The 115,343-nt window shown below is 58.7% G+C and carries 93 protein-coding genes, 1 tRNA gene and 1 other RNA gene (2 of these 95 only partly in view); 53 read left to right on the forward strand and 42 right to left on the reverse strand.

The genetic code is table 11. The annotated features are described in order from the left end of the window. On the forward strand, nucleotides 1-903 hold the 3' portion of the coding sequence (eboE, locus tag CLV84_RS08715; RefSeq protein WP_211295205.1) for a metabolite traffic protein EboE. 276 nt of this gene lie to the left of the window's left edge; only the last 903 of its 1,179 coding nucleotides appear in the window; the start codon falls outside the window, past its left edge; the stop codon is at nucleotides 901-903. Nucleotides 904-906: 3 nt separating this feature from the next. After that, the gene (locus CLV84_RS08720) at nucleotides 907-2,271 is read left to right on the forward strand and encodes an alkaline phosphatase family protein (protein ID WP_104419329.1); all 1,365 of its coding nucleotides are present in this window, start codon (nucleotides 907-909) and stop codon (nucleotides 2,269-2,271) included. Here CLV84_RS08720 and CLV84_RS08725 read toward each other — a convergent pair. From CLV84_RS08725 to CLV84_RS08735, 3 genes are read right to left on the reverse strand one after another with little or no spacing between them, the layout of a single operon-like run. After that, nucleotides 2,268-3,131 carry an endonuclease/exonuclease/phosphatase family protein gene (locus CLV84_RS08725; protein ID WP_104419330.1) on the reverse strand — a complete coding sequence of 288 codons (864 nt, stop codon included), beginning with the start codon at nucleotides 3,129-3,131 and terminating at the stop codon, nucleotides 2,268-2,270. The genes CLV84_RS08720 and CLV84_RS08725 overlap by 4 nt on opposite strands. 12 nt (nucleotides 3,132-3,143) lie before the next feature. Further along, nucleotides 3,144-4,202 carry an oxygen-dependent tRNA uridine(34) hydroxylase TrhO gene (gene trhO / locus CLV84_RS08730; protein WP_104419331.1) on the reverse strand — a complete coding sequence of 353 codons (1,059 nt, stop codon included), beginning with the start codon at nucleotides 4,200-4,202 and terminating at the stop codon, nucleotides 3,144-3,146. Nucleotides 4,203-4,221: 19 nt separating this feature from the next. Further along, nucleotides 4,222-5,718 (reverse strand): DUF5691 domain-containing protein, encoded by a 1,497-nt coding sequence (locus tag CLV84_RS08735; protein ID WP_104419332.1) that lies wholly within the window; start codon nucleotides 5,716-5,718, stop codon nucleotides 4,222-4,224. Between the two features lie 83 nt (nucleotides 5,719-5,801). Between CLV84_RS08735 and CLV84_RS08740 the strand changes: the two genes are divergently transcribed. Then, nucleotides 5,802-6,245, forward strand: coding sequence for a hypothetical protein (locus tag CLV84_RS08740; protein ID WP_104419333.1), 444 nt, complete (start codon nucleotides 5,802-5,804; stop codon nucleotides 6,243-6,245). Between the two features lie 3 nt (nucleotides 6,246-6,248). Here CLV84_RS08740 and CLV84_RS08745 read toward each other — a convergent pair whose 3' ends face one another. From CLV84_RS08745 to CLV84_RS08770, 6 genes are all read right to left on the reverse strand, one after another. Then, nucleotides 6,249-6,830 (reverse strand): hypothetical protein, encoded by a 582-nt coding sequence (locus CLV84_RS08745; protein WP_104419334.1) that lies wholly within the window; start codon nucleotides 6,828-6,830, stop codon nucleotides 6,249-6,251. A 106-nt stretch (nucleotides 6,831-6,936) separates the two neighbouring features. Next, a complete protein-coding gene (gene msrA / locus CLV84_RS08750) occupies nucleotides 6,937-7,656 on the reverse strand; it encodes a peptide-methionine (S)-S-oxide reductase MsrA (RefSeq protein ID WP_104419335.1) in 720 nt (239 codons plus the stop codon). A 176-nt stretch (nucleotides 7,657-7,832) separates the two neighbouring features. Further along, nucleotides 7,833-9,371: a 2,3-bisphosphoglycerate-independent phosphoglycerate mutase gene (gpmI, locus tag CLV84_RS08755; protein ID WP_104419336.1), complete on the reverse strand. Its 1,539-nt coding sequence runs from the start codon at nucleotides 9,369-9,371 to the stop codon at nucleotides 7,833-7,835. 127 nt (nucleotides 9,372-9,498) lie between these two features. Next, nucleotides 9,499-10,260 (reverse strand): DUF92 domain-containing protein, encoded by a 762-nt coding sequence (locus CLV84_RS08760; RefSeq protein WP_170067627.1) that lies wholly within the window; start codon nucleotides 10,258-10,260, stop codon nucleotides 9,499-9,501. Nucleotides 10,261-10,322: 62 nt separating this feature from the next. Beyond that, nucleotides 10,323-11,018: a hypothetical protein gene (locus tag CLV84_RS08765; RefSeq protein ID WP_104419338.1), complete on the reverse strand. Its 696-nt coding sequence runs from the start codon at nucleotides 11,016-11,018 to the stop codon at nucleotides 10,323-10,325. Nucleotides 11,019-11,166: 148 nt separating this feature from the next. Continuing rightward, nucleotides 11,167-11,796 carry a 50S ribosomal protein L25 gene (locus tag CLV84_RS08770; protein WP_104419339.1) on the reverse strand — a complete coding sequence of 210 codons (630 nt, stop codon included), beginning with the start codon at nucleotides 11,794-11,796 and terminating at the stop codon, nucleotides 11,167-11,169. Nucleotides 11,797-11,982: 186 nt separating this feature from the next. On the opposite strand from CLV84_RS08770, the gene CLV84_RS08775 reads away from it, so the two are divergent. The 5 genes from CLV84_RS08775 to CLV84_RS08795 all read left to right on the forward strand — a co-directional run bounded on the left by CLV84_RS08775 (nucleotide 11,983) and on the right by CLV84_RS08795 (nucleotide 17,797). Beyond that, the gene (locus CLV84_RS08775; protein ID WP_170067628.1) at nucleotides 11,983-12,336 is read left to right on the forward strand and encodes a c-type cytochrome; all 354 of its coding nucleotides are present in this window, start codon (nucleotides 11,983-11,985) and stop codon (nucleotides 12,334-12,336) included. A 17-nt stretch (nucleotides 12,337-12,353) separates the two neighbouring features. Then, nucleotides 12,354-13,466, forward strand: coding sequence for an anhydro-N-acetylmuramic acid kinase (locus tag CLV84_RS08780; protein WP_104419341.1), 1,113 nt, complete (start codon nucleotides 12,354-12,356; stop codon nucleotides 13,464-13,466). After that, nucleotides 13,456-14,496 (forward strand): NAD-dependent epimerase/dehydratase family protein, encoded by a 1,041-nt coding sequence (locus tag CLV84_RS08785; RefSeq protein ID WP_170067629.1) that lies wholly within the window; start codon nucleotides 13,456-13,458, stop codon nucleotides 14,494-14,496. The genes CLV84_RS08780 and CLV84_RS08785 overlap by 11 nt, the downstream gene beginning before the upstream one ends. Nucleotides 14,497-14,522: 26 nt before the next feature. Further along, nucleotides 14,523-15,308 carry a UDP-2,3-diacylglucosamine diphosphatase gene (locus tag CLV84_RS08790; RefSeq protein ID WP_104419343.1) on the forward strand — a complete coding sequence of 262 codons (786 nt, stop codon included), beginning with the start codon at nucleotides 14,523-14,525 and terminating at the stop codon, nucleotides 15,306-15,308. 116 nt (nucleotides 15,309-15,424) lie between these two features. Then, entirely contained in the window at nucleotides 15,425-17,797 is a 2,373-nt protein-coding gene (locus CLV84_RS08795; protein ID WP_245911426.1) for an alpha-ketoacid dehydrogenase subunit alpha/beta, read from the forward strand. A 7-nt stretch (nucleotides 17,798-17,804) separates the two neighbouring features. Here CLV84_RS08795 and CLV84_RS08800 read toward each other — a convergent pair whose 3' ends face one another. From CLV84_RS08800 to CLV84_RS08815, 4 genes are all read right to left on the reverse strand, one after another. After that, a complete protein-coding gene (locus tag CLV84_RS08800) occupies nucleotides 17,805-18,863 on the reverse strand; it encodes an App1 family protein (RefSeq protein ID WP_104419345.1) in 1,059 nt (352 codons plus the stop codon). Nucleotides 18,864-18,973: 110 nt separating this feature from the next. Further along, the gene (ribA, locus tag CLV84_RS08805) at nucleotides 18,974-19,606 is read right to left on the reverse strand and encodes a GTP cyclohydrolase II (protein ID WP_245911428.1); all 633 of its coding nucleotides are present in this window, start codon (nucleotides 19,604-19,606) and stop codon (nucleotides 18,974-18,976) included. 173 nt (nucleotides 19,607-19,779) lie between these two features. Then, on the reverse strand, nucleotides 19,780-22,191 hold the full coding sequence (locus CLV84_RS08810; RefSeq protein WP_104419347.1) for a zinc-dependent metalloprotease: 2,412 nt from the start codon (nucleotides 22,189-22,191) through the stop codon (nucleotides 19,780-19,782). A 242-nt stretch (nucleotides 22,192-22,433) separates the two neighbouring features. Beyond that, the gene (locus CLV84_RS08815; protein WP_104419348.1) at nucleotides 22,434-23,069 is read right to left on the reverse strand and encodes a peroxiredoxin; all 636 of its coding nucleotides are present in this window, start codon (nucleotides 23,067-23,069) and stop codon (nucleotides 22,434-22,436) included. 223 nt (nucleotides 23,070-23,292) lie between these two features. Here CLV84_RS08815 and CLV84_RS08820 point away from each other — a divergent pair, with 223 nt between their 5' ends. Further along, entirely contained in the window at nucleotides 23,293-24,081 is a 789-nt protein-coding gene (locus tag CLV84_RS08820) for a phosphatase PAP2 family protein (protein WP_104419349.1), read from the forward strand. Nucleotides 24,082-24,121: 40 nt separating this feature from the next. Beyond that, nucleotides 24,122-24,919, forward strand: coding sequence for a class I SAM-dependent methyltransferase (locus CLV84_RS08825; RefSeq protein WP_104419350.1), 798 nt, complete (start codon nucleotides 24,122-24,124; stop codon nucleotides 24,917-24,919). Nucleotides 24,920-25,208: 289 nt separating this feature from the next. On the opposite strand, the gene CLV84_RS08830 is transcribed toward CLV84_RS08825, so the two are convergent. Beyond that, nucleotides 25,209-25,282 (reverse strand) — tRNA-Ala (locus tag CLV84_RS08830). 153 nt (nucleotides 25,283-25,435) lie between these two features. On the opposite strand from CLV84_RS08830, the gene CLV84_RS08835 reads away from it, so the two are divergent. The 3 genes from CLV84_RS08835 to CLV84_RS08845 all read left to right on the forward strand — a co-directional run bounded on the left by CLV84_RS08835 (nucleotide 25,436) and on the right by CLV84_RS08845 (nucleotide 27,348). Then, nucleotides 25,436-25,903 carry a DUF1573 domain-containing protein gene (locus CLV84_RS08835; RefSeq protein ID WP_104419351.1) on the forward strand — a complete coding sequence of 156 codons (468 nt, stop codon included), beginning with the start codon at nucleotides 25,436-25,438 and terminating at the stop codon, nucleotides 25,901-25,903. A 72-nt stretch (nucleotides 25,904-25,975) separates the two neighbouring features. Beyond that, a complete protein-coding gene (locus CLV84_RS08840; RefSeq protein ID WP_104419352.1) occupies nucleotides 25,976-26,560 on the forward strand; it encodes a hypothetical protein in 585 nt (194 codons plus the stop codon). Next, nucleotides 26,560-27,348 (forward strand): LytTR family DNA-binding domain-containing protein, encoded by a 789-nt coding sequence (locus tag CLV84_RS08845; protein ID WP_104419353.1) that lies wholly within the window; start codon nucleotides 26,560-26,562, stop codon nucleotides 27,346-27,348. Before CLV84_RS08840 ends, CLV84_RS08845 begins: the two co-directional genes overlap by 1 nt. Nucleotides 27,349-27,355: 7 nt before the next feature. On the opposite strand, the gene CLV84_RS08850 is transcribed toward CLV84_RS08845, so the two are convergent. Next, nucleotides 27,356-27,703 carry a transmembrane 220 family protein gene (locus tag CLV84_RS08850; protein ID WP_104419354.1) on the reverse strand — a complete coding sequence of 116 codons (348 nt, stop codon included), beginning with the start codon at nucleotides 27,701-27,703 and terminating at the stop codon, nucleotides 27,356-27,358. 29 nt (nucleotides 27,704-27,732) lie between these two features. On the opposite strand from CLV84_RS08850, the gene CLV84_RS08855 reads away from it, so the two are divergent. After that, complete coding sequence (locus CLV84_RS08855) at nucleotides 27,733-28,644, forward strand: aldo/keto reductase (RefSeq protein WP_104419355.1); 912 nt, start codon at nucleotides 27,733-27,735, stop codon at nucleotides 28,642-28,644. A 161-nt stretch (nucleotides 28,645-28,805) separates the two neighbouring features. Here the strand turns inward: CLV84_RS08855 and CLV84_RS08860 are convergent, their stop codons facing one another. Continuing rightward, on the reverse strand, nucleotides 28,806-30,014 hold the full coding sequence (locus tag CLV84_RS08860; RefSeq protein ID WP_245911431.1) for a metallophosphoesterase: 1,209 nt from the start codon (nucleotides 30,012-30,014) through the stop codon (nucleotides 28,806-28,808). 126 nt (nucleotides 30,015-30,140) lie between these two features. Here CLV84_RS08860 and CLV84_RS08865 point away from each other — a divergent pair, with 126 nt between their 5' ends. Continuing rightward, nucleotides 30,141-30,890 (forward strand): head GIN domain-containing protein, encoded by a 750-nt coding sequence (locus tag CLV84_RS08865; protein WP_104419357.1) that lies wholly within the window; start codon nucleotides 30,141-30,143, stop codon nucleotides 30,888-30,890. On the opposite strand, the gene priA is transcribed toward CLV84_RS08865, so the two are convergent. After that, a complete protein-coding gene (gene priA / locus CLV84_RS08870; protein WP_104419358.1) occupies nucleotides 30,891-33,362 on the reverse strand; it encodes a replication restart helicase PriA in 2,472 nt (823 codons plus the stop codon). 223 nt (nucleotides 33,363-33,585) lie between these two features. On the opposite strand from priA, the gene CLV84_RS08875 reads away from it, so the two are divergent. The 11 genes from CLV84_RS08875 (at nucleotide 33,586) to CLV84_RS08925 (ending at nucleotide 47,969) form a co-directional block, all read left to right on the forward strand. Continuing rightward, the gene (locus CLV84_RS08875) at nucleotides 33,586-34,695 is read left to right on the forward strand and encodes a DUF4407 domain-containing protein (RefSeq protein ID WP_104419359.1); all 1,110 of its coding nucleotides are present in this window, start codon (nucleotides 33,586-33,588) and stop codon (nucleotides 34,693-34,695) included. Nucleotides 34,696-34,719: 24 nt separating this feature from the next. After that, nucleotides 34,720-35,217 carry a dihydrofolate reductase gene (locus CLV84_RS08880; protein ID WP_104419360.1) on the forward strand — a complete coding sequence of 166 codons (498 nt, stop codon included), beginning with the start codon at nucleotides 34,720-34,722 and terminating at the stop codon, nucleotides 35,215-35,217. Nucleotides 35,218-35,317: 100 nt separating this feature from the next. Then, nucleotides 35,318-36,661 carry a DUF2851 family protein gene (locus tag CLV84_RS08885; protein ID WP_104419361.1) on the forward strand — a complete coding sequence of 448 codons (1,344 nt, stop codon included), beginning with the start codon at nucleotides 35,318-35,320 and terminating at the stop codon, nucleotides 36,659-36,661. Nucleotides 36,662-36,782: 121 nt separating this feature from the next. Then, on the forward strand, nucleotides 36,783-39,416 hold the full coding sequence (mutS, locus tag CLV84_RS08890; RefSeq protein WP_211295233.1) for a DNA mismatch repair protein MutS: 2,634 nt from the start codon (nucleotides 36,783-36,785) through the stop codon (nucleotides 39,414-39,416). 36 nt (nucleotides 39,417-39,452) lie between these two features. Then, the gene (locus tag CLV84_RS08895; protein ID WP_104419363.1) at nucleotides 39,453-40,898 is read left to right on the forward strand and encodes a dihydrolipoyl dehydrogenase family protein; all 1,446 of its coding nucleotides are present in this window, start codon (nucleotides 39,453-39,455) and stop codon (nucleotides 40,896-40,898) included. 3 nt (nucleotides 40,899-40,901) lie between these two features. After that, entirely contained in the window at nucleotides 40,902-42,674 is a 1,773-nt protein-coding gene (gene treZ / locus CLV84_RS08900) for a malto-oligosyltrehalose trehalohydrolase (RefSeq protein WP_104419364.1), read from the forward strand. Nucleotides 42,675-42,715: 41 nt separating this feature from the next. Next, nucleotides 42,716-45,004, forward strand: a complete 2,289-nt coding sequence (gene treY, locus CLV84_RS08905) for a malto-oligosyltrehalose synthase (RefSeq protein ID WP_104419365.1) — start codon at nucleotides 42,716-42,718, stop codon at nucleotides 45,002-45,004. Nucleotides 45,005-45,122: 118 nt separating this feature from the next. Beyond that, nucleotides 45,123-45,758 (forward strand): porin family protein, encoded by a 636-nt coding sequence (locus CLV84_RS08910; protein ID WP_170067630.1) that lies wholly within the window; start codon nucleotides 45,123-45,125, stop codon nucleotides 45,756-45,758. A gap of 209 nt (nucleotides 45,759-45,967) precedes the next feature. Next, nucleotides 45,968-46,483 carry an RNA polymerase sigma factor gene (locus tag CLV84_RS08915; RefSeq protein WP_170067631.1) on the forward strand — a complete coding sequence of 172 codons (516 nt, stop codon included), beginning with the start codon at nucleotides 45,968-45,970 and terminating at the stop codon, nucleotides 46,481-46,483. After that, a complete protein-coding gene (locus CLV84_RS08920; RefSeq protein ID WP_104419368.1) occupies nucleotides 46,480-47,073 on the forward strand; it encodes a hypothetical protein in 594 nt (197 codons plus the stop codon). The genes CLV84_RS08915 and CLV84_RS08920 overlap by 4 nt, the downstream gene beginning before the upstream one ends. A gap of 5 nt (nucleotides 47,074-47,078) precedes the next feature. Continuing rightward, nucleotides 47,079-47,969, forward strand: a complete 891-nt coding sequence (locus CLV84_RS08925; RefSeq protein ID WP_170067632.1) for a DUF4097 family beta strand repeat-containing protein — start codon at nucleotides 47,079-47,081, stop codon at nucleotides 47,967-47,969. Nucleotides 47,970-48,237: 268 nt separating this feature from the next. Here the strand turns inward: CLV84_RS08925 and CLV84_RS08930 are convergent, their stop codons facing one another. Then, nucleotides 48,238-48,999, reverse strand: a complete 762-nt coding sequence (locus CLV84_RS08930) for a DUF697 domain-containing protein (RefSeq protein ID WP_104419370.1) — start codon at nucleotides 48,997-48,999, stop codon at nucleotides 48,238-48,240. Nucleotides 49,000-49,131: 132 nt separating this feature from the next. Here CLV84_RS08930 and CLV84_RS08935 point away from each other — a divergent pair, with 132 nt between their 5' ends. Next, nucleotides 49,132-49,425, forward strand: a complete 294-nt coding sequence (locus tag CLV84_RS08935; protein WP_104419371.1) for a hypothetical protein — start codon at nucleotides 49,132-49,134, stop codon at nucleotides 49,423-49,425. Between the two features lie 2 nt (nucleotides 49,426-49,427). Here CLV84_RS08935 and surE read toward each other — a convergent pair whose 3' ends face one another. Next, nucleotides 49,428-50,276, reverse strand: coding sequence for a 5'/3'-nucleotidase SurE (gene surE / locus CLV84_RS08940; protein ID WP_104419372.1), 849 nt, complete (start codon nucleotides 50,274-50,276; stop codon nucleotides 49,428-49,430). A 74-nt stretch (nucleotides 50,277-50,350) separates the two neighbouring features. On the opposite strand from surE, the gene CLV84_RS08945 reads away from it, so the two are divergent. Then, a complete protein-coding gene (locus tag CLV84_RS08945; protein WP_104419373.1) occupies nucleotides 50,351-52,177 on the forward strand; it encodes a tetratricopeptide repeat protein in 1,827 nt (608 codons plus the stop codon). Here the strand turns inward: CLV84_RS08945 and CLV84_RS08950 are convergent. Continuing rightward, nucleotides 52,169-53,056 carry a DMT family transporter gene (locus CLV84_RS08950; RefSeq protein ID WP_104419374.1) on the reverse strand — a complete coding sequence of 296 codons (888 nt, stop codon included), beginning with the start codon at nucleotides 53,054-53,056 and terminating at the stop codon, nucleotides 52,169-52,171. The two genes, CLV84_RS08945 and CLV84_RS08950, sit on opposite strands and share 9 nt — an antisense overlap. Before the next feature lie 25 nt (nucleotides 53,057-53,081). Beyond that, nucleotides 53,082-53,603, reverse strand: coding sequence for a helix-turn-helix domain-containing protein (locus CLV84_RS08955; RefSeq protein ID WP_104419375.1), 522 nt, complete (start codon nucleotides 53,601-53,603; stop codon nucleotides 53,082-53,084). Nucleotides 53,604-53,812: 209 nt separating this feature from the next. On the opposite strand from CLV84_RS08955, the gene CLV84_RS08960 reads away from it, so the two are divergent. From CLV84_RS08960 to CLV84_RS08985, 6 genes are all read left to right on the forward strand, one after another. Beyond that, nucleotides 53,813-54,352: an RNA polymerase sigma factor gene (locus CLV84_RS08960; RefSeq protein ID WP_099107418.1), complete on the forward strand. Its 540-nt coding sequence runs from the start codon at nucleotides 53,813-53,815 to the stop codon at nucleotides 54,350-54,352. Nucleotides 54,353-54,739: 387 nt separating this feature from the next. Beyond that, the gene (locus CLV84_RS08965; protein WP_104419376.1) at nucleotides 54,740-56,008 is read left to right on the forward strand and encodes an NYN domain-containing protein; all 1,269 of its coding nucleotides are present in this window, start codon (nucleotides 54,740-54,742) and stop codon (nucleotides 56,006-56,008) included. A 35-nt stretch (nucleotides 56,009-56,043) separates the two neighbouring features. Continuing rightward, nucleotides 56,044-56,757: a pyridoxine 5'-phosphate synthase gene (locus CLV84_RS08970; RefSeq protein WP_104419377.1), complete on the forward strand. Its 714-nt coding sequence runs from the start codon at nucleotides 56,044-56,046 to the stop codon at nucleotides 56,755-56,757. Nucleotides 56,758-57,115: 358 nt separating this feature from the next. Then, a complete protein-coding gene (locus CLV84_RS08975) occupies nucleotides 57,116-60,340 on the forward strand; it encodes a SusC/RagA family TonB-linked outer membrane protein (protein ID WP_104419378.1) in 3,225 nt (1,074 codons plus the stop codon). Between the two features lie 113 nt (nucleotides 60,341-60,453). After that, nucleotides 60,454-61,809 (forward strand): SusD/RagB family nutrient-binding outer membrane lipoprotein, encoded by a 1,356-nt coding sequence (locus CLV84_RS08980; RefSeq protein ID WP_104419379.1) that lies wholly within the window; start codon nucleotides 60,454-60,456, stop codon nucleotides 61,807-61,809. A gap of 101 nt (nucleotides 61,810-61,910) precedes the next feature. Next, a complete protein-coding gene (locus CLV84_RS08985) occupies nucleotides 61,911-62,672 on the forward strand; it encodes a hypothetical protein (RefSeq protein WP_104419380.1) in 762 nt (253 codons plus the stop codon). 1,194 nt (nucleotides 62,673-63,866) lie between these two features. On the opposite strand, the gene CLV84_RS08995 is transcribed toward CLV84_RS08985, so the two are convergent. Beyond that, nucleotides 63,867-64,817, reverse strand: coding sequence for a hypothetical protein (locus CLV84_RS08995; protein WP_104419382.1), 951 nt, complete (start codon nucleotides 64,815-64,817; stop codon nucleotides 63,867-63,869). A 1,249-nt stretch (nucleotides 64,818-66,066) separates the two neighbouring features. Between CLV84_RS08995 and CLV84_RS09000 the strand changes: the two genes are divergently transcribed. From CLV84_RS09000 to rdgB, 4 genes are all read left to right on the forward strand, one after another. Next, nucleotides 66,067-67,788, forward strand: coding sequence for a GMC family oxidoreductase (locus CLV84_RS09000; protein ID WP_104419383.1), 1,722 nt, complete (start codon nucleotides 66,067-66,069; stop codon nucleotides 67,786-67,788). Continuing rightward, a complete protein-coding gene (locus CLV84_RS09005; RefSeq protein ID WP_104419384.1) occupies nucleotides 67,788-68,495 on the forward strand; it encodes a gluconate 2-dehydrogenase subunit 3 family protein in 708 nt (235 codons plus the stop codon). Before CLV84_RS09000 ends, CLV84_RS09005 begins: the two co-directional genes overlap by 1 nt. A gap of 85 nt (nucleotides 68,496-68,580) precedes the next feature. Beyond that, nucleotides 68,581-68,677, forward strand: an RNA gene (gene ffs, locus CLV84_RS09010) — signal recognition particle sRNA small type. A gap of 57 nt (nucleotides 68,678-68,734) precedes the next feature. Beyond that, a complete protein-coding gene (rdgB, locus tag CLV84_RS09015) occupies nucleotides 68,735-69,343 on the forward strand; it encodes an RdgB/HAM1 family non-canonical purine NTP pyrophosphatase (protein ID WP_104419385.1) in 609 nt (202 codons plus the stop codon). Here rdgB and CLV84_RS09020 read toward each other — a convergent pair. From CLV84_RS09020 to CLV84_RS21825, 5 genes are all read right to left on the reverse strand, one after another. Continuing rightward, nucleotides 69,306-70,952 carry an amidase gene (locus CLV84_RS09020; RefSeq protein WP_104419386.1) on the reverse strand — a complete coding sequence of 549 codons (1,647 nt, stop codon included), beginning with the start codon at nucleotides 70,950-70,952 and terminating at the stop codon, nucleotides 69,306-69,308. The two genes, rdgB and CLV84_RS09020, sit on opposite strands and share 38 nt — an antisense overlap. A 49-nt stretch (nucleotides 70,953-71,001) precedes the next feature. Continuing rightward, on the reverse strand, nucleotides 71,002-72,393 hold the full coding sequence (locus tag CLV84_RS09025) for a M28 family metallopeptidase (protein WP_104419387.1): 1,392 nt from the start codon (nucleotides 72,391-72,393) through the stop codon (nucleotides 71,002-71,004). Between the two features lie 515 nt (nucleotides 72,394-72,908). After that, a complete protein-coding gene (dinB, locus tag CLV84_RS09030) occupies nucleotides 72,909-74,042 on the reverse strand; it encodes a DNA polymerase IV (protein WP_104419388.1) in 1,134 nt (377 codons plus the stop codon). A gap of 124 nt (nucleotides 74,043-74,166) precedes the next feature. Further along, a complete protein-coding gene (dnaE, locus tag CLV84_RS09035; protein WP_170067633.1) occupies nucleotides 74,167-77,463 on the reverse strand; it encodes a DNA polymerase III subunit alpha in 3,297 nt (1,098 codons plus the stop codon). Nucleotides 77,464-77,491: 28 nt separating this feature from the next. Continuing rightward, nucleotides 77,492-77,743: a hypothetical protein gene (locus CLV84_RS21825; RefSeq protein WP_170067634.1), complete on the reverse strand. Its 252-nt coding sequence runs from the start codon at nucleotides 77,741-77,743 to the stop codon at nucleotides 77,492-77,494. A 322-nt stretch (nucleotides 77,744-78,065) separates the two neighbouring features. Between CLV84_RS21825 and CLV84_RS09040 the strand changes: the two genes are divergently transcribed. From CLV84_RS09040 to CLV84_RS09050, 3 genes are all read left to right on the forward strand, one after another. Next, complete coding sequence (locus tag CLV84_RS09040; RefSeq protein WP_104419390.1) at nucleotides 78,066-79,082, forward strand: hypothetical protein; 1,017 nt, start codon at nucleotides 78,066-78,068, stop codon at nucleotides 79,080-79,082. A gap of 303 nt (nucleotides 79,083-79,385) precedes the next feature. Continuing rightward, a complete protein-coding gene (locus tag CLV84_RS09045) occupies nucleotides 79,386-79,601 on the forward strand; it encodes a hypothetical protein (RefSeq protein ID WP_104419391.1) in 216 nt (71 codons plus the stop codon). Next, nucleotides 79,588-79,773 (forward strand): hypothetical protein, encoded by a 186-nt coding sequence (locus tag CLV84_RS09050; protein WP_104419392.1) that lies wholly within the window; start codon nucleotides 79,588-79,590, stop codon nucleotides 79,771-79,773. Before CLV84_RS09045 ends, CLV84_RS09050 begins: the two co-directional genes overlap by 14 nt. A 64-nt stretch (nucleotides 79,774-79,837) precedes the next feature. Here CLV84_RS09050 and CLV84_RS09055 read toward each other — a convergent pair whose 3' ends face one another. Beyond that, the gene (locus CLV84_RS09055) at nucleotides 79,838-80,749 is read right to left on the reverse strand and encodes a metallophosphoesterase (RefSeq protein WP_104419547.1); all 912 of its coding nucleotides are present in this window, start codon (nucleotides 80,747-80,749) and stop codon (nucleotides 79,838-79,840) included. 152 nt (nucleotides 80,750-80,901) lie between these two features. Between CLV84_RS09055 and CLV84_RS09060 the strand changes: the two genes are divergently transcribed. Further along, the gene (locus CLV84_RS09060; RefSeq protein ID WP_104419393.1) at nucleotides 80,902-82,065 is read left to right on the forward strand and encodes a Gfo/Idh/MocA family protein; all 1,164 of its coding nucleotides are present in this window, start codon (nucleotides 80,902-80,904) and stop codon (nucleotides 82,063-82,065) included. 92 nt (nucleotides 82,066-82,157) lie between these two features. Then, nucleotides 82,158-83,300, forward strand: a complete 1,143-nt coding sequence (uxuA, locus tag CLV84_RS09065; RefSeq protein ID WP_104419394.1) for a mannonate dehydratase — start codon at nucleotides 82,158-82,160, stop codon at nucleotides 83,298-83,300. Here uxuA and CLV84_RS09070 read toward each other — a convergent pair. From CLV84_RS09070 to CLV84_RS09110, 9 genes are all read right to left on the reverse strand, one after another. Beyond that, nucleotides 83,284-86,154, reverse strand: coding sequence for a gliding motility-associated C-terminal domain-containing protein (locus tag CLV84_RS09070; RefSeq protein ID WP_146088761.1), 2,871 nt, complete (start codon nucleotides 86,152-86,154; stop codon nucleotides 83,284-83,286). The two genes, uxuA and CLV84_RS09070, sit on opposite strands and share 17 nt — an antisense overlap. A 151-nt stretch (nucleotides 86,155-86,305) precedes the next feature. Continuing rightward, nucleotides 86,306-89,125, reverse strand: a complete 2,820-nt coding sequence (locus tag CLV84_RS09075) for a T9SS type B sorting domain-containing protein (protein ID WP_146088762.1) — start codon at nucleotides 89,123-89,125, stop codon at nucleotides 86,306-86,308. Nucleotides 89,126-89,308: 183 nt separating this feature from the next. Further along, on the reverse strand, nucleotides 89,309-90,040 hold the full coding sequence (locus CLV84_RS09080) for an SDR family NAD(P)-dependent oxidoreductase (RefSeq protein WP_104419397.1): 732 nt from the start codon (nucleotides 90,038-90,040) through the stop codon (nucleotides 89,309-89,311). Between the two features lie 20 nt (nucleotides 90,041-90,060). Beyond that, entirely contained in the window at nucleotides 90,061-92,919 is a 2,859-nt protein-coding gene (locus CLV84_RS09085) for a T9SS type B sorting domain-containing protein (protein ID WP_104419398.1), read from the reverse strand. 59 nt (nucleotides 92,920-92,978) lie between these two features. Next, nucleotides 92,979-94,937: a glucosamine-6-phosphate deaminase gene (gene nagB, locus CLV84_RS09090; protein WP_104419399.1), complete on the reverse strand. Its 1,959-nt coding sequence runs from the start codon at nucleotides 94,935-94,937 to the stop codon at nucleotides 92,979-92,981. A 72-nt stretch (nucleotides 94,938-95,009) separates the two neighbouring features. Next, nucleotides 95,010-95,864, reverse strand: coding sequence for a phosphatase PAP2 family protein (locus CLV84_RS09095; RefSeq protein WP_104419400.1), 855 nt, complete (start codon nucleotides 95,862-95,864; stop codon nucleotides 95,010-95,012). Nucleotides 95,865-95,922: 58 nt separating this feature from the next. After that, complete coding sequence (locus tag CLV84_RS09100) at nucleotides 95,923-96,774, reverse strand: phosphatase PAP2 family protein (protein ID WP_104419401.1); 852 nt, start codon at nucleotides 96,772-96,774, stop codon at nucleotides 95,923-95,925. A 44-nt stretch (nucleotides 96,775-96,818) separates the two neighbouring features. After that, complete coding sequence (locus CLV84_RS09105) at nucleotides 96,819-98,522, reverse strand: DUF6909 family protein (protein ID WP_245911435.1); 1,704 nt, start codon at nucleotides 98,520-98,522, stop codon at nucleotides 96,819-96,821. Between the two features lie 13 nt (nucleotides 98,523-98,535). Beyond that, nucleotides 98,536-99,612 carry a hypothetical protein gene (locus CLV84_RS09110; protein ID WP_104419402.1) on the reverse strand — a complete coding sequence of 359 codons (1,077 nt, stop codon included), beginning with the start codon at nucleotides 99,610-99,612 and terminating at the stop codon, nucleotides 98,536-98,538. 301 nt (nucleotides 99,613-99,913) lie between these two features. On the opposite strand from CLV84_RS09110, the gene CLV84_RS09115 reads away from it, so the two are divergent. From CLV84_RS09115 to CLV84_RS09130, 4 genes are read left to right on the forward strand one after another with little or no spacing between them, the layout of a single operon-like run. Next, on the forward strand, nucleotides 99,914-101,086 hold the full coding sequence (locus CLV84_RS09115; protein WP_104419403.1) for an acyl-CoA dehydrogenase family protein: 1,173 nt from the start codon (nucleotides 99,914-99,916) through the stop codon (nucleotides 101,084-101,086). A 33-nt stretch (nucleotides 101,087-101,119) separates the two neighbouring features. Further along, nucleotides 101,120-102,052, forward strand: coding sequence for a UbiA family prenyltransferase (locus tag CLV84_RS09120; RefSeq protein ID WP_104419404.1), 933 nt, complete (start codon nucleotides 101,120-101,122; stop codon nucleotides 102,050-102,052). After that, entirely contained in the window at nucleotides 102,052-102,621 is a 570-nt protein-coding gene (locus CLV84_RS09125) for an acyltransferase (RefSeq protein WP_104419405.1), read from the forward strand. Before CLV84_RS09120 ends, CLV84_RS09125 begins: the two co-directional genes overlap by 1 nt. A gap of 30 nt (nucleotides 102,622-102,651) precedes the next feature. Further along, complete coding sequence (locus tag CLV84_RS09130) at nucleotides 102,652-103,689, forward strand: Gfo/Idh/MocA family protein (RefSeq protein ID WP_104419406.1); 1,038 nt, start codon at nucleotides 102,652-102,654, stop codon at nucleotides 103,687-103,689. Here the strand turns inward: CLV84_RS09130 and CLV84_RS09135 are convergent. Next, the gene (locus tag CLV84_RS09135; RefSeq protein ID WP_104419407.1) at nucleotides 103,675-104,109 is read right to left on the reverse strand and encodes a DUF3293 domain-containing protein; all 435 of its coding nucleotides are present in this window, start codon (nucleotides 104,107-104,109) and stop codon (nucleotides 103,675-103,677) included. The two genes, CLV84_RS09130 and CLV84_RS09135, sit on opposite strands and share 15 nt — an antisense overlap. A gap of 83 nt (nucleotides 104,110-104,192) precedes the next feature. Here CLV84_RS09135 and yidC point away from each other — a divergent pair, with 83 nt between their 5' ends. Genes yidC through ettA form a run of 3 tightly spaced genes read left to right on the forward strand, consistent with a single transcriptional unit; the run spans nucleotide 104,193 to nucleotide 108,641 of the window. Beyond that, complete coding sequence (gene yidC, locus CLV84_RS09140) at nucleotides 104,193-106,082, forward strand: membrane protein insertase YidC (protein ID WP_104419408.1); 1,890 nt, start codon at nucleotides 104,193-104,195, stop codon at nucleotides 106,080-106,082. A gap of 53 nt (nucleotides 106,083-106,135) precedes the next feature. After that, nucleotides 106,136-106,942 (forward strand): DUF6438 domain-containing protein, encoded by an 807-nt coding sequence (locus tag CLV84_RS09145; protein WP_104419409.1) that lies wholly within the window; start codon nucleotides 106,136-106,138, stop codon nucleotides 106,940-106,942. Nucleotides 106,943-106,958: 16 nt separating this feature from the next. Then, entirely contained in the window at nucleotides 106,959-108,641 is a 1,683-nt protein-coding gene (ettA, locus tag CLV84_RS09150) for an energy-dependent translational throttle protein EttA (protein WP_104419410.1), read from the forward strand. Nucleotides 108,642-108,686: 45 nt separating this feature from the next. Here ettA and CLV84_RS09155 read toward each other — a convergent pair whose 3' ends face one another. Next, a complete protein-coding gene (locus CLV84_RS09155; RefSeq protein WP_104419411.1) occupies nucleotides 108,687-109,100 on the reverse strand; it encodes a cytochrome C in 414 nt (137 codons plus the stop codon). Nucleotides 109,101-109,102: 2 nt separating this feature from the next. Then, a complete protein-coding gene (locus CLV84_RS09160) occupies nucleotides 109,103-110,320 on the reverse strand; it encodes a sulfite oxidase (protein ID WP_104419412.1) in 1,218 nt (405 codons plus the stop codon). A gap of 88 nt (nucleotides 110,321-110,408) precedes the next feature. Here CLV84_RS09160 and CLV84_RS09165 point away from each other — a divergent pair, with 88 nt between their 5' ends. From CLV84_RS09165 to pulA, 3 genes are all read left to right on the forward strand, one after another. Further along, nucleotides 110,409-110,588 carry a hypothetical protein gene (locus tag CLV84_RS09165; RefSeq protein ID WP_245911438.1) on the forward strand — a complete coding sequence of 60 codons (180 nt, stop codon included), beginning with the start codon at nucleotides 110,409-110,411 and terminating at the stop codon, nucleotides 110,586-110,588. Nucleotides 110,589-110,618: 30 nt separating this feature from the next. Continuing rightward, the gene (locus tag CLV84_RS09170; protein WP_104419414.1) at nucleotides 110,619-111,404 is read left to right on the forward strand and encodes an alpha/beta hydrolase; all 786 of its coding nucleotides are present in this window, start codon (nucleotides 110,619-110,621) and stop codon (nucleotides 111,402-111,404) included. Between the two features lie 67 nt (nucleotides 111,405-111,471). Then, nucleotides 111,472-113,439, forward strand: a complete 1,968-nt coding sequence (gene pulA, locus CLV84_RS09175) for a type I pullulanase (RefSeq protein ID WP_245911440.1) — start codon at nucleotides 111,472-111,474, stop codon at nucleotides 113,437-113,439. Between the two features lie 169 nt (nucleotides 113,440-113,608). On the opposite strand, the gene wrbA is transcribed toward pulA, so the two are convergent. Together wrbA and CLV84_RS09185 are read right to left on the reverse strand one after the other, a co-directional pair. Beyond that, the gene (wrbA, locus tag CLV84_RS09180; protein WP_104419416.1) at nucleotides 113,609-114,241 is read right to left on the reverse strand and encodes an NAD(P)H:quinone oxidoreductase; all 633 of its coding nucleotides are present in this window, start codon (nucleotides 114,239-114,241) and stop codon (nucleotides 113,609-113,611) included. A 238-nt stretch (nucleotides 114,242-114,479) separates the two neighbouring features. Next, nucleotides 114,480-115,343 carry the 3' portion of a YheT family hydrolase gene (locus tag CLV84_RS09185; RefSeq protein ID WP_104419417.1) on the reverse strand. The gene runs 69 nt beyond the window's last position, so 864 of the gene's 933 nt are visible here — the last part of the coding sequence; the start codon falls outside the window, past its right edge; the stop codon is at nucleotides 114,480-114,482.

Genomic DNA, 115,343 nt, shown 5'->3' on the forward strand with positions numbered 1-115,343 from the left:
CCCTACGGAGGCTTCCACGGCGAGCGGGTCAAGGACCAGGTACACGCCCCCGATTGGCGCAGCCGCGAGCGGGTAACCTACACGAAACAGCTCTTCGATATGCTCGCCGAACTCCTGCCGGAGGGCCTCGACGGCGGCGTCTCGACGTCCCCGCTTTCCTACAAACCCTGGTTGGGCGCCGGAGCGCGGGAAGCGGAGCTATCCGGGATGCGGGAACACCTACTCGACGTCATCGATCATCTCGCCGACCTGCGGAATCGTACCGGAAAGGACCTCCACCTCGACCTGGAACCCGAACCCGACGGCCTGATCGAAAATACGGCTGAGTTCGTGGATCTTTACCGAGCCCTGCTCGCCCAAGGGCGGGAAAGCGACGTCCGCCGACACTTCGCCATCTGCTACGATGTCTGCCACTTCGCGGTGGCCTACGAAAGCCCGGAAGCTTCGCTGCGGACCCTTACGGAGGAAGGCATCCGCATCGGCCGCCTGCAGATCAGCGCCGCCCTGAAGGCCGACCTGCACGGCGATCGTGCGGCCGTGCGCACCAGCCTCCAGCCCTACGACGAGCCGGTCTACCTACATCAGGCAGCCCTGCGCCGGAGCGACGGAAGCATCGATCGCTTTCCCGACTTGGCTCCCGCCCTCGAAGCGCTGGACGATCCGAATTACCGCGAACTCCGGACTCATTTTCACGTACCGATCTACACCGAAAGCTACGGCCGCCTGCAGTCGACCAACGATGCCATCCGCGAGGCCTTACGGATCTGGAAGGCGCGGCCGTTCACCCCCCACCTCGAAGTGGAAACCTACACCTGGGACGTGCTGCCCGACCACCAGCGCCTCAACCTGACCGAATCCATCGCCCGCGAACTCGAATGGGTCCGCGGCGAACTAGCCGACTAACCTATGCGACCGACCGCCGTCATCAATATCGTGGGCCTGACGAGTAACCTCATCGGCGAAGACACCCCCTTCCTGAGCCGCTGGTCCGCCAACCGGAAAGTCACCCGGGTGCAGCCCGCCCTGCCCGCCGTGACCACTACGGCCCAGACCAGCTACCTCACCGGCAAGTATCCCCGCGACCACGGTATCGTAGCCAACGGCTGGCTCTTCCGCGACGAGATGGAACTCAAACTCTGGCGGCAATCGAACCACCTGGTACAAGCCCCGAAGATCTGGGAGGTGGCCCGGAAACGTGACCCAAGCTTCACCATCGCCAATATCTGCTGGTGGTACGCCATGAACGGGACGGTCGACTTCACCGTCACGCCCCGCCCGCAGTACCTCGCCGACGGCCGCAAGATGCCCGACTGCTATACCTTTCCGATGGACTTGCGCCACCGCCTAACCGACGAACTCGGCATCTTTCCGCTCTTCTCCTTTTGGGGGCCCCGCACCGAGATCAAGAGCAGCCAGTGGATCGCCGACGCCGCCCGCCTCGTTCACCAGTGGCACCACCCAACGATGAACCTGGTGTACCTGCCCCACCTGGACTACAATATGCAGCGGCACGGACAGGACCACCCCTCCGTCCGCCAGGATCTTCGTGAGATCGACGGGGTCGTCGAGGGCCTGATCAATTACTACGAAGCCAACGGCGTGGAAGTGACCGTCCTCTCCGAATACGGTATCACGAACGTCGACCGTCCCGTGCACATCAACCGCATCCTCCGCAACGCCGGCCTCATCAGCTACCGCGAAGAACGGGGCACGGAGCTACTGGACGTAGGTACCTGCCGCGCCGTGGCCCTGGCGGACCACCAGATCGCCCACGTGTACATCAAGAACCCGGCCGACATTCCCCTGGTCCGGGAGCTGCTGCAGAACGAGCCGGGCATCGAGTACCTGTTGGACGAGGAAGGAAAAAAAGAATGGAAGATCGACCACCCCCGCGCCGGCGAGTTGGTCGCAGTGGCCGACGATCGCAGTTGGTTTACCTATTACTACTGGCTGGACGATGCCCGCGCCCCCGATTACGCGCGGACGGTAGACATTCACAGCAAGCCCGGCTTCGACCCGGTGGAGATGTTCCTCGACCCCGACAAGCGACTGATGATCCCGCGCATCGGACTGAAAATCGCCGGTAAGAAACTGGGTTTCCGGACCCTCATGAACGTCGTACCCCTCCGGGCCGAGCTCATCGGCGGCTCCCATGGCCGCCTCGGTAGCCCGGATGGCGACTTGCCGGTATTCATTCACCGCCGGGACGCCCCCGATCGGCTGGATGCACCGGAAGTGTACGATTATTTGCTGCGGGGGATCTTCGATTAGGGGAAAACCAACTTTGCGACCACGGGAAAGTGATCCGAAGGGAAACGACGGTCTACCGCGTCGGTCAGTACGGCGTAGCGCTGCACTTCGATACCTTCGGATACCATTACATAATCGATGCGCCGTTCGGCCGGTGCATCGTAGTCGAATCCGGTGAAGGTGCCCACCGGGCCCAGGCGGACGTCGGCTTCCGCATATGCGTCCTCGAGGTAATCGGTCAGGACCGAAATGGCTTCGGTGTCGGGGGTAAGGTTCAGGTCGCCGGTGACCACTACCGGAAGATTCTCGGTATTCATACGGCTGATGGAACTCACCAGCAGCCGGGCGCTTTCCAGTCGGGCCTCCTCGCCCTGGTGGTCGAAGTGGGTGTTGAAGGCCATAAAGTATTCCCGGGTATCTAGGCGGCGGAAGCGGGCCCAGGTCACGATGCGGGGGAGGGCGGCATCCCAGCCCGTGGAGACTTCTCCCGGGGTGGGGGAGAGCCAGAAGGTGCCGCTATCCTCCACCCGGAGTTTTTCGTCGTTGTAGAACAGGGCGGAAAATTCCCCTTCGTTGCCCCCCTCCCGACCGATGCCGACGTATTCGTAGTTCCGCAACTCACGGTCCAAAAAGTCGAGTTGGTTCGACAGCACCTCCTGGGTGCCGAGGATGTCCGGCTGGTGAAACAGCACCTGGCTTACGAGCAGGTCGCGGCGGTTCTCCCAGCGGTTGCTGCCGTCATCGCGGGAGTCGTAGCGGATATTATAGGTCATTACGGTTAGGGGGTTCTCATCGCCCGCTCCGCGAAAGGGGGTACAGGCTACGATGGCGCCGGCAAGCGTCGCCAGGGCGGCCCACTTCAGTATGTTAGAAGTTTTCATACTCGCTTAATGCTATTCGCCGGCGCTGGTTCGCTGGGCGGGCTCCCGTGGGGGCATGGCCTTCCCGTAACGTTGTCCGTTGAAAGTCGTTTCGATCCGTTTTCGTTGCCGCTCATCCTCGGGCAAGCGGTTGAAGTCCCGGCATTCCACCGAGCAGCAGTCTTCGAACCTCGCTGCGCATTCCGCACACTGAATGAATAGGATATGGCAGGCTTTATTGGCACAATCCAGCTGGCGGTCGCTCGGTTTGCCGCACTGGTGGCAGTGACTGACCACGTCCTCGGTGATCCGTTCGCCCAGCCGTTCGTCGAAGACAAAATTTTTCCCGATGTACTTCTTCGGTAGGCCGTCCCGCTCGCACTGCCGGGCGTACTCGATGATGCCGCCGTCGACCATACTGACGTTCGCGAAACCCCGGTGCAGATAGTAGGCGCTTGCCTTCTCACAGCGAATGCCGCCGGTGCAGTACATCACGATTTCTCGGTCCTTCTTGTCCGCCAGCAGGTTTTCCACCACCGGCAGGATGTCGCGGAAATTGGTCACCTCGGGACGGATGGCTCCCTCGAAGTAACCCACCGCGCTTTCGTAGTGATTGCGCATATCGACCACCAGGGTATCCTCCCGCTCCAATAGTTCGTTCACCTCACGGGCATTCAAGTGACGGCCGCGCTTGGTAACGTCGAAGGTAGCGTCATCCAGGCCGTCGGCCACGATCTTCGGGCGCACCTTGATGATGAGCTTGAGAAACGATCGGGCTTCCGCTTCGATCGCGATATTCAGTCGGGTACCGTCGAGAAAGGGAATGGCGTACAGCTCCGACCGGAAGTCCGCTAGCTTCGCTGTCGGCACCGATAGTTGGCCGTTGATGCCCTCCGTGGCGATGTAGATCCGTCCCAGTACGCCGAGTGGCGACCAGCGTTCGTAGCAATCGTCTCGGAAGGCTTGTGGATCTTCGATACGGGCGTACCGGTAAAACGAGAGGGTGGTCCGGGGTTCGGTTTCGGCGTCGAGCCGGGCCTGTAATGCCTCGCGGGACAGCAGGTTGCGGAGTTCGTGCTTCTTCCTTTCCATAGCGCCGCAAAGATACGCATTACGCCTGGCGCAACTGGCTGCGGAAGGAAGTAACCTGCAGCATCCGGGTAGCCAGGTTGCCGAAGGCATCGTAGCGTTCCGTGGTCGTATGCAGTTGTTGCCGCAACCAGGGAAAGATGCCTGGGTCGAGCAGGGGCACGGCCTGTTTCCAGTGTAGAGCAAGGTCCCGCTGGGTCGCGTAGTCGAGTTGGCGCTGGTGCAGGTCCTCCAGCAGCCGGTTGACCATGGCTTTACTCAGCCGCTCGGACCAGTTTACGGTACGCTGCAGGGCCAGGTAACGCGAATAGCCCCGCAAACGTAGCGCATCCTTTTCCTCGGTCAGCACCTCGTCGAAAAGGCCGTCGAAAGTAGTCTTGTTAATTGACCGCACGAGCTGACTAGCCAGTTCCAGGTCGAACCCCTTCGGTTCTTCCCGCAGCAGGAAGCGGACCAGGCGTAGGGAGAACGCCCTGTCGGAAAATGCCAGGATCGCTCGTGCCGCAGATCGTAGTTCGAGCGGTGGCAGCTTAAGCCAGAAGCGTTCGAGCGGCCCCTCGACGATGTCCACCCAACTTTCCGGCGGCATGATTTCCAACAGCCGCTGCCCCAGGCTTTCCGGCGCTTTCGTCCCCCCGTAGCTCTCCAGCAAGTCCCGGACTTCCCCGCCGGGTGGGGTAGCCGCGATGGTGCCGTCTGCCGCGGTTACGTTCCGGGCGATCGCCGTGAAATCCCGTACGGCTTCCGGCTCCCTTGCGAGCAGCAGGAGTTCCGACAGTAGGCGACGCACCCCCTTTCTTTTAGGGCCCAGCCGTTCTCGCAGCCACCGCCCGTCATCCTCGGTGACGGTACCACGCATTCCTTCCAGCAGTACCTCCTGGTTGCGGGGGCTCTGGTCTTCCCAAATATTCTGTAACGCCATGCGGGCCGTGGCGGGATCGGCGCTGCGCCACTGGCTGAGTACGCGTGCCTGCTCCGCGGGTTGGTCGGCGGACTTCCAGGCTGCCCCGAAGGAATAGTCGGGGGTAAGCACCGCCCAGTCCGGATGTTGGCGGGCCAGCCAGCGGGCCCGTTGGCCGCCGGCTTCCAGATAGCGTAGGGCTCGCTCGCGGTCCGCTTCCAATAGGGCGACGGCGCGCGGGAGCAACAGCGGCAAAAGCGGGGAAGGAACGTACGTACCCCGTTCCAATACCAGGTCGACGCCCTCGTCCAGCAATTCGGCGTACGTACCCTCCAGAATCAGCTGCAGCCCCCGGGCCAGACGGGGCTCCGGCGCGGTCCGGTCCTCCGGGGGGGCTTCACCGGATAGCGCGGTGTCTACCGGCAGCGTAAGGGGTTGCATCCGCCGCATGCGCTCGGTGAGCCCCAGGGCTGCTAGCAGTTGCTCGGCATTGTCTGCGGTGGGATCGATCGCGCCCAGTTCGTCCAGCCATTCGAATACGCGGCTATCGGTCGGTAGGCGTACGCTACCGAGCGTGATGGATTTGAACAGTTCGGAATAGGGCGGAGCGGAGGCCATCGGCCGTAAGGTAAGGGCACCGACCGGCAACCGTCAACGATTATTCAAAGGATTGGTTAACTTTCGGAATCGAGCCCCGACCTATGAAGCCCCTTCTTTTCGCGCTGTTCCTTCCCCTCTTTGTTAGCGCCCAGACCGATCTCGACGGACTCTGGGAAGGAAACATGACCGTAGGCGGAATCTATTCCAACGAGGCATTGCCCATGCAATTATACCTGTCTACCGACGGGCGATTTATCAAGGGCCGCAGCTACGTCACGCTACCCGACGGAGAAATACTGCGCATGGATCTCAAGGGGGAGCTGTACGGCGACCGTTCCATCGGCATGGTCGAGATCGCTTTCGTCGGCGATAGCGATAATGACGTAATGCCTGAATTCAACCGACAGTATCAGATCACCTTCAAGCCCGACCTCTGGGAGAGCGAATTGCGCGGATTCTGGCAGGAAGTAACCCCGGAAACCTTTAAAGGAACCCGGCGGCGTGGGCGCATGGTGCTGAAAAAAGCCAAGACCCCGCGGGCGTAAGATTTAGTACACCCGTTTCCGTTCCGTCTGCAGCAATCCCTCGATCGCTTCGTGCACGCGGCGTGCCTTCTGCGGTCGCCAGGTCAGGTGGTTGAGAATTGGCCCGTAGTGCAGGTAATGGTCCAGTCCGGCGGAGTTCATCTCGTCCATCACGTGGTCCAGTACGTTGATCATCGCTACCCAGCCCCCGCTGTCGGTGACTTCGTGGTACCATTCCTCGTAGTAATCGTCGGCGTCGGCGTGAAAATTGAGTACGCCTTCCATGATCATGATAAACTGATTGACCCCCTCGCCAACCAGCCGGTCGATTACCTCCCGCTTCAGGTGCATGCTGTCGTTGTGCAGGGCATCGTTCCATTCGCCGATCAGCTCGATGATGGCATACCGGTCTTCGTAATCGACAAACAGAATTTTGAGGTACAGGGTCTCGGAGCCGAACTCATCCCACTGCGGATGGAGCAGGTAGTTGTAGACCTTATTACTGTAGCTGAACTCACTATAGCGACGCCCGTAAAACGGAGAGGCGGAATCGTCTTCTGCGCGATAACGGTCGCGCCACTGGAAGTGGGGCTCTATGTCGTGCATGGGATCATGTTTTTTGGGGAGAATGTAGCAGTACGCTGCGCGCATGGTAAAGGTTTACACTCTATACCATCCTGCCGCGAACGGAGTGAGCGCTACCGGAAAGCCCCTACTGCTGATACTCCGGCTTAAGTATTTCGCTGAACTCCTTCATCACCTTTTCGACCTTCGGACGGCTGACGTTCTGTACGTAGCTCTGGTTCGGGTTGGAGGGGTCTTCGTAGTAATCCTGGTGGTAGGCCTCGGCTACGTAAAAGGTGCCCGGATCCTCGATGGTGGTGGCGATTTCCTCGTCGAACTTACCGCTGGCGTTCAGCTGCTCGATCTTGGCTTCGGCCTGCTGCCGCTGCTCGTCGTTAATGGGGAAAATGGAGCTGCGGTACTGCTTGCCGACGTCCGGGCCCTGGCGGTTCACCTGGGTGGGGTCATGCGCAACGAAGAAGATGTCGAGTAGCTTATCGTAGTCGATGACCTCCGGGTCGTAGTAGACAACGATAGCTTCGGCGTAGTCGGTCCGTCCGTAGCTGACTTCCTCGTAGGTAGGGTTATCGCTGCGGCCACCGGCGTAACCGCTCCATACGTCCTCTACGCCTTGGATCCGGTCGAAGGATGCCTCGGTGCACCAGAAACATCCACCGGCAAAGTAGGCTTTCTTGGCATCGGGATACTTGGCGTCGAGTTCTTCAATGCTCATCCCGCCGGCGAGCCCGGCCTGGCTGGCGGTTTCGGCGGCGGCGGTCGTTTCCGAAGTGGTTGTATTAGCGGGACGCTGGCTATCGCAGGAGGTCATGCTCACCAGAAAGGTCAGCAGTAGGAAAAGATTTTTCATAGCGTAATTTTCTACCTTCCTAACAAGGACGACGGGGGATTGGTTATCGAGCTTTTGCCGTGGGGCCGTCACCCGGTCGCTAGTGGTCGCGCGAATCCTCGCGCGACCACTACTCGTCCGACGACCCTTCACCCCGGCGACCGCCCCGTGCTGAACCTCCGGTTAACCCGGAGCGATCAACGGAGCAAGCTCACGCCCGTCATTTCCTTGGGCTGGGCCACGCCAAGCAGGGCGAGCAGGGTAGGGGCGACGTCGCCCAGTTTGCCGTCGGAACGCAGGGCGATCTCCGTGCGCGCGGGGCCGGCGTAGATAACCGGTACCGGATTGGTCGTGTGGGCGGTGTTTGCGCTTCCGTCCTCGTTGAACATCACGTCGCAATTCCCGTGGTCGGCAATGATCAGGGCATGGTAGCCGTGCTCGGCGGCCGTGGATAGGAGCTGCCCTAGGCACTCGTCTACCGTCTCGGCGGCCCGGATCGCGGCTTTCCAGATTCCCGTATGCCCCACCATGTCCGTATTGGCGTAATTGAGGCAAATAAAATCCGGTTCGTTGTCGCGAATGTCCTTAATGATCGCGGCGGTAATTCCGTAGGCGCTCATTTCCGGTTTCTCGTCGTAGGTTTCTACGTCGCGGGGACTGTCGATCAGGATCCGCCGCTCGCCCGGGAAGGCCGCCTCCTGACCGCCACTGAAGAAGAAGGTGACGTGGGCGTACTTTTCGGTTTCGGCGATCCGCACCTGCGTTTTGCCGGCCACGCTTACGACTTCCCCCATCGTTTTCGACAGATCGGTAGCGTCGAAGAGTACTTTCACTCCCTTAAATTTTTCGTCGTACTGCGTCATGGTGACGTAGTGAAGTCCTTTGACGGGGTCCATGTGGTGCTCCGGAAAGGACTCTTGCGTTAGCGCACGCGTGATCTGCCGCGGGCGGTCCGTCCGAAAGTTGAAGCAGATGACCACGTCTCCCTCCCGGATGGTAGCGATCGGCTTGCCTTTTTCGGTGACGTGGATGATGGGTTTGAGAAACTCATCGGTAGTGCCGGAATCGTAGTGCTCCTGTACGGTCTTTAGGATGTCGTGGGATTTCTCGCCCGCTCCCTTAACCAGGGCATCGTAGGCTTCGGCGATCCGTTCCCACCGGGTATCGCGGTCCATGGCGTAGAAGCGACCGGTCACAGTAGCCAGTTGCGTCGGCTGGTTTTCGATATGATCCAGCAGCGTTTTCAAAAACCCCTTACCGCTGGTCGGCGCCACGTCCCGCCCGTCGGTGAAGGCGTGGATGTAGATTTTATCATTCCCCGCCGCGGTGGCAATGTCGGTGAGCCGCAGCAAGTGGTTGATGTGACTGTGTACGCCCCCGTCACTTACCAGGCCCATCAGGTGCACCGCCTTGCCGTTCTCCCGGGCGTAGCGCAGCTCTTCCTGAAGTGCTTCCATCCGCTGGAGCTCGCCTTCGCGCACCGCTTTGTTAATGCGGGCAAAGCTCTGGTACACTACGCGTCCGGCACCGATGTTCAAGTGGCCGACTTCCGAGTTTCCCATTTGCCCCTCCGGCAGCCCGACTTCTTCCCCGTAAGTTACCAGGGTAGCGTGGGGGTTGTTGGCCCAGATACGGTCGAAGTTCGGCGTGTTGGCCTGTGCCAGGGCGTCCGCTTCGGGACGCTGGCCGAGGCCCCAGCCGTCGAGAATTACCAGGATGGTTTTTGAGGGGGTCATGCAGTTATAATTTGCCGTAAAGGTAAAAGACAAGGGCGCCGGAGCGCGGGTGCAAAGAAAACCCGTAAACCGCAAACCGGGTAAGCTTACCAGTAAGCAATCGCGAAAGCGTCCGAACAGCCTGATCCTAAAGCCTCGGTGCCACGAGCAAGGCGACGGCCACCGTCAGCCCGATGGAGGCAAGGTTGACCAGATCGTTACTCATCCATCCCAATCCGCTGACCAACGTATTCGATTCGCCGCGCTTATCGGTAAGGGCCCCACTCTTGTCGCGGTAGCGTGCCTGCAACAAAGCTCCGAGCAAAGAATCGACAAGCATGCCTACGGTCCCCAATCCGGCCACGAAACCGCAATGGGTCCACCCGTAGTCGTCAGGCAGGGCGAACCCCAATTGGGCAATGAAGGTCGCCCCACCGATCCCCGCCAAAGATCCCGCCAGACTAACCCCGCCGCTCAGGCCGCTCGGTACCCGCTTACCACGCACGATGTCGTACGTCGGCTGCCGGAAGTAGCGCCCGATCTCGCTCGCCCAGGTATCCGAAGCCGCTATGGCCAGGCTAAGCAAGAGGATGGACGGTGGGCTGCCAAACAACGCTAACAGACCAAACAACCCGCCGTTGCAGAGCACTTGGACCGCGTCCCGCGGTAGTTTGTCCTTCGGGTCGCCGGACTCGAGTTCCACCGGTAGCAAGCGCCCGATCAGGCTGCTGCTCAGGAAGAAACCGAAGAGGGGGAGCAACCATACGTACCCCCGGCTACCTACGACAACGGATGCCAACACGACGGCGGCCACCGCTCCCGATATCGACAGGCTACGCTGCCTTACCGTCACTCCGGCAAAGGAAATACAGAGGACGATCCAAATGGCTACCTCGTATACGTGTTCCAAGCGATCCATTTTGTTCCGTCAAAGTACGGCGCCGGGCGGCGCTGCCGGACCGGTGCCGGCGATTACGCCCCCGCGGCATCGCTGATGCGTTTCTGCTCCATGTTACTGTCATATATACAGTAGGCATCGTATTTCGCCCGGTCGCTTTCGGCCCACACGTCCTTACCGATATCGCAAACTTTGATAAGTTCGTCGTAGATCAGGTTACCCAATTCGATCCGGGATTCCACGCTGATATCACGATCGGCAATCTTGTCCTGTTGAATGTTCATCGCCAGCTCGAAGGCTTGGCAGGCCTTGGCGACCCGTTCCAGGTGGTTTTCGTTCAGGCCCGTATCGGAGAGGAAATTCCACTGCGCCCGCGCTACCCGGATCACCCGCCGGCCGCAGAAGAGCAGCTGGGCATCGGTCATGTCGCCCATCTTGGCGGTCCCGAATTTCCGGTAGCGGCCCGTGCGGTTGCTGAAGGCCATGCGTACCCGGGTCATGACCGAGCGAATGGCGTGCTTGAGCTTCTCGGCTGTCTCGTATTTCTTGTCGGTAACGACCATCTGATCGCCGAGGAGCTCGTCGTCGTGGGGCATTTCCACGAAGCGCTGGCAGCGGTCGTAGAACCCCTTGAGCCGGTGACCGTCGTATTCGTAGCCGGATTTAAAGGATTCCAGGTCTCTTTTGGCCAGCCGGATACTATCCATGGCCATCTGGTAGAGGTCGGCGTCCGGGAAATTATACTTCCGGTTTACTTTCTGCTTTTTCATCGGGTTTGGTATCAGTCCGTAATCCCAACAAAAATAGGCTTTTACGGCGCACAAAACAAATTGTGGTCAAAGCGGGCCGTTTATCACCAACAAAAAGGGCAGGCATCCGTCGGATACCTGCCCTTTTTCAAGCGGTAAGGGGGGAAGACTAAGCTTCGGCCGCGGGTTCCTTGGCACCCTTCTTGGCGTCCTTTTCGGCGGCTTTCTTTTCTGCCGTGGCGGCGGAGCGCAGGGCACGGGGTACCTCAACGGTAGCGACGGGCTGCCCGCCAGGGTTTTGAATCTCTACGCCTTCCATTGGGGCGATATCGCGTACGCGGATGCTTTGTCCCAGTTCGAGTTCACTGATGTCAAGCGTCACGTGGTCGACAAGGTGCTCGGGCGTCGTTTTGATTTTGATGCGGCGAACGCTGACCTGCAGCTTTCCGCCACCCCGAACGCCGGGGCTGGTGCCGGTAAAAGTTACGGGAACCTGTACCTTGATGGAGCGACCTTCTTCCAGGGCGAGAAAGTCGATGTGGCGCAGCTCGTCGGTAACGGGGTGGAACTGATAATCCTTTACGATTACCCGGTACGATTCACCGCCGACGTTCAGGTCGGCCAGCTTAAATTCCGGGGTGTAAATCAGGCTGCGCAGGTCCAATGCCTTGACGGTGAAGTGGACGGGGTCGCCAATGCCGTATACAACGGCCGGCACCAAACCATGGCGGCGCACATCTTTCGATGCTCTCTTTCCTAGATTGTCACGGACTTCGCCGCTTACTTGTACAACTTCCATACGATAATTCTTTCGCGCTGTTTCGCTTAGGGCCCGCAAAGATACGAAGTTATTGCCGCCCGTGGTAGGTTATGCGGTAAAAAGTTTAATTGAATCAAGAACTACCAACAATCTATCCACATCGGGTATTGTTATTTCCGCTTGCCTTACCTTGGCCCGCAATTTAACCTTAAGATGACCAAACGTATGAAAAGGCTTTTCCCCCTCCTGCTTTTTGCTTTCATCATCCTGGCCTGTGGCGGAGGAGAAGAAACGGCCTCCGAAGCGCCGGCCGAAAGCCCGGCAGTTGCCGCCGCCCCGGATATCGATACCGATCGAATCTGGAAAGTACGCTGTATCGCCTGTCACGGTTTGAATGGAGACATGGGCACCAACGGAGCCGCCAACCTGCAGGTCGCGACCAGCGATCTGGACTACCGGATCAACATCATCACCAACGGTAGCGAGAACGGTGTCATGACCGCTTTCAAGGACATCCTCACCCCCGAGGAAATCGAAGCCATGGCCCGGCACACCATGCAGTTTAACGAAGACTTGTAACCAAGCCCCCTCATCGTATGCCCTACTCCAGGCACACCGTCCTTGGAATCATGTCGGGCAGCTCCCTCGACGGTATCGACCTGGCCGTCTGCACCTTCGCGCTGGACCCCGCCGCGGCGGATACCATTGGCGAGTGGACGGTCGACGCAGCCAATACGGTACCGTATCCGGATGAATGGCGCGAACGCCTTGCGGCTTCTACGTTGCTCGCCGCCGAACCGCTTTACCGGTTGGATGCCGAATTAGGCCGGTGGGTCGGTAACGAGGCCGCCTCCTTCGTCGGCCGGTTGGTCGGACCCGCTCCCGTCTTGGCGGGGTACCACGGCCACACCGTCTTTCACGAACCGGCGGCCGGATATACCCTGCAGTTGGGGGAAGGAGCAGCCCTTTCCCGTGCCCTAGGCCTACCCGTCGTCACCGACTTGAGGTCGGCCGATATTGCCGCCGGGGGACAGGGTGCACCGCTGGCCCCGGTAGCCGACCACCACCTGTTCCGCCAGTACGACGGTTTTCTGAACCTGGGCGGGATCGTCAATTTCAGCATCCGCCGTCCCGACCGGACGTTTTTAGCCGGTGACCTTTCCGGTTGTTGCCAAATCATGGATCGACTGGCGCGGCTACGGGGGCAGGCCTATGATCGGGATGGCCGGCTGGCCCGCTCCGGAAACCCGGTAACCGACCTACGCCGGTCGATCGCCGCGCTCCCGTTTCACCAACAGCCATACCCTAAATCCCTGAGCAACCAGTGGGTAGTGAACGAGCTGTGGCCGGTCATCCGGGATCATCCGGCTACAGTCGAGGACAAGCTGCGCACCTTCGTGGATTTTATAGTAGAGACCATTTACGATGCCCTTTACCCGCACCGCCCGGCCGGAGCGGCTGCATCTCCGCTACCCGTCCTGGTCACCGGCGGTGGGGCACACAATCGTTTCTTACTGGAATCTTTGCAAGCCTTCCACCGGGAGGATCAGGCGTTCGATTTTCAGGCACCCGACGGTATTGTCGATTTTAAGGAAGCTGCCCTGGTCGCCCTCTGCGCGCTACTGCGTTACCACGGACTACCGAATAGTCTGGCTTCCGCCACCGGGGCGGTCAGCGACACCGTCAATGGCGCTCTGTATGCCGGATGATCTCTTACTAACGGGGGCTACCGGATTCGTAGGCTACTACCTGTCCCACGCGCTCGCCGCCCGCGGCAGGCCGTTCCGGGCCCTGGTCAGAGACACCTCCGACTTGCGCCATCTGGCGACCCTCGGCAAATGGTGTACGCCGGTCCAGGGCGATCTCACCGATCCGGATAGCCTCTACGATGCGCTACAGGGGGTGGAAACGGTTATCCACGCGGCGGCCCTGGTATCCCTGGAAGACCGGCGGGAAGACGAACTACTGGAAGTCAACGGTACCGGTACGGCTAACCTCGTGAACATGATGCTGCAGGCTTCGACGCGTCGGCTGGTGTACCTGGGATCGGTAGCGGCCCTCGATCGGCTGGACGGGGGGCCAACGACCACTGTATCCGATCGCTGGCCCGCCGAACGGCCCGATACGGCCTACGCCCGCTCCAAATTCGCGGCCGAAAGAGAAGTCTGGCGGGGGCAGGCGGAGGGACTTTCCGTGGGAGCCGTTTACCCCACTACGATACTCGGGGCGGGTGACTGGACCGGTACCAACACCCCTTCACTGTGGCATTACGTCGGCGAGGGTGGAAAATTCTACCCCATGGGTTCCACTGGCTTCGTCGACGTGCGCGACGTGGTCCGGGCGGTATTCGCAGTGGTCGAACGCGATCAGGACCGGGATCGCTTTCTGCTCAACGCCGGTAACCTGACCTGGAAAACCTTTTTCGAACAGGTTGGGCGGAGTATCGGCCTTCCCCCGCCGGCCTTCGGGTTGAACCGGTGGCAGTCCGCCATGCTCTGGCCGGTCGCCGGCATTTGGGGGGGGATAAATAATGCGGCCCCCCGGATTACCCGCGCCAGTCACCGCACCGCCCAGGCTAAGTATCGCTACGACGGGGATCCGTACGTCGCCGCGACCGGCAATTCATACATACCGTTGAAGGTGACGATCGAGGAGATCGGGAAAGCCTTTCGGATGAGCCGGAGCATGGGTAACGGACTGCCCGCCACCTTCCTACCGGTGCTGACGGTGGGAGAGTAGCCCGGCACTTTCTATCTTGCCGCTTCATGCCCACGTTTTTCGCTTCCGACTTCCACTTCGGCGTTGACGCCCGCACCACCAGCCGCCAACGGGAAGAAGCGGTCGTGCGCTGGCTCGATCACTGCCTGGCCGAAGGAGCGGATGCCATCTATCTGGTCGGCGATCTTTTCGAGTTCTGGTTCGAGTGGCGCTATGCCGTGCCCCGCGGGTACGTCCGCTTTCTGGGGAAATTGGCTGAAGTCGCTGATGCCGGTGTACCGCTCCACGTCTTTACCGGCAACCACGATCTGTGGATGAAGGATTATCTCCACCAGGAAGTCGGGGCAACCATCCACCACGCTCCGGTGCGGACCACCATCGACGGTTGCAAGGTATTCGTGGGCCACGGCGACGGGCTAGGCCCCGGTGATTACGGGTACAAGCGACTGAAGAAAGTGATGACCGCACCCTGGGCGAAGTGGTTGTACGCCCGGCTGCACCCGAACGCCGCCATCGGACTGGCCAATTACTTCAGCGGTAAAAGTCGGGATTCCCAGCCCTCCGACGAAGCCTTTCGGGGTCCGGAGAATGAATGGCTCGTGGCCTATAGTGAGCAAAAGCTGGCACGGGATGCCGAATTGGACTACCTGATTTTCGGCCACCGCCACCTGCCGATCGACTATACACTAAGCAACGGACGGACCCGGTATCTAAACCTGGGAGAGTGGTTGAACTACCAGACGTACGTCCGGCTGGATGCCGGTGAGGCAAGCCTTCTCCACTGGACGGGCTTCGCACCCGCGCCCCGGCGCCCGTCCCCACGAGTAAACTGAAAATTGGAAAATTCCGTTACCTTCGCAGGAGTCGTGGCAGCTGTGCCGCGGCCAATTTTGACATGTGACCCTGACCAAATCGGCGGCTAACCACCGCTCCCTTAAACCTAATTGTTTTGTCCGTAAAAGATCCCGAGCTGAGCACCGTGGATTTCCGGAGATTACCGGAATCAGACTTTAAGCGCGCGCTAAAGGACTATTACATTTGCCGCGTAAGCAGAGAGTTGAGCAACCTTATTCGTAAGGATGTGCTGAGCGGCAGGGCGAAATTCGGAGTGAGCGACGACGGTAAGGAGCTTTATCAGGTAGCCATGGCCCGCGCCATTCGCAAGGGAGACTGGCGGGCCGATTACTACCGGGGGCATACGCTGCTCCTGGCCTTGGACATGACCACCCCGGCCGAGCTGCTGGCCCAGTTGTACAGCGACGACAAACACGATCCCTTCAGTACCGGCCGACAGATGGGCGGTCACTACGCCAACCGGACCGTCGACGACGATGGCAACTGGCTGGATAACACCCAAACCTTTAATCTCAGCAGTGCCACTTCCCCCACCGCAGGTCAGATGGCCCGCGGTTTCGGTCTGGCATTCGCCTCCAAACTGTACCGTCAAGACGACGGCCTTCCCGCCGATCTCCACTCCGACGGGGGCAATGAGATCGCGTGGACCGAAATTGGCGATGCATCCACCAGTGAGGGGGTATTTTGGGAAACCATGAACGCCGCCGGCGTTACGCGCGTACCCATGATCTGTACGGTGGTAGACGACGGTTACGGCATCTCCGTGCCGGTGGAGTTACAGACCACCAAGGGCAGCATCAGCGAAGCGCTGGCCGGGCTGCAAGACGACGGCTCCGGCAGCGGGATTGACATCCACCAGGTTAAAGGATGGGACTACCCCGCCCTCATCGACCTGTACCCGAAGGTGGCCCGCCAAGTTCGGGAGGAGCACCGTGCCGCCCTGGTCCACGTCCAGGAACTGACCCAACCCAACGGTCACAGTACGAGCGGTAGCCACGAGCGCTACAAATCAAAGGAGCGCCTGGAGTGGGAGAAGACCTGGGACTGCCTGGCCCAGTTCCGCCACTACCTGATCGCTACCGGCGTAGCCGAATCAGCCGACCTCGACGAAATCGAAAAGCGCGCCAAGAAGGAGGTGGTCGCCGCCCGCAAGGAAGCCTGGGAAAAACTGAATGCACCCCGGAAGGCCCGCAAGCAAACCCTTCTTGGTTTGTTGCCAACGAACGGACACAGTTCGCCCGCCCTCGACAAGTTTGCCCGGGAACTGGGCCGGATGACCCATCCGCTGCTTTCCGAACTGGTCGATGCCGTTCGGCGCCTTCGGTTTGAGGCCGGCAAGGATGCCGTTCCCCGCGAACTCAGGGCCTGGCTGCGGGATGCGCAAATTGAGTTGCGCACCGGCAAGGCCCGGAATCTGCTAAGCAACACGCCCCTCTCACCGCTCCGCGTCGGTGGGGTGCCCGCTACCTACGTCAAGGAGGCAAAACCCCTGCCGGGCTACGAAATTCTGCAGCACTACTTCGCCGCCAAATTCGAGGAACGGCCGGAGCTTTTCGCCTTCGGGGAGGATGTAGGCAACATCGGCGATGTCAACCAGGGCTTCGCCGGCCTACAGGCGAAGTTCGGGGAAGAACGGATCTTCGATACCGGTATCCGCGAGTGGACCATCGTGGGTCAAGCCATGGGGATGGCCATGCGGGGGCTGCGGCCGATCGCCGAGATCCAGTACCTCGATTACATCTTCTACGCCCTGCCCATTCTAACCGACGACGTGGCCACGCTGCGCTGGCGAACCAACGGGATGCAGGCCTGCCCCCTGATCATCCGCACCCGGGGGCATCGGCTGGAAGGTATCTGGCACAGTGGATCGTACCTCTCCCCCTTGCTCGGAAGCTTGCGGGGTATGCACGTTTGCGTACCGCGCAACATGGTACAGGCCACCGGAATGTACAATACGCTACTAGACGGCGACGACCCGGCCCTGGTGATCGAAGTGCTAAATGGCTACCGCCTGCGCGAACCGGAGCCCAGCAATTTGCTCGAATTCCGCGTACCGCTCGGGGTGCCGGAATGCCTGCGTACGGGAACGGACCTGACCATCGTCACCTACGGGGCCTGCGTGCGGGTATGCCTGGAGGCCGCCGAGCTGCTGGCCGGACAGGGCGTCGACGTGGAGGTGATCGACGTGCAAACCCTGCTGCCCTTCGACCTGGAGCACCGCATTGCCAACCACCTTTCCCATACCAACCGCCTGCTCATCGTGGATGAGGACCTCCCCGGTGCCACTTCCGCCTACATCGAGCGGAAGATCGTAGAGGAGCAAAAAGGGTTTGAGTTGCTGGATGCACCCGTTCGCACGGTAACGGCCGCGGTGCACCGTCCGGCCTACGCTGACGACGGGGACTACGCCAGTAAACCCCAGGTAATGGACGTGGTCGAAGCCGCTACCGAATTGGTGCTGTATTAACGGTACCCTAAATGATCCACCCCTTTTCCCGGGCGTGAGCGGCGGCGTGTTCGTAGCTTCCTACCAGCTTCACGTTGATCAGGCTGATGTCTTCGATCATACTCTCGATCCGTTGGGCTCTTTCCTCGTGCTTGACGTCGCGGATGTAAATGCACAGGATTCGATCCGGATTATTCCGCGCCGCTTCGAGGTAGATGTCGGTATCATGCTCGCCACTGTCGCCCAGGAGAATAAACTGCAAGTCGGGGTAAGTAGACAGGATCTTATCCACCATATCCGCCTTGTGCGTCTTGAAGGACTGGACCGTGTCTTCGGCCGGCAATCCGAAGTCGCGGAGCAAGATCGGCCCCCGCGGCAGGTGGTTGAGGTGCAGAAAATCCAGCAGCAGGTCGTAGAGGTTCCAGGGGCTGTTGGATACGTAGAAGAAGGGGTTGTAGCCCTTCCCGTCGGGACCTAATTGCAGTGCCTGGTAAAATGCCGAAACCCCCTCGAAGGCGCGTCGGTTACTCGCATTTTTCAGGAAGGTATGCATGAGTGTCTTCAGCTTCAGGCGGCTGGTCACGTCGGTTTTAAGAATGGTATCGTCAATGTCGCTGATCACGCCGTATTCCGCCTCGATGGGCATGATTACATCCGAGTGGGAAATATGATTTACCTCGCCGTTCAGGGGGGTGGATACCACGCGCACCGTGGCTTCTTGCCAGAGTGCATCGTCGAGGGAAGGGGCCTCGCTCGGATCGCAGTGGTGTTCTATCTGAAAGTATCCTTCGCTGTCGGTAGTCCGGTGGAAGGTGTGTTCGCCCCAGGAAATTTCCACCTCCGCACCGTCAATCTCGCGGCTGTTAAAGCGCTTGAAGTTGTTGACCAGGTTGTGCCACAGCCGGTCGCGTTCGTTGCGGCTGACGCCTTTATCCCGGAGTACGCGTCCGGTGAGGTAAAGGTAGTCGGGGCGGGCAAAGCCGATGTAGTTGGCGACGTCGACGGGTTTATCGTGGCCCCAGCGTAGGCGGTCAACTAGGTTGTCCCATTCGCGATGGACTTCCTTGGCTAAGTTGGTAACGGGCATGTAAGCGGGGCGTATTGGTCTAATTGGGGCGGGAAGGTACTATCTGCTGTACTTATCCGCGAGCGTCCGGACCATGTTCACTGCGGTGACACGTTCTGCGGCTCACCGGCCTACTTTAACCAGTGGCCCATATCCAACTGCTTCGTCCGCAAATAATTGCGATTTTCCTTTCCGGGAGAAACGATAATCGGCAGCCGGCGAACCACCCTGATCGGACCGTCACCGAAAGAATCGACCTTCTCCGGGTTGTTGGTGAGCAACTGGATCCGGGAGATGCCCAGATCGGTGAGGATGCCCTGGGCCACGCCGTAGTGGCGGGCATCGATGTCCAATCCCAGGTGCAGATTGGCCTGGATGGTATCCATCCCCTGGTCCTGTAGCTGGTAAGCCTTGAGTTTGTTGATAATGCCGATACCGCGGCCCTCCTGCCGTAGGTAGACCACGACGCCCTTGGCCGCCGCGGTCATGCGCAGCGCCCGGTCAAGTTGTTCGCCGCAGTCGCAGCGTTTGGAACCGAAGAGGTCGCCGGTAATGCACTCGGAATGCAGCCGGACCACCACGTCGCTGGCGGGGTCCATCTCCGGGTGAACGAGGGCCAGGTGGGGCGTATAATCTTCCGCTTCACCGGCGTAGGCAATCATCTGGAACTCCCCGTAGGGGGTAGGAATCAGGGCCTCGGCCCGACGGGTTGCATCGGACAATCCGGAGGAGGGAAGGAGAATGGGGTCGCCGTGCTCGGGCATAAACGCTATCGGGGTTAATCGTGCAAGGGTAACGCCTGGAAACGGCCGGGGTTGCGTGACCGGCATTCCTTGAGACGAACCGGCTACGAACCCGCGCGCCGCCGCCCAAAAGCAATCGCCCCCGCAGTCATGGTAGGCTGGGGGGGCGATCGGCGGGGTAGGGGATGCGCCGCTTATTTTCCGGTCATCACTTCGATACCGGTAAGGGCTATCTGGATTTGCTGGCTGAGCTCGGAATTGTGGCCCATGACCAACGGATCGCTGGTCTTCGAGCGAGACAACGCTTCGCTGCGGATGGCCATCAGGTTAGCGCGGGCGGCGGCGCGCACGTCGGCGGCTACCTCCTCGTTCTTAAGCAACTCGGTGAGCGCGTCAACGTAATTGGCCTGCAGGTTCCGACCGTAGCTACCGCTGGTGTTTTCGGCGGTAAAGACACCCGATCGGGTATCGTCCATCAGGTCCATGACCCCGTAGGCCTGGGTATTGCGGGCCTGCTCCTCCACCAGCCGGTTAAGGCGCTCCTCGTCGAAGAGGGTACGGATGGCGTAGGTCTGCAGTCCCTCGATCTTCTCGGCGACGCCGGTAGCGGAGATGCGCTGCAGGATGTCCTCGTCTACCAGCCACATCGGCGTCTGGAAGATCTGCTCGTTGATGAACCGTACCGCCGCTTCCTGCTTGGCGCGCGGAGCGACTTCGTATACGACTTTGTCTTCGTCGCTGCTGCGTTGCCATTCGTATACGCTACCCACGTTGTTGGCCACGTGGCCGGTGTAGCGGCGTAGCTGGCCGACGACGTTGTCGTAGACTTCCTCGAGGTTCTCGAAGTACTTACCGTCTTCGGCCATCCAGTCCTTGATCTGGGGCACGATGCGCTTCAGGTTGGCGATGCCGAGGGTGGATGCCAGTACGGCGTCGTCACCGATGTCTTCCGTCTGGGCGCTGGCGTCGTAGCCGTTGCGGGTTTGCCGACCGTAGCGGTAGATCGGGTCGTCGGCTTTTTCCTTGATCATTTCGTTGAGGACCTGCTCTTCGTTCTCGTCCTGGATCGGGAGGTAACCGTAGCGGATCGCGTAGTAGTCGTAGGGGCCGATCTTGGGGTGGAGGCCGACGCCCTCGTCCTCGGGCTGGGCGACGTAGTTAAAGCGGGCGTAGTCCATGATGCTGGGCGAGACGCCGTGCTCCTGTACGAATCCGGGTGTACGTAGTTCTTCCACCGAGTAGGCGGGGCTGGAACCCATGTTATGGGGCAGACCCAGCGTGTGACCGACCTCGTGGGCGGCGACGAAACGAATCAGTTCGCCCATTACTTCCTGGTCGAATTTCGGGCTGCGGGCGTCCGGATTCACGGCGGCGGTCTGGATCAGGTACCAGTTGCGCAGCAGGTTCATCACGTTGTGGTACCAGATAATATCGCTTTCCAGGATCTCTCCGGTACGGGGGTCGTGTACGTGGGGCCCTTGGGCATTCTGGATTTCGGTGGTGACGTAGCGGATCACGCTATAGCGCACGTCTTCGGGGCTCCAGTCGGGGTTTTCTTCCTTCGTTGGGGCATCCTTCGCCATGATGGCGTTCTTCAGGCCGATGGCTTCGAAGGCTTGCTGCCAGTCGTCAACGCCCTGCTTGATGAAGGGGGCCCACTCCTTCGGAGTAGCGGGGTCGATGTAGTATACGATGGGCTTTTTCACGTCGACGAGCTCGCCGGCTTCCCAGGCTTCCTTATCGACGGGCTCCAGGCGCCAGCGGGTAATAAAGCGCTGCTTCTCCGCGCGTTGGGCGTCCAGGCCGTAGTTGGTCTGCTCGATGCTGAAGTAGCCTACCCGGGGGTCGTACTTGCGCGGTTCCATGGGGTCGGCGGGGAGGAGGATGAAACTCTGGTTCATCTCTACGGATAGGGTGCCGGTTACGCGGTTGTCGGGCAGTTCGTCGCCTTTATAGGTGAGGACGTGGCGAACCTCCACGTTGCTGGGGAAAGCCTTGACGTTCATGACCAGGCTGCGGTCCTTATCCAGCCCCTTGATTGCAAAACGCTTCCGCTCCTCGTCGTCGAGGGCGCCGATCATGGGTTCGTCGTTAGTGAAGAACGGCGTCACGTCGGCTACCACCGAGGCGCTGTCGGCTCCGTAAGCCTTGATGTCGAAGGAGGCGACGATGGGCTCGAAGTTGTTGTTCTTCACCGATTGGTAGACGGGCAGTTCCTCGCTGGCTACGCTGTTGTAGCTCACGCTGCGTAGGAGCAGCTTTTCACCGTGCTTCTGCCAGCGGACAACCTGCTGGGGGCGGCTTTTCATACCGGCGCCTCCGAAGTTGAGTCCCTTCACGTGACCGCTGATGCGGCTGACGACGAGAATTTCTTCTTCGAGCAGGCTCATGGGAATCTCGAAGTGCGTCTTTCCCTCTTTCGTGATCACGCCGAACAGGCCTTGCTGGATATCGGCTTTCTCGGTGAGCGATTTATAGGGGTCTTTGTCTTTTTCCTCCTCCTTTTCTTCGGTCGTATCGGTGTTCTTGTCCTGAGCGTGGAGTGGGGTGAGGGCGGGGACGCAGGAGCAAAGCAAAATCAGTAACAGTAGGGAAACGCGGTTCATGCAGTCAATTTGGTGGCAAGGCGTACTCCCGGCCGGGTGTAAACCCGGACAGAACACGATGCCGAAGTGGTGGGGTAAGGCGAGCTAAGGTGCTCATTTAATTGATGAAACAACAGTTTGATCGACAATTCGGGTTGAATAATCTTCCGTTCTGTCGTCGGTTTATCAAGGGGGGGCACCAATGACAAAGCCGGCAACCCCTCGATCGGAGCTACCGGCTTTGGTAGGGCGTGGATTCCAACCTAGCGGTTCGGTTGGGGCGTCGTGCGCAGGTAAGGCTTGATGACCTTATGGCCCTTGGGGAACTTATCGGGAATGTCTTCGGTCTTGATGCTGGGGCTGACGACTACGTCTTCCCCGTCGTTCCAGTCGACCGGGGTAGCGACGCTGTAGTTGTCGGTCAGCTGCAGGCTGTCGAGGACGCGGAGAATTTCCTGGAAGTTGCGGCCCGTGCTGGGGGGGTAGGTAAGGGTGAGGCGGACTTTGCGCTGGGGGTCGATGATGAAAACCGAGCGGACGGTGAATTTGTCGTCGGCCGCGGGGTGCATCATGTCGTAGGCCTCGGCGATCTTCTTGTCGTGGTCGGCGATGATGGGGAAGTTCATCGTCACGTTCTGCGTCTCCTCGATGTCTTTCACCCAGCCCATGTGGCTTTCGAGGCTGTCGACACTCAGGGCGATCACCTTGGCGTGGCGCTGCTCGAAGGATTCCTTCAGGGCGGCGGTGCGGCCGAGTTCGGTGGTACAGACGGGGGTATAATCGCTGGGGTGGCTGTACAGCACGACCCAGTGGTCGCCGGCCCAGTCGTAAAAATTGATGTCGCCCTCGGTGGTCTGGGCGTCGAAATTAGGGGCTTTTTCTCCTAGTCGTAATGGCATGAGCGTTCGTTGTTGTTTGAACCTGATTAACGCTATAGCCCGGGTACGGTTGATGTGGTGTCGGATACACTTCCGTTTATGCTCCGCAAGGGGTGTCGGTATACTAAGCGGGAGGGGGCCGCGCGTTGGAAAGGCATTAATCGCTTGTATACCAACCGAAAAGGCCGTATTGTAAAGCTATTACCGATCAATTGAAACGTCCGACGTGCCAATAAACCCCGTTTTGCTGCTGAGAACCGGCCTCCTGTACCTTCTTCTGCTGTCTTCTCTGGCGATTCGGGCGCAGGATTTTCCGTATTCCCTCGATGCCCGCCAGGATATCGCGCTGTTGGCGGCGGGCGGTGGGTTGAGCCTCACTACTCACCTGCTGGAAGATCGGATGCCCGGCCTGACGAAGGGGGAGGTATCCATGCATCGCCGCCACCGGGTTTGGTTTTTGGACCGCCGTGCCACCTACCACGAGTCGGAAGTCTACCGCAACATCAGCGATGATGTCTTGCGGGGTGCCATGCTGCTGCCGGGCACGCTACTGATCAGTCGGGCGGCGCGGAAGAAAGGGTTCGTACTCGCTACGCTGCTCGCCGAGACGATGTTGCTAACCGACGGCTTTACCAAAGCTTCTAAAATACTCGTGCGCCGCAGTCGGCCCCTGACCTATAATTCGGCGGTCGGATTGGAATCAAAGATGAGCAACGATGCCCGTCAGTCGTTTGTGTCTGGGCATACGTCCAACACGGCGGCGCTCAGTTTCTTCACCGCAAAGGTTTTTCACGACTTGTACCCGGAAAGCCCCTGGCGACACGTGGTATGGGCGGGGGCGGCCGCCATCCCGTTGGTTACCGGCTACGCGCGCTACCGGGCGGGGAAGCATTTTCCGAGTGACATTGCTGCCGGTTACGCTTTAGGGGCCGTGCTGGGAATTTTGATCCCCCAGGGCCACAAAGATCCCCTGCGAGCCGGTTGGGGAACGGCGGTAACGGAAAACGGCGTGGGCATTCGGTATCGTTGGTGAGGGCGTTGCACCTGCGCTCCGGCGCACATATTTTAGCTGCATGGAGCATTACCTTGACGTAAATCGAGCTCACTGGAACCAGCGTACCTCCGCTCATCTGGGCAGTAAATTCTACGACGTGGCTGGATGGCTGGAGGGCGGTGAATGCCTGCGGGAGATTGAACTTGCCCTGCTTCCGCCATCCCTGGCGGGACTGAACCTGCTGCACCTGCAATGTCACTTTGGGCAGGATACGCTTTCGCTGGCCCGCCGCGGCGCGGAAGTCACCGGAGTAGACCTGAGCGACCAAGCCATCGGTGCGGCACGTGAGCTTTCCCTGCGCAGCGGCCTGCCGGGCCGGTTCATCAACTGCGACCTGTATAGCCTGCCGGATCACCTGGACGATACCTTCGATATCGTCTTCACCACCTACGGCACCATCGGGTGGCTCCCCGACCTCGACCGCTGGGCGGCAATCGTGGCCCGTTACCTTAAGCCCGGCGGTCAGTTCGTTTTCGTGGAATTTCACCCGCTCGCCTGGCTCTGGAACGAAGACCGGAACGGCATCAAATACGGTTACTTCGCCCGGGAGGCGATCGAAGAAACCTCGGACGGCAGCTATACGGACGGAAGCGAATCGGTAAGAAGCAAGGAAATCAGCTGGGATCATCCCGTAAGCGACGTGATCAACGCCCTGCTCGGTTGCGGACTGACGCTGCGGCAGTTCAAAGAGTACGACTACAGCCCCTACGCCTGCTTCCCGGATCTGCTGGAGGTCGGTAAAAATCGCTACCAGTTCAAGCAGATGCCTGGCCTCCTCCCGCTCACTTATTCGCTCGACGTACGCAAGCCGGACTAAAACCCCGGCCTGCGACAGCGCAGCAAAAGCTCAGTCGCGGACCCCGAGGGAAGCGAAGCGTAAATAGTTCCAGCGACGGTGAAGGTTTAAGTATGGAAGCCAAATCCCGCACCTGACCGAGCGAAGCGGGGCAGACCTAATGTGTTCGAGATATGTACGAGGTGGTCCGATCCGGAACCCCAGTCCCGCACCCACCCAAGCGAAGCGAGGGGTAGACTGTCCCAACTAAATGACTAACGAACTAACGAACTAAAAAAGGGCCATCCGCGAAGCGGAAAGCCCTTTTTAGTGGAGAATACCGGAGTCGAACCGGTGACCTCTTGCATGCCATGCAAGCGCTCTAGCCAGCTGAGCTAATCCCCCGTGGCGGTTAAGCGGTGCAAAGATAAGCACACTCTTTCTAACTAAACAAACATTCGGAATAAGATTTTTACATGCCGTTAACAGCTTTATCCTTGGCGGTCCATCATCTTTAGCCCGATCTTTACGTTATATCTCTAAGAAACCATCCAGACTATGAAGCGCTTTTTTGCCCTGTTCGCTCTCTTTACCTGCCTGTCTTTCACGCTTGCAGCCCAAACGAAGGCTATGCCCGACGCCCAAGGCGAGGGAAAAGCAGAAGCCATGACCTTCGAAAGCAAGGAGATCGATTACGGCACCATCGAACAGAACTCGGACCCCTACCGCACCTTCACCTTCACGAACACCGGTGAGGAGCCCATTCTCATCACCAATGCCGTAGGATCCTGCGGATGTACCGTACCCAGCTTCAGCAAATTGCCCGTCGCTCCCGGTGAATCCGGCGAGATCAAGGTGCGCTACGCCACCGACCGCCTGGGTAAGTTCCGCAAGCGCGTGACCCTGACTACTAACGTAAGCGACGAGCCCGTCGTACTCACCATCATGGGAGAGGTACTCGAGAAGCCCGCCCAGCCCGAGGCCGTACCCGCCGGTGAGGCCGGAATGTTCAACAACGGCCGGTAAGTCCCGTACCGCCCTCCAAAACAACGAGCATGCCCGCTTCCGTAAGGAGGCGGGCATTTTCTATATTTGACCATGCCATACCGAGAGAAGAGCCTACGCGAATTCGCTAACCGGGCAGACTTCACCTTCAGCGAGACCGACGACCACGGCCTGCACCGCTACCTCGGCGACTTCCGCCTCGCCAACCGCGGGCGGAGGCGCACGGTGAGCAATGTGTTACGTAAACAAGACGGGCTGCTCGAGCAGGACGCCTACGTATTTGACTACAGCTACCGGGATTTTGGCAACAAGCACACCACCCGGCAAACGGTTTTCTTTTTGCAAAGCCAACGGCTAACGCTGCCGAGCATCGACATGCAGCCCGAAAGCATCCTGCATAAAATGGGGGAGTTGTTCGGTTTTCACGATATCGACTTCCTCCGCTTTCCCAAATTCAGCAAGCAGTATCGCCTCGTTGGGGAGGATGAAGATTACATCCGTCATCATTTCACGGACGAAGTTTTGAACTATTTTACCCTGAATAAGGGTTGGTCGGTGGAAGGCATCGGGTACTACCTAATCGTATACAAGAAAGGAATGCTGCTGCCTGCCGAAGAAATCATGCAGCTGTTCCAGCGGGGCATGACCGTTTACCAGCTTTTCCGTGCACCGGCCTGATGCTCAATCGTAATCCCTTTTCCCGCCCCTTTCCCGAACGGCTTTTCGGCCGCCAGGTCATCATCGGCCACGGGCGCACGGCACTCTTTGTTTTCGTCGCCCTCTTGTTCATTTTTCCCCTTGCTAGGGCGTTGGCTTATGGGCTGATCGTTTTTGCCGTAGCCTTGGCCTACCACTTCATTACGGAACGACTGGGGGTAAGGCGGACAGGGCCGAAGTGGACGATGGCGAAGTGGACACTGGACCAGGCGTTGCTCCTACTGTTCGTCTCCGCCGCCTGCTTTCTGCTCTACAATTACACCGTCGGCTGGAGTGTAATGAACCTGGAAGTATTCCTGTACATCGCCGTTCCTACCGTCCTGGTGGGCTTACTGCCGATCGTGACCAGTGGATTGGCCCTGCAAATTCGCGCCGAACGGGAAAACCAGAAAGTGGCCAGCCGGCTGCAACTTAGCTTGATCGGAAGTACCGGCGGAGTTGCACCGGTATCGGCCGGAAAACCATCCGGCGAGGGTTCCCCCGATAGCATCGTGGTAGGCTATCAACCCCGTTTGGTGAAGCGGACGACGATTTACTTCGAGAGTGGCCGGCGGAAAGAGATTGAACAGTCGCTCGATATTATCGAAAAGGAATATGCCTACGATGGCCTGCTGCGGTGCCACCCGCACTACTCGGTGAATCCGGACCATATCCTGGGCGTCACCGCCGATGCGCAGGGGCTGCGCCTTACGGTGCAGGGTACGTCGGTGAAAGTGCCGGTGACCGCGGATAACTTCTCAAAATTCTAGGGCTGGATCAAGTCCGCCAAACGTAAAGACCGAGGGTCACGGAGGTAATCAGCAATCCGAAAAACTCCCGAGTGAGCTCGATGTGGGGGGATTCTGCTTTCATTTGGCCGGCAATGGTGGGCATACCATCGCTGATCCAGTTGAAGAGATCGGGGACGAGCGTCAGCATCCAGATTACCGCGACCCCCAAAGCCAGGTAGATCAGCACGCGGGGTGGCCGGGCCAGAAAGCTCCAAAGCCCGACGACGGACACGCTACCGTACATTGCGACCCACAGCGGCCAATCCGGATCGTTGAGTTGCCAGTAAGCGAACAAAGCGAACAGTACGGCAACTAGGAGGTGGAGATATTTCATATCGCTAGATTAGCCAAAATTATCAAAAGATGAACGCCGACCAACGTCGCCTTAGCCCGAGCGGCCCCCAACTATCCGAAATCGTAGCCGGAACCATGACCTGGGGGGAGTGGGGTAGCGACTACAATACGGCTACGATGGCCGAACTGATCGGGCACTGCCTCGACCTGGGAATCACCACCTTCGATCACGCCGACATCTACGGAAGTTACACCACCGAGGAAGCATTCGGAACCGCGCTCGCCCAACACAGCGACACGGTACGCGAGCAGATTCAGCTGGTGACCAAATGCGGTATTCAGCTGGAATCGTCCCACCGGCCGGGAACGCGTGTCCACCACTACGACGCCAGCTACGACCACATCATTGCTTCCGCCGAGCGTAGTTTGCGTAATCTCCGTACGGACTACCTCGATTTACTGCTCTTTCACCGCCCCGATCCGCTGATGGAACCCGAAGTGATGGCCGCCGCCTTCGAAACGCTACGGAAGTCGGGTAAGGTGCTACACTTCGGCGTCAGCAACTTCACCCCTTCGCAGTTCGATCTGCTCCGGGCGCACACCGACCTCGTCACCAACCAGGTCGAGTGCCACCCCCTCCATCCCGACCCGCTCTTCGACGGAACCTACGACCAGTGTCAACTGCATAGCCTGCGCCCCATGGTCTGGAGCCCGTTGGGGGGAGCCGACTACTTCAAAGGCGAAGGGACCAAGCTGCTCCGCTTACGCTCCAAGGTCCAGGAGATCGGAAAAAAATACGGCGTCCAGGAAGATGTCGTGCTACTGGCCTGGTGTCGCATGCATCCCACGAGGCCCGTTCCGGTGATCGGTACCACGAAAAAGGAACGCATCAACCGGTCGCTCAAAGCGCTGGACCTTCCCCTCGACCGCCAGGACTGGTACGAAATCCTGGAAGCGGGTAGGGGACATGAGGTAGCTTGATTAGTGGGTAGTGGGTAGTGGGTAGTCTTTTAGTGGGTAGTGGGTAGGCGGTCGTCCGTAATACCCCCTAAAAGACTACCCCCTCGTAATACCCCCTAAAAGACTACCCCCTACTACCTACCCCCTAAAAGACTACCCCCTACTACCTACCCCCTAAACGACTACCCCCTACTACCTAACCCCCGCAACGTAAGCACCGTAACCTCCGGCAAAATTCCCACCCGGCCCGGATATCCTAAAAACCCGAGACCGCGGTTGACGTACAGCGATTGGGTGCCCTTCCGGTAGAGTCCGGCCCACTGCTCGTAGATGTACTGGGAGGGCGACCAACGGAAGCCGGGAATCTCGATGCCGAACTGAAAACCGTGGGTGTGACCGCTGAGGGTGAGGTCGATGTCGGGGTAGTCAGGCCGAATCAGCGCATCCCAACTCGTCGGGTCGTGGCTCAGGAGCACCTTGCAGTCGCAGTCTTCCGTGCCGGCGGCGGCTACCGGTAAGTCTCCGTACTTGGGGAATCGCATGATCGCCGACCAGTTTTCGATGCCGATAAGACCAAGCGTACTGCCGTTGATTTTCAATTTACGGTGTTCGTCGCGGAGGAGGTCCCACCCCAGCTGCTCGTGGATGGCGTAAACCCGTTGCATGTTATTTTCCCGTTCCTCGTCGTTGTTCCAGGGTACGTAATCGCCGTAATCATGGTTGCCGAGGATGCTGTACACCCCGTGCTTGCCCCGTACTTCCCGGAAGATGTTGATGTACGGGTCCATTTCGTTGGCGCGGTTGTTGACGATATCGCCGGTGAAGACCACGATGTCGCCTTCCTCCTCATTGATCATGCGCACCGCCTCTTTTAGCGGCTCGGAGCGCGTCCAGCTACCGGAGTGCATGTCGCTGATCTGGACGATCCGGAAGCCTTCGAGCCCGGCGGGCAGGTTCGCTATGGGTACGTCTACGGAAAAGCGGCGGTAGCGATAGGCATTGCGGACCATTCCGTAGGTGAGCGTGACCAGCGGAACCCCGCCCGCTACCAGCGCCGTTTTGGAGAGGAAGCGGGATCGGCTGCTATCCCGTTCCGTCACCGGGCTTACCTTGTTAACCAGCCAGGTGGTGCCCCGCCGCAGGTCGTCGATGAGGAGGAACAAGACCACCGGTAGCTTACCGAGATAAAGGATGAACACCGCCGCCCGGCTGTAAATCTTCAGGCCGTCCGACCAGCTTTCCGTAACTTCAAAAACATTGAGGAGAAGGAAGGTAAAACTCAGCGCGCTCAGCGACCAGTACAACACGTAGCCCGCACGTCGGGTGGATGGGCTGTGGGTAGAGAGCCAGCTGCGCAGGGCCAGGAAGGCATACGCATCAAGCGCAAGCATTATGGCAATTAGAATAAACAGTCTTGACATGCCCCCAATAACGCCGGCTGCCGAAAAAAGATGATGGGGCGGTGCAACGCTAACCACCCCCCGTCGTCCCTACGGTAACAAACAATCTGATCAGCTATGAAACTACTGCACACCCTCCTTCTCTTATTTGCCGTCACGACCCTTTCCGCCCAGGTGGAAGTAAACAATGGAGGCGGTTGGTTCGGCTCCGGCGATCGCGTCCGGGGCAACGGAGAGGTCGTCACCCGCTCCCGCGATATCGACGGGTTTACCGGCATCAAGACCTGCTGCTCCTTCAAGGTCGAAGTAGCGGAAGGAAACTTCGACGTGCGCGTAGAGGCGGAAAGTAACCTTCAGGAATTCATCGAAACCGAAGTCCAGGGAAGGACGCTGCACATCAAGTACACCGAAGACGCCAACTTCAAATCGACCGAGCCCATCACCGTCTACGTGTCCCTGCCCCGCCTCGAATCCATCGCCGCTTCCAGCAGCAGTAAGGTGACCGGTACGACGCCCTTTACCGGGGAGGACCTCGAACTCGACGTCAGCAGCTCGGCCAACATCGAGGTAGCCTTTTCCGGTGACCGCGTGGACCTGGACGCTAGCAGTTCCGGGCGCATCGACGTTCGCGGATCCGCCAAGCGCGTAACGGCAGACGCCAGCAGCGCCAGCCGTATCGAGGCCGGTAACCTCCAGGCGGAAGAAGCCGTAGCCGACGTCAGCAGCGCGGCCAATATCTCCGTACACGCCAGCAAGCGACTGCGGGCCGATGCAAGCTCCGCGGGTTCCGTGCGCTACAGCGGTAGCCCCAGCGACATAGTCACCGACACAAGCAGCGCCGGCCGGGTGAGCAGCCGAAACCGCTGATCAATACGGGTCGACGTCCACCACCACGCGCACCCCACTGAGCCCCTTGGTGGTCGCCAGCTTGTCCGTCGCCCGCTGGATGATGTCCTTTACCCGCTTCAACTCAGCGACGTGGGGCGGCAGCCGTAGCACGATATCCTGCAAATAGTAAGTGCGTAAGCGGGCAATGGAAGGCTCGAAGGGCCCTTCCACCAAATCGCCGAGGGCGTAGGCGAGCCACTTTCCCATCAGCTTGGCCCCTTCCTCGGCCGTCGGCCGCCGGGGGTGCCGCAGCTGAATCCGAATCATTTTCCGGTAGGGGGGAAAGGCGTGGGCCCGCCGGTTGTCCGCCTCCCGTTGAATGAAGTTCTCGTAGTCCGCCGCCAGCACGTCCGTCAGTACCGGGTGACTTTCCTCATGGGCCTGGATGATCACTTTGCCCTGCCGCTCGCGACGACCCGCCCGCCCCGCCACCTGGAGCATCAACTGAAAGGCCCGCTCGTCGGCCCGGAAATCCGGGAAACGCAGCAGCTGGTCGGCACTGATGACCCCCACCAGCCCGACCCGGTCGAAGTCCAGTCCCTTGGTTACCATCTGGGTGCCGACGAGGATGTCTAGTTCACCGACTTCGAACTGTTGCAGTAGTTGCCCCAGTGCGTTTTTGCCACGGGTAGTATCCAGGTCCATGCGGGCGATGCGCGCTTCCGGGAGAAAGATCTTCAGCTCGTCCTCGATTTTTTCCGTTCCCGTGCCGCTTAGTTTGAGCTGCACTTCCCCGCAGGCGGGGCAGTGTTCGGGCGGGGAGGTAACGTAGCCACAGCAGTGGCAACGCAGCCGGTGCTGGTACTTATGGTAGGTCAGCGTCACGTCGCAGTTGACACACTGTACCGACCATTCGCAGGTAGGGCAGAAATAGACCGGGGCGAATCCGCGGCGGTTCTGGAAGAGGATGACCTGCTCGCCGCGCTCGATGGTCGCGCGAATATTTTCAATGAGGGTAGGGGTGAAGAAGGGGTGATGCATGCCCTTGTCATCGGTTTCCCGGCTGTTGGCCACCGTCATCTCCGGCAGGGCGGTGCCGCCGTAGCGCTCCCGCATCGTGACCAGCCCGTATTTCTCGGATCGCGCATTTTCCCAGCTTTCCAGACTGGGGGTCGCGCTACCGAGGATCGACCGGGCACCGTGCTGGTGGGCGAGGTACATGGCCACGTCGCGGCCGTTGTAGCGCGGACTCGGCTCCTGCTGTTTGTAGGATGGATCGTGTTCCTCGTCGACGACGACGAGGCCCAGTTTGGTAAAGGGTAGAAAAAGGGCGGAGCGGGGGCCCACCACCGACTTTTCGCCGGATAACACCGCCTTCCAGATCTCGACCCGCTCCATATTATTGAGGCGGCTGTGATAGACGAGGATCTTGTCGCCCAGCACCTGTTGTAGCCGCTTGGTGATTTGGCCGGTAAGTGCAATCTCCGGTAGAAGATACAGGACTTGGCGGCCGGCGTCGATCTCCTCCAGCATCAACTCGAGGTACACGCGGGTCTTGCCACTGCCCGTCACTCCGTGGATCAATGCCGGTTTACCAGCCGCATGACACCCGCGCACGGCGCCCAAAGCTTCTTGCTGCTCCCGGCTCAGGGCCCCCGCCCGAGCGTTAGCTTCCGCTCCCCCGAGGCGGCTGACTTCGTGGTCGTAGAATTCGAAGATGTCTTTTTTGACCAGGGCCTTAATGACCGCGTCGGAGGCGCCGGTGCGCTTGCTGAGGTCCGCTCGCCGTACGTAGGGTTGCTTCCGGCTCACGTCCAGGTACTCCAGCAGGACGGCGGTCTGTTTTTCGGACCGGGAAACCAGGTCGAAGGCGGAGATCCGTTCGGCCTCGGTGCGGTACTTCGGGCCGAAACGGACGCATTTCACCTCCAGGGGTTTGTAGCGGTCGCTGAATTCCTCCTTGGGGAAGATGACGTGGCGGTCGAGCAGACCACGGATGACCGGGTACACCGTTTTGCGCTGCAGAATGTCGCGGATGTCCTTCAGGCTGAGCTCGGATTGTAGCGTCAGTGCCTCTACAATCAAGTACTCGTCCTCGTCCAGCTCGGTGATGTCGTCGCTGAACATCGGACCCAACGTGATGATCGTTTCGCTGGCCATCTTCAGGTGGCTGGGCAGCCCGGCGGTCATCACCTCGCCGAGGGTGCAGCAGTAATAGTCGGCCATCCACTCCCAGAGCTCGAGCTGGCGTTCCGTGAGCAGGGGCTCCACGTCGATGACGCTCAGGATAGGCTTCGTCTTGAAGCCGGGGGCCGTGCCGTGCAGGCGGCGGATGATGCCCGCGTAGTGCTTGTTCTTGCTGAATTGCACCTCCACTCGCAGGCCTGCCTGGAGCTGTCCGACGAATTCCTCTGGGACTTGGTACGTATACGTGCGAGCGAGGGCGAGTGGCAGCACCACGTCGGCGTAAACGGTGCCGGTACTGGGTGGATCGGGCGGGCGGCGGGTCACTGGGATAACTTAAAATAATTTGTTGCAAATGTACGCTATCGGGAATTGATGAATGGGTGAAGGACTGAAGCAAGGGGGGCGCCGAAGCGCGGGTGGAAGGAAAGGCGGCGTCGATCCGCGTCGGTCCGATTTGCTCCTTGGTTCATCGAATGGAATGTACCGGGGCCCGGAAGGGGTATAGTTTAGGCCCATTCAACACCCCCCCACCAAAATTATTCCCGCCATGAGCGCGCTCAAAAATTTCTTCCTCTTCTGTTCCGGTGTCGACCGCAACACCCTGGACCAGGTACCCAGCGACGAGAACAAATACCTCGGTATCGGCGGTACGATCTTCTTCACCGGCGTACTGGCCTTCTTTTCCGCCGGCTACGCCTGCTACACCATCTTCGACAGCTACCTGCTGGCCGCCGGCTTTGGCTTGATCTGGGGACTGATGATCTTCAACCTGGACCGCTACATCGTATCCAGTATGAAGAGCGATCGCGGATTTTTCAAGAACTTCCTGCTGGCTACCCCCCGTATCGCGATGGCCGTACTATTAGCCCTCGTGATCTCGAAGCCACTGGAGCTGAAGATCTTCGAAAAGGAAATTGAGGCCGAACTGATCGTCATGGAACAGGAAACCTTTAAGGAGCAGGAAGACCGCATCCAGGCGCGGTACACCGACCGGATCGCCGCCCACACGGCCGAAGCCGATGCATGGAAGGCGCTCATTCACGAGAAGACGGTCGCCCGCGACGCCGCCGAGGCCGCCGCGCTGGCGGAAGCCGACGGTAGCGGGGGATCGGGCATCCGGAACATGGGGCCGATTTACCGCGCCAAGCAGGCCGTAGCGAATGCGGCCCAGGCCGAACTGAATGCCGCGGTCGCCGAGCTTCAGCCCCGGATCGATGAAAAAACGGCGGCGGTCGCGGCCCTGCGCAACGCGGTGAGTAGCGAGATCACCGCCCTGGACCGGGGCGCTTACGGGGGTATCGCCGCCCGCATCGAGGCACTGGAGCGGTTGAGCCGGCGGAGTAACGCCATCGAGCTGGCGGTCCTCTTCGTGACCCTGCTATTCATCGCGATTGAAACGGCGCCGATCTTTACCAAGCTCATCGCGCCGCGCAGCCCCTACGACTACCTGATGGCCGAGCACGAACAGCGCTACGCCGTTTCGGCCGAGGAAAGCATGACGGAACGGGCCGGTAAGCTACGCAACCGCATTCGCTACCAGACGGAAGTTGGCGTCTATCAGACCACCGCCGACATCACGGCCAAAAAAGCAGAGATCGACGCTAAGCTGCGAACCTACCGGGAAGAACTCGGCGAGGCCGGGCTGGGCCTCGGGTAAGCCACCAGTCGTACCTTCGCGGCCATGAAACTCTCCGCCATTGTTGCAACGGACCGGATCGGGACCATCGGAAAGGATGGGGAGATCCCCTGGTATCTGCCCGCCGATCTGCAGTACTTCAAGCGCATCACGTTGGGGCATCCGGTCATCATGGGCCGGAAAACATTCCGCAGCATCGGCCGGCCCCTGCCCAAGCGTACCAACATCGTACTTACCCGCGATCCCTTTTTCACGGCAACCGGAGTGGTAGTGGTACACAGCCTGCGGGAAGCGGTGGGCCACCCGGCGGTCACGGGCGCGAAAGAATCCTTCATCGTGGGGGGCGGAGATATTTACCAAGCCAGTATGCCGCTCGTCAGCACGGTCTACCGAACCATTGTCGACGCCGAAGTGACGGACGGCGATGCCTTTTTCCCCGAGCTGGACCCCGCCATCTGGCACGAGGTGTGGAGCGAAGGGCACCCGGCTTCCGGTAAGAACGAACTGGCCTACCGGTTCTCGCGGCTGGAGCGAAAAAAGTAAAACAAAAAGTTGTTTATTTCGAGTATTGGTATTTAATTGTGTCAATATTTGTTGACGCCCGGGGTGGGCTTGCGCCCCTACCGGCAAACCACTATGAGAAATGCGAGAAGACTTCCTCCACTACCTGTGGCGGCTGGCCCGTTTCGACCTGCGCGATCTGCGCACGACGGAGGGCCACCCCATTACCATTCAGCAGTTCGGTCTGCACAATACCCACGCCGGGCCGGATTTCGACGACGCCCGCCTCACCATTAACGGCCTGCAGTGGGCCGGCAGGGTAGAGATGCACCTCAGAAGCAGCGATTGGTACGCCCACGGTCACCAGGAGGATCCGGTGTACGATGGCGTGATCCTGCACGTCGTTCTCGAGGAGGACCGCATCGTCTACCGCCAGGACGGCAGCCAGATCCCTTGCCTGGAGCTGCGCGGCCGCATTCCTGCCGGCCTGCGGAATACCTACTGGCGGTTGCTTCACCATGAAAGCTGGGTGCCCTGTGCCGGGCAGCTCACGAACGTAGCCGTTCCCGTAAGGACAATCTGGCTGCAACGGGTACTTTCGGAACGACTGGAGCGAAAAGCGGCGGCCTTTACCGAATTGGTTGCCCGGTCGGACAAAGACTGGGAAGCGGCTTTCTACCAAAGCCTTGCCAGGAGCATGGGGGGCAAGGTCAATGCCGATGCGATGGAAATACTGGCCCGCTCCCTGCCCCTCCGCGTGCTGCAAAAGCATAAGCACAGTCTGCTACAGTTGGAGGCCCTGCTGTTCGGGCAGTCGGGGCTGCTCCCGGAAGCGGGTGCGGACGACGCCCCTTACGTCAACAGGCTACGCAGGGAATACGCCTTGTTGCGGGTAAAGTATGGCCTGCAACCGATTCCCGCCACCGCCTGGCGCTTTCTGCGCATGCGACCAAATAACTTTCCTACCGTACGCATTGCTCAATTGGCCTGTCTGTATCACCGGAGCGCCCAGTTATTCGGCAAGATGCTGGCCGCATCCGGAGAGCGGGAACTGAGGAATATGTTCTCCGTAAGCCTGAGCAACTATTGGAAGGATCATTACCGCTTCGGGAAAGTGGCCAAACGGGTGGAGCGGCGGCTCGGTGATACCGCCATCCGCTCTATCCTGGTCAACGCCGTGGTACCCGCTTACTTCGCCTACGGACTGCACCGCTCGGACGACCGGTACCGAGAAAAGGCGGTGGACCTGCTGGAAGCCCAACCCGCCGAGAAGAACGCCATCGTCGCCAACTGGAAGAAACTCGGCTGGCCGGCCCGGTCGGCGGCGGAAAGTCAGGCCCAAATTGAATTGAAACAAGCCTACTGCGCGCCGACCCGTTGTACCTCTTGCGTCGTGGGTTGCGCCATTCTCAACCGGGACGACCCGAACGATGCACCTTTACTGACGGTCCACGAGGAAACCCATCTGTACGCCCTGACGGGTTGAGACGTAAAACGGTGATCATTGCCAGCTATGCCGTTTTCGGACGCACGCCGGCTTTGTTACCTTCGCCCACCCAAAACGAATTTCCGTGGCCAAAAGCAATGCAAAGAAAGTCACGCCGCTAATGGCGCAGTACAACCAGGTGAAAGCCAAACACCCGGATGCGCTGTTGCTCTACCGTGTCGGCGACTTCTACGAGACCTTTGGCGAAGACGCGGTGAAAGCGGCGCAGGTGCTGGGGATTACCCTCACCAGCCGCAACAACGGGGGCAGCGACGTCGAACTAGCCGGATTTCCCTACCACAGCGTCGACATGTACCTGCCCCGCCTCGTGCGGGCGGGCTACCGGGTGGCGATCTGCGAGCAATTGGAAAAGCCTTCCAAAGAGAAGAAGATCGTGAAGCGCGGCGTCACGGAAATCGTAACCCCGGGCCTGGCCGTAGACGACCAGTTGCTGGAACACAAACGCAACAACTTCCTGGCCTGCGTCGCATTTGGGCGTGGGCGTAAGGACCCCTGCGGACTGAGCCTGTTGGACATCAGTACCGGCGAGTTCATGGTGGCCGAAGGCAGCGAAGATTACATCGATAAGCTGCTGCAGAGCTTCCAGCCCAAGGAAGTGTTGCTCAGCAAGGATCGCCGGAAGCAGTTCGAAAAGCAGTTCGGCGATCGCTTTTACCTGAGCCCCCAGGATGAATGGGTCTTCACGGACGATTACACCACCGAGAAGCTGCTCAAGCAGTTTCAGGCCGCCAGCCTAAAGGGGTTCGGGATCGACGACATGCACGTGGCCAAGGTGGCGGCCGGTACCGTGCTGCACTATCTGGAGACTACCGAAAACCGGAACCTTCAGCATATCACCCGCATCGGCCGGTTGGCCAGCGACCGCTACGTGTGGTTGGATCGCTTCACGATTCGTAACCTGGAGCTTATTTATAGTCCCCACGACCAGGGCGTCTCCCTAGTCCAGACCATCGACAAAACCGTCACGCCCATGGGGGGGCGGCTACTACGGAAGTGGACGGTACTCCCGCTCAAGGACCTTGCCGCGATTCGCCGGCGCCACGAGGCCGTGCGGACCATCGTACAGCACCCGCCCCTGCTCCAGGACCTCAATGAGTCGCTCCAGCAGATCGGTGACGTGGAGCGGCTGATATCCAAGGTTCCGCTCGGTAAGGTGAATCCGCGGGAAATCCGGGCCCTCAGTCGTGCCCTCTGTGCGATGGAGCCGATCCGACAGTTGCTGGCGGATTCGGGCAGTGAGGTGCTCGGGGGGTTGGGAAGACAGCTGGATCCGCTGCCGGATGTCTGTGCGGCCATCGACGAGCAGATCAGGGAGGAGCCGGCCGTCAACCTCAGCAAGGGCGGGGTCATGGCCGATGGCTTTGACGAAGAGCTGGACGAACTGCGCGACATTACCCGCAACAGTAAAAACCGACTGGCGGCGGTTCAGCAACGGGAAATCGAGCGTACCGGTATATCCAGCCTGAAGATCGGCTTCAATAACGTGTTCGGCTACTACCTCGAGGTAACCAACAAGTACAAAAAGGTCGTTCCGCCCGAATGGACACGCAAGCAGACGCTCACCAGCGCCGAGCGGTACATCACCGAGGAGCTAAAGGTGCTGGAAGATAAGATTCTGAATGCCGAGGACAAGATCCTGCAGCGGGAAGAGGAACTCTACGAACGCCTGGTCGTCTGGCTGCAGGATTATATCCAACCGGTGCAGCGCAATGCCGCCGTGCTGGGGCGGCTGGATTGTTTGCTCAGTTTCGCCAAGTTGGCTAACACGCATCGCTACGTAGAACCGGAGATGGACGAAACGGGCGACATCGCCATCGAGGAAGGTCGCCACCCGGTGATCGAACGGCAACTCGAAGTGGGGGAGCAGTACGTGCCCAATGACGTGCGCCTGGACCCGGAAGACCGGCAGATCCTGATGATCACCGGTCCGAACATGGCCGGTAAGTCAGCCCTGCTACGGCAGACCGCCCTGATCTGTCTTTTGGCCCAGATGGGCAGCTTCGTGCCGGCCAAGTCCGCCCGCCTCGGAGTTGTCGACCGGATCTTCACCCGGGTGGGTGCCAGCGACAACATCAGCAGCGGGGAATCCACCTTCATGGTCGAGATGAACGAGACGGCCTCGATCATGAATAACATCACCGACCGTAGCCTGATCCTGCTCGACGAGATCGGCCGGGGCACCAGCACCTTCGACGGCATTTCCATCGCCTGGGCGATCGCGGAATACCTACACAACAACGGCCGCGCCAAACCCAAGGTGCTTTTTGCTACCCATTACCACGAACTCAACGAATTGGCGGAGAGCCTCCATCGCATCCACAATTATTCCATTGCCATTAAGGAACACGGCAATCGGATCATTTTCCTGCGCAAACTCGTGCCCGGGGGCAGCCAACACAGTTTCGGTATCCACGTGGCCCGGATGGCGGGTATGCCGGCTTCCATCGTCGACCGGGCTACCAACATCCTCACGCAACTGGAGCAGCAGCATATCGGGCAGGAAGTAGGGGAGACGGTAGCCATTACGGACGGTGCTCCCGCGCCCAACGCCCAACGCGTAGCCCCCGGAAGCCTGAGTACCGAAGCCATGCAGCTCAGCATCTTTGAAACCAGCGACCCCACCGCCGGCCGTATCCGGGAAATGCTGGATCAGGTGAGCATCAACAGTATGACCCCCGTGGAGTGCATGCTGAAATTGCAGGAATTGAAAGAGATCGCGGAGGCGGCCGAATAGACCAAACAATCGGTTGCCCGTCCGGCTTAGGAAGGTATGGCAAACTATACCCACGACCTCATCGTGATCGGTGCGGGCTCCGGCGGATTGGGAGCGGCCGGATTCGGCGGCGCGCTCGGACTGAACGTGGCTCTCATCGATAAGACGGTTCACGATTATGGCGGAGAATGCCTTAACTACGGCTGCGTTCCCAGTAAGGCCCTGTTGCACGTAGCCCAGCAATTTGCCGGGGCCCGACAAGCTACCCGCTTCGGTCTGGAAATTAGTGGCAAAGCGGATATGAAAGCCGTACAACGGTACATCCGCGAGCGGCAGGACATCATCCGCGAGCACGAAAGTCCCGACTACCTGCGGAAAACCTACGGATTGGATTGCTTCATCGGCGAAGCCATGCTTACCGGTAAGAAGGAGGTGACGGTGAACGGTCGTAAGTTGACGGCCCCGCGCATCGTACTGGCAACCGGAAGCCGGCCCCGTCACCTGAAGGTAAAAGGAGTCGAGCACGTAAAGCAGTACGACAACGAGCGCGTTTTTGCCGAGCTGGAGGAATTGCCGGATCGCCTGCTTATCGTGGGCGGCGGACCGAACTCCTGCGAATTGGCGCAAGCCTTCCGCCGCCTTGGCAGCGAAGTGATCCTGCTAAGCCGGAGCGATCGGTTGCTGAAGCACGATCCCGCCCCGGCCGCCAAGCTGCTCGAAGCCAAACTGCGGGCCGAAGGCGTGGATGTACGTCTGAATACGGAGATCCGGGCGTTCCCGGATGCGCACACGGCATCCCTGGTCGACGACGGGGAGCCCGTCGGATCCGTATCCTTTACGCATTTGATCGTGGCCATCGGCCGGTCGGTACGCACCCGGGGACTGGGGCTGGAGCTGGCCGGCGTCCACACCAAGGGCGACCGGATCCTAACGGACGACTATTACCGGACCTCCAATCCGGCGATCCTTACCGTGGGCGATGCCTACGGACGCGAGATGTTCAGCCACGGAGCCGAGAAGCACAACACCGATGTATGGACGAATCTCCTTAGCCCGATCGACAAAAAACATAAGCTAAACCACTTCAGCTGGGTCACCTTTACCGATCCCGAGATCGCCACCTTCGGACTTACGCCGGAACAGCTAGACAGGCAGGGGACGAAGTACGAGACCGTCGAGCAATCCTTCGACCACGATGATCGGGCCGTCGCCGCCGATTACAGCGACAGCCTGCTGATCCTCTATCTGAGTAAGCCCACTTACGGAAGCTCGAAGGTGCTCGGCGGGTGCATGGCCGCCCCCGCAGCCGGTGAAATGATTCAGGAATTGCACTTATTGCAGCAACTCGGGTTGGATTACAGCAAGCTGACCAATAAAATTTACGCCTACCCCGTAGGCAGCCGGATAAATCAGAAACCGGCCCGTGACCGGGATCAAAACCGTCTGCTCTCCCCCCTCACTAAGCGGGTACTGCGGGCGGCCTACCGGCTCCAAAACCGATAACCCATGACCGAACGTTTTCCCTATTTACCCCTCGGCCCCCTGCCGGCGGGGCAGCAAGATCACCGTCGATTCCGTACCTGGGCACCCACGCCGGCATCCGTCGAACTGGTCGTGCTAACCGATGGCCGCGAGCAGCGGTACGCCATGCACGACGAGCAGCACGGTTACCGGACATCCGATGAAGTTCGGGCTCCGGCGGGAAGCCGGTACGGCTATTACCTGGACGGCGACCGAAAAAAACGGTACCCCGATCCCGCGAGCCGTTACCAGCCCGAAGGCGTACACGGCTGGAGCGAGGTGATCGATCTGGAACCGCTTCCCGATACCGGATGGCGGGGGCACAGTCTGGCGGAAGCCGTCATTTACGAGCTCCACATCGGCACCTTCACCCCGGAAGGAACCCTGCGGGCGGCCATCGGTAAGCTGGATTATCTACGCGACCTTGGCGTCAACACCCTGGAAGTGATGCCGCTGAACCAGACTCCGGGCGACCGCAACTGGGGCTACGACGGGGTCAAGAATTTTGCTTTGTTCAAGGCCTACGGCCGGCCGGAAGACCTCCGGGCCTTCATCGACGCCGCCCACGAACGCGGCATTGCCGTGCTCATCGACGTGATCTACAACCACCTCGGACCGGAAGGAAACTACTTACCCGAATTTTTCCCGGTCTTCACCGAGAAGCACCACACTCCGTGGGGCCAGGCCATCAACTTCGACGACAGCCAATCGGATGGGGTGCGCAATTACTGGTTGCAGAACGTGCGCATGTGGCTGGAAGAATATGGGGCCGACGGGCTCCGGATCGATGCCGTTCACGCCATCAAGGATTACTCCGCCACCCATTTCCTGGAAGAACTCGCTACCGTAGTGGACGAGATCGGCGAACGCCAAGGTCGCCAGATGATCACCATCGCCGAATGCGACCTCAACGCCCCCCGCTTCATCCGTTCGCGGGCCGACGGCGGTTACGGCATGAGCGGCCAGTGGGTGGACGAATTCCACCACGCCCTGCACGTCGTGCTGACCGGCGAAACCAGAGGCTACTACGAAGACTTCGGCAGCGTCGAAACCCTGGCTAAAGCCCTCCACGATGGCTACGTCTACACCGGGCAGTACAGCCGCCACCGCGGACGCAACTTCGGGGTAGAAGCGGACGAGCGCGTGCGTCCGGCCCAGATGGTCGTGTTCCTGCAGAATCACGACCAGGTAGGCAACCGGATGATCGGCGATCGTATCCTGTCATCCGTCGGAACGGACAAATACCTGCTGGGGGCGGCCACCTACCTGCTCAGTCCGTTTACGCCCCTGCTGTTCATGGGGGAGGAATACGGAGAGCAAAATCCCTTTCCCTACTTCGTGCACCACGGCGACGACTGGCTGATCGAGGCCGTCCGCAAGGGGAGAGCGGCGGAGTTTGCCGCTTTCCAGCACGAGGGGCATACCGTGCCCGACCCGCAGTCGGAGAAAACCTTCGCTTCGGCCAAGCTGAGTTGGGAAAAGGACGAGAAAATTGCCCGTTTTTACCGGGAGGCCTTGCACCTGCGCGCCGGCGCCCCGAAAGATTTTGCCTTTACGGACATCACCGTCGACCACGCCGGATGCCTGATTACCTGGACCGTCAAGGGTAGTCCCTTTCTCTGCTGCGCGAACTTTGGCGACGGGGCGCTGGATATAGAAGTGGCCGGGGAACTGCTGCTTCAATCCAACGGGGCTACCCTGGCCGGCGAACGCCTTCACCTCCCGGCCTGGGGCTTCGCGGCCGTGGGAAATTCCTAATACCCTCCAGCCCCTTCCAATCATTTATTTCAAACCCGCCCATGACCACCTACCGTATCCAATTCAATGCCGACTTCACGGTAAAGGACCTGATCCAAATTCTCGATTACCTGGAAGAGCTCGGCATCGATACGATTTACGGAAGCCCCATCCTCACCGCCCACCCCGGTAGCAATCACGGCTACGACGTCACCGATCCGACCACCCTCAACCCGGAAGTGACCACCGAAAAGGACTGGCAACTGCTCCACGAACAACTGCGCAAGCGCGGCATGGCGTACATGCAGGATATCGTGCCGAACCATACCGCCCTTACCCCGGAAAACGTCTGGTTTAAAAGCGTGATCGCCGACGGACCGGAGGGGAAATACGCCGGCCACTTCGACATCGACTGGTCCCACCCGCGCCTGCCGGGGAAGATGATCCTGCCGGTGTTGGGCGACGAGCCGGAGGCGGTCAGTCAGGCCGGTCAGCTAACTTACTACCGGGACGGCATAAAGGTGTACGAAGATTACTGGGAAGGACCTGACGCGGACCGCGACGACCGCCGCGACGATAATCCCTACGTGGCCCCGGTGCACTGGCTGCGGGTAAACGACTTCATCAACTACCGACGGTTCTTCACGGTCAACCAACTGATCGGCATGCGGACCGAGGAGGAACACGTTTACCGGGACCTGCACGAACGGACCTTCGAAGACGTGCGGGAGCGCCGCATCGATCACTTGCGGGTGGACCACGTTGACGGCCTGCTGGACCCGACGGGCTACCTGCAACGGCTGCGGGAATCGGTGGGTGATGACGTCGGCATCTACGTGGAAAAGATACTGGAGCCGGGTGAGCAGCTTCCCGCGGATTGGCCCGTGGAGGGGACCACCGGCTACGACTTCCTGGCCGCCGTCAACCGGCTACTGACCAACGACGATACCAACAACAGCTTCAGCGATCTGTACGAATCGCTCACGGAGGAACGGTTACCTGACTACCGGGAACTGGTCTTCCGGAACAAACTGATGCTCGTGAAGGAGCACTTCAACGGCGAGCTCGATAACCTCGTCCGCCGCTGGGATCCCCTGCTGACGGACGAATTGCGCCAAGATTTTAAGGAAACCCTGGCGCACTGGTTGGCCGCTTTCCCCGTGTATCGTATTTACCCCGCCGGCGGTCCGCTGACTAACCATGAAATCACCCTTAGTATGGAAGCCGCTACCGTGGTGGCCGAACACGCACCGGATCATGGCCGGCAAGTGCTGACATGGGTCAACTGGCTAGCGCACCAGGACTTCGAGGGTAAGGCGCTGGAGTACCTCCAGCGGACCCAGCAGCTCAGCGGGCCGCTGATGGCAAAGGGGGTGGAAGACACCACGTTTTACCAATTCTGGCGGCAGGCCCACCTGAACGAAGTGGGTGGATCGGCCGACCCCGGCGATCGGCTCCCAGTACGGGATTTCCACCAGTTCATTCAGGGCCGCCCTTCCACCACGATGAATGCGACGGCTACCCACGATACCAAGCGGGGGGAAGACGGCCGCGCCTTTCTACAGGCATTGACGTTTTACCCGAAGGAATGGACCGATTTCGTCCACCGGATGCGGGAAGCGCTCGATCTGGGCCGGGTACGCCCCCGGGGCTTTTACCTGGTACTCCAGAGCCTGGTAGCCGGATATCCCTTGCACAAGGAACCTGAAGCGGCCAACTTGCGGGAACGGCTGCACGCCTACCTGGAAAAAGCGATCCGGGAGGGAAAGGAAATGAGCGACTGGGCGGATCCGGACCTGGATTACGAACGGGAACTGAAGGCGCTCGGCGATCGTATTCTCGACGAGGCTTCCCTGCGTACGGCCCTCCAAGCGCTCCTGCGCACCATCTGGCCGCAGACCCGTCACAATAGTTTTGCCCAGGTCATTCTTAAGTGTATGGTGCCTGGGAGTCCGGACATTTACCAGGGCACGGAAAGCTGGGATCTCAGTTTCGTAGATCCCGACAACCGGCGGCCGGTGGATTACCGGGAACGGTCGCTCCGACTTTCGCGGGAACCGGACGACAAATACGACCCGGCCCAAAAATCACAGCTACTCCAGGAACTGCTCATTCTCCGACGCGATAACCCGAAATTTTTCGCTGAAGCGGACTACCAGCCACTGAGTGAGGGAGATGAATTACTCGCCTTCCGCCGCCAGCACGCCGGACAGCAGTTGGTCGTCAAGATCGCGAAACGGGCGGAAACCCGTTTGCAGCGGCCCGGGGAGCCCGGTTTCGAACGGGTGATCACTGACCGGTACGGCTCCGGCCTAGGGGTCTGGTGGCATTCTGGCGGAGAACGGACGTAAAGACCCGTGGCGGGTAACGAACACCTGGTCCGTGGTATACATTAAGGGACAATTAACATCCAGCAAACAATTACCCCTGATGCTTCGCCGCTTATGGGTTAACCAACCTTTGAACGACATGAGAAACCGCATTATCATCCTATTACCCCTCCTTTTCCTGTCCGTGGTCAGCTTCGCCCAAATCGAGTTGGGCATTAAGGCCGGGCTCGCGACCGAATCGCTGCAGGGAGAAGATTTTAGTTTCAGCCGCGCCGGCGGAGAAGACCTGCGGTTCGCCCTCGAGGATGCCGATTACGGCTTCCAGTTTGGGGCCCTACTGCGCCTCCCACTTGGGGAAAAGCTCACCCTTCAGCCCGAGGTGACTTTCAACAGTTCCAAGACCAACTACCGCTTCGATGATCCCGATACCCCGGGCTCCGAAGTTGTGTTTGACGAGCGCTACAACGATGTGAACGTACCGGTACTGCTCAGCTATAAGGTGGCCTTCCTACGATTCAACGCCGGCCCGGTGGGGCATTTCTTTCTGTCAAATACCAACGACCTGAGCAATCAGGAAGGGCTCGACCGCACTTTCGACACCTTTAATCTGGGGTATACCCTTGGCGGTTCCATCGATATCGGTCCGCTAACCCTCGACGTCCGCTACGACGGAAACTTCTCCAAATACGGCGAAACCTGGACCTTCGACGGTAATGAGTTCGAGATCGATCAGGCTCCCAAGCGGTGGATCGGCAGCGTAGCCTATCGGTTCTAGGGAACTTCTCTGGTCCGAATGTACATGCGGGAGGGGACGAAGGTCCGGTGATCACCGGACCTTCGTCCCCTCCCGCATTTCTTTTTTCCCCACTATGTTTTCCGCCGACCAACCCCGCGGGGGCAATATCCATCCTTTCCCCAGAGCTCAACATTATGTTTAGTAAAGTGCACTCTGGAGAGAAAACATCACCAACAATCCCCGCTCGGATGACGGAAGAGGAATTAGTGGCGGCCTGTCGCCGGCAGGATCGCCGCGCCCAGAAGGAACTTTACGACCGCTACAACCGGGCCATGTATACCGCCTGCTACCGCATCTGCGGTGATTTCGATTTGGCCAATGATGCTTTGCAGGAAGGTTTCCTGAAGGTGTTTCAAAAGCTGCACACCTTCCGTGGGGAGAGTACCGTCGGTGCCTGGATGAAGGTGGTGATCGTGCGTACGGCCCTCAATCGTCTGCGCCGGCAACCCCAGTACGATGAGCTTCCGCTGAACCACGCGGACGAGGAGGTCGACTGGGGGCACACCGCCCTTGACGTGGAATACCTCGAACGGGCCATCCAACGGTTGCCCGACGGCTATCGCGCCGTCTTCGTGTTGATCGAGGTGGAAGGGTACAAGCACCAGGAGGTTGCCGACATGCTGGGCATTACCTCCGGGACCAGCAAAAGCCAACTCTTCTATGCTAAAAAGAAGTTACGCGAATACTTAAAGGCATACGTGTGAAAGAGAAGAACTATCAAACCCTACGCGATGCGCTCGACCGTTTGCCCCGCTACGAAGGCGATGCGCGTTGCTGGTCGGCCATCAAGGCCATGCTCGATGATGCCGCCGAAGGCGCCACCGCCCGCCTGGCCGATCGCTTACCTACGTATGCCCCGCCCCCTGCCGTCTGGAACGGGGTGAATAAGGGACTCGACGTGACGAAGCGCGCGCCCGTCCGCAGGTTGCCCCGCCGCTGGGCCAGTATGGCCGCCGCGGTGGCGGTCGTGGTGTCGTTCAGCGTGGTGTTTTTGACTTACAACCCCGGTCCGGAGGTGTCCTACGCCTACTCCCGCGAAACCGCTCCACCACCGGTGGTTGCTGACTGGGACAATGACGAAACCAGCTTTAATCGCGCCCGCCTAGAGGTAGCGCAACGTAACGAGCCTCACCTGAATAACCTTGGTCACGAACTGGACGAGCTGACCTCCGCCCGCGAGGAAGTTAAGGCCATGCTGGTAGCCTACGGGGAAGATCCGGGCATCGTGCGGCAACTGGCCGAAATCGAACGGGAACGCAACGACGTGTACCGCCGCATCATCGTAGAACTGTAATGGTCATGCGGATGCTGCTATTCACTTTCCTTATTGTCGGGGCCGGGCTATCCGGACAGTCCGACATGCGCGAGGTAGTGACGAAGACCATCGAGGACACCTATGCCTACCGTTCTGGTAGCGAACTGGCCGTAGAAGGAGAAAAGGCGGAAATCTTCGTTGAAACCTGGGATAAGCCGAAGATCCACGTACGCGTGGTCATGACGGCCCGGCATAAACGACTGGAAACGGCCGAATTGGAACTGGAAAACCTGGAACTGGTGACCGAGGTGGCCGGCCAAAAGATCTTCCTTAAAAACCGTCGCCTCGATAAGGGCCACGAGCCGGAAAGTGAACTATCGGTGGAGTACTTCATCACCCTGCCGGAAGAATGCCCTGTTTACCTCAAAAGCCATTTTGGGGGGGCAACCATCAGTAACCTTCGCAACCGTCTTCGGATCAACGGTGAATTTTCGGCGATCAACATCGACAACGTCGAAGGACTGCTGGACATCCGCACCCGCTTCGGCGACATCACCGGTGAAAAAATCGACGGCAACGTCGTCATCAATGCCCGGCGTTCGGATATCAACTTACTGGATGTCGGGGGAACCTTCACGATCAACGCACAGTACGGCGAACTCAAACTCAGCCCCAACATCAACATGCGCGACTTGCGCATCAACGCCGACAAGAGCGACGTCTACATCTACGAACCCGACGGTGGGGAGCGGCTGGCCTATGAGTTAGCGAGTAACAATGGGGAGATGATCCTTCCCGCTAACCGAAAGCTGATCGAACTGGAACGCACCAGCGAATGGCGCCGCATCCAGATCGGTGCCGGTGGCGAACGTACGGGTACCATTACCGCGAGTGTCACCTTCGGGAACCTGCACTTGGCTAAGCAGCCGCGGTAGTCGTCCGCACAGCTTCGCTGGTCGGCCGACGGATCGGTGGGAAAACATTTTCGCGGTAGCTGGGCCGACGAGCAGTGGTGTTTCTAGCGGAGGTTGTGCTTCTTGGTGGTAGCTCGGCGGACCAGCATCAGTCGTCCGCACAGCTTCGCTGGTTGGCCGACGGATTAGTGGGAAAAGGCATCTCCACGATAGCTGGGCCGACGAGCAGTGATTCTTCTCGCGGCGGCCATGCTTACGGATGGTAGCTCGGCGGACCAGCACCGTCACCTCACCCGATAATCCGCTTCTTCATCGCCTGGAATTCCTCCTCCGTGATGATATTTTGCGCCTTCATTTCGGCCAGTTCGCGGATGCGCCGGATGTTGTCCTCGGCGTCACGGGCGGGAGCGGGCGGCGGAGTAGGGGCGGCAGGAGGTGGCGTGGGTTGGGGGGCAGTGGCCGTACCCATCCTGGGTTCCGGGCTTGGCTTGGCCGCGGGAGGGGGCGGTGGCGGCGGTACGATATCTTCCGCCTGTTCTTGTTTCCACTTTTTGGCTACGTCCTTTCCCTTCTCGAATTTTTCGTTGTACATCTTCTTGAGGCGGTCGACATCGAAATCGAGGAAGGTGCCTCCGTTGCCGAAATGCTTTTTGAAGACCTCGCCCAGCGCGTAGGTGCTGGCTCCGTTGAGGATGGCCGTGGTCACCCCACCGATAACGGTGCCGATACCGGGAATGAGCTTGATCAGGCTGCGGGCACCTGCCTTGGTCATCGCGCTGGTGGTCAGCGAAGTGACGATCGCCTTGCCCTGGGTCTCGGCGAAGTCGATGTTGTAGACGCGGCACAGTTGCCGGATCATGTCCATCTGCAGGGCGGAGACGGCGAAGACGTCGGCTACCGGTAGCGGTATGACGTAGCTCGCACCCATACTCCAGATGACGTGGTTGCGAATGATCGTGCCGGCGTGGGCATCTTTGTCGCTCTTCGGATCGGGGTTCATGAGGGAATCTTTAAGCGTCTTTTTGGCGTAGTCGGATATTTTCTTGCGCATAGGAGTAGAACGCGTGTGGGGTGCCTAAGTTAAGTTGCCGGGTGGGATGGGCGGGACGGTTTAGACCGGCGGCGGGCCGGCCCGGATGAACGTAGCCCCCCGCTCGGTCGTTATCCGCTAAAATTACGCTTCATGGTCCCACGCAACGACCACCTCTGGATCGGTCTGGCCGTCTCCTTTTTTCTTTCCTTCGTTTCCTACGCGCTTTTTCTGCAACTGGGAGAGTGGTTCACCGCCAGCGCGGGACGTGCCATTTCGTTCCGGCCCAGGACGTTGGCCCTGATCGCCATCTGTCTCAACATCCTGCCCATGAACGTCTTCCGCAGAACGTACCGGACCAAAAGCCTCAAGGGCCTGGTGATCGGGGTGATGATCATGGCCGCCGTGTGGTTTTTCTACTTCGGACGGGAATTGCTGGAGGGCTGAGCCTAGAATTGCTCCAGTTGTTGCTGTTTGTCCGGGCGGTCCGAACCGGTTTCGACGTAACTGACCGCTTCGGGCTGCAGGCTGGCTTCTATCGTCTGCAGGCTCTGTAGTGCCCGGTGGTTGGTCAGATCGTGGACGCTGGGTACCAGGGCCACGTAACCGTTCTGCAGGGCGTAGGCATCGGTGTCGGTGCGCTCGTCTTCGTTTACGAAGCGACCGGTGAGCCAGTAATACGGCCTACCGCGGGGATCTTCCGAGCGGGTGTATTCCTCTACCCACCGCGCCTCGGCTTGCCGGCAGACTTTCAGTCCGCGGATCTCCTCCGCGGGCAGATCCGGAATGTTCACGTTGAACAGGCTTCCTTCGGCCATACCGTTCGTAAGGACAAAATCTACGAGGTGACGGACGTAAGGCAGGCAGGCGGAAAAGTCGGCATCGGCCCGGTAATTCAGGAAACTGAAGCCGATGCTCGGAATCCCTTCCAGGCTGGCTTCCATCGCGGCGGAAAGCGTGCCGCTGTAGAGAATGTTGATGGCCGCGTTGCTGCCATGATTGATGCCCGACAAGCACAGGTCGGGGGTGCGGCCGTTCAGCAGGACGCTTTTTGCCAGCTTCACGCAATCCACCGGGGTGCCGCTGCATTCATAGGCTTCGATGTCCGGACCGAGTGCATCGCTTTCACGCACGAAGACGGGAACGCTGATCGTGATGGCGTGGCCCTGGGCGGACTGGGGGCTATCGGGAGCGACCACCAGTACGTCGCCGAATTCTTTGGCGACGCCAACCAGGGCGGCAATACCGCCGGCGGTGATGCCGTCATCGTTCGTAACCAGGATAAGGGGGCGGGGCATAAGTGTTGTTTGTAAACCGTTGCAACGATTGCGAAGCGATTTCGGTTGCCGCCGCCGCCCGCTATCTTCGCCCCATGCGCCCCGTCTTACCATGGTACCGTAGTGTCCGCGCCCAGGCCCTGGCCCTGTTTTTTCTCGGTTTTGCCCTGTACGCCAATACCCTCGGCCACGATTTCACGCTGGACGACGCCATTGTCATAACGGATAACAGCGTAGTCCAGCGCGGCATCCCGGGCTGGGTCGATCTCTTTACCCACGACACCTTCTATGGTTTTTTTGGCGAGCAGGAAAGGGCCAGCCTCGTAGCCGGCGGCCGCTATCGCCCCCTCACCCCCGCCATGTTCGCGCTGGAAGGGGAGCTTGCCGACGGCCGCCCCCTGCTGTTCCACCTGTTCAACGTGTTGTGGTACGCGACGCTCGGAGTGGTGTTGTTCTTTATGCTCCGGGAGCTGCTGCGCGACCGCGGGATGCCTTGGTGGGTTCCCCTCGGTACGGCTGCCCTTTTCGTGGCTCATCCCATTCATACCGAGGCCGTCGCTAACGTAAAGGGCCGGGATGAGATCATCGCGCTGCTCGGAGCCGTTGCGGCAAGTTGGTGCGTTTTACGCGCCGCTCGCAAGCGGAGATGGGGGGCGGCGAGCGCGGGTGGAATGCTCTTCCTTGCGGGATGCCTGGCCAAGGAAAATACCATTACCTTCCTCGCCGTACTCCCGGTGTTCTTGTTGGCAACTAAGCGAGGAGGGTTTCATTTTCTTCTTCCCTCCCTCGTCGCGGCGGTTGCGTATTTATTCCTGCGGTTTGCCGTGATCGGAACGGGGCTGGGGGAGCCGTCGACGGAGCTGATGAACAATCCCTTCCTGAAGGAGGCGGGTGGGGGAGTGGTAGGCATGACCTTCCTGGAACGTCTGCCTACCGTGGCGTATACCGCCCTGCTATACCTCAAGCTATTGTGCTGGCCGGTGGGATTGGTGCACGATTACTATCCGGCCGCCATAGAGCTGAAAGCCTGGACGGACCCGCTGGTTTGGATAAGCCTGATCGGTCACCTTGCCTTGGTTGCCTGGGCCGCTTTGCACCTGCGCTCCCGGCGCCCGGTGGTAGCTGCGGGTATACTTACCTACGTGTTTACCCTCTCGATCGTGAGCAACCTGGTATTCAGCGTAGGCACCCTGATGAGCGAGCGATTTCTTTTCATGCCCAGCGTCGGCTTTGCCCTGGCCGTGGTGGCGCTGCTGGCTTCCTGGAAGCGGGGCTGGTGGGTGTTAATTGGGGTCGTGCCGGTTTTTTGCGTACTCACCGTGACGCGCAATCCGGTGTGGAAGGACAATTATACCTTATTCACTACCGACATCGTGCGCCAGCCGCGGAGTGCGAAATTACTTAACGCGGCCGCCGGCGCCCGACTCGACCGCTACCAGCAACTGCCGGAACCGGAACGCGCAAGGAGCCGTTTTTTGCTGGATTCGGCCGTTCGGCACCTTGACGCGGCGCTGGTCGTTCATCCGCGGTACGGGAATGCGTACCTGCTACGGGGTAATGCTTTCTTTCTGCTCGGTGATTACCAAGGGGCTATCTCGGAATACGAATCGGCAGTGGCTTTTGGCGTGAGCCGACAAACCGTAGACGGCAACCTGGCACTGGCGCTACAACAGGCGGGTCGGGAAGCCGGCGAGCAGCGCAACGATCTGGTGGCTGCCCGGGGTTATCTCGAGCGATCGCTCGCCCTCGCTCCGGAAAACTACGAAACCCTGCGACTGCTCGGTATCACCTACGGCATGGGCGGAGATTCGCAGCGCGCTTACGATTACTTCGAGCGGGCACTCCGGGTTGACCCGGGTAACGCGGGTGCGCAACGGAACCTGGAGATCGCCCGCCAGCAGATGGAGCAGGCATCAAACTAAGGTGCGACGCCGACGGTAGTAGCGCTCCATGGCCGTATAGCCGAAGACGGCCACCACGATGAGTAAGGCACCCCAGTAAAACGTAGGGCTTAATTCGTCGGCATCGTTAAGCAGGAAATAGGCCAGGAAGATGCCGTACACCGGTTCGAGATTTACCGTGAGGTTGGAAGCGAAGGCGGACAGCTTGCTGAGGGAGCGCAAGGAAAGGAAGAAGGTCAGGGTCGTGCAGAGCAGGGACAGCACGAGCAGGTATACCCAGTCCATCGGTGACGGCCAGAAACGATCGCCGCCCAGGGGATAGAGAAAAGGCGTTAGGAATAGGGTCGCAGCGCCCAGTTCAATGAAGGTGATCCGGGCGGGGTTACTGCTTTGGATGTACTTCTTGTTCAGTGAGGTAAATATGGACACTAGCGCCGCGGAGAGCAAGCCAACGGCTATACCCACGTTCATTCCACTTTCCACGCCATCAACAACGAGCCAGATACCGGGCAGGATAAACACACCGAGTAGTAGTTCGTACCAGTTGAAGGGGCGCTTGACAATGAGGGGTTCGAATACGGAGGAAAATAGGGAAGTGGTGGCCATGCAGATCAGAGCGATGCTAGCGTTGGCCAGTTTGATGGCTCCGTAAAACGTTACCCAGTGCAGGGCAACGATCACCCCGATACCGGCCAGCAGGAAGAAGCGCCGGCGGCCAATTTCCCGGATCATCTTTCCGATCCGGACAAACAGGATTAGGCTTAGCGAGGTCAGCAGGACCCGCCACCACACCAACGTGAGGGCGGAAAGCTGAATGAGATCGCCGAGAATGGCGGTAAATCCCCAGAGAAAAACCGCGAGGTGGAGCTCGAGATAAGCCCGCTTTTCGCTGTAGGCCATTATGTCAGTTTGCTGCCAGGCTGACTTATTTGCACTGACAGCCGAGTTCGTCGAGCAGGGATTGGTGCTCCTTCATCAGCTGGCGACTAAGGTCGAGCAGCTGGAGGTAATGACCGGCGTACATTTCCGCTTCCTTGCACGGATGCTCCGCGGAGGCCCGCTTATGCCGGAAAAGATCGTAGGAGGAATTGATCAAGTGGTCTAGTTTGGCCTGTTGCTGGTGATAGCTTTCGTAGCGATTGGCCGTTTCGTTTTGGTGGGCGCTGCGGGCGAGGGCTAATTCGTTGGGGTCACTTAGGTCGCGACGGGTAAGATCACGCGTAGTAATGTCGAATAAGTTGCTGATGCGTAGCAATTTGCAGATACTGGGTTCGGCGCAGCCGCTTTCGTAGCTGGCGATGTTGCCCCGATTCAGTCCCACCCGTTCGGCGAGTTCGGTTTGCGACCATCCGGCGGCTTTCCGCAGCAGCCTCAGGTTGGAGGAGATGAAATTAGGCAGCTCCGCCCCTTCGGTAAATGCGGCTAGTACGGCGTCCTTGTTTTTCATGTTACTCGTGAGCTGATCCGTCTACTTTACACTTCGATGACGAAGATGGTTGATGGATGTAAAGAAATTTTACCGTTCGTCCGGCAGATGCAACCGTTGGTACGATTATTGCACTCTTTTATACCAGAACGAGCCGGTATTATTTGCAAAAAGTCTAAACAAGGACTAATTTTGTAAAGAAATTTTACAGGCCCCAAAATATGACGAAGATGACTGCCACGAAGCAACAACAGAAAGATATACAAGATTTACTCTCCACCATTACGAATAGCCTGCGTGCGTTCAGCCTGAAACTGACGGGCAACATGAATGACGCCGAGGACCTCTACCAGGACACGGCGCTCCGGATCATGACCAACGCCGAGAAGTACAACCCGGGCACCAATTTCAAGGCATGGGCGGTTACGATTATGCGGAACATCTTCATCAACAATTACCGTAAGAAAGTCCGTCGTAACCTCATTATCGACCAGACCCCAAATAACTATTACATCAACAGCGGTAACAAAACCGTGCTGAATGACGGCGAGAGCGAGGTCACGTTCAATGAGCTGCAAGAGCTGGTTGACCGCCTTCCGGATGATTTTCGGGTGCCCTTCCTCATGGCCTACCAGGGATATAAGTACGACGAGATCGCCGAGCAGCTGGGCAGTCCGCTGGGAACGATCAAATCCCGGATCTTCTTCGCGAGAAAGAAGCTTCAGAAGATGTACGAGGAAATTATGCGGGAGCGGAGCAGCGTTGCCTAAGGCAGCGTTTTAGCCGGCCACCCGGCATCGGATAAGCTACGGCAGGTCATGGATGTTCCATGTTCCTGCCGTTTCGTTTTTTGGGACGGCGTGGTGGGCCTTGAAAACCATCAAATGTGTGTAAACAATTGGTGGATGAAAGGTATTGATAGTATTTTTACGGACGAATAAGTAAGCTGCGGTTTATTGTAGTAACTTACTTACAGCTACCTTAATAACACGAAGAACGACTAGGACTCATTTACCATTGCTTTTGCTTTCTCCCGCCTGACTGTTTAGGTTTGATGCCTGAGTAGCCGCCGCGGGGGGTGTGTTAGATACCTCATCCGACAAACTCGTCGGGGTTGAGCGATTTTTTGGTAATGAATTCCACTACGCCCCACTTAAATGCCTAACAGTTTAGCCATATTCTGGGATTTTGCCCAATTGCACGAATGTTTGCTAACTGCTGCCAATGACGGGAAACCCTATCACATCAACCCCTCGGTGACCCAACCCGAAGTGATCGATGTGAACTGTCTCCTCCACTTTGCGGATCAGTCCGGCCGGGTTATCATCAACCGTGCCTACGCCGACTGGCGGCCCCTGGGCGGCTACGCCGAGTCATTGGGGGAAGCCCCGCTCGAGCTGATCCAGCTTTTCCCGAACAAACTCGGAAACGTCGCGGTCAACCGCCAACTTACCGCCGACGTCATCACTCACCTGGAACAGCCCGTGTCGGCCGATGTCCTGTTGATTATCGGCGGAGGAAGCGAATACCGACAACTGCGCCAGATCGTACACGCCAAGGGAAAGAAGCTGTTCGGGGTAGGCGTAGAGGGGGTTACCGATTCCTTCTGGATCGACAGCTGCGACGAGTTCAATTTTTACCATCGGCTCGGTTGCCAGAAGCTCTACACCGGTCCGCTGGATATGGTATCGTTGGATGCCGAGCGCGCGCGGTCGCTGCTAACCGTAGCAATGAACCAACTGAGCCGGTACTATGGCTCCGACTGGGTGCAGCAGGTACGCATCAAGCCGGCCATCATCCGCCAGGAGCCGGACTTCGACGAAAGCCTCCTAGGCTACGAAGCGTTCAGCCACTTTCTGCGCGACCAGGATGACCTGTTAGAGCGCCGCCACCGGGAAGGGGAGCAGGAGCCCGAGTTCCGCCTCTTAGCTAGCGAAGGGGAGGCCGAAGGCACCACAGCCCAGGTACCTAACCCGGAGCATCTGGCTACCTACTACTTACGGGTCGCGGGTCAACAGGGAATCCGGATGCCCGACCCGATCATTATGTGGGAAGGTATTGACGTGTACGCCAGTTTTCTTGCTGACAACGTCACGTTTCACTCCTTCTCGGAGATCGACCAAGAGTGCTTACGGCTGTTGCGGGAAGACTTTCCTACCCTTTCCATGACGGAGGTGAAAAAGGTGCGGCAGGTACTGTTCAAGTGCTTCCTGTTTCGGCCTTCGGTAGACGATACCATCGGTTTTCACGACGAGATAACCAACATCGATGATATCGAGAACCGTTACTTCGAACTCATGCTCGCCCGGATCGGCAATAACCTCGATGAGCCACTGAACTACACGGCGCTATCATTGGCGCTCACCGGTAGCGCCGATCAGGCAGATCGGTTGGAACGGTTGGACGCGGCTTCGGAAGAGGAGTAGCCCTTACTTTCGCGGGGTACTAATGATCATTGACCATGCCCCGACTCTCCGTCAACTTAAATAAAGTAGCCCTTATCCGTAACAGCCGCGGCGCCAACTACCCTGATCTGATCCGGGTAGCCATGGATTGCGAGGCGTTCGGCGCCGAAGGAATAACCATTCACCCGCGCCCAGACCAACGACACGCCCGCTACGACGACGTAGCGGCATTGAAAGAGGTCGTCACTACGGAATTGAACATCGAGGGATATCCGTCGGAAGAATTTCTTTCGGTCGTGCTGGCTGCCCGCCCTGATCAGGTGACGCTGGTACCGGACGAGCCGGGGCAGCTGACCAGCGACCATGGCTGGGACACGATTAAAAAAGCGGAAGAACTTAAACGCATTATCAGTCGCCTCCAAGAACGCGGGATTCGGACCTCCATCTTTATTGACCCCGATCGTGCTCTGCTGGATGGAGCCCAATCAGTGGGTACGGACCGCGTCGAATTCTACACCGGGCCCTACGCGAAGGGATACGACGAGGACCGGGAAGCGGCCGTGGCTCCCTTCGCGGAAGCATCCCGTTTTGCCGCCGAGCTTGGTTTGGGAATCAATGCCGGCCACGATCTGAACCTTCATAATTTATCCTTTTTCGCCCGGAATTTACCCGATCTGGAGGAGGTGAGCATCGGGCATGCCCTCATTACGGATGCGCTGTATCATGGGCTTTCGAACACCATTCAATTGTATTTGCAACGGCTGAAGTAACGATAATCAATGCTTTAGCTGCCTTGCGTTGGGTATCGGTAAACCATCGACAGAACGCGTGATGGAATCGACCATTGACCGATTTTGTTCGATAGGCGGGTGAAAAAATTATATTAGGACTTGTCCAGGCAGCGAAATATTTTAACTTTACGTTCACATCGTACAGGAAATATTCCCCAAAGCGGTAGGGGCTTTTAGTCACATGCGAAGCTTACTAGTATAATATCCTTTTTCCTACCGCTCACATCAACTTCGATTCTGCATTTTGAACCCTTAGACTTATCGCGGGCCAAGGCTCGCTATGCCTCACCCATTTTATAACCATTGAGACAAGTAATCAACTAAACTACTTACTAGGATGAAAAGACTATTACTAGTCGGAGCACTCGTCTGCTTCGCATTTGGTATCGCCATTGCGCAACGGACGGTTTCCGGCAATGTTACCGATGTAGACGGTCAAGGCCTGATTGGCGCCTCGATCCTCGTCGAAGGCACCACCTCCGGAACGGTTTCGGACATTGATGGCAGCTTCAGTTTAGCCGTTCCGGATGGAGGTGAAGTACTGATTGTTAGCTATACAGGGTTTACCACCGAGAAAGTGGTGCTCGAGGAAGGCCGGACGACCTATGACATAGCCCTCGAAGAAAACGCCGCGCAACTGGGAGAAGTCGTGGTCACCGCGTTGGGCATTGAGCGGCGGCGAGATGAAGACCTCTCTTCGGCCACGTTGGTCAAAGCAGATGTCCTTCAGCGCTCGGGAGAGACGGGCGTAGTACAGGGGCTGGCAGGCAAGACTTCCGGCATCAACATCACCCGTAATTCCGGTGACCCGGGATCGGGCGCTTACATTCAGATCCGCGGCCAGAATACCATCCTCGGCGATGCATCGCCGCTGATCATTTTAGATGGTGTTCCGATCTCCAATTCCAACATTGGGGGGGGTACCGGTGGCGTAGTGCAGCAGAGCCGCCTCAACGATATCAACCCGCAAGACATCGAAAGCATCACCGTACTCAAGGGGGCTTCGGCCGCCGCGGTGTACGGTACCGGTGCCGCTAACGGCGTACTGGTGATTAACACCAAGCGCGGACGTACAGGGGGCAAACGGTTTACTGTTAATGCAGGTATCTCTTACGGGCTCGACGAAGTTAACAGAGAGTACGAAAAGCAGGGCGTTTTCGGTCAGGGATCGCCCTTCACGACGGAGAATTTTGAACAGTTTGGTAGTTACGTCCCCAACACCGGTCTTAGTTGGGGCGACCGCATCGCCGATCGTAGCGGCACCGACGTGGTAAACGAAAACGGTGGATTCTTCACCGGCGACCAGACGGGAACCGTATACTACCCGATTACCGAGAAAGGGGATAGAACGGTCTACAACGACGTGAACCGCGATCAAATATTCCAGACCGGAAGTACGCTGGATATGAACGTAGGCATCAATTTTCGAGGAGACAACAGCAATACCTACGTTAGCTTTTCTAACCTGCAACAGGAAGGTCTGCTGCGCGGCAACTCCGATTACGACCGTACCACCATCCGGATCAACCAGGACTTCAACCTGACCGATAAGGTGAGTATTCGCGTCAACAGCAGCTACTCCGGCGTGGAGTCAAACCGCATCCAGACTGGATCCAACCTTGCCGGGCTTTACCTCGGCTACCTTCGGACCTCGCCCGATTTCGATAACACGGACTACTCCGGTGTATATACGGATGCGGACGGTATCGCGAGAAACGGTCACCGGGGTTACCGGAATTACCTGGGCACGGGTATACCAGCCTACAACAATCCGGGTTGGACCATTAACCGCCAGTTAAACCCTTCCGAAGTGGATCGTTTTTTGGTAGCTCCGGAGATCAATTACAACATTTTACCCAACTTGAAACTTACCGCCCGCTACGGACTGGATTATTATACGGATGAGCGGCGTACGGTCTTTCCGGTACTCTCGGCCGGCGATTACGGCCAGGGTGGATTGTTCCGGGATGAGATCACGGAAAAGACCCAGAATATCTTCCTGATCCTTAATGGAAACACGGAGATTAGTGATGCTTTCGCTCTCGATTACACGGTTGGGTATAACTACTACGATAATGATTACCAGCGGCTGAGTGGCTCGGCTACCAATTTGCTCGTTCCCTCGGATAAATTCGTGATCGAGAACGCCATAGCGTCGAACAATGGCTCTACCCAAGCCCTAAGCCGGAACCGGAAGAACGGTGTCTTTGGCGTACTGAATTTTACGATTGTAGAAAACTTACTGGTCGAGCTTAGTGGAAGAGCGGAACGGACTGCATCGCTTCCGGATGAATTATTCTTCTACCCGAGTGCCAGTTTGGGGTACAAGCTGTTGGATGACGATGCCAAAACAGTAAGCTTTGCCAAACTGCGTGCCAGCTACGGCGAGGTAGGTATTGAGCCTCCTTTGTACAGGAACCTTTCCACCTTCGTTTCAACTTCTCCCGGATCCGGTGGATGGGGCGATGTGTTGGACGGGCTCAACTACGGAGGTACCTATGCCCGTAGTGCGGTGCAGGGCAATCCGAACCTGACCAACGAAATTGTAAAAGAATTTGAGGTAGGCGGTGACTTCCGTTTCTTCCAAAATCGTCTCAGCCTCGGCTTGACGTATTATGATCGCATTACCGAAGATGCCCTCTTGCAAGTTGAAACCCCGCCGAGTAGCGGCTTTACCAGCAGGTTCGCCAATATCGCCGAAATCACCAATACGGGATTTGAGCTCGATTTTTCCTACAACATCATCAACGACGGAGAAGCCCGGTGGCGGCTGTTCGGTAACGCAAGCCATAACGAGAACATCGTTACGAAACTGCCCGACGTCAGCCGCCTCATTCTGAATGGCTTTACCTCTACCTCCTCCGCACTCGTGGAAGGTGCTCCTTTCGGCGCACTTTACGGAGGTATGTACCTCCGCGACGAGGATGGGGACTTCGCCCTCAACGAAAACGGCTTTCCTACTAATGACGTAGTTCAAGGCGTTATCGGTGATCCGAATCCCGACTGGCGCGGTGGCCTCGGTAGTGAGGTTACGTACAAAGGAATCGCTCTTAGCGTCCTTTTCGAAACCGCTCAGGGTCAGGACATGTGGAATGGTACCAAAGGAGTAATGCAGTACTTCGGTATTGATCCCATTACGGCGAATATTTCTACCGCACCTTCCGACATTAAGAACGCGGCTGGTGCGACCATTCCTGCCGGCACGGAGTTCCGCGGAAATGTCATCGACTTTGGTGCCGGCCCAGTGGCTGCCGATGCTTCGTGGTATTTGGGTAACGGTGGTGGTTTCGGTTCCATTGATGAACAATACATCGAAGATGCCTCGTGGACTCGCCTCCGAGAGGTGACACTGAGCTACAACTTGCCCGTTACCCTTTTAGCAGGTGTTGGCCTGAGTAATGTCAGTGTCGGTATAACCGGGCGTAACCTGCTGCTGTGGACCCCCTTCGAGGGTGCGGATCCCGATACCAACCTTACCGGTGCCTCCCGCGGCCGGGGTCTGGCTTATTTTAATAACCCCGGTAGCCGGTCCGTGCTTTTCAACCTGAAGTTCGGCTTTTAAAAATACGTGTGTTCTAAAAATCGGTCCGGTGGCAGGATGCCTCCACAAGAACCATCCTGCCACGGACCGACTTACGCGCTACGTCATTTTTACCCATCACTTAATCAGACAAAATGAAAAATGCAGTATTTGCGGTCTTTGCATCCGCAGCCATATTTACCTCTTGCCAGAGTGTTGTAGACGACCTCAACATCAACCCGAATGAGTTCACGGAAGTGCCAGCTCAACTGGTCTTTAACCACGTGGTTCTGAGCACGGCGGCAATCGCCGAAGCCGAACCCTTACGTATTGCCGGTATGTGGTCGGACCAGTTCGTTGGCACGGACCGTCAGTACATCACCCAAGATCGGTATGAAGTAAGTGCCGCCACCTTCGATGGTGTTTGGGGGGATCTGTTTCAACAGGGTATCGCCCAGGCTCAAATAGCTCAGGAACAGGCTACGGCCGAAGGACTGGGGGTCATCGCTAACTATTCCCAGTTGCTTGAGGGGTACTACGTAGCCGAAGCGGCCCTAATGTTTGGTGATGTTCCCTACACTCAGGTAAACAACCTGGACTTCCCCGATCCTGTATACGAACCCCAGGAAGATGTGCTGGCGACCGCCCTTGCGCTAATTGAAGCGTCCATTACCGGCGCGGGTGCCGACAACCGCGTGTCTACCGCCAACGAAGTGTTCACAACCGGTGAGACGGGAGGCACGACCTGGGGCGAATTTGGTAGCGCGTTACTAGCCCGCTATTACTTAGCACAAAGCGACTATCCGGCAGCACTAGCGGCTGCCAGGGCCGCTAACTTCGATCAGCTATCGGATGGTGTCGAAATCATTCACACGACTACGAACTTCAGTGAAAACCTGACCTACCAGTTTGAAGCCGAGCAACGTGCTAACTACCTCTCCTACGGTAATGATAGCACGGTCGAGTCCACCTTGTATAACATTTTAGCGGAGGGCACGCCTATGTCACGCGCGGATGAAAAGACCGATGACGCCGCCCGTTTAGCATTCTTTAGTTCCGGGGTAGACCAGGGTATCTACCGGATAAACGTCGGCACCGGTGGCTTTTTCGCCAGCGACGCCAACTTTCCACTCGTGGGATACCCGGAAGTTCAGTTAATCATCGCCGAATCCGCTGCCCGCACGGGTGACGAAGAGGCTGCACTTGTTGCGCTGAACAATGCGCGGAATTACTGGGATGAGGTCCTCGGAACCGACTCTTACGACGACCTGGATGGTACCGATTTGTCTGGTGACGACCTTATCCGTGCCATCTTGGTAGAGAAATATGTTTCCGTTTTCGGGTTACCTACGTATTACGACATCATTCGGACCGATAACCTTATTGGTGCCGATATGGATACCCGTACCAGCCCGGCGGAACGTTTCCTGTATCCTTCGACGGAAATATCCTCCAATAGTAGTTACCCAGGGGATAAAACATTGGATGATCCGACTCCGGTTTTTAACTAATACCTAATTTAGTTTTTCTCCGAAGCTTGACCACGGCGGGCGCATCAGGTAGATGCACCCGCCGTTTTGTTGTAATTTGATGGTTGTCTAAACTATAGTCTATGAAAACGAGCGAGCTGGTTGTATGCTTTATGGTACTGGTATTTTCCCCGGCCGTTCGCGGGCAGGACGAAACCACCGACCTTACAAACCAGGCTGATGTAAAAGATGGTACCCGACAGGCGATGTTCAACCTGCAAAATCCAAATGCGGCACTTACTGCCGGTGGTGCATTTTACGTTAGCAACCCCGCGCTGGCCTACGAAATTGACGCGGAGATTGCTTACCTCAATACAGAATTTGTCCCGTTTACGATTGTTCTTAAAGACGGACAGGCGTTTGAACTTCCTGCGCGCATTCGGCTGATCGATCAGAAGGTCGAGGTGAAAATGGAAGCATCCGTCTACGAACTAGATAATCCGGCCATTCAATCCATTACCGACGGTAAGGGCCGCCAGTTTGTGCCAGGCTTTGATCCGACAGGGCGTAGTAAGGGGATACAGTGGTATGAAATCGCCTTCTCGGGAGCCCATAACCGATTGCTCATTCAAGAGCGTACGGAATGGAAGGATCCGCCACCAAAAAACATGTTCGATACCAGTGAAGCTAGAAAAACCCTCAAGCGGGATACCCGCTATTATCTGGTAGCTGATAAAGGAAATGTTGAGATCGATAAAATGAAGGATTTGCTTGCGGGCCTCGCCGAGGAAGAAAGTGAAGCCGCCGCTAAGTACGTACGCAAAGAACGGCTTAAAAACGAGCGGGAGGACTATATAGCACTACTAGCGTATCTGGAAACTCTCCATACCGGTCGGGTGAATTAGCGCACCACTATAATACCTTAGGTTCTCAGACCACGGAACCAAATCAGTTAGTTGAAAATTAGACGGCGTGATGGTACCGCTGGCGGCCATCGTTAGCCGGGCTGAGAAAAATGTGTTGACGCTCAATCGTACGCCAGAAGCGCTCGATCTATATGTTGTCCAGTTTTTGGGGAAGGCTACAATAATAGCCGTGACATATATGAAGCCTTGTTGCAGCGGGACATAGGTGATGTCGACGGCCCAGACCTGACCCGGTCGGTTGATTTTCAGGTCACGCAGCAGATATGGATGAACGTACTTTGCTTGTCCAAGGACGGTTAGGTGCCGGCGTGGGTAGATGGCTCGGATAAAGGCCTTGCGCATCAGTCTACGCACCCGTTCTTAACCCACCGCATAACCCTTATCTCGGAGCATTGACTGCATGGTCGGCACGCCCGCGGTCGGCTCCTCCAGAATGTGGGCGTCCATCAGCCGCATCATCGCCAGGTTCGCGGCTCGCTCTTTCCCTTTGGCGCATAGTATACGCTACCCCGGCTATCGCCGAGGAGTCAGCACTGCCGCCGGACGGGTAGCGGGTCAGGCCGGTCGACCAGCGAACGCCTTACTTCAACTGATCCCAATTGGCTAAGCATTTTTTTAGAACGTCGCGCTCCATCTGTAGTTGGCCAATCTTGGCGTAGAGCACTTTGGCCTCCGCCTCCGTTACCTGGCCCGAGTCAGGTGCGGAGATTTGCGGATTTTTCCCGGGCTCAAAGATCTCCTCGGAGCCGGCGATGAACTCCTGCTTCCACTGACTGATCTGGTCAGGGTGAAGCTCAAACTTCTCCGCCAGCTAAGCTACCGTCTGTCTTTCCAGGCTTCAAGGGCGACTTTGGCCTTGAATGCAGCGGTAGCCGCAGTAGGCAGTAGCGCAGCTGATTTTCTTATCGATCGGTTCATGGCACGAGCTAAGTTGAACACTTAGCTCGTGGTCCAAATTTGTCGAGGTAGTATACAGTGCCCCCGGGCTTTCACGGGGGTTGCTCTCTTAACACTACAGAGCAACACGCTCAAGTAGTACAGATGCAGTGGTGAGCACGGGGACTCTTCATAACAGCCCCGGCAGTACGTCATAGAGCTAATAACCACCGGGAGCTGGCTTGTAATATGCAGCCAGCTCCCGACAGTCGATGAGTACTAATCCGGAAATCAGGTTTATGGATTTACACAGCGCCCGTTGGCACAGATTTGCCCGGGCAGGCAATTCTGACAAGGATCGCTAGCGGCATCGTATACACAAGTTGAAGTCCAGTAATCGCATGTGTAACCGGCTCTGCAGTTAACACCACAGCAAGGATCCGGGCTCATATCGCAGGTCCAAGGGACGGGTTTTTTTCTGCAGGTCTTAAAGGCCTTAGGAAGTTTTAAAAGGGTAAGCGAAGTACAGGAAAATACATTACCCATCGCACAGGATACGGCAGAAGCAACTGCGGCCAAAATGGCAACGGCGCAGGCATCAACCCCCGCTTCACTCATAAAGTCTACGGTCAAGCCAAACAACGAAAGTATGTCCTTTACCACCTGTGAAGCTTTGGGATTCCCGTTGTCGCTAAAATGGTTCGGGTATAGTATTTTTAAACTAGCCTTGTAAAGATTAATATCGTGCAATACCACGTTTGCTTCGGTATGGTCTATTCCCTCGGGAAGGTTTCGCAAGAACTGGTCCTCGTACCGATTCAGACTTTCGTAGGCCTCGGTGGGTGAGGGGGATTGAGTTGACAGTATTTCGAAGACTTCATTCAGTGACTGCTGTAGGGGGGTGTTGGCGGGTTGGTCTTGGCGCGCCATGCCTATTTCGAAGGATTCGATCGGGGCAGCTAGGTCAAAGGCAATGCCTTCCGCTTTGTTTTGATATCCCAATCCAACCATAAGTTCCGAGAACTTAAGTGGTTTTACAGGAAGTCGCGATACGGAAGCAAGCACCTTACGTACGGATACCTCCATACTGGTTTCGGATACGGATTCGTCCGGAAGTTCAACGGCCCCGGATGGTGCTGCATCAATTATGGTAAAGGCGTTTTCCCGGTCCTCGACGCAGTTAGTAAATACAAACAAGCAAGCGAGCATAGCCGTAGCGGCGCTACGACGCAGAATGACGTAATTCATGGTATTGGTGTTTTGAAAGTGAATTTAGGTTCGACTATCTGCGCGCCGCTGTCGTAATCCGAATTATCCCACTGAGATCGTTAATAATTTAAAGCTTTTTTTCGTATCCAAAGATTATTTTTAAAGTTTCAAATGTTCCTTAATTATAATAGGTGCAAACGGCATGATTTCCTCACTTTGCATGACAAGGGAAGTGCTACGATATTACTGACCTGATGATTCGGAAAGGTACGTTTCAGGCATTCCGAGCATACCCAGAGCGGTGACGCTTTGAGCGCCTTTAATTTCATCGTGTTCTCGTGGTTTTGCGCAGTTAGTTTTTGCGAGTATAGCTGTGAGCCACGCATCCCCTTTTACCAGAACATGGTCGTTTCGGCTAGACTCCCTAGGTGGTCGCCCCCCTTCCTTCAGCATCCCTTACGTCCGATTTGCGTGATGTGCGCAATAGCCTGGTTGCGGGGGGAGTCCGCCCGGGTGGATCAAGTGTTCTTTTCGGGCCAGGTTACGGCACCCCGATTCGGAGGATAATGGAATTGATGGCTCGCTCCAGCAGCGCATCGATACACTTCACCATATCGTAAATCTTCTAGGCACAGAATGCTAGCACACGAGGATGGTGCCCAGGTTTTTGAGGGACCGTTTGTAGTCCAACCGAATCGGGGCTTGGTAAGGCGGTTTGGGCGAGCCAGTAAAGGCCTTGGGGCGGGGCGGTAACTTACATCGGCCGGCTTTCGCTGCCTTCGGTCTTGGTAAACCATAGGTAGCTGTCGATCAGCCGTTCTTCCGCGATGCCGAATATTGGGAGTTCCGTCATTGGCTGCTTTCACCCCCGGCTTTGCTCAAATCCTTCTACAGAAAAGTGCACTCTACTACAATTACCGGCGGGGTGAGCTTGGGATTCGTCCAAAAAAGCGCCTTTTTGCGGTAGTTGTAACGGGAGAGGATCCGATGCGGAACCATCCCCGTTTGCTCCGAGTTGTCAAATGGGCGTAGTACATCCACCTTCTTGCCCCCAGAATAAATCAAAACGGTATATTCGCTTCTCTCTAAACCTCCATTCATTCATCTCAACGCACTTTTGCTAAATCCTTTTAGTTCTCGCTTCTTCCGCTAAATTTGTTGGGCGACTATCCGTTATAGTCTGACAATGATTCCTGGTTACGACCGAAGGAATCGAGTAGAAACGCTTTCTGTCGATCCAGAAGCATGAACTACCAAGTAGATAGCTTGCTAACAACAATCACGCTCCGTGCAAATCAAAAAAAACGCTAAGGAATACGATGCCATCATCGTCGGCAGCGGCGCCGGCGGGGGAATGACCGCCCGCCGCCTCGCCGAGAATGGCCTGAACATTGCCATCATCGAGGCCGGGCCGTTCTACGATCCCACCGACAAGGAAATGGTCACTCAGTTGCGCTGGCCTTGGGAAAGTCCGCGACGCGGTGCATCCACGACGCGCCCCTTCGGTGATTTCAATGCGGCGTTCGGCGGATGGGACATTCCGGGAGAGCCCTACACCACTTTTCCTGGCACGAACTTCGAGTGGTTTCGCAGCCGGATGCTCGGTGGACGGACCAACCACTGGGGGCGCATCAGCCTCCGGTTCGGGCCCGACGACTTCAAGCATTACGATAAGGACGGTTTGGGTGCCAACTGGCCTATCACCTACGATGAGGTCAAACCCTGGTATACCAAAGTCGACAAGCTAATTGGTGTCTTCGGTACGAACGAAGGCTTACCCAACGATCCGGACGGATTTTTTCTGCCGCCCCCCAAGCCGCGCTTGCACGAAATGCTGGTGGCTAAGCACGCCAAAAACGTCGGCGTACCTTTCGTTCCCAGCCGGCTGAGTATCGTCACCAAGAAGGTCAACGACGAACGCGGCCTGTGCTTTTACTGCGGTCAGTGCAGTCGGAGCTGTATGGTCAAGGCGGACTTCAGCGCAAGTAGTGCCTTGGTCATTCCGGCCATGAAAAGCAGCGGCACCGTCGATCTCTATACCGACTCCATGGCCCGGGAAGTGATCACCGACGCTACCGGTCGTGCAACCGGCGTCAGTTACGTCAGTAAGGAGGACCGTCGCGAGTATACCATCAACGGCAAAGTGGTCGTACTGGCCGCCGGGTCGTGCGAAACGGCACGTCTGTTGCTGAATAGCCGGGCACCGGGGCAGGACAACGGCCTTGGTAACGGCAGTGGGGTAGTGGGCCGCTACCTTCACGACAGCACCGGGCTCAATGTAAGTGGGTTCGTCCCCAGTCTGATGGATCGTCAACGGTACAACGAAGACGGCGTGGGCGGTCTGCATGTCTATGCTCCCTGGTGGCTGGACAATAAGAAACTAGACTTCCCACGTGGTTACCACATCGAGGTATGGGGCGGCATGGGCATGCCCAGCTACGGCTTTGGCGGCGGCATTTTGGAAATGCAGCGGGCCGTCGGCGAGCGCGTCGGCGGTTACGGCCCCAAGATGATCGAAGAGATGAACCGCTACTACGGGGCCTACGTAGGCATGGCCATGCGGGGGGAATCGGTCGCGATGTACGATAACTACTGCGAGATCGATCCCAGCGGTCAGGTAGACGAATGGGGTATCCCGATCCTGCGGTTCAATTACAAATGGACCGATTACGAGTACAAACAGGCCCAACACGCCCAACAAACCCTTCGCTCCATCATGAATGACATGGGAGCCGAACTGATTTCCCCGGAGCCCGGAAAAGACCAGGAGTATGGCCTGCTGGCCCCCGGAGCGATCATCCACGAAGTCGGAACCGCCCGGATGGGAGACGACCCCAAAACCAGTGCAACCGACCGCTGGGGTAAGCTGCACGAATCGCCCAACGTGTTCATTTCCGACGCGGCTACTTTCTCCAGTCAGGCGGATAAGAACCCGACCTGGACCATTTTGGCCCTGGCGTGGCGGCAGGGAGACCATATTGTGGAAGAACTTAAAAAAATGAATATCTGATGGATCGTCGTAAAACGCTTAAAACTATTCTCGGAGGTGCCGTCGGTACGGCCTTCATCGGCGGAAGCGTCGCATGCGAGCGTACGGGTGATCCTGTGCCGGCCTCCGCTACCGAAGCCGAAAACGAAGGGTACGGACTGCGAACGGCCTACGAAGCCGAACGGGAAGCGCAACTACGTAGCGAACGCTTTTTTTCCGATTACGAGCTCGAAACCCTGGTCGTACTGGGAAACATCATCATCCCGAACGTCGAAGAAAGCGGATTCAGCGAATTCTGTGAGTTCATGGCGAAGGACCAACCAGGCGTACACGCTACCCGTTTGCGGGGTGGTCTGGCGTGGCTAAACGCGGAGTCTAGCCGTAACTACGAGGGAAAATCCTTCAACGAGTTGACCGACGATCAGCGAATCGCCATCGTGGACAGTATCGCCTATCCGGATCCCGAAGCCAACGTCCAGCCCCCCGGCGTTCAGTTTTTCAATCACGCCCGGTTCATGGCGATGACCTGCTACTATACCAGCCGGCAGGGCATCAAGGATCTGGGGTACGTCGGCAATCAGCCCAACGTATGGGACGGACCGCCGCAGGAGGTACTCGACAAGTACGATTTAGCCTACGATCCCCAATGGCTTCCCCTCTACGTAGATCAGGAAAAACGCAACGAACAGGTACAGTGGGATGAAAACGGGAACGTGATACGCGGCTAGCCAGCGGCGCGGTCGATTACTTCCACCACACGAGAAAAAAGGTCGGGGAAAGTTTTGTTTTCCATAGCTAACCCGTACCTTTGTGGCTTGGGCGGCACACGGTCAGCTCCTTCTGAATCTCCCCAGGGCAGAAATGCAGCAAGGATAGGAGGTTGAGCGACTGGTGTGCTTGCCCATTTTTTTTGCCCTTTTTTGAGAATTCATAGCACCTGCGCCCTGGCGCCCTGTTTCATTCGGTTATGAAGCAGCAGCTTGTTTTCGCCACCAACAATCCCCACAAAGTTGCCGAGATCCAGCAGCAATTGGGGGATCGTTACGCCTTTCTTAGCCTTCAGGATATCGGCTGTACGGCTGAAATACCGGAAACCGGTCGTACGCTCGAAGAAAATGCCCGCCTCAAAGCGCGTTACGTAGTCGACCACCACGGTCGCGATTGCTTCAGCGAGGATACCGGCCTGGAAGTGTATGCGCTGGAGGGCGCCCCAGGCGTTGATACGGCGCACTACGCCGGCCCACAGCGCAACGCCAAAGAAAACAACGATAAGCTCTTATCAGCCCTGGGAGACCGTAAAGACCGGCTGGCCTGTTTCCGCACGGTGATCTGTCTTGTACAGAACGGACAGGAATATTTTTTCGAGGGCAAGTGCGACGGACGCATCGCTACTTATCCCACCGGAGACGGGGGATTCGGCTATGACCCCGTCTTCATTCCCGACGAGGGGAATGGCCGCAGCTTCTCCCAGATGTCCACCGAGGAAAAAATCGCGATTAGCCACCGCTCCCGGGCTATGGTCCAACTCGAGGCTCACCTTAAAAAGCAGTCGGATGTCGCTCGTCCCACGGCGTGACATCCTGGTAGCTACTAGCCACGTTCACCAATTTTTGCTCGTCGAATAAGCGACCGGTAAAGGTGATACTGGTCGGCGTACCCTCGTACATGCCGTTGGGGACGGTGATAGAAGGATGCCCCGTCATATTCGTAATGAAGAGGCTGCTGGAGTTCCAACTCGGATTGACGTACACGTCGATGTCGTGCTCGGTGAAGAGCGCATCCATGTCCTCCATCAGGTCGCGGCGCAGCCGGTTGGCTTGCAAGTAGGCGACGGCCGGAACGAAGTGAGCGGTCCGGAAGGCATTCGGCCAGGCGTTGCGGACCTGGCGGGTAAGCAGGGCGTCATCACCGCTGCGGGTGAGCGACTCGAAGGCGGCGGCGGCCTCCACGTTGAGGATGAAACCGATATCCGGGGCATCCGGTAGCTCGATCTCTACCAATTCGTAACCTAGCTCCCGCAGCGTTTCCAGGGCGGCGGAGTCATTAGCGGCAAAGTCATAGTCGCCAGCGAAGTTGCGCTTCAGGTAGCCGACGCGGGTCGGGCGCGTGCTGTTTTCCGGCAGTTCGAACTGGAAGCCGGCCCGGATGGCATGGGCGTCCCGCGGGTCGTAATGGGCGATGGCGGCGAGCACTAGTCCGGCATCCGTGGCCGAGCGGGTGATGGGGCCGATCTTATCCATGGACCAGCTCAGGGCCATGGCGCCGTGGCGGGATACCCGCCCGAAGGTGGGTCGCAGGCCGGTCGTGCCGCACACGGTGCTCGGGCTTACTATGCTGCCCAGCGTTTCGGTGCCGATAGCAAAGGGAACCAAACCGGCGGCAACCGCGCTGGCGGATCCGGCCGACGAGCCACTGCTGCCCTGCTCGACGTTCCAGGGGTTACGGGTTTTTTCGCCGAACCAGACGTCGCCCCAGGCCAGGGCCCCCATGCTGAGTTTGGCGCAGAGTACGGCACCGGCGGCGTCGAGCTGTTCGATGACGGCGGCGTCCTCGTCGATGGTCTGGCCTTCGTAGGGTTTGGCGCCCCAGGTGGTGGGGTAGCCCTCGGCGGCCAGCAGGTCCTTGGCCCCGTACGGAATGCCGTGCAAATAGCCGCGGTAGTTGCCGGCGGCGAGTTCGGCGTCCATTTCGTCGGCCTTGGCTAGGGCCCGTTCCTCGGTGAGGGTGATCACGCAGTGCAGGGTCGGATCGTGTTCCTTCAGCCGTGCCAGGAAGAATTCCGTCAGCTCGCGGCTGGTGATCTTCCGATTGTAGATGAGGCCGGCCAGTTGCTCCACGGTGGCCCACTCCAGTCCGTTGATGTTGCCGCCGTCGACCGACAGCACCTCCGGCGGCGTGGCGGGGGCGGTCACGCTGGTGTCGGCGGGTAGTTGTTCTGGCCGCAGTACCGGATTGAAGACCAGGGCGGGGGAGAGGCCATTGGGAATCTCCATTTTCCCGATGGTATCGAAGGCGGCGAGGTTGTCTTCCAGGTCGTCCATCATGAGCTCGATCTCCGCGTCGTCCAGGAAATCGATACCGAGCACGGCGGCGGCGGCTTTCACCTGGTCGGGGCTGGGCGCCAGGGTGATGACGGCGGCGGTGGCGGTAAGGAGGAGTAGGGCCAGGGGGAGGTAGCGGCGCATTTGGAAGTACGATTTATGAAGTAGAAAGTACGAAGGACAAAGGTGCGAGCTAGCGGGTGCCGCGGGGGATAAGGGTACTGGGAAATACGACTACGCTCTCGTTACCGTCTTCGCCCACGGAGGATACGCCGAAGAAGTAATTGTCGACTACGATGTTTTCGAGGGTGTGATCAAGCCGACTGGCGGGGACGAACACCTTATGTTCCCAGCGCGGGGAGGTGGTCAGCCGCCAGTGGACGTAGTAGCCGGCGATGGGGGTGTCGGTTTCCGGGGCCTCCCACCGCAGGCGGGTACTGGGTTCCACGGCCCCGCCGATCATGACCAGCGGCGGAGCGGGCGGGGCGGCGGCCAGACCGGCCAGGGTGATGGCGTTCACGCCGGTGAGCTTGGCGGCGTAGGGGAAGTTGACGTGTTCCAGTTTGTCGCCGTATTCGATGCCGTCTTCGGTGCGGAGGTCCTGGTGCTGCTGGGTGTAGTTTTCGTGGGTTTCCATGATGCGTACCCCGGGAAAGCCGGCGTCGTTGAAGGGGCGGTGGTGACCGCCGCGGCCGAAGCGGTCCAGGCGGTAGACCATCATCGGCTCGAGGTTGGTGGTGTACTGCCGCGTCATGGCGTCGACGTAGCGGGCCAGTTGTCGGCTGGGGCCGTCGACTTCACCACCGAAGAAGCGGCGGTAGGTATTGGCGCGCTCGTCGTTGGCGTCGTCGGGGTAATAGGGTTCGGAGAAGATGCGGAAGCTGGTATTATCGGTTACCCCGTCCACGCCGGTGATGTTGCCGATCATGTCGTTGTTGAGCACGCCCGTCAGGTTCCAGCCTTGCTCCTGTACCCAGTCGGCCATGCCCTTGCCGCCGAAGAGGCCCTGCTCTTCACCGCTGAGTCCGACGTAGAGGATGGAGCCGGGGAATTCGTACTGCGTCAGTACGCGGGCGGCCTCCAGGGCGCCGGCCATGCCGCTGGCGTTATCGTTGGCGCCGGGGCTGTCGCTGGTACCGTCGAGGGCGTCGCTTACGCGGCTGTCGATGTCGCCGCTCATCATGATGAAGCGGTTGGGGTCCTGCGTGCCGCGCTGTACGGCGATGACGTTGACCACCCAGGTATCTTCCTTGATGCGGCTCTCGGGATCGCCCTCCACGAGGTTGCGCTGGTACATAACTTCCAGACAACCGCCGCAGGCCTCACTGATCCGCTGGAACTCATCGTAGATCCACCGGCGGGCGGCACCGATGCCGTGGGTGTCGCTGGTGGTGTCGCTGAGGGTGTGGCGGGTGCCGAAGTTAACCAGGGTAGTGACGTCCTTCTCGATCCGGTCGGCCTGGGGCGCGTCGGCGATGTCGTACATCCGCGGGTCACTGGCGGGCGGCGGGGCTACGGTTTCGGACTGCTGGGCGGCAAGGAGGGTAGAAAAACAGGCGAGTAGGGCAAGTAGCGGAAAGCGCATGTAAGTAGTCTTTGGTTCGGGGGAGGGTAAGATACGTTACGATTGGCGTCCGTCCGGGAGTGCTCGGGGGCTTGGCTTTGGGCTCCTTGTCTTTTACGCGGGGTATTCTTCCTCTTTTCGCAAGGCTCTCTCCCGCTTTGCGGTAGCTGACCTTGCTAGGGGGGCGTCCCTTTCAGGGCCGGGGGCATAGCGTATTTGACAGTACGGCCGACCCGTTTTGATTTCCCCTCCCCCGACCCCTCCCCGGGGGGGGTACCACCCGTTGTACTTTTCTACAGCTTGGATGCGCTTCGGCTACCGCGTATGCACTGCGGGTCGCCAGACACGGCTGCAGCCGGGCCCGATCTACGGAATTCCAGTGCTGCGGGAGGCCCCAAGTCAGCGGCGCAGCCAATCCGTGTAGAATCCGTGCCAAAAATCCGTGAAATCTGTGTTTCTCTAAACGAGCGCAGCGAGCATCCCCTAGCGGTAGCTCTTCGTACTTCGTCCTTCAAACATCAGACTTCGTACTTCTCCTAGCCCACCGCCACCGCCGTCTTCCCGAACCGCCCCCGCACCTTGTCCAGGGCCAGCAGCAGGCGGCTGTTCTCCTCGGTGTCGTTGAACAGGTCCAGTTGGGTGTGGCCGCTAGCCAGCAGATCGAAGCGGACCCCGATCAGGCGGATGCACTGCCGGCGGGTGAACAGCTCCCGGAAGAGCGTTTCGGCCACGGGCACCAGTTGTTGGTCGTGGGCCGTATAGTCGATGCGGCGCGCGCGGGTGTAGGTGTTGAAGTCGGTGTAGCGGATCTTGACCGTCACGCGGGCCGTCAAGCGGCCGGCCTGGCGGAGGTCGTAGGCCAGTCGGGCCGTCTGGTGACGGAGCTTGCGCAGCAGAAACTCCATGTCGATGGTATCCGTCTGGAAAGTGGATTCGGAGGAAAAGGATTTCCGCTCTGTATACGGCACCACCGGCCGGTGGTCGATGCCGTTGGCGCGGCGGTGGTACTCGCGGCCCATACTGCCGAATTCCCGCTCTAGCAACGACACTGGCACCTGGCTCAGCGTCCCCGCCCTGCGGATGCCCATCAGGCTCATCTTCCGGGCCGTCACGGAGCCGATGCTCGGGATTTTGCGCACGGGCAGGGGAGAAAGGAAGGCGCGTTCGGCCCCCGTCTGCACCCAACCGGAGCCGTTGGGCTTGGATTCGCCGGCGCGTACCTTCGATACCAGCTTGTTGATGGCCAGTCCGGCCGAGATTGGTAAGCCCGTTTCCCGGATGATGCGCTGCCGCAGTTCCCCGCTCCACTTCACGCAGCCCACGTGGCGGTCCATCCCCGTCATGTCCACGTAGAATTCGTCGATGGAGGCCTTTTCGAACACCGGCCCCTCCTCGGCGATGATCTCGGTCACCATCCCGGAATGCTTTTCGTAGTCCTCATAGTCGCCGCGCACGGTCCGCGCGTCCGGGCACCTGCGCAACGCGATCGCCATCGGCATGCCCGCGTGGATACCGAAGCGCCGCGCCTCGTAGCTGCAGGAGGTCACCACGCCGCGCCCCCCGGTACCGCCCACGATCAGCGGAATGCCGGCCAGGGCCGCGTTCTTCTTGATTTCCACGGAGGCGAAGAAGGCGTCCATGTCTAGGTGGAGAATGGCTCGTTGGTACATGCTCAGGAGTGAATTAGTGAAGGACTGAATTAGCGAATCATCAGCGCGGAGGACATCCGGTGTGTTGCCGACGCAGGAGGCCTCATCGGATGTCTCTCCGTGCGCGCCTACCCCCTATGACCTACTACTTAGGCACCCGAGGAATTAAACTCTCCCGGCGCGTAGGCGGCGGTTCCGCGGGCGAGCCGCGGTCGTCGGTGAAGCGGAGGTCGCGGAGGTAGGGCAGGCGCTCCATGTGGTCGACCTCGATGCAGGGGAAGTCGAATTCGCGGGTCACCTTACCGGCCAGGCGGTACACCCCGGCGCCGCGGAACGGGAAGCGGAGGTAGGCATCCGGGAAGTGGACGCTGTCGAGGTAGCGGCCGTGCTCGTCGAGCCAGCAGCCGAAGCTCATCCGCTCTTGCTTGATGGTCGGTACCACCTTGTCGCAAACGAAGTAAGCGAGTAGTTCCGTCCGGTCGTTGCTGCGTACGTGCGCCAGCGGGTGGACGTCTCTTTTTTGCGCCGGGGCGCAGGAGGAAGGCAGATCCCAGGAGTTCGGGCTCGTCAGCCGAGTTCCGGCGGTGGCCGGCTCGTCTGCCGAGTGCGGGCTCCTGGCGATAGCCGGCTCGTCTGCCGGGTGCGGGCTCCTGGCGGTAGCCGGCTCGTCTGCCGGGTGCGGTACCCCGGTGGTGGCTTCACTCGTCAGACGAACTTTTCCCGACTCCGCCGGGGAAAAGGATTCGGCTGACGAGGGCTGGGTAGCCGGCTGCCCCACCTCCACCAGCCAAAACGGCGAACAAAGCGGAAACCCCAACAACTCCAGTTCGTCGAAGGCCTGGTCGAATTGCCGGGAGCTGAGCCGGTGGCCGGGCCGGTGATTGGGGGCTTCGTCGAGGGGGAAGTCGTAGTCGGGCGCCACGCGGGCGAACAGGTCGAGGGAAGAGGCTTTCTTCAGCCGCGGATTGAAGACGGCGTTCTTCTCCCACAGCAATTCCGACTTGCGCTTGCCCGTGAAGCGAAAGGCCCCGATGCGAATCAGCAGTTCCAACTGGCTGCTCTCCACGTCGACGCGGGCGCAGAAGTCGGTCAGGTCGCGAAAGGGGCCGTGCTGTTTGCGCTCCAGAATGAAGCGATGTACCAGTTGCTCCGATACGCTCTTCACGTGGATGAAACCGAGGTAGAGGTCCCGGTCCTTCAGGTCGGTCAGGTAAATGCTTTTATTGATGCAGGGAGCGTGAATCTCCGCGCCTTCCATGCGCGCCTCGTGGACGTAGAATTCCGTCTTGTAAAAACCCCCGAAGTTGTTGATCACCCCCACGATGAATTCCAGGGGGTAATAGGCCTTCAGGTACAGGCTCTGGAAGCTCTCCACCGCGAAACTCGCCGAATGCGCCTTGCAGAAGGAGTAGCCCGAAAAGCTTTCCACCTGACGCCAGACCTCCGCCGCGGTTTCGCCGGAATGCCCCCGCTCCCGCGCTCCGGCGAAAAACTTCTGCCGCAGCGCCTCGAAGGTGTCGCCGTCGTGCTTCTTGCCCGACATGATGCGCCGCAGTACGTCGCTCTCGTCCAGGTCGAGGCCGGCGAAGTGGTGGACGATTTTCATCACGTCCTCCTGGTACACCATGATGCCGAAGGTCTCGCCCAGGTGCTCCCGGAAGACCGGATCGATGTACTCGAAGCTGTGCGGGTAGTGGTAGCGGCGGATGTATTCCTTCATCATGCCCGACTTGGCCACGCCGGGGCGGATGATGCTGGAGGCCGCCACGAGGTGGATGTAATTGTCGCAGCCCAGCTTGGTGAGTAAGCCGCGCATGGCCGGCGATTCGATATAGAAGCAGCCCAGGGCACGACCGGCCTTGAGCATGGAGCGCACCTGCGGGTCGTTTTTGATGGTGTCCAGGGCCTGCAGGTCGACCGTTTTGCCGTGGTTGCGGTAAACGAGGTCGGCGGCGGAGCGCAGGTGACCGAGGCCCCGCTGACTCAGGATATCGTACTTGTGCAGCCCCATATCCTCGGCGTGGTACATATCGCAGTGGGCCACCGGGAAGCCCTTGGGCATCAGCCGCTGGGCGGTATGGTAGTAGATCGGTTTTTCCGTGATGAGGATACCGCCGGCGTGGATACTGAGGTGGTTGGGCAGGCCCACCAGCCGGCGGGCGATGTCGACGACGGTACGGGCCTTCGGGTCTTCGTCGGCTCGGCCGTGGGGGTCGCGCACCAGCTGGTCGATTTCCTCTTTGGGTAGTCCGTACACTTTGGCTACCTCGCGCAGGGCGGCCCGGCCCTGGAAGGTGGAGTAGGTAGCCAGCAGGGCGGTGTACTCCCGGCCGTAGCGCTTGAAGACGTAATCGGTGACGTCGTCCCGCTCGTCCCAGCTGAAGTCGATGTCGAAGTCCGGCGGACTGGCGCGGTAGGGGTTGATGAAGCGTTCGAAGTAAAGATCCAGTTCCAGGGGGTCGACGTCGCTGATGCCGATGTTGTAGGCTACTATCGAGTTGGCGCCGGAACCCCGCCCTACGTGCTGGTAGCCGGCCATGCGGGCGTAGCGGACGATGTCGTGGGTGATCAGGAAGTAGGGGCCGAATTTTTGCTTACGGATCACGGCCAGTTCCCGTTCGGTGCGCAGGCGGGCCTTTTGAAAGCGGGGGCCGGGCGGATAGCGGCGGGCTACGCCGGCCAGGGCGAGCTTCTCCAGTAGCCGGTAATCGCCGGGTTCGGAGCCGGTGAAGGTCTGGCGGTTGATGTGCAGGCCGGTATCGAGCTCGGCGGTGCAGGAGTCGACGATGCGCTGGGTATTGCGTACGATGGCGGGGTAGGGGCGGTAGAATTGCCGCAGGGTGTCGGGGGGCAGCAGGCGGTCGCCCCGCTTGGCCAGGTCACGGGGGGTGAGCTTGGTATGGATGGTATTTCGGTCGATGGCCCGCAGGGTACGGTGCAGGTCGTAGTCCTCCTCGGTGATGGCGACCACCGGAGCGAGTACGATCAGTTTGTGCTGGTGGTGACGCAGCTCGTGGCTAAAGAGGCGATTGACGTGCTGGGGCCGGATGCCGAGCAGCTCGTTGTCGCGGAAGTCACGGATGGGCTTGCACAGGCGGGGGTAGACGATCCAGACGTTTTCCAGCGGTGGGGGAACGGTGGGCAGGGGCCGGTCGTCCAGGGAATGATCGCTGAGGAAGCGACAAAGGTTATGCCAGCCCTCGGCGTTGCGCGCCAGCCCGGTGTAGAGCCACTGGTCGTCTTCGCTGCGGAAGCAGATACCCAGGATGGGCTTGACCCCCAACTCGCGGCAGCACTGGATGAATTCCACCGCGCAGCTGGTATTGTTGTTGTCGGTAAGGGCCAGGCACTCCACCCCCCAGGCGGCGGCCTTTTCGACAAGGCGGCGCGGCGGGAGTACGCCGTAGCGGAGACTGAAGGAAGTGTGGCAGTTGAGATGCACGGGGGAGGGGAGAAGTACGATGTTTGATTTACGAAGTACGAAGGGGCTGCCGCACCTCTCCGTCCGGTCGGCTACGCCTCCCATTCGTGGAGCGCTCCCCTGCCCCCGGCACTACCCACCCCGCACGGCCCCGGAAGGGACGATCTACACCAGTGGGGGTGATGGCCTGCCCCGTAACGTTATCCGGCGGGAAGTCATGGTACAAGTAGGCACGGAGCGGCAGGGTCGGGTAGGGGAAGCCCAATGAGGCTTCCCCTCCCGGCGGGGGGGAGAATGACATGTTTCTGTGAGTATTCGTTAAATCAAAGACGGGTCAAACAAACCCGCCAAGTGCGAAAAAAAATTAATAAACATGAACGGGTAATAACCGTCCGATCCTGCTGTCTGAAATCCATTGGCGCACCTTGCGCAGCGGCAAAGTAACACGACTTCTAACTTTAAAACAAATTATTTGTTTTATGAATTACAAAAAACAACACGCCGTCCGTTCAACTTTGTTTGCGGGAAATGTGAGCATTGCGGGGCGCGGCGGTGTTGGTTGCTTGAATTCGGGTACCGGCATGCAATGTGGCTATTGCAAAACAGCCGGATAAACGGATGCTATGAACCAACAAAAATATAGTCACCAGCACGCCTTTTTCGATCGGCTGAGTAAGCGATTTGCTTCCCGCAGTGAACTCGTACAGGCCATAGCGCAAGTACTGCACGTGGGAAAGGACGCCGTCTACCGGCGGCTGCGGGGCGATACCGCCCTGACCGCCGACGAAATGATGTTGCTCGCCGAAACCTACCGGCTCAAACTGGGAGTAGGCCAGGAGAAAGCCGTGCCGACGCTACGCTTTCCAGACGATCGCTACACCATCCGCAATGAATTCGATCATTTCTTACAGCTACACCGTCGCTGGGGGGAGCTCAAGCGCTTGCCGGGCGCCAACTTCGACTTTGCTTCCCCGGAGCTGCCGATGTACTATGAGCTGGCCACGCCAATGCTGCGCAGTTTCAAGATTTTTATGTTCGGCCTGACTACCTGGAACCTGACTAAGTGGAAGGGCTTAAGTTTTTCTCCCTCCCTGATCGACGACGAGTTGCACCGGATCGTGGAAGACACCATTCGCCAGCACTACGGCGTACCCGCCCGGGAGCTCTGGTCGGTCGGTGTACTGGACGTGACCCTGCGACAAGTAAATTATATGGTGCAGATCGGAAAATTCGAGCGTACCGATCACGTGGAGCAGATCTTTGACGAACTGTTCCTGATCGTCGATCACCTGGAGCAGATGGTACGGACCGGAAAACGCTTCCCCCTGGGAGAAAAGCCCGGAGATAATAGCCCCAACTTCCGCGTCTACCACAACGAACTGTCTAATACCAGCAACGTCGTCATCGTAAAGTCGGATATCCGCCCCTTTCTGTTCACCACCCTTGTGACCCCCAACTACGTGGCTACCGCCAACCCCGAACTCTGCGCCGAGGTGCAATGCTGGTTCGATAACTTGGTCGAACACGGTAATGCCCTACACGCGGAATCCGGAAAGTACGCCGCCCACTATTTTGGCTACCTCAGAACCCAAATCAGGCAGTACAGGGAGCGATTATGGGCGGGACAAAACGTTTTTTGAAGAAAAGATATGTTAAAACGTGGAGAAATATACGCCCCCACGAACTTTTACAAAGAGGGCTGCGTACTTACTGGAACAGGCCCGAAGTAACCGCTTTATTAATATGCGATAAAGCCATATGTATTCGGCAGCATAAATTGCCAAATATAATAAGACACAAAGTACGTACCTTAGCGGCATAATTAACTTTCACGCAAAGTTAGTTTCAAGATTAGGTTTATTTTTCATGAGAGACGCTGTGGACAACACAGTCGTATAACAAGGACCCGGGCATTTTGCCTGGGTCTCTTTATTTTGCACCCGATGGAACGAAGCCCCGAAAGTAAAGCGAAGTTTCACGCCGCCCTGGCGTGGGTGCCCGTTCTGGTGTATTTCGTGACGAAGTACCTGGTTTTTGGTAATGAAATGCCAAGAAGCCAGTGGTGGATGCTGATCGCCGCCGTCATCCTCGCCGAAATAGCCCTGTGGCGTTACCGCCGGCAAGCACTGCGCAACGAACCTCCCCATGGAACCAATTAGAAAAGACAAGCCGAGTCCGGGGCTCTTCCTGCTCATGACGGCGGTATATTTTGCCAGCTACTTCGGGCTGAAGTACGGCGTGTTCGGGGGCGCTATACCCTGGTACTATAACTTGGTGCTCATTTTGGCCTGTCTGGGGCTCGCCGTCTGGCTAAGCAAACGGGGGAAATAACTTATTAGATACGATAAAAGAACGGTTCGCCGGGTGAAGCGGCTCAGTCGGCTTTGCCGGCAAGCTATACCGCCACGAGCTTGTCTAGCGTAAGCGCTTCCTCCCCGTCGAAGCGGTAAGCCACCAGCTGTCCGTCGCGTGCTACGCTGTAATCCAGGCAGCATACATTGTGGCGGAATAACAAGGGCGTACCCCGTAGCCAGTAATGGCCGAAGAATACGTGTTTCTCGGTCACGCCGTAGTAATCGGTTTCCTCGCCGGTGTAAAGCAGGCTCTCCAGCTCCGGATCGGTGCCGTGCACGCTGAGGTCGCCGTAGGTCGCGCCACTCGGGTCTTTCCACCATTTGTGGCGCAGGGCCATGCGGCGGTTGCCGTCCTTGTCCAGGAAATGATTGCCGTCTGGTAAAGAAAACTCGGGGCCCTTCAGTACCCGGTCGATGGCCTGGGCGAGCGGGGTTTCCAGGGCGTCGAGCTCCTGGGGGACGGGGTCGGGGAGCCGATCGTCATCCAGTTCTTCGCGCAGCCGACCGATGCTCAGCGGATTCCAGCAGGCGTGAACGACCCGGAAGTCATCCTCTTCGTAGTACAGCGGCAGGGTACGGAACCAGCGGATGTAATCGTCGTATTCGGAGCGGCGGTCCCGGAATTGTTCCAGGGTCGTGCCGTGCTGCCGGATGTTTTTTTCGGAACGGGGGCGCAGATAGCCGTTCCCGTCGGCCCGCGGGGTATTGTAGAGGATGGCGTTGTATTCGTGGTTGCCCATCACGGCGCGGGCGGCACCGCCCTCGACCATCTCCCGTACGATACGCAGCACCTTCGGGCTGTCGGGGCCCCGGTCGATAAAGTCACCCACAAAGAAGGCTTTTCGGGAAACGTGGCGGTAGCCGTCGCCGGCGGGGCGGTAGCCCATGCGGCGCAGCAGCCGTTCCAGCTCGTCGGCGTGACCGTGGATGTCGCCAATGAAATCGTAGGGCATGGAGGGGGCGTATTTTTGTTCGGGCGCCGGAGCGCGGGGGCAACGATTATCGGAAAAAGCAATGCGCGAACCCAAACCTTAATTCCCGGTCGGATGAACAAGGTTCGGAATTGCGTATTAGCAAAACGATTGATCACTAATCCGTTCGCCCCATGGCCCAAAAGAAATCTATTTCCACCCGACGCCGCTTCCTCCGCCAGTCCGCCGCGGCAACGGGATTCCTCTTCGCCCCGGGTCTAATTGGCTGCACTTCGGGCAACAACAATACCTCCGCCGAAGACGCCGCACCCGCGCCCCGGCGCCCGAATCAGGACCGGAAGCTAGGCGTCGCCATCCTCGGATTGGGCGGTTACGCCTCCGGGCAGATCGCCCCGGCCCTGCAACTGACCGAGCACTGCGAACTGCGTGGCCTCATTACCGGCAGCCCCGAAAAGCTCCCCGAATGGCAGGAAAAGTACAACGTCAAGGAGGCCAATAGCTATACTTACGATACGATGGACGAGATCGCCGACAACGACGAGATCGATGTTATTTACGTGATCACACCCACGGCTACCCACCGCGACTTTGCCGTCCGCGCCGCCAATACCGGTAAGCACGTCTGGTGCGAGAAGCCCATGGCCATGACGGCGGAAGAGTGCCAGGATATGATCGACGCCTGTAACGAAAACGGCGTGCGCCTGGCCATCGGCTACCGGATGATGCACGAACCCAACACCCGCAAGCTGATCGAACTGACCGAGGAGCGCGCCTACGGAGCCCTGACCGGTGCCCACGCCTACGCCGGCTACGGCGGATCGCCCCCCTCCACCGATAACTGGCGCGGCCAGCGGGATATGGGTGGCGGAGCGCTGTACGATATGGGTGTTTACAGCGTCAATGGACTGCGCTACGGCACCCAGATGGCCCCCGAAGCCGTGGTCAAAGCCACGCAAACTCGCCAGGATCACGCTAACGCCGTCGATCTCACCACGGAATACACGCTGCGCTACCCGGGCGGCATGCTCGCCGAGGGCAAAACCAGTGTAGTCACCAACTACAACGAACTCCACATTGAGGCCGAGGAGGGCTGGTACGAGATGGATCCGATGCAACCCTACACCGGCGTGACGGGCGAAACCAGCGACGGCAAGCTACTCGGCCCGGCCGTGGAGAATCAGCAATCCATCCAGATGGACGATGACGCCCTGGCAATCATGAACGATACTGAATTCATCGCCCCCGGCACCCTGGGGCTGAAGGACGTTGCCGTGATCCAGGCCATCATTGAAAGCGCCGCATCCGGGCAGGAGGTCGCCATCGAGCACCAGGGATAGAGCCCGTCGGCAGCCAAGGCGAAAGGCGCATGCGGTTGGGGTGAACAGATTAATCGTAAAGCGTACTTTGGCCCTTCCAAAACGAAAATCCTATGTTTCCCACCTGGCGCTGGTACGGCCCGAAAGATCCCATAAGCATTGACGAAGTTGCCGCCCTGGATGTACGGGGCGTGGTGACGGCCCTCCACCACGTGGAAAACGGGGCGGTGTGGAGCCGCGAGGAGATCCGGCAACGGAAGAAAGAGCTGAAAGAACTGCCTTGGTCGGTAGTGGAAAGCATCCCCGTACACGAAGGCATCAAGCAAAACACGGAAGCGGCGCCGAAGCTGCTGGAGAACTACCGCCAATCGCTGCGCAACCTCGCCGCCGAGGGCGTCACGACGGTATGCTACAACTTTATGCCGGTGCTCGACTGGACGCGTACCCGACTGGTGGTGCCCGTACCGGGCGGCACGACGGTGGCGCTAGACGGACTGGATCTGCTGGCCTTCGACCTGTTCATCCTCAACCGGCCCCACGCCGCGGAGGATTATCCGGCCGAACTGGTAGAGCTGGCCACCGATCACTACGAGGAGATGACCGCGGCCGACAAGCAGGAAGTGAGCGATAATATGCTTAAGGGGCTCCCCGGGTCGGAAGAAAGCTTCGAGCTGGCCACCTTCAAGCAGGCCATCGAACCCTATCGCCACATCACCGCGGCGGAGTTTAAGGAGAATCTGCGGCGCTTCCTGGAGGCTATCGTACCCACGGCGGCCGAGGAGGGCATCAAGCTGACCGTCCACCCCGACGATCCGCCCTGGCCGGTGGTCGGCCTGCCCCGCATCGTATCCACCCAAAAAGACCTGCAGGAGATCATGGAGATGGTCGACGATAAGGCCAACGGTATTTGCCTCTGCACGGGGTCGCTGGGCGCGCGTTCGGACAACGACCTGCCCGCCATGGCCCGCGAGTTTCTCGATCGGATCCATTTCGTGCACCTGCGCAACGTCGCCCGTTCCCCCCACGCCAGCTTCCGCGAAAGCGGTCACCTGCAGGGCGACGTCGACATGGCCGCCGTGATGGCAGAACTGCTCAGGGGAAAAACGGACGTCCCCTACCGCCCCGACCATGGCTTCACCCTCTTCGACGACCGCAAACGGCAAACCTACCCGGGCTACAGCCTGTACGGTCGGATGCGCGGACTGGCGGAACTGGAAGGATTACGTGCCGGGTTGTCGGCTACTTCACGAGGGTAACCGATCCTTCGAGCGGAACGATGGTATTATCGGCCAAGCGCACCTTGGCCGTGTAGACGTAGACGCCAACGGATAGGGGCTTACCGCGGTAGGTTCCATCCCAGGCACCGTCCTGACGATCGTCTTTTTGCCAGAGCAATTCCCCCCAGCGGTCGAAGATCATGAGTTCGGTCAGGGTAGCGGAACGTTCGGGCAGGTAGATGCGGAAGACGTCGTTATTGCCGTCGCCGTTCGGGCTGAATGCATTTGGTACGTAAATGCGGGGGCTGCGGTCTACGTACACCAGGACGCTATCGGTAACGGTACAACTCTCCGGCGTGATGTAGGTGACGCTGTAGGCGGTGGTTGCAAAGGGCGATGCTACGGGGGCGGCGCAATCCGCACAGCTCAGCGACCGGGCGGGCGTCCAGGAAATGGAACCCGTGGCGTTCGTTAATTCGGGGGCTCCTCCGTCCAGCTCGACGGAATCGCCCAGCAAGATATAGCGGTCGGGACCGAGATCGATATCGGGTACCACCAACTCGTTCAGCGTAACGGAAACCGGTTCGGAGGCACAGCCCGTAGCGTCTTCGATCCATGCTTCGTAGGTGCCGGCGGAGAGGCCGGTGAAATCGGTATCCAGTTGTTCCCCATGCTCGGAAAGCACGTATGAATAGGGTGGAGTCCCCCCCTCTCCGGTCAGGGAAAGGAATCCGCTGGTGCCGCTTCCGCAATCGTCGTATCCCGAAACGACCGAGGCGGTAAGCGGGGGCGTGCCCGTGAGGGTGACCGATTGTTCGATCGTGCAGCCCGCCGCGTCCGTAATGACGAGAGCATAGTTGCCGACCGGGAGGTTAGCGCGGGTGGAGGGATTGCCCTCTTCGTAATCCGGTTTGCCGTTCTTGTACCATTTCACCGTATACGGGTATTTGCCCGTAATGGCGGTAATGGCGATGCTCCCGCCGGTGCCACAGACCGTCTGGTCGACGGCTATATCGGCGGTAAAGGAGTTGTGATTCCGGACGGTGTAGGTGGCGGTTTTCGGACAGCGCGCCCCGTCCTGTAGCGAAACCGAGTAGTCGCCCGGAACGGTAACGTCTAAAGTGGCTTGGTTATCGCCTACGACTTGGCCGGCTGCGTTCCGCCATTCGTACTGAATGTTTTCGGGGCGGTCGACGGTCAGTGCGATACGGCCGTCACCGCCGTTGCAGTAGATATCCTGAATCGCTGCATCGTGGATTTGGAAAGGCTCGGAAACCGGCAAGAAAATAGTATCCGTCTGAGTGCCGCAGTCGGTGCGGATAAAGGCCAGGATAGCTTCCTCCTCACCCGCCAGGATGCGCAGTTTTCCGTTGCGGGGCGTCAGGTCTTTACCGCTAGCCAGGGACCGAAAATACAGCCGGGTATTCGGCGTCGAAGTGGTGAAATTTACCGTGATGGTATCCCCGATACAGGGTAGGGCCGGCGTGGCTTCCAGGGAATAGGTGAAAGGGGTGTTATCCCGCACTACGATCTCCTCTACGTGTTCGACGCAGTTTTCGGTGACGGTAACGACGTAGGTGCCGGCTTTCGTAACGGTGAGGTGAGCCTCGGTGCTACCATTTTCCCATTCGTAGGTGGCCCCGGTAAAGCGGCGCGCGCTGATCCGGGCCGCCTCCAGGTCGCTACAGAAGGCAATGGAGTCGACAAAGTGATTGGTGACGATCGGGCGCTGAATATGCACCGCTTCGGTGAGCGCGCAGCCCTCGGGGGTGGATACACGCAGTACGTAGTCCCCGTCAACGGAGGGCCCACCCCGGAGGGTGAGGGTACGGGTTACCGACCCGGGAAGCGCAATGCCATTGCGGTACCACTGATAGGTGGCGTTTTCGTGGTGTTGACCGGTAAGGAGGATCTCCTCGTCGCAAACCGTGAGCCCGTCCACGCTCACCGCACCCGCGGCAAACCGATCGAAGGTGGCCGCTTCGTTGAGGATCAGATCGTCGATGAAGTAGTAATTGCGGTAATTACCGTTGTTTGCGCGGCCGTTATCCGGGGCGCAAGAACCGCCGATGGCGAACCCGGCGTAGGAGGCGGTGGGGACAAAATCAAGCTGGGCTCCGGTCCACCTGCCCGGCTCGCCGGACACGGTGATGTTGCCGATGAGTTCGTACCCTTCCGCCCCGGCCGTTTCCGGGCAGTCGTAGTAAGGTCCGAAATTCAGCTGGTGGGTTTCCCGCACGCCATACACGCTTAGTTCGACCGAAGGAGGAGAAGCTACGCTGACGTCAACCCCTTCTTCGGAGGCGGTCTGCGGCTCCATAAAGCCCAGCGAGAAGGTCAGTCGGTAGGCTTTACCCTGGTGCAACCGTTGGCCATCCGTGAAATTGGCGGCCAGGTATTCCCGGTAGCGCTGCGCGGTGGTACCGTCGCCGTTAAGGAACTGGCTGTTGGGGGTATCGCGGACGCCCACCCAGAAACCCGCGATCCCGGTACCGCTGGGGAGGGGTAGGGGCAGCTTTTCCGGAAAGTAAGGGCCGGCGTTGGTGAAGGTGAAAGCGTTCCAGCTGTCGGTGGTGCCCATGGATACGCGCTGCCAGCCGGTCAGGCAGTTCGCCTGGTTGACGGCATCCGGGCGCCCGCCGGGCTGTTCGGAAGTGCAGCCGGATTGCCCGCCGTCAAATTCCTCCAGGGAAGGATTCGGTAATAGGGATGTTAAGGTGGAGGGAAGAGCGCAGCTGCAGTCCGTTTTATCGTTCAAGTCAACCAGGCCGTCTCCATCATCATCGATGCCGTTGGCGCAGTTTTCCTGGGAAAATAAAGGGTAACCTACTAAAAAGAAGGTCAGCAGCAACGCCCACGTCCTCATAAAGAGGACAAGCTGGGCGGTTGTCACAGTGTCGTGTTTAATTCAATTGTGTCGTAAAGCGAAGTAAAGATAAATATATCTTCCACTTATGCACAATAAACACGAACCTTAACACGATGTTCGCGACGGACGCATCTTTTGCCGCCCCCGCAAAGCGCTTTAACTACCCGATAAAGGGCTATCGGGTCAGTAATACCGTGCCCCGGATGGGATGCGTTCCGCCCTTATACAAGCGGACCGTTCCGGCATAAATGTAAGATCCCGCGTCGAGGGGTACTCCCCCCCGGGTTCCGTCCCACTGAACTTCCCGCGCATCCGATGCGAAAACGAGTCCGCCCCATCGGTCGAATACCTTGAAATCGTCGATACGGGTCACGCCTGCGTTGGAGTAGACGGTCAGGATATCGTTGACGCCATCGCCATTCGGGCTGAAGGCCGTAGGTACGTAAATGTTAATGGTGTTTTGTACTTGTACGTGAATAGCATCCGAGTAACTACAGCCATCCGGCAGGAGGAGTCGCGCCATGTATTCTCCCGAGGCTTCCGGATTTGAGGTGGCGATCAGGTTGAAGAAGTCGGGATCGGGGAGAACGGGGCCGGCGGTGGAGCTCCACTCCAGGGTTCCCGCACCGGCGAGGGTGCCCGTAAGCTCGGCTTGCAGGGTGATGGTTTCCCCCAGGTCGACCACGAGGTCCTCGCCCAGGTCGATAGCGACCGGATCCGGAAAATCCAGCGTTACCGGTTGCTCTGCGGACTGGCAGTTTAGGGCATCCCGGACCTGCAGGCGGTAAGCCCCTTCCGACAAATCGGTGAAGGTGGGCGTGGTCTGCTCGGTGGTTCCGATCAGGGAATAGGTATAGGGTGCCGTACCGCCCGCTACGCTTACTTCCAACCGGCCCGTTTGCTCCGGGTAGCAACCATGGATGGATTCGGTGGCGGTAATCTGCAGGGAATCGGGACCTTCGATGCTAAAACGCGCTTCGGTGACGCAATTTTCGGAGTCCCTCAGTTTGGTGAAATAGGTACCCTTCGGCAGATCGGTGAGTACGGTAGCCTGCGTCGGCATGGGCGGATTGTCGGCGGCGGTACGCCACTCGATGCGGTAGGGCGGGGTGCCCCCGGATGGAAAAGCACTGATCGATCCGTCGTTTTCGCAAGATACATCGGTCGTAACGTAGTCTACGGAGAACTTCCGGTCCGCCACGGCATAGGTGAAGGAGGTGGCGCAGCGATCGTGACCGGTAACGGTGACGGCGTAGCGTCCGGCTTGCTTCACCGTGATTTCACTGCTGGTACTGTCCAGCGATTTCTGGGCGGAGTCGGACCACTGGAAAGCCGAGGCGGTACCGTCGGTCACTCGCAGGGCTATTCTGCCTTCGGTACCCTGGCAGTTGACATCGGTGACGGCTGCTTCGGCCGCGAAGGGCTCATAGGCGGGAATGGTGATGATGTCGTTCATCATACCACAGGAAGTGAAAAGCATGGCTGTAACGGTAGCGACGTCGCCCGCTACGACGCGCAGCGGGACGTCCGCCATTTGGTAAAAGAACCCGCCGTCATCGGGCATGTACATCACGCTGTTGGTATACCAATCGGTGTCGACGGTGATCTCTACCGTATCGCCGACGCACGGTTTTTCCGGGGAAAGCCGATACCGGTAAGTGAGGGGTTTGTCCGCCACGGCATGAATCTCTTCGACGCGTTGCTGGCAATTGGCCGTTACGGTCACGGCATAGGTGCCGGGCTCCTTGATGGTCAGGGAGGTTTTACTGGTTCCGTCGGACCAAGCGTACCGGGCACCGAGCACCTTCGTGGCGTAGAGCCGGATGCTGCTGCCGGCGGCGCAGAAGGCTAGGGAATCGGGAAATTGGTCGGGGATAACCGGCCGCTGGATACGAACGGCATCGGAGGTGGAGCACCCCACCGGGTAGTGTGCCCGCAATTGATAACTGCCCTCCTTTCCGGTGGCATCGGTGAGAGTAAGGGTATGTTGCTTGGCTCCGGCGATCGCTATACCGTCGCGGTACCACTGGTAGGTAGCTTCGGAGGAATAGCGGCCGGTCAGAACGATCGCTTCGTCGCAGATATTTTCACCTTCTACGTTGATCGGACCGACGCTGGGCGCCTGGAAAGCGGAGGTCCGGTTGAGGATCAGGTTGTCGATGAAGTAGTAATTGCGGTAGTATTTACTGTCTACCCGTTTCAGGTCGGAGCCGCAGGAGCCGCCGATCGCGAAGGCCGCGTAATCGTTGTCGGCCGTGAACTCAACGACGGATTCCGTCCAAGAGCCTTCTTGTCCCTCCACGGTGACGTTGGCCAGTAGCTCATAGCCTTCCGCGCCGGCATCTTCCGGGCAGTTCTGGTAATACCCGAAGTTGAGTTGGGCGCACTCCCGGATGCCGTAGATGCTTAATTCCACGCCGGAGGGGGAATCCAGATGCACTTGCTTTCCCTTGTTGTCGTATATCTGGGAATTCATAAAGCCGAGGGAAAAGGTCAGTCGGTAATCCTCGCCCCGTTCGATTCCCCGGCCTTCTTCGAAGCAAGAGGCCAGGTATTCCCGGTAGCGCTGCACCAGCGTTCCGTCGCCATTGGCAAACTGAATGCCGTCCGTATCCTTAATGCCCACCCAGAATCCGGCCACGCCCGACCCACTCGGCAGGGGCATGGGCAGTTCGGTGGGGTAGTCGGGTTCCGATCCGGCGAGGGTGAAGGCGTTCCAGGCGTCGGTAGTGCCCAGGCTGGCCCGCTGCCACCCGACCAGGCAGTTGGCCTGATTGGTTCCGTCGGGGAGGCCACCAGGTTGGGAAGACTGGCAGCCGGGCTCGGCGGCGGAAAATTCTTCGAGGGACGGGTTGAGGAGCAGGGAAGGGGTTTCCGGGGCGATCCGGCAACTGCAATCGTCCACATCATTGAGATCGATCCGACCGTCGGCATCGTCGTCGATTCCATTGTCGCAGATTTCCTGAGCGGAAAGGAACAGGGGCAGCAATAGCAAGCTTAGGCTTACGCAATAGCGTAGCAGGGATAGGTTTTGGGACAACACTTTGTTACTATGAGAGACACTAATAAAAACCGCGTATCCGATCCATACTGGATGCCATACCCGGCCGAAAACTTCCCCCCTTTAACTAATTAAAGTCTGCCGGTAGTATACGACGGACGTTAAGGTTCCTCGACCTTATCCATTGAGTTTAATAAATCCACCGTCGATCGGAAAGTCCGTGCCGGTAAGGAAGGCGGCCTCGTCGGAACACAGGTAGGCGGCCAGGTCGGCAACTTCCCGGGGTTCGCCCATTCGCCCGATGGGCTGGGTCTTGGAGAGTTGTTCGAACATTTCCTTTTCCCGGCCGGGGTAATTTTTGGTCAGGTAGGCGTCCACGAACGGGGTATGGACGCGGGCCGGGGAAATGCTGTTGCACCGGATACCATATTGCAGGTAATCCTTGGCGATGGAATAGGTCATCGTAAGCACAGCACCTTTCGTCATGCTGTAAGCGAAGCGGTCGGCCACGGCTACCGTAGCGGCAACGGAGGCCATATTCAGGATGACGCCCCCTTTTTCTTTCATGTGGGGTACGCAGGCCAGGGCGCAGTTGTAGACTCCCTTAATGTTGATGGCGAATAGCCTATCCAGATCGGCCTCGGTCGTATTTTCCAGGTTACCGACGAAGCCGACACCGGCGTTGTTGACGAGAATATCGATCGGGCCGCCCCCGGCTATTGCGGTTATGCAGGAGCGTACGGCATCCTGATCGCTCACGTCGCAGGCATGAAAGCGATTACCCTCGCCCCGGAGATCGAGGACGTGGACGTCCGCCCCCTGTTCACCCAGGGCTTGGGTAATGGCAGCACCGATTCCGCTGCTACCACCGGTGACGATGGCTCGCTTGTTCTGTAGGGAAAATCGCATTGGGCAAAAGTTAAGAAGTGCTAGCGGATCAGGGTTACGGAGCCGGCGGTGCTGATGGTACGGCCATTAACCAGTTCGGACTCGACGAGATAAAAGAAGGTGCCCGGGTTGAGTGTTTGGTCGCCCACCCGGCCGTCCCACCCGGTGCCCGCCTCCCCGGTCCATTCGTACACCAATCCTCCCCACCGATCGTGGACGCGGAAAGACCGTACACGCTGTACGGAGGGGCCGGGGTAGACGAGGAGCTCGTCGTTGGTGCCGTCGCCGTTGGGGCTAAACGCGGAAGGGACGTAAATACGCACCGACTCGTCGACCACGACGAGTGTTTCTGCCGTTTGGCTACATCCCTCGGAGGAGGTGTAGGTAACCTGGTAGCGGGTCGTCCGGGCCGGTCGGGCGCGCACCGTGGTCGATCCCTCTCCGAAGGGGTAGCTAAGGCTTTCCGCCGGTGTCCAGACCGCGCGACCCGTCTCGGGGGAAACACCAAGGACCCGGAGCTCCAGCAGGAGGCTGTCGCCCAGAGAAATGACTTGCTCATCCGCCAGTTCCACCGTAAAGGGGGTAGGGGTGGTCACCGTAACTGTTGCCACTACGGGAGCACATCCTCGGCTGTCCTGTACCTCGACCGAATACGTGCCGCTCGAAAGATCGCGAAAAACGGGGGCGGTCTGTGGGTCTCCGCCATCGATGCGGTAGGTATACGGGGGCGCTCCTCCGCTGGCGGTTACGGTAAGCACACCGGAATCCTCGATCGCGCAGTCCGCGAAGGTAGTGGCGGTAGTGACGGTCAGGGAGTCAGGCTCGGTGAGCGTAAAGAATTCGCTCCGTATGCAGCCCGCACCATCCTCTACCGATACCCGGTAATCGCCGGGAGTAAGCCGGTCGACCCGGTTGGTATCGGAAAGAAAGGGATCCGTAACGTCCGCCCGGTACCAGTTAACGGTATACGGCAACGTGCCCCCGGAAGGGGCGGCGGAAGCGCCTCCATCCGCATCGCAACGGAGAGAATCGATGGCCAGGTTGACCCGGAAGGAATCCGCGTACACGACTTCATAAGTGTAGGTAGCGGGGCAGCGAATGCCGTCAACCAGTTCGACGCCGTAGGTGCCGGGTAAGGAAACCTCCAGGCTCGGTCCGGAATCACCGACCGGATTGCCGGCGGGGTCGGTCCAGGCGAACTCGACCTGATCCGGGTTACTGAGGTTGAGCGTGATGGTTCCGGAGGGATTTTCACAGCTCAACTGGGGTACGTCAGCGGAGACGTCAAAGGCCACGTCCGGGCTAAGGGCAACCGTATCGAGGGTGCTGCCGCAACCGTAGAAAAGCTGAACTACGATAGAGTCGATCTCGCCGACTACGACCTCCAGTCCCTCGGGGTCGTTTGAAAACAGGGGCTCATAGCTCAACGTGTTGTACGCCACGCCGTAGTTGAAGAAGTCCGTTTGGACGGAGATGCGGACCGTATCGCCCACGCAATAGGTTTCCGGCTCCGTCGTCACTTGGTAGCTGATCGTTTCGGTCTCCAGGGCGGTAAAAGTTTCGATCTGCTGCTCACAGACCGTGCTTACGGTCACGCTGTAGTCGCCTGGCTCCGTTACTGGAAAATAGGGGAGGGTGCTGCCATCGCTCCAGGTAAAGGTTGCACCGGAAGGCCGTGTGGGTTGGAGAAAGACGGTATCCAGTTCGGGGCAAAGCGCTACGGAGTCGGGCACCATATCGGCCAGGATCGGCCGCTGGATGACTACGTCTTCGGTAGTGGCACACCCGCCGGCCGTGGTCACCCGCAGTGCGTAAGCGCCATCGATGGATTGGCTCGGGGTCAGGGTGAGTATGTTGGCCGTTTCACCGACCAAGGCGATACCGTCCTTATACCACTGGTAGGAAGCGCCACTGGTGAATTGTCCGGTCAGGGTGATTTCGTCGGCGCAGATGGTTTGGCCCGCTACGGATACCGGCCCCGCTACGGGTTGCTCGAATACCTCGGGCCGGTTGAGAATGACGTCGTCGATGAAGTAATAATTACGGAAAAAGTCGGAATCGGACCTCCCTACGTCGGCCGCACAGCTTCCGCCGACGGCAAAGGCGGCATAGTCACTGGCGGCGGTAAAATTAACGTTCACGGGGGTCCAGGCACCGGCCGATCCCGTAACCTGTACCGTTTGGATCAGTTCATAACCTTCGGCGCCGGCCGTTTCGGGGCAGGTGTAGAAGTCGCCGAAATAAATCTGGCTGCACTCCCTGATCCCGTAGATGTTCAGCTCGATCGGAGACGGGGAGGCCATGTCGACCCGATTGCCCTGCTGGCTGTTGAACGATTGGGGTTGCATGAAACCCAGGGAGAAGGTCAACCGGTACTGGTTGCCCGCTTCCACGGTGTTGTCTCCTTCGAGGCAGGCCGCTAGGTATTCGCGGTACTGGGTAGTGGTGGTTCCATCCCCGTTGGTGAAGAGGCTTTCCTCGCTATCGCGCACACCGATCCAGAAACCGGCGATACCCGTACCGCTCGGCAGGGGCTGGGGTAGTTCGCTGGGAAAGAACGGGGGCGATCCCGACAGCGTGAAGGCGTTCCACGCATCGGTGGTGCCGATTGATGCCCGTTGCCAACCGACCAGGCAGTTGGCCTGGTTGGGTGCATCGGGTAGCCCGCCGGGCTGAATGGATTCGCAGCCTTCCTGACCGGCGTCGAAGTCTTCCAGCGACGGATTGGGGAGCAGGGAGGGGATGGCCGATGCGAAGCCGCACGCGCAATCGACGGTGTCATTCAGGTCGATCAAGCCATCGCCGTCGTCATCCAGTCCGTTCCCGCAATCTTCCTGGGCGGAAAGCAACGAACCGAGGAGCAGGAAAGGCAAGCAAAGCAACAGGCGATAGGACAACATAGCGGGCAGGTGTAGCCGGAAGTAGCAGTAGGGGACGTCCGGTTCGGGAAGGCGCTAAGTTAAAACTTCCACCGTCTGAATGCCTCGATTGCTTCGTATTCCGTCAGACCGAGCTGGTTGTACAGCCGCGCGGTTTCCCGGTTGCGCTGTTCGGCGCGCTGCCAGAATTCCCGGTCGTCCTCACCCTGGAACATCACCCCGTCTTTCTGGCTCTGGTGGAAGAAAATGGCGTTGCGTTTGGCTTCGACCTGGGCGGGGCTGAGCGGTACGGCCATTTCAATTTCGTGTACCGGCCATTCCTGCCACGCCCCGCGGTAGAGCCATAGCCAGGTGTCGGCAATGGTTTCGGGAGCGGTATGCTTCAATTGTTCCAGGGCGGAGAAGATGCTGTCGAGGCACACTTTATGGGTGCCGTGGGGGTCGGCCAGGTCGCCGGCCGCGAAGATCTGGTGGGGGCGCACTTTTTCGATGAGGCTGCGCACCAATTCGATGTCTTTATCGCCCAATTCGTCCTTGCGGTGCATCCCGGTCTCGTAGAACGGCATGTTGAGGAAGTGGATGTTTTCGTCGGCCACGCCGACAAAGCGAGCGCCGGCGAGCGCTTCGCCCCGGCGGATCAGCGCCTTGATTTTCCGGACGTCGAGGGAGTCAACTTCTCCTTTTTCCCGTTCTCCACTGAGTTCCTGAATGACGAAATCCAGGCGGGCGTTACCGGAGCCGTACTCTTCATTGATATCGCGGGCAAATTCGGCGAAGCGGCGTGCATCCCGGTCGCTGACGGCAATGTTGCCGCTCGTCTGGTAGGCGACGTGAACCTCGTGGCCCTGATTGACCAGGCGGGCGAAGGTGCCGCCCATGGAGATAACATCGTCATCGGGGTGAGGACTGAAGAGGATAACGCGCTTGCGGGCGGGGCTTTTCCGCTCCGGCCGCTGGCTGTCGTCTACGTTGGGCTTGCCGCCCGGCCAGCCGGTAATGGTATGCTGGAGCTGGTTGAACATCCGGATATTGAGGTCGTAGGCGGACCCGTGGAGGGCCAGCAGGTCCGACATGCCGTTGCTGTTGTAATCCCGCTCGGTCAGTTTCAGAATGGGTTTATCAACCTGCCGACTGAGCCAGATGATGGCCTTCCGTTCGAGGATATCGGTCCATTCGCAGGGCCCGACCAACCAGGGCGTATTGAACCGACGCAGTTCGGCACTCGACTCCTCATCCAAAAGGACGGTTACGTTAGGATGGTCCTGCAGGTAGGTAGCGGGGATTTCCGAAGTGCGTTCGCCCTCAATGGTCCGCTGGATAATCTCCGCTTTTTTATGTCCCCAGGCCAGGAGCACGATGCGGCGGGCCTGGTTGATCGTCTGAATGCCCATGGTGATGGCCCGGGAGGGGACGTTGGATATTCCCTGGAAATCCGCGGCCGCGTCCACCCGCGTCAGGTGGTCGAGGGTGATCAGGCGGGTGAGCGAACGGCGGTGGGAGCCCGGCTCGTTGAAGCCAACGTGGCCGGTACGTCCGATGCCGAGTAGCTGAAAGTCCAGTCCCCCGGCTTCCCGGATCGCCTTTTCGTAGGCCATGCAGTGCTCGTACACATCTTCCAGGGCGATGGTCCCCAGCGGAATGTGGATGTTTTTGGGCTTAACGTTGACGTGATTGAACAGGTGCTGGTGCATGAAGTACCAGTAGGAATGGCGGCTGCCCCGCGGGAGCTGGAAGTATTCGTCCAGGTTGAAGGTGATCACGTGGGAAAAATCGAGCCCTTCTTCCCGGTGCAGGCGGACGAGCTCGGCGTACACCCGGATCGGCGAGGATCCGGTGGCTAGCCCCAGGATGCAGGGTTCTCCCGCACCCGCTTTCTCGCGCATGAGATCGGCGATTTCGTGGGCCACGGCGATGGATGCCTGACCGGAGTCGCGAAACACCTCGACGTGCATTTTTTCGTAGCGGGTCACGTCGGTGCTACCGACGTGACGGTAGGAGATATCTACGTTGGCGGAATTGTGGATGGAAAGGTCGAGCATAGCGTTGGCGTTAACTGCCGGGAAAGATAGCAGTTTGCCCGGTTTCGTTGCACCTGCGCTGCGCCGCCCCCCCTAAAAGGTCAGCACGATTCCCGCCCCGCCGGCGCCGTCGTGGTAGCCCCCGCCCAGCGACAAACTGCTGCGGTGATTCCGGGCCCATACCTTGTGCACGTGGGGCACCATGACACCAAAGAACGCGCCGACCCCCAGCCCGACAACCGTGTCGGTAGGAAAATGCTTCAGCGCACGCACCCGCTGCACCGCTACGAAGGCGGGGGGAAGCGAAGCCAGGGTGAAGGCGATGGCGCGGTGGCCGCCCGTCCACTGGGGGTTGTAATCGGATAAAACCTTGGTGAAAAAAAAGGTGCCGACGGCGGTGGTGCTGACGTGGCCGCTGAAGAAGCTGTTGAGGTTATTGCCCGAACGCCGGTCGTCGAAGCTCAGTTCCTCGTAGTAAGCCACCGGCCGGTAGCGGTCGATAAAGCGTGGGCCGAGCGGGCTGAACGCATAGGTAAATGCTGAAAGCGCGTGCGCCTGCAGGTACAAAACGCCGATGTCCAGCCAGTCCTTACGAAACTTCTTGTCGATGAACAGGGTGATCGGCAGCAGCACGGAGCCGTTGAAAAAGTAGTCGCTCGTTTCCTCGCTGCGAAACCGCTTCAGCGCGTCCCGCTCCAACCCCCACCGATCCAGGCGACCGATCTCCGAATTCTGCAGCCGAGTGAGGGTTTCGTCGGAGATAGGCGTTTTATCGCGCAGCCCGTCGATACCGGTAGTCGCGCCCACCATGACGGCGAGCCCGCCCAGCCCCTCCCTCACCGTTCGGACGCGGTATACCGACGCTTTCTCGGGGTCCAGGTCGGGAAACTTTTGAGCGGTGAGGGGGAAAGAACAGCAGACTAGGAGAAGGAGGAAACAGCGAAACATGGAGGGTAGGATAATTTGCCCAATGCTAAGGATAACGGTAGCAATATTGTTCGTCCGGCTAATACCGGAGCTGGAAGACGAGGCCGGTTGCCCCGCCCGCGTACACCGGCTGCAACACCAGCCGGCTCCGGTGCCGCTGTTTCCACCACTTGTGCAGACTGGGAACGCCGATGCCGCTGATGGCTCCGACGCCAAGGCCTACGAGTACGTCGGTAGGATAATGCTTAAGCCCCCGTACACGAAGCCATCCGGCCGCCAGTGACGGGAGGGTAGCGCCGGTGTAGATCAGGGCCCGCTGGGTGCCGGTGAGCTGAGGATTGTAATCGTCAATCATGCGGGCGAAGAAATAGAAGCCGGTGGCGGTGGTGGAGACGTGGCCGCTAAACATGCTGTTGCGTTCGTTTCCGTAAGTGCGGCTGTCCACCGGTAGCGCATCGTAGTACACGCGGGGCCGGTAGCGGTCCACGGCCGTGGGGCCGAAGGGGGCAAAGCCGTAGAAAAGTCCCTGGGCCACCTGGGCCTCCAGGTACATCAGGGAGATGTCGAACCAGTCACGGCGATACTTTTTCCAGATAAAAAGGCCGAAGGGGAGTAGCTGTCCGGTGTTGAAAAAGTAATCGCTCTGGATGATCGCCTGTTTGTGTTTGTCGACGTCCTGCCGCAGCGCCACCCGGTCGAAGGCACCCACGGAAGCGGGGTCGAGGGCATTTAACTCTTCCGGTGTCAGGTCCGGTTTATCCTGCAGGGAAATCAGGCGCTGCTGGCTGCCATACCCACCCAGGGCAATGGCGGGAACGCTTACGAGTGGATTGACGGCGTAAAGGTCGGAAGAACGAAAGATGGAATCCAGTCGCCATTGGGCGGATAACGATCCGCTTAACAACAGCAGGATCGGTAACATTCGTAACATAACGGGGTGGTTGCGGCTGCCGCCGGGGAAAGCGCTTTAAAGCATTACGCCGAGAAGATGCTTTTAAGTATCTCAACGGTAATTAGGTATGTCGGTTTTACCCCGTCGACCCCGAGGCTGCCACTGGCGAGGGTATGGCCGGTTACGAGGGGATTATCACTGGCGTAATATGCGTAGCGGAGTTTAAGTTCCGGGTTCACGCTCTTTCGGATGTGGGTCGCGGCCTGGATGGCCTTCTGGTAGTGGGCGCCCTCCATTTCCAGGCCGACCGCCCGCCAGCTGCTCTCGACGAAATATTCCAGGATCTCCCGGTTCTGTAGACTGGTGCCGAGTACCGTTACCATCGGGCCGCAGAATACGCCCAGGCCCTGGCCGCGGAATTGCTCGCAGCTGAAGTCGTTTTTGAGGGGGTAATTGTCGGCGGTGCCCTCGAAGATGTGGGCGTTGGGGATCATCAGGTCTCCCTTGATGCCCTCCAGAATCCCGGCTTTGCCCATAATGTTGATGCTGGCTACCTGCATTTCATAGACCTTCTCGCTATTCGGGGCGTGGTAGGGCCGCAGGAGCTCGTCCATACTCTCGTAGGCCTGTTCGCCGAAGGCATAATCCATGACGAGGATCACCGGGGCGTCGTCGGGAGTTTCGGCGGGTTGGAAGCCGAGCTCCGGGCTGATCAGCTTCGGGTCGAAGGCGGCGGTGTCGAATAGCTGCACCCCGATGTTGCTACCGCTGGTGTCGTGGAGCTCGATCATTCCGTTCTTGAGGGCCATTTTCGTAACCAGTTGCCGCATGGGCCGCCCTTCGGGCTGGGAAAGCGAACGGGCCACGTCGTAGACCGAGCGACCGGCGCGTAGTTTTTGCGCCGTAGCGGCAGGTGCAAAGAGGGCATTCATGACGCTGTGCAAATTGGCACTCACGATATGCAACGGTCGCCGAATCAGGTCTTTTTCCAGGAGGATGTCCTTGATGGCGTCGGCCCAGATTTCCCCGTAGTAGTGGTGGCCGGTTTTCTCCCGCAAGGAGCTGGAAAAGGAGACCTCCCGGCCTTTGTCCTCCTCAATTTCCTCCTTAGCCAGTTTACCCAGCCAGTAGGTGACGTGAAAGAGGGAATTGACCATGTCCTCTTCGGAAAAGCGTTTACAGGCTACGGTAATTTCCTCGTAGGTTCGACCCAGCAGGGTACTCAGGTAGGTATAGGCGGTTTCCAGCTTGAAATCTTCCCCCTTCCGCTCGCGATCCACGATTTCGGCCAGCATGCGCCATTCCCGCTTTTGGTTGCCCTTGCTGTCGAGGCTGTTGCGGTAGATCTTGTTGGCCTCCGCGTAGAGGAAGGTGAGGTGGGTGAGAATATCGTAGATGTCACTGCGCCCGCGGGTCATCTCGATGTATACCTCCTCCGTATCGATGCGGTAGGCATTCCGCCGGCGCTTAGGCGGTACGATGGGCTCGAAGTGGCTGTTTTCGTACCCTTCCCGGGTGATGAGGCGGATGAAGCGGCATTCTTCCGTGCCCCGCGGAAGCCGTTGAAAAACGTAGTGCAGCCCGTGCAACTCGACCCGCTCGTTGTCCGTGATGGACCCGTAAATCTCCGGGCGAAGGATCATGAGATTATCCATCAGCGTTTTCCCGCTCATCCCCCCGGGCTTGTAACTGCCCCGGAGAAGCAGGTGGCGCATGGCGATGTAAAGGCGTTGAACGGCCGCCCGGCTTTCCTGGGCGCGGGTACGGTTCTGGCTTGGCTGCATCATGGCGGCAAAGGTACTACCGCCGCGCGGGGCTGCGGAAGTGCTGCGGCTTTGCTCCGGGCGGGATGACGGCGGCGGTCTCGCCCCGGAGCTGGTCGTAGAGTAGGGTGCCGGTGTTGGCGGTCATTACGGCAAGGGAGTCGTAATAGAGGGTGACGTAGCGAAGCAGTTGGTTACGTTCGCGCTTATTCAACAACTCGAAGTCCTGGATGAGGCGCATTAGTTCCCGGCGGTGGCTGCGGAATTCCTGGCTGACATCCCGCAGTACGCGTTCGTTCTGGTGGTAGCCAAGGTATACCCGGTGGTAAATGCTCTGCTGACCGCTCTGCCGGTTCGGGGAGGCGTAGGGGGCGCCTACCCAGCCACTGAAGTCGAAGTCGTAGGCAACCGGGGTCAGCTTTCCGTCGGGACGTTCGACGATCTTCACGTTCCGTTGCAAGGCCAGACTCCAGTCGGCGTTGCCGATGAGGTACTGGAAGAAGGCGTGGGTAGCTTCAGCGGCGGGGTCGTAACGATCGGCCTCCAGCCCGTCGGCATCATCGAGTTCCTTGCCACCGAAGCGATCGGCCATTTCATCGGGGTCTTCGATCAGGAAGGCGTATTCCGTACGGTCGGGTTGGTTGCCGGCCGCGTCCCGATAGGTAAGTTCCAGGAGCTGAACGCGAAAATGGGCATTGGGGCTGAGGATCGCGTAAGCGCGATACGCCAGGTATTCCTTGAGCAGCAAATCGGAGGCCGTACTGTCGGCGTAGCATCCGTTGACCAACTTGTATTTATCGTGTTTGACCAGCCCCATTCCGGCCAGTTCCTTTTTGGAAAAGTTGAGCTTGAGGGGGGGCGTGCTACAGCGGGTGCGGCGGAATTTTCCCCGCAGACTTACCTCGACGCCAAGGTGCTGGTCGCGCCCGGCGGTATCGGTAAAGGCAATGGTGCCCGGCAATTCATTCGGGGTATGCGCGTCGATGCTGTCAAGCGGGATGGTGATCATTACCGCGACGGTCCGGGCGGGGGCATCTTCGTACAACAGATCGAAGACGGACTGAGCCGGCAGCAGGCCGGTGCAAAAGAGAAGAAGGAAAAAGGCGTTACGCATACAAGGCAATCTTATCCGGTTGCTACCGGTATTGCTGGAACGAGCGCTCCGCGGACAAGTTGTTGGTTTAAAAACCGAATTAATATTGGTTTTACGTACCTTTATTGCGTTACGATAAAAGTAATGTCGGTATATCGTTCGCATATGAAATTACCTTCTGTAAATTTTGATTTTGCCATTTTTCAATATGCCGTTTCCGGCGGGTGCCAAATTCGCTGCGTCGGCCTTCTGACAGGGTAGCTGCTAACATTTTCCCGACTTTAACATTTTACCTGTAAGCCCTTACACCAATATCATGCCAATGACCGCCATTACCACCTCGCCCCCCACCACCACAGCGGGCGATGAACAGCTGGAACTGATCCGGCAAAGCGCCCGGGATTTTGCCCGGACGCACATCCTTCCCCACGTCATGGAGTGGGACAAGAAGCAATTTTTCCCCCGCGACCTGTTCACCAAAATGGGCGAGTACGGCTTTTTGGGCGTCCTCGTTCCCGAAGCCTACGGCGGCAGCGGCCTGGCCTACGCGGAGTACATCACCATTATCGATGAAATCGCCCAGGTGTGTGGAAGCATCGGGCTGAGCGTAGCCGCCCACAACTCCCTGTGCACCAACCATATTCTTGCGTTTGCCAGCGAAGAGCAGAAGCAGAAGTACCTGCCGGACCTGGCCTCCGGTACCCACTTGGGCGCCTGGGGACTGACCGAACCCAATACCGGGTCGGACGCCGGCCGTATGCGCACCGTAGCCGAGAAGCAGGCGGACGGTGGCTACATCCTGAACGGTGCCAAGAACTTCATTACACATGGTATTAGCGGCGACATTTGCGTCGTCATTGCCCGGACGGGTGAGCTGCTCGATAGCCACGGTATGACGGCCTTTATCGTCGAGCGCGGCGACGAAGGCTTCCGCGGCGGCAAGAAAGAAGACAAACTTGGGATGCGCGCCAGTGAAACCGCGGAGATCATCTTCGAAAATTGCTACCTGCCGGCCGATCGCGTCATCGGTGAGGTCGGCGAAGGCTTTATCCAGAGCATGAAAATCCTGGATGGCGGCCGTATCAGTATCGCGGCCCTGAGCCTGGGCATTGCCAAGGGAGCCATGGACGCCGCGCTGGCCTACAGCAAGGAACGGGAGCAGTTTGGCAAATCCATCAGCCGCTTCCAGGCCATCTCCTTCAAGCTGGCCGATATGGCTACGGAGATCGAAGCGGCCGAATTACTGACCCGGAACGCCGGTTTACTGAAGGACGCGGGCGAACCCGTTACCCGCCAATCCGCCATGGCCAAACTATTTGCCTCGGAGACGAGCGTCCGGGTAGCGAACGAGGCGGTACAGATATTCGGGGGCTACGGATTTACGAAAGAGTACCCCGTAGAAAAGTACTACCGCGATTGTAAACTCTGCACGATCGGGGAAGGCACCTCCGAAATTCAGCGCTTGGTAATCAGCCGAGATTTACTGAAAAAATAGGCCAGGGTAGTCCATTCAGCGTATCTTGCCCCCATGTCAAGTGTGCCGATACTAGACTTTTTGCGACTGGTTCGGTTTCCGAATTTGGTGGTGGTAGCGTTAACGCAAGTGCTGGTTTATTACCGGATCATTCTCCCCGCCCTGGATTCCCAGGGTATCGAAGGGGTGTTGCGCCCGTGGAAGTTTTTCGAACTCTGCCTGGTTACCCTGGCCATTACGGCCTGTGGTTACCTGATCAACGATTTGCGGGATGTCCGCATCGACGCCATCAACCATCCGGGGAAGAACTTGGTACTTAAAATGGGGCGGCACAACGTCCAGTGGCTATTCGCCGCCATCGTATTCGTCGGATACTTATTCGCCCTGCTGCTGGCCATGCGATTGGATGAACGGCAGTTGCTGGGGCTCTTTCCTGTAGCCATCGGAACCCTCGCCCTCTACAGCGTAACCCTTAAGCGCCTGCCATTCATCGGTAACTTTCTGGTGGCGCTTTACTGTGCGGGCGTGCCCGGAATTTTGGTGATCACGGAGCGGGAGGGTTTGCGCAAACTGGTGGCTGCCACGCCCACCCTGGGTGCGGATACCGTTCGGGTATGCCTCCTCTTCATGGTCTTTGCCTTCGTAGCCACCTTGTTACGGGAACTGGTAAAGGACCTGGAAGATATGCGGGGCGACCGGCAGGAGGGAAGGCAAACCATTCCCGTCATGCTCGGAGTGGCTACCAGTCGCCGCCTCGCAATTGTACTCGGCATGATGGTAATCGTTTCCGTCGTTAGCCCGGTATTGCTGGGTTGGCCGGCGTTCATGCAACCCCCGATGTTGATCTGTATCGGCCTGCTGCTCCTGGCCCTGGTGGTCATTCTCATACAGCTTGCCCAGGCCCGACAACAGGTGGATTACCACAAACTCAGCCGGCAGATCAAGTTTCTATTGGTGGGCGGACTGGGCTTACTCATTTTCTTCTGATGGACTATTTCGTGCATCCCTCGGCGGTGATCGACGAAGGGGCCGCTATCGGGCCGGGGACCACTATCTGGCATTTCTGCCATTTAATGCCGCAGTGCGTTATCGGCCCCGACTGCACCCTGGGACAGAACGTATTCGTGGCGGGTGGAGTCCGCGTCGGCCGGGGCAGCAAAATTCAGAACAACGTCAGCTTGTACGCCGGGCTGGAGATCGGCGATGCAGTATTTATCGGTCCGTCGGCCGTATTTACGAACGTCAAAAATCCGCGTGCGGCCGTCAACCGGCGGGGACATTACGTAGCGACGGTGGTGGAAGACGGCGTGACGATCGGGGCTAATGCCACGATCGTCTGCGGGGTACAACTGCACCGGTACGCCTTCGTTGGGGCGGGAACCGTCGTGACGCGTGATGTACCGCCCTATGCTTTGGTAGTCGGCGCCCCGGCCCGGCAGCTCGGATGGGTAAGCGAAGCAGGCAACCGCCTGGCGTTCGACGCTGATGGCTACGCCGATTGTCCGGAAGGGGGCAGGTACCGATTTGCGGATGGTGGGGTTACCCGAATTGACTGATTGCCGGCGGGCAGCTACCTTCACCCCTTGATGGTACCCCAACGCTTTGTCGTCATCGGATTCGGTCACATTGGCCGGAGACACGCCGCCCTGATCGCCGCTCATCCGGAGGCCGAACTCGTGGCGGTATGCGATGCCTTACCCCCGGAACTACTGCGGCGGCCACCCGGAGCCCAACTATCCGTTCCTTTTTACCAGGACCTGGACGTACTGCTGAGGGAGGTAGTCTTTGACGTGGCCTGCATTTGTACGCCTAATGGCTTACATGCCCCGCAGGCGCTTCGATGCCTCACCTCCGGCCACCACGTGGTCGTCGAAAAGCCGATCGCCCTGACCGTGAGCGAATGCGACCAACTGATCGCGGCTGCCATGACCCACCAGCGCGAGATTTTCGGCGTCATGCAAAACCGCTATAGCCCTGCTTCCGCCTGGTTGAAGCAGCTGGTAGCCGATGGGCAGTTCGGAGAAATACTGCAGGTTCACATCGATTGTTTCTGGAACCGCGACGCCCGATACTATCGGACGGAGGAAGGGCAACCGCATCCCTGGCACGGCGATGCGGTCCTAGATGGGGGCGTATTGTTCACCCAATTTGCCCACTTCATCGATCTGCTCTGTTGGACTTTTGGCCGGGTGGAGGTGCTATCCGCCCGGGCGACCAATCAGACGCACACGTCCCTGCATCCCTTTCCGGACTCCGGCATGGTGCACTTCCGGCTCGAGGCGGGCGGATTCGGCAGCCTGAATTACAGTACGGTAGTATGGGACAAAAACTTCGAATCCACTCTTTCGGTGCTGGGTACGCATGGAACCGTCAAGCTTGGTGGCCAGTACATGAACGAATTGCGGTATTGCCACGTCCAGGGAGTTTGTGAGCCAACCCTTGCTCCCAGCGCCCCGCCGAACAACTATGGCCCGTACCAGGGGTCTGCCGCCAACCACCACTTCGTGATCGATAACGTCGTGAACGTGCTCAACGGCCGCGAAGCGGTGGCCACTACCGCCGAAGAGGGCAGGGAAGTGGTGGAGCTGATCGCGGCGATCCAGGCCGGTTCAGAGCCAGGTTAAAACGGGCGTGGCGCCCCGCCGCCCTTCCACGATCGCGTGTTGCTCGTACAGTCTTGCTACCTCCAGCGCTTCTTCCCGTGGGGGATCAAGGAGGCAAAGGCCGGTTTCTTCCTCCCAATCGTTTTTCGGGTCCGCACCGCTAGCCGAAAGGTAGGCCCAACCGCGGCCCGCCACCAGCGTCAACAAGGTGCGATGGCGTGCCTCGTTAACGGACGGGGGGAGTTTGGTGGATCGAGGGTTGAAAGCGGTCAGGAAGAAGTAGTAAGTACACTGGCGTTCCGACAAAAGGCGGTCAAAATCCGGGTGGGGTTCGTCTATTCGCAGCACCGTGTCGTTTACCCGGTAGTCGGCCTCGCGGTATGCGCGAGCCAGGCGTTCGTCCGGTAAACCGTTTTGCTCGTCTGGGGATGTTAGAGACATAGATATATGCTGCGTACCTTTGCGGCCCCAAATGGAACCGGCCACCTGCCCCGGAGTTGGCCGTTTAATAAAAAGAAATCCCTATGGAGATGGACAGAACTTCCATCGTCGGTATTGTCCTGATCATGATCCTTTTCGTGACCTGGCAGTACGTGACCGCCCCCTCTGCGGCAGAGATCGAAATGGAGCAACGTTACCAGGACTCCATTGCCGCGCTCTCCGATCAGGAGTTGATCGAGGAGAACGACCCGAAATTCGTTCCCGAAGGCGGGGCGGTTTCCACGGCCTCCGATTCCTTGCGTCTGGTTGAGAATCGCTCTCGCTTCGGCGGTTTCGCGCCGGCTGCCGCCGGTACCGAGGAGGAAGTGGTGCTGGAGAACGACCTGATGCAGGTCACCTTCAGCACGAAGGGGGGAACGATTCGTCGGGCCGAACTAAAAAATTACGCCAAAGTAATCGAGCAAGACGGCAACGAGGAAGTACGGCTTCCGCTCCTCCTGCTGAACGACGATCAGAATAAGTTCGAGTACATCATTCCGGTCAACGGCGTTTCCGGTGAAGGGGTACGTACCAGCGATCTGTACTTCGAACCCACCATCGAGGGAAATACCGTATCGCTACGGGCTCCGGTTGATGGCGGTGGCTACCTGGAGCAGCGGTACACCCTGGAAGACGGAACCTACCTCCTGGACTACGACGTGCGATTCGAGGGGATGGATGAAGTCATCGCCAATACGGGCGGGACCGTCCGGCTGTACTGGGAAAACCACCTCGACAAGATCGAGAAGAATAGTCAGTACGAGGGCAATTATTCCACCCTGTACTACAAGCCCGTCGACGACGATACCGACTATTGCTCCTGTACGAGCGATGACGTGGAAGAGCTCGACGATCAACCCCTCAAATGGGTGGCCGGTAGCCAGCAATTTTTTACTTCCGCCCTCATCGCGGACGACCGGTTCAGTAGCGCGGTACTTACCACCGTTGCGGACCGCGAGCGGCTGGCGGACGACGAACTGAAAGTGTTGATCTCCGAGCTGAACCTGCCCGTTGGGACATCGGGTTCCGAAACTTTCGGGATGGCCTTCTACGTAGGGCCGAATGAGTTCGAGCGCTTACGGGCCATCGGGTATGACCTGTCGGACGTGGTGAGTTTCGGTTCGTCCATCTTTGGCTCCATCAACCGATGGATCATTCGCCCGCTCTTCAACTTCCTGTCGAGCTTCATTGGGAATATGGGTATTACCATTCTCGTGCTTACCCTGATCGTCAAACTGCTGCTGTATCCCCTGACTTACAAAATGCTGGTAAGCCAGTCGAAGATGCAGGTGCTCAAACCGGAGATCGAAAAGCTGAAGGCCAAGCATAAAGACGATGCACAGGCCCAGCAGATGGAAACCATGAAAATGTACCAGGAATACGGCGCCAGTCCCCTAGGCGGTTGCTTGCCCATGGTGGTGCAGATGCCCATCTGGTTCGCGCTCTACCGCTTCTTTCCGGCTTCCATCAGCTTCCGGCAGGAAAATTTCCTCTGGGCGAACGACTTGAGTACCTACGACAGCATCCTACGGCTGCCCGAATGGATTCCTTTTATGCAGGGCCACCTCAGCCTGTTTGCCGTGCTCTGGGCGGTGACCACGGTTATCTATGCCTACTACAACAGCCGGCACATGGACTACAGCGCCCAACCCATGATGAAGTACTTCCAGTACATCATGCCGATCGCCTTCCTGGGCTTTTTCAACAGCTTTGCCGCCGGCCTTACCGCCTACCTGTTCTTCAGCAACGTCTTTAATATCCTGCAAACGGTTATCACCAAGAACTTCATCATCGACGATGATAAGCTCCGGGCCAAGCTGGAAGCGAACAAGGCTAAGCCGAAAAAGAAGGGCGGCTTCAGCGCACGCTTACAGGAAGCGCTGAAGGAACAGCAGCGTCAGCAGGCCGCGACCCAGGGAAAAAAGGGTAAGTAGGAACAGTCAACCTTCCCCCCCGGAGTTGCTTTAATCAGATCTAAGCTTTCTCCATGAACAACTACTATACCGCGCTGCTTGGCATCCTCCTGCTCTGCCTGTCGTGTACGCGCCAACCCATTGGCATTTCCGGATCCCCCAATACCCCGGTTCAGGCCCCGATCGAAGACGGGAACGTCTCCCCCGATCCGGAGATCGACGAAGCACGCGCCCTACGTACCGAGGAGGAGTTGTCCAGGGGCGTAGAGGCACCCGCACGGCCCGGGGTAGGTAACCTTCCGGACGAATCGGAAGTAAAGGCCATGCGGCGCGAGGAAGTCCGCCGCCGCCGCGAAGCCATGGAATCTCCCCAGATCGAGACCAATGAAACCGCCGAGATAGAGAACCAGGCCAGCCTGGGGCAGGCGCCGATCGCTGAGCTGGGGTACCGGGAGGAAGTTGCGGAAGATGCGAATGCTCCCGAGCTGATCTTTCAAAAATCAACCTGCTACGGGGACTGCGAGGCCTATACCTTCAGCCTGCAAAGTGGCGGTATGACTTCCCTACTGGTGGATAAGGGTGAAGTAGCCCAGGGGCTTTACAACCGCCAGCTTTATTCGGTCGATTACGAGGATCTGAACAACTCGATCGATAGCCTGCGGCAGTTGACTTTCGACCCCGTTTACCCGGTGGAAGCGGAAGTACCTACCGACATCCCCTACCGGCTCCTTACCATTCCGGATCAAAACGGTTATCCCCGTAACATCAAGATCTACTCCAACGCTCCCCCCGCCCTCGAACGCTTTATGAACCGATTGGAAGTTCTGATTGGCGAACAGTCCTGGCAAACGACCGAGAAAAACGACGGCGGTAAACCCTAAACCCAGCATTCTAGCTATGGCAGACAACAAGATTATTTTTTCCATGGAGCGGGTCTCCAAGACCTTTCCCGGAGCCAATAAGAAGGTACTTAACAATATCTGGCTCAGCTTCTTCTACGGGGCGAAAATCGGCGTCCTCGGTCTGAACGGTAGCGGTAAGTCCACCTTACTTAAGATTATCGCCGGGGTAGACAAGAACTTCGAAGGCAACGTAGTCTTCGATGGCAATTACAAGATCGGCTACCTCGAGCAGGAGCCCAAACTCGATCCGAACAAAACCGTCCGGGAAATCGTCGAGGAGGGGGTACAGGAAACCGTCGACCTTATGAAGGAATACGAAGCGGTCAACCTCAAATTCAGTGAGCCGATGGGCGACGATGAGATGAACAAGCTCATCGAACGCCAGGGCGAACTGATGGAAGAACTCGAAAACCGCAACGCCTGGGAACTCGAAAACCGCATCGATACCGCCCTGGAAGCCCTGCGCTGCCCACCGGACGACGCGAAGGTGGACGTGCTTTCGGGCGGTGAGCGTCGCCGTACGGCCCTGGCCCGCCTGCTGCTGAGCAATCCAGACATCCTACTGCTGGACGAGCCCACCAACCACCTCGACGCCGAATCCGTAGACTGGCTGGAGCAGTATTTACAGAGCTTCCCCGGCACCGTCATCGCCGTGACCCACGACCGCTACTTCCTGGATAACGTAGCTGGCTGGATCCTGGAACTCGACCGCGGGGAGGGTATTCCCTGGGAAGGAAATTACTCCAGTTGGCTCGAGCAAAAGTCTCAGCGGCTAGCGCAGGAGGAAAAGCAGGAAAGTAAGCGTCAAAAGACCCTCAAGCGAGAACTGGAGTGGATCCGCATGGCCCCCAAAGCCAAACAGAGCAAGGGCAAGGCACGACTGAACGCCTACGACAAGCTCGTCGGCGAAGAAGGTCGGGAACGGGAGAAGAACCTGGAAATCTACATTCCGCCCGGACCACGGCTCGGAGACGTGGTGATCGAAGTGCAGCACCTGAAAAAAGGCTTCGGCGATCGCGTCCTGTTTGACGATGCCACCTTCACCATTCCCAAGAATGCCATCGTGGGAATTCTGGGGCCGAACGGAGTAGGCAAATCCACCCTCTTCCGCTTGCTGGTCAACGAGCAGCAACCCGACGACGGGGAGATCAAAGTGGGGGATACCGTGGAAATTAGCTACGTGGACCAGGCCCACACCCAACTGCAGGACAAGGAAAAATCCATCTATGACGTCGTAAGTCAGGGCCACGATATGATCGAGGTGGGGAGCACTTCGGTGAATGCCCGCGCCTACCTGAGTCGCTTCAACTTCGCCGGCGCCGATCAGCAAAAGAAGGTGGGCATGTTGTCCGGCGGCGAACGCAATCGCCTGCAACTGGCCATGACGCTGCGGGAGGGGGGCAACGTCCTGCTCCTGGACGAACCGACCAACGACGTCGACATCAATACCCTCCGCGCCCTGGAAGATGCCCTCGACAGCTTTGCCGGTTGCGTGCTGGTGATCAGCCACGACCGCTGGTTCATCGACCGCCTGGCTACCCATATTCTCAGCTTCGAGGACGAAGGGAATATTCGTTTCTTCGAAGGCAACTACTCCCAGTACGAAGCCGTCAAGAAAGCCGAGATGGGAGACATAGCACCCCGGCGGCCGCGATTCAAGAACGTAATCAATCGCTGAGTCAGCTGAGCCGGGCGGGAGTACCGATCCGTCCGGCTCCCCTACCTATTCGTCCGCGTCCAGTTTATACCATTCGATGTTCTCCAATGGTGGCCGCCGTCCGCTTTCATCCGGCGCGTAATACGTAGCCAGGTAATCGAGGATGGGTTCCCGCTGCGGGCCGAGATCCCATAGCCCCTGCTTTTCCTGCATCCAGTCGATCATCTGCGACCAGCCTTCCCGGGTAGCGCGGTTTTGAGTTACCAGCTTCGCACTATGGCAGGCAAGGCAGTTGCCTTTCACGAGCAGGTATTCCCCCTCCGCGATAAGGCCGGTATCCATGTCCAGTCCGTCGACAATACGGGAGGCTTTCGCTTCGGTCGGTTGCGGCCCGGTATCTTCGTCGGTACACCGGGTAACCGCCAGCGCCGCCATGGTGAGCAGCCCGAGAATACCGATAGCGCGTGCGCGAAACCCCATGATCAGACTACTTTTACCGCGATGCGATGACAGGCATTATTGAGGTAACCGCGGGGATTCCAGCCCGGCAGTACCATCGGTTGGGCGTTGCCGTCCGCATCCGTAGCCCGGGCCCATACCTCGTAGTAGCCGGCTACCGGGAAATCTACTTTCGCCGAAAAGTGTTGCCAGGCGAAGCGATTAGCCGGGCGATTCAGTTGGCAGGCTGTCCAGCTTGCCCCGAAATCGATGCTGTAGTCTACCCGCGCCACTTCCGAGCTTCCGCACCAGGCATGACCGCCAATGGATAAACCGTCGGCGGCTTCGACGATGGCGCCGGTGCGCGGGGAGGTCAGTAGCGACTTGACCGGCATGTCCAGGATGATGCACATGTCTTTATCCTCTACGGTCGTGCCGGGCGCCACCGGTTCACAGGGAACCCGGTACGATTGTCCGCCCATTTTTTCCCCGTCGTGCACCCGGTCGCGCACCACGATTTCCGATAGCCACTTTCCCGAGCAACTCGCCGGATACCCACCGAATACCAGCCGCAGCGGATAGCCGTTGAGTAGCGGTAGCGGCTCGTCGTTCATCGCCCAGGCGATCAGGCTTTCGTCCTCGAGAGCTTTCTCAATCGGCACCCCCCGCGAAATCGGCACTTTGTCCGGGTCGCCGCTCAAGTGGGTATCCTTACCGTAATACCCGATGTAGACGGCTTTCGAGCTATCGTAGTTGGCCGCTTTCAGCACATCGCGTAACCGGACTCCGGTCCACTCAGGACAGCCTACTGCTCCGGTCGACCATTGGTTGCCGCGGGCCGGAGGGTTGAACTCGCTCCGCCCGTTACCGCCGCACTCCAGCGTAAGCTGGTAGGTATAATTAGGAAAGCGCTCCCGGAGCTCCGATAGCGTAAAGGTGACCGGTTCGGGTACGGCCTCGCCGGCAATGCGAAGGGCCCAGTCGGGCGGGATCGTCGTTGGCGTAGGAGGAAGATCTCGTGGTACGAGGCCGTTGTTCCGGACGAACATGCGGTCCGCCGGGGTGACTTTCGGTTCCAGCAAGTGGGGGGGCGTTTCCGCGTTGACGGGACGGTCGTTCAGGAGGGTAAGCCCGGGATGTTTGCCCGGAAGGGGGTCTTCGGGGTCGAAGCCCAGCAAGCGAAATCCTGTCGGCAAGTTGGCGGAAAAGACGACCGGCAGCCCCGCGATCCGGAGGAATTTTCGTCGATTGAGTAGCGGCAGCGTTGCATGATTTGGACCCGGGCAAGATACGCATTCGCCCGTTCGACATCTTCCGGTTCCGAGCTATCTTTGGACTAAATTGGCGAAAGTGAAGAAAACCCTGGCATTATTATTTACCATCTCCGGTGCCGTTGCGCTGGCGGCCGGCGTTCTGGCAATTTTTAATCCCGGTCAGCTGGCCCTCGGCCAAAACGCCTGGGGGGTAGCCATAGTCGGACTCATATTTTTTATAACCGGCATGGGACTGCTGCGTTCTGTACAGGAATAACCCCTGTGAAAGCTGCCAGACCCGGATTAAATGAAATGGATCAAGTACATCGCCGTCGGAGCAGTCCTGCTGTACACCGTACTCTGCTCGATCCTGTACCTGTTCCAGGAAAGCTTGATCTTTCGTCCCCGTCAGTTGGCTTCCGATTACGTCTTCGAGCGGGGGGAAGAATTCTTTATCCCTACGGCGGACGGGGTCAACCTGAACGTAGTCGCCTTTCGCAAGCCGGATGCCCGCGGTGCCATTCTCTTCCTCCACGGCAACCGGGGCAGTAATCGACGGAGCTTTCGCCAGACGCAAGCCCTGATGGACGCCTCCTACGATCTTTATTTGATGGACTACCGCGGATACGGCAAAAGTGGCGGGGAGATCGCGTCCGAAGCACAGCTCTACGCCGACGCCCAGACCATGTACGATACCCTCCTGCGGCACTACGCGGAGCAAAACATCGTTGTAGCCGGTTACTCTCTGGGTACCGGCATGGCGAGTTACCTGGCCGCGGAAAACAATCCGGCCCACTGCGTACTGGCCGCCCCTTACGCCAGCATCACCGCCATGAAGAACCTGTGGCTATGGATGGTACCGGATTTTATTCTCAAGTATCCACTCAATACGGTGGAGAACGTCGCCCGGGCCAATTGCCCCGTGACCGTCATTCACGGCCAGCGGGACGACTTTATCCCCTACGATATGGCCGAAGCGATCAAGCAGGCGGCTCCGGAGCGGGTAGAACTCATCCCCCTGCCAAACGAGGGGCACCGGGGCGCTATCTTGGACCCTACCTTCGCCCGCACCATTCTTCGCCTGATCGAATAGACCCGCTGCTCACCCGCTAATGCTTCCTTTCCACCGCTCCCTATTCTTCATCTGCCTAAGTTTGTTAATGGTGACCTGTTCCGACCCCCAGCCCGAATACGATGCGCTGGAAGACTATCCCGTCTACCCCTATACCGATCTGGGGGTCACGTACACGGCCGCTGCGGCCACCTTCAAACTTTGGTCGCCGGCGGCGCAGGAGGCGCGCGTTCACCTCTACCTAGACGACGCCCCCACTACCGAAGCCTATGAAACCCTCGACATGCAGGTCGTAAACGGAGTCTGGACGGCTACCAGTAAAGGCGACCTCGCTGGGGTATACTACACGCTGCAAATTAAACAGGACGAAGGCTGGCTGGCCGAAGCCACCGATATCTACGCGAAAGCCGCCGGTACCAACGGGCTCCGCGCCCAGGTCGTAGACCTGTTAGCCACCGATCCGCCCGGCTGGCAGTCCGACCGCCGCCCCCCCTTCAATGCGCCCACCGATGCCGTGATCTATGAACTGCACCTCCGCGACCTCAGCGTCGACCCCGCTTCGGGGATTCAGTACAAGGGCAAATTTCTCGGGCTGACCGAGCGGGGTACCACCACGCCCGGCGGCGATACGACGGGACTGGATCACCTGATCGAATTGGGGGTGACCCACGTCCATTTGTTACCCGTTTTCGATTTCTTTAGCGTCGACGAGGCCCGCTCGGATTCCGCCCAGTACAATTGGGGGTACGACCCCCAAAACTACAACGTGCCGGAGGGCAGCTATGCCACCGATCCGTCACGTGGAGAGGTGCGGATCCGGGAGTTCAAGAGGATGGTCATGGCCCTCCACCGGGCCGGCATTCGCGTCATCATGGACGTGGTGTACAACCATACCGGTCACACCGAAACCAGCAACTTTCAGCAGCTGGTGCCGGATTACTTCTACCGTTTTCGGGAAGACGGCAGCTTTAGCAATGCCAGCGGTTGTGGCAACGAGATTGCCAGCGAACGACCCATGGTGCGGAAATACATTCGGGAGTCGGCGGAATACTGGGTGGATGAATACCACATCGACGGCTTTCGCTTCGACCTCATGGGCATCCACGACATCGCCACCATGAACGACATCAGTGAAACCATTCACGGCATCGATCCCACCATCCTGATTTACGGGGAAGGCTGGACCGCCGGTAGCAGCCCCCTGCCGGATAGCCTGCGGGCGCTGAAACGAAATACCGGCAAACTGAAGGGAATTGCCGCCTTCAGCGACGACTTGCGGGATGCCCTCAAGGGAAGCGTTTTTCACCACGAAGAGCGTGGCTTCGTAAGCGGAGCCAGCGATATGGCCGAGTCGGTGCGTTTTGGCATCGTAGGCGCCACCCGCCACCATCAGATCGATTACGACAGTATCAACTACAGTACCGCTCCCTGGGCGAACGAACCCGCCCAGTGCGTCAATTACGTAAGCTGTCACGATAACCATACCCTGTGGGATCGTCTGGCCATCAGTAACCCGGAGGACGGAGTTACCAGCCGGAGGCGCATGCACCGGTTAGCCCTTGCCACCGTGCTCACCTCCCAGGGAATACCCTTCCTCCACGCCGGCACGGAAATGTACCGCAGCAAAGGGGGCGAGGAGAATAGCTATCGGAGCAGCGACGCGGTCAATGCCATTAAGTGGGAGGAGAAAAGCCGCCATAAGGAAACGGTAACGTACGTCCGCGATCTTATCTCCCTGCGCAAGGACCATCCCGCCTTTCGGATGCGGAGCACGGACACCATCACCCGCCACCTGACCTTTACCGACCAGCAGGACAACCAACTCATTACCTACCGAATTCAAAACGCGCCCGGGGATACGTGGCAGGACATTTTCGTAGCACTCAACGGCCATCCCGCCGCCCAAACGATCCAACTGCCGGCGGGCAAATGGAAGCAGGTAGTGAATGGTACCGAAGTAGATCCCGGAGGCATCTCCGACCGTTTGTTCGGACCATCCGTGACGCTATCGGCAATCTCCGCAAATGTCTTCGTTCGGACCGAGCAGGAGGAGTAAGGGCAAACAGCTGATGATCGGCGGCCCGATCATCGCTTGTGGCAGTACCGCAAGGGTAGCGGTTAAACAAGGCTAGCCGCACGAGAAACCTATCGTCCCGTGCGGCTACCTGTATGCCGTGCTATTGGTTGCTGGCCGGCTGCCTATCCAGGCTACCGTGTTTTAGGCGCTACTTCCGCAGCGACTTAAGTTGGGTAGCGACCTTGGTCAGCCGCTCTCCGAGGCGTTTGGACATAATCAGGTCACCTTCCTTCGGCTGCAGGGAACCGTCACCCCCCGCGATCGTGCTGGGGCCGTAAGGGCTACCGCCGTGGATTTCCGATACGTTGAACAGGGTAGGGTTCTGGCCGTAAGGGCTGCCCACCAGGATCATGCCCAGGTGAAGTAGCGGAATGTGGAACGAAAGGATAGTTGCCTCCTGTCCCCCGTGCTGGGTAGCCGTAGATACGAAAACACCGGAGGCTTTGTCCTCGAGTTCTCCTTTCGACCAGAGCGGGCTCGTCGTGTCGATAAATTGCTTTACCTGGGCGGCCATGTTGCCGTAGCGCGTTGGCGTTCCCCAAGCGATCCCGTCGGCCCAGCGCAGGTCGTCGTGGGTCACCTCTTCCAGGTGCGCCATGGATTTTTGGGCGGCTTGGTAGTTTTCGTCGTTTTTCATGGCTTCCGCGGCCTGGGGTAGTTCGGCTACGCGACGCAGGCGTACTTCCGCACCGGCTTGCTCAGCTCCCTCCCTGACGGATTGGGCGAGTTGGAAGGTGTGTCCGTAAGTAGAGTAAAAGGTGATCAGGATCTTAGCGCTCATGGGTACTGTTGTTACATTATATGTACAGGTATCAATACGGACTGGCGCGTATTGTTCACCCGATGCCGAGAAGTTACGCCGCTTGGGTTTGTGCGCCGGAGCGCGGGAGCAACGAAAAGCCGGACCCAAAGTCGACGACGCCCTTACCCCCGATCACCGCCTCACCCCGTCACCACCGGAAAGGCACGTCACCCGGTAATCAACCCTGCGGCGACTTGCCCGAGCCGGGGACCACCGCTTAGCTAGGGGAGTCGACAAATTCAAAGGCCCGTACGTCCATTGCATTGTAATCCTTGCCACGTAGGGAGAAGCCGACGTGACCGCCCCGGCGCGGTTGCTCGACGGTAATCAGCGGATGCTTCTTTCCTAACCCGACCGGGGTACAGGCATCCGGGATGATGGGGTCGTTCAGCGCATTGACGATCAGTACCGGCGCCGTAGTCTCGGCCACGTAGTTTCCGGAGGAGAGGTAAGCGTAATAGGCGTCCAAATCATCGTATCCTCCGATCACGGCCGAAAACGCCCGGTCGAAGTCGCGCCACACCTTAATGTCACCCAGGGCCGCGAGATCGACGATGCCGGGAAACTGTTTCTCTTTCGCGGTGATTTTGGCCGCCAGCGACCGAAAGAACTTGCGCTTGTATACATAGTTGTCCCGTCGTTCCAGGCTGTCGACGCTGTGCTCGATGAAGCAGGGAGCCGAAAAGGCAACGCCGTGGGTCACCTGCGGGGGGCGGTCATTCCCCATGGTTCCCAGGTACTTCAAGGTCAGGTTGCCGCCCATGCTGTAGCCTACCAATACGATCCGCTCGTAGAGGCGGGTGGCGAGGGCGTGATTCACGACGGTTTCCAGGTCCTCGCTTTGTCCGTGACTGTATAGTTTCCGCGTGCGGTTCATCTCGCCGGAGCAGCTTCGGCAGTTCCACGCCAGTACGTCCCAGCCCCGCCGGGCGAAGTAGCGGGCGGCGCTGACAATGTAGGGACGGCTGCTATCGCCTTCCAGGCCGTGGCTGAGAATAACCAGGCGGCTGCCGCTCGCTTCGGCCAGCCAGTCGAGATCTAGAAAATCCGCGTCGGGCGTCTGGATACGTTCCCGGTGGTA

Source organism: Neolewinella xylanilytica (assembly GCF_002934605.1).
GTDB classification, from domain to species: domain Bacteria; phylum Bacteroidota; class Bacteroidia; order Chitinophagales; family Saprospiraceae; genus Neolewinella; species Neolewinella xylanilytica.

Bases quoted from the DNA above. Each gene is read 5' to 3' on its own strand.
- CLV84_RS08925 (WP_170067632.1), top strand. From the start codon at position 47,079: ATGCGGATGCTGCTATTCACTTTCCTTATTGTCGGGGCCGGGCTATCC.
- CLV84_RS09045 (WP_104419391.1), top strand. From the start codon at position 79,386: ATGGAACGAAGCCCCGAAAGTAAAGCGAAGTTTCACGCCGCCCTGGCG.
- CLV84_RS08945 (WP_104419373.1), top strand. From the start codon at position 50,351: ATGCGCCCCGTCTTACCATGGTACCGTAGTGTCCGCGCCCAGGCCCTG.
- mutS (WP_211295233.1), top strand. From the start codon at position 36,783: ATGGCGCAGTACAACCAGGTGAAAGCCAAACACCCGGATGCGCTGTTG.
- CLV84_RS08785 (WP_170067629.1), top strand. From the start codon at position 13,456: ATGCCGGATGATCTCTTACTAACGGGGGCTACCGGATTCGTAGGCTAC.
- CLV84_RS08980 (WP_104419379.1), top strand. From the start codon at position 60,454: ATGAAAAATGCAGTATTTGCGGTCTTTGCATCCGCAGCCATATTTACC.
- CLV84_RS08850 (WP_104419354.1), bottom strand. From the start codon at position 27,703: ATGAAATATCTCCACCTCCTAGTTGCCGTACTGTTCGCTTTGTTCGCT.
- surE (WP_104419372.1), bottom strand. From the start codon at position 50,276: ATGCCCCGCCCCCTTATCCTGGTTACGAACGATGACGGCATCACCGCC.
- dinB (WP_104419388.1), bottom strand. From the start codon at position 74,042: ATGTACCAACGAGCCATTCTCCACCTAGACATGGACGCCTTCTTCGCC.
- CLV84_RS08955 (WP_104419375.1), bottom strand. From the start codon at position 53,603: ATGAAAAACAAGGACGCCGTACTAGCCGCATTTACCGAAGGGGCGGAG.
- nagB (WP_104419399.1), bottom strand. From the start codon at position 94,937: ATGCTCGACCTTTCCATCCACAATTCCGCCAACGTAGATATCTCCTAC.
- CLV84_RS09005 (WP_104419384.1), top strand. From the start codon at position 67,788: ATGGATCGTCGTAAAACGCTTAAAACTATTCTCGGAGGTGCCGTCGGT.
- CLV84_RS09050 (WP_104419392.1), top strand. From the start codon at position 79,588: ATGGAACCAATTAGAAAAGACAAGCCGAGTCCGGGGCTCTTCCTGCTC.
- CLV84_RS09135 (WP_104419407.1), bottom strand. From the start codon at position 104,109: ATGTCTCTAACATCCCCAGACGAGCAAAACGGTTTACCGGACGAACGC.
- wrbA (WP_104419416.1), bottom strand. From the start codon at position 114,241: ATGAGCGCTAAGATCCTGATCACCTTTTACTCTACTTACGGACACACC.
- CLV84_RS08975 (WP_104419378.1), top strand. From the start codon at position 57,116: ATGAAAAGACTATTACTAGTCGGAGCACTCGTCTGCTTCGCATTTGGT.
- CLV84_RS08845 (WP_104419353.1), top strand. From the start codon at position 26,560: ATGCTCAATCGTAATCCCTTTTCCCGCCCCTTTCCCGAACGGCTTTTC.
- CLV84_RS08960 (WP_099107418.1), top strand. From the start codon at position 53,813: ATGACTGCCACGAAGCAACAACAGAAAGATATACAAGATTTACTCTCC.
- CLV84_RS08970 (WP_104419377.1), top strand. From the start codon at position 56,044: ATGCCCCGACTCTCCGTCAACTTAAATAAAGTAGCCCTTATCCGTAAC.
- CLV84_RS08910 (WP_170067630.1), top strand. From the start codon at position 45,123: ATGAGAAACCGCATTATCATCCTATTACCCCTCCTTTTCCTGTCCGTG.
- CLV84_RS08935 (WP_104419371.1), top strand. From the start codon at position 49,132: ATGGTCCCACGCAACGACCACCTCTGGATCGGTCTGGCCGTCTCCTTT.
- CLV84_RS08770 (WP_104419339.1), bottom strand. From the start codon at position 11,796: ATGGAAGTTGTACAAGTAAGCGGCGAAGTCCGTGACAATCTAGGAAAG.
- CLV84_RS09125 (WP_104419405.1), top strand. From the start codon at position 102,052: ATGGACTATTTCGTGCATCCCTCGGCGGTGATCGACGAAGGGGCCGCT.
- CLV84_RS08840 (WP_104419352.1), top strand. From the start codon at position 25,976: ATGCCATACCGAGAGAAGAGCCTACGCGAATTCGCTAACCGGGCAGAC.
- CLV84_RS09105 (WP_245911435.1), bottom strand. From the start codon at position 98,522: ATGATGCAGCCAAGCCAGAACCGTACCCGCGCCCAGGAAAGCCGGGCG.
- CLV84_RS09120 (WP_104419404.1), top strand. From the start codon at position 101,120: ATGTCAAGTGTGCCGATACTAGACTTTTTGCGACTGGTTCGGTTTCCG.
- CLV84_RS08775 (WP_170067628.1), top strand. From the start codon at position 11,983: ATGAAAAGGCTTTTCCCCCTCCTGCTTTTTGCTTTCATCATCCTGGCC.
- CLV84_RS09170 (WP_104419414.1), top strand. From the start codon at position 110,619: ATGAAATGGATCAAGTACATCGCCGTCGGAGCAGTCCTGCTGTACACC.
- CLV84_RS08745 (WP_104419334.1), bottom strand. From the start codon at position 6,830: ATGCACGACATAGAGCCCCACTTCCAGTGGCGCGACCGTTATCGCGCA.
- msrA (WP_104419335.1), bottom strand. From the start codon at position 7,656: ATGAAAAATCTTTTCCTACTGCTGACCTTTCTGGTGAGCATGACCTCC.
- CLV84_RS08810 (WP_104419347.1), bottom strand. From the start codon at position 22,191: ATGAACCGCGTTTCCCTACTGTTACTGATTTTGCTTTGCTCCTGCGTC.
- ribA (WP_245911428.1), bottom strand. From the start codon at position 19,606: ATGCCCGAGCACGGCGACCCCATTCTCCTTCCCTCCTCCGGATTGTCC.
- CLV84_RS09155 (WP_104419411.1), bottom strand. From the start codon at position 109,100: ATGGGGTTTCGCGCACGCGCTATCGGTATTCTCGGGCTGCTCACCATG.
- CLV84_RS08965 (WP_104419376.1), top strand. From the start codon at position 54,740: ATGCCTAACAGTTTAGCCATATTCTGGGATTTTGCCCAATTGCACGAA.
- treY (WP_104419365.1), top strand. From the start codon at position 42,716: ATGACCACCTACCGTATCCAATTCAATGCCGACTTCACGGTAAAGGAC.
- CLV84_RS09055 (WP_104419547.1), bottom strand. From the start codon at position 80,749: ATGCCCTACGATTTCATTGGCGACATCCACGGTCACGCCGACGAGCTG.
- pulA (WP_245911440.1), top strand. From the start codon at position 111,472: ATGGTGACCTGTTCCGACCCCCAGCCCGAATACGATGCGCTGGAAGAC.
- CLV84_RS08985 (WP_104419380.1), top strand. From the start codon at position 61,911: ATGAAAACGAGCGAGCTGGTTGTATGCTTTATGGTACTGGTATTTTCC.
- CLV84_RS08825 (WP_104419350.1), top strand. From the start codon at position 24,122: ATGGAGCATTACCTTGACGTAAATCGAGCTCACTGGAACCAGCGTACC.
- CLV84_RS08765 (WP_104419338.1), bottom strand. From the start codon at position 11,018: ATGAAAAAGCAGAAAGTAAACCGGAAGTATAATTTCCCGGACGCCGAC.
- CLV84_RS08815 (WP_104419348.1), bottom strand. From the start codon at position 23,069: ATGCCATTACGACTAGGAGAAAAAGCCCCTAATTTCGACGCCCAGACC.
- CLV84_RS08875 (WP_104419359.1), top strand. From the start codon at position 33,586: ATGAGCGCGCTCAAAAATTTCTTCCTCTTCTGTTCCGGTGTCGACCGC.
- CLV84_RS09110 (WP_104419402.1), bottom strand. From the start codon at position 99,612: ATGCGTAACGCCTTTTTCCTTCTTCTCTTTTGCACCGGCCTGCTGCCG.
- CLV84_RS09130 (WP_104419406.1), top strand. From the start codon at position 102,652: ATGGTACCCCAACGCTTTGTCGTCATCGGATTCGGTCACATTGGCCGG.
- CLV84_RS08720 (WP_104419329.1), top strand. From the start codon at position 907: ATGCGACCGACCGCCGTCATCAATATCGTGGGCCTGACGAGTAACCTC.
- CLV84_RS08740 (WP_104419333.1), top strand. From the start codon at position 5,802: ATGAAGCCCCTTCTTTTCGCGCTGTTCCTTCCCCTCTTTGTTAGCGCC.
- CLV84_RS08930 (WP_104419370.1), bottom strand. From the start codon at position 48,999: ATGCGCAAGAAAATATCCGACTACGCCAAAAAGACGCTTAAAGATTCC.
- CLV84_RS08865 (WP_104419357.1), top strand. From the start codon at position 30,141: ATGAAACTACTGCACACCCTCCTTCTCTTATTTGCCGTCACGACCCTT.
- CLV84_RS08800 (WP_104419345.1), bottom strand. From the start codon at position 18,863: ATGCCCGTTACCAACTTAGCCAAGGAAGTCCATCGCGAATGGGACAAC.
- gpmI (WP_104419336.1), bottom strand. From the start codon at position 9,371: ATGACCCCCTCAAAAACCATCCTGGTAATTCTCGACGGCTGGGGCCTC.
- CLV84_RS09060 (WP_104419393.1), top strand. From the start codon at position 80,902: ATGGCCCAAAAGAAATCTATTTCCACCCGACGCCGCTTCCTCCGCCAG.
- CLV84_RS09085 (WP_104419398.1), bottom strand. From the start codon at position 92,919: ATGTTGTCCTATCGCCTGTTGCTTTGCTTGCCTTTCCTGCTCCTCGGT.
- CLV84_RS08885 (WP_104419361.1), top strand. From the start codon at position 35,318: ATGCGAGAAGACTTCCTCCACTACCTGTGGCGGCTGGCCCGTTTCGAC.
- CLV84_RS08880 (WP_104419360.1), top strand. From the start codon at position 34,720: ATGAAACTCTCCGCCATTGTTGCAACGGACCGGATCGGGACCATCGGA.
- CLV84_RS08855 (WP_104419355.1), top strand. From the start codon at position 27,733: ATGAACGCCGACCAACGTCGCCTTAGCCCGAGCGGCCCCCAACTATCC.
- CLV84_RS08995 (WP_104419382.1), bottom strand. From the start codon at position 64,817: ATGAATTACGTCATTCTGCGTCGTAGCGCCGCTACGGCTATGCTCGCT.
- CLV84_RS08725 (WP_104419330.1), bottom strand. From the start codon at position 3,131: ATGAAAACTTCTAACATACTGAAGTGGGCCGCCCTGGCGACGCTTGCC.
- CLV84_RS08860 (WP_245911431.1), bottom strand. From the start codon at position 30,014: ATGCTTGCGCTTGATGCGTATGCCTTCCTGGCCCTGCGCAGCTGGCTC.
- CLV84_RS09040 (WP_104419390.1), top strand. From the start codon at position 78,066: ATGAACCAACAAAAATATAGTCACCAGCACGCCTTTTTCGATCGGCTG.
- CLV84_RS08790 (WP_104419343.1), top strand. From the start codon at position 14,523: ATGCCCACGTTTTTCGCTTCCGACTTCCACTTCGGCGTTGACGCCCGC.
- CLV84_RS09095 (WP_104419400.1), bottom strand. From the start codon at position 95,864: ATGTTTCGCTGTTTCCTCCTTCTCCTAGTCTGCTGTTCTTTCCCCCTC.
- CLV84_RS08895 (WP_104419363.1), top strand. From the start codon at position 39,453: ATGGCAAACTATACCCACGACCTCATCGTGATCGGTGCGGGCTCCGGC.
- trhO (WP_104419331.1), bottom strand. From the start codon at position 4,202: ATGGAAAGGAAGAAGCACGAACTCCGCAACCTGCTGTCCCGCGAGGCA.
- uxuA (WP_104419394.1), top strand. From the start codon at position 82,158: ATGTTTCCCACCTGGCGCTGGTACGGCCCGAAAGATCCCATAAGCATT.
- CLV84_RS09115 (WP_104419403.1), top strand. From the start codon at position 99,914: ATGACCGCCATTACCACCTCGCCCCCCACCACCACAGCGGGCGATGAA.
- CLV84_RS08735 (WP_104419332.1), bottom strand. From the start codon at position 5,718: ATGGCCTCCGCTCCGCCCTATTCCGAACTGTTCAAATCCATCACGCTC.
- rdgB (WP_104419385.1), top strand. From the start codon at position 68,735: ATGAAGCAGCAGCTTGTTTTCGCCACCAACAATCCCCACAAAGTTGCC.
- ettA (WP_104419410.1), top strand. From the start codon at position 106,959: ATGGCAGACAACAAGATTATTTTTTCCATGGAGCGGGTCTCCAAGACC.
- CLV84_RS09145 (WP_104419409.1), top strand. From the start codon at position 106,136: ATGAACAACTACTATACCGCGCTGCTTGGCATCCTCCTGCTCTGCCTG.
- CLV84_RS09025 (WP_104419387.1), bottom strand. From the start codon at position 72,393: ATGCGCTTTCCGCTACTTGCCCTACTCGCCTGTTTTTCTACCCTCCTT.
- CLV84_RS08835 (WP_104419351.1), top strand. From the start codon at position 25,436: ATGAAGCGCTTTTTTGCCCTGTTCGCTCTCTTTACCTGCCTGTCTTTC.
- yidC (WP_104419408.1), top strand. From the start codon at position 104,193: ATGGAGATGGACAGAACTTCCATCGTCGGTATTGTCCTGATCATGATC.
- treZ (WP_104419364.1), top strand. From the start codon at position 40,902: ATGACCGAACGTTTTCCCTATTTACCCCTCGGCCCCCTGCCGGCGGGG.
- CLV84_RS09020 (WP_104419386.1), bottom strand. From the start codon at position 70,952: ATGCGCCGCTACCTCCCCCTGGCCCTACTCCTCCTTACCGCCACCGCC.
- CLV84_RS08915 (WP_170067631.1), top strand. From the start codon at position 45,968: ATGACGGAAGAGGAATTAGTGGCGGCCTGTCGCCGGCAGGATCGCCGC.
- CLV84_RS09100 (WP_104419401.1), bottom strand. From the start codon at position 96,774: ATGTTACGAATGTTACCGATCCTGCTGTTGTTAAGCGGATCGTTATCC.
- CLV84_RS08780 (WP_104419341.1), top strand. From the start codon at position 12,354: ATGCCCTACTCCAGGCACACCGTCCTTGGAATCATGTCGGGCAGCTCC.
- CLV84_RS21825 (WP_170067634.1), bottom strand. From the start codon at position 77,743: ATGTCATTCTCCCCCCCGCCGGGAGGGGAAGCCTCATTGGGCTTCCCC.
- CLV84_RS08950 (WP_104419374.1), bottom strand. From the start codon at position 53,056: ATGGCCTACAGCGAAAAGCGGGCTTATCTCGAGCTCCACCTCGCGGTT.
- CLV84_RS09080 (WP_104419397.1), bottom strand. From the start codon at position 90,040: ATGCGATTTTCCCTACAGAACAAGCGAGCCATCGTCACCGGTGGTAGC.